The following is a 114543-nucleotide window of genomic DNA, read 5'->3' as shown; positions in this document are numbered from 1 at the left end:
CGGCTCAGGTGTTCGGCGTTGCGGTCGGCGTCGCTGTGGGCGTTGGCCGCTCCGGCGCGCGGGTCGGCCGTCCGGTTGCCCTCGACGTCCTGATACACCTCGCCGCGTTCGAGTGCGTCGTCTTCCTGCTGCCGCCGGCTGTGCTCAGGTGTGGTCATCCCCCGTCGGTACCCCGCGGCCGTGCCGGCAAACGGAGGCCGCACCGGTCGAGGCGCGGCGCGGCCGGTGGCCTCAGGTGACGACGGGGCTCCGGCGTTCCAGCAGGACGACGTCCCGCCAGCGGCCGTGGTGCCGCCCCACCCGCTCCCGGGTGCCGATCACCCGGAAGCCGGCCCGCTCGTGCAGGGCGAGGCTCGCCGCGTTCTCCGGGAAGATCCCCGACTGGATCGTCCAGATGCCCGCCGCCTCGGTCGAGGCGATGAGGGCGTCCAGGAGGAGCCGGGCGATGCCGCGGCCCTGGGCGGCCGGGTCCACGTAGATGGAGTGCTCGACGACGCCGGCGTAGACCGCGCGGGCCGAGGTCGGTGAGACGGCCACCCACCCCAGCACGGTCCCGTCACCGTCGACCGCCACGAACCGGTGGTCGGCCAGCCGGCCGGCGTCGAACGCCGTCCACGTCGGCGCGACGGTCTCGAAGCTGGCGTTCCCGCCGTCGAGGCCGGCCTGGTAGATCGCCAGCACCCGGTCCGCGTCGCCTGCGGTCATCGGTCGGATGGTGAGGTCGGCCATCAGCGGGCTCCGTTTCTTGTGGGGGCCGGCGGTGAATTCCTGACATATCCACTGACGTCATTCGTAATCTGCCGCGCACGACCACCGTCGGAGGTGGCGGCTCCATCCAGCTCCGGCAGCGGTAATTCGGGATCCGGATGGGCGCATCCGTAACTCGTTCTTAACACGCCCGCGCGGCGGCCATTAGCGTCTGGGCCCACGAGCCCCGGATCATCGCGATGCATCCCGGCGCAGGTCGATCCGCCATTCCGGCGGGACGCCCGCAGCCGGACGCGCGCTGGCGTCCGCACCGGACGACACGATGCCGGGCCGAATCGAGAGGGGCATTTCCAGCTCACCATTCCGGTCCCACCGAACCTACCACCGGATGCCCGGCAATCGCACAGAGAGGTAATCATGACGGCGAATTCGAATCTCGGAAGACGGGGATTCCTCGGTATGGCCGCGGCCGGCGCGGGCGGCCTGAGCCTGGCCGGCCTCGTCGCGGCCCCCATCGAGGACCAGGTGGCGTACGCCAGCCAGAAGGTGTCGAAGACGTCCAGCCCGTCGGATCTTCGGATCACCGACATGCGCACCGTCACCCTCCGGGGTGTGCCCTTCCGCAGCACCATCATCCGCATCGACACCAACCAGGGAATCTACGGCCTGGGCGAGGTGCGTGACGACGCGGACCGACGGTACGCGCTGCTGCTGAAGAGCCGGCTCCTGGGTCAGAACCCGCTCAACGTCGAGAAGCTGTTCAAGATGCTCAAGCAGTTCGGCGGGCACGGCCGCCAGGGCGGCGGGGTGTCGGCCGTGGAGATGGCGCTCTGGGACATCGCCGGCAAGGCGTACGGCGTGCCCGTCTACCAGCTGCTCGGGGGCAAGTACCGCGACAAGGTCCGCGCCTACGCCGACGCCGCGGTGTCGACGAACCCGAAGACGTACGCCGAGCGCCTGAAGGCCCGGGTCAAGGAGGGCTACACGTTCCTCAAGATGGACCTGGGCATCGAGATGATCCAGAACGTGAAGGGCGCCTTCAACGGCCGGAACCTGTGGCCGGGCGACCTGGCCCAGTACAACTTCACGCCCGGCGGGTACGGCGCCACCACGCACCCGTTCACCCGGATCCAGCTGACCCGCAAGGGCCTGGACGCGATGGCCGACTACGTCGAGACCGTCCGCGACGTGGTCGGGTACGGGGTGCCGATCGGACACGACCACATGGGTCACTTCGGGATCAACGACCAGATCAAGCTGGCCCAGCGTCTCGAGGAGTACGCCCCGGCGTACATGGAGGACGTCGTGGCGTGGATGTACACCGAGCAGTTCAAGCAGTTCCGGGCGGCCACGAACGTACCGGTGATGACCGGTGAGGACATCTACGGGCTCGAGCCGTTCAAGAAGCTCATCGACGAGCAGGCCGTCGACATCGTCCACCCCGACCCGGCGACCGCCGGCGGAATCCTCGAGACCAAGAAGATCGGCGACTACGCCGAGGAGCACGGCGTCCCCATGTTCCTCCATTACGCCGGTTCGCCGGTGGGCGCCATGGCGGCGGTGCACATCGCGGCGGCGACGCAGAACTTCGTCGCCCTGGAGAACCACTCGTTCGAGGTCGAGGGCTGGGACAACATCATCAACGGCCCGGCCAAGCCGCTGGTGAAGGACGGCTTCTACACGGTGCCGCAGGGCCCCGGCCTGGGCATCGAGTTGAACGAGCAGGAGGTCAAGCGCCGGATGGACCCGGACGAGGGCTACTTCAATCCCACCCCGGAGTGGGACAAGGCCAACTCCCACGACCGCATCTGGTCCTGACACCGCGGCCCGGTCGCGTGCCGGTGGGTGGTGGGCGAGGGGCCGGCCCCGACGGGCCGGCCCCTCGGCGTCCGCCGGGATCGCCCCGGCCGCCCCGCGGCAACTAGCCTGCGCAGAATGCGACACACCCTCGAACCCGGCGACGACACCCTTCACGGCCACTTCTCCCCCGACCTGGCGCCCGTGCTCACCGTCGACCCCGGCGACACCGTCACCTACCGCACCCTCGACTGCTGGTGGTCGGCCGGCCCGTACCAGGGCGGGCCGCACCGGGACCGTCCACGGGCCCCGCAGTACCAGCCCGACTGCGGGCACGCGCTGACCGGTCCGGTCGCGGTCCGCGGCGCCCGCGCCGGGCAGACCCTCGAGGTACGCGTCGACGCGATCGTCCCGGCGACCTGGGGCACCACCGTGGCCGGCGGCTGGCCGAGCGCGTTCAACGAGCGGTACGGCGTCGACGAGGGCGAGGGGGTGGTGCACGCCTGGGAACTGGACCCGGTGCGGATGGTCGGCCGCAACCAGCACGGCCACACGGTGACGCTGCGCCCGTTCATGGGGGTGCTCGGGATGCCGCCGGCCGAGCCGGGCCGGCACTCGACGATCCCGCCCCGGCCCTGCGGGGGCAACCTGGACTGCAAGGAACTGACCGCCGGCAGCACGCTCCTTCTGCCGATCCCGGTCGACGGCGCGCTGTTCTCCGTGGGCGACGGTCACGCCGCGCAGGGCGACGGGGAGATCGGCGGCACCGCGATCGAGTGCCCGATGGACGAGGTGACGCTCACCTTCGATGTCCGGGACGACTTCCCGGTCACCGGCCCGGTGGCCCGCACCGCCGACGCCTGGTTGACCCTCGGTGTCGGCGCGACCGTGGACGACGCCGTGTTCATGGCCCTCGACTCGATGCTGACGCTCGTCCAGCGCTCGTACGGCGTCAGCCGCCCGGACGCGGTGGCGCTGGCCAGCGTCGCGGTCGACGTACGGGTCACGCAGATCGTCAACCAGACCGTGGGCGCGCACGCGGTACTCCGCCACGGGGCGGTGCGCTGAGCCGCCCGACGGCCCCTGACGGGGTCACAGCCTGCGGTTCCACCAGGCACGGCGGCGACGGGCCCGCGCCTTCAGCCGCCGGTGCTCGGCGTGCTGCATCGCGACGAGCGCCGGAGCGAGGCCGAGCATGAGCGCGGGCAGCGCCACGGGCGCGGTCCGGTTCTCGCGGAGGATCGCCAGCAGGCAGGCGGCCCCGGAGACGTAGATGATGGGGTTGTAGTACCGCATCAGGTCGGGTCCGAGCCCTTCGCACGTCCGCAGCCACGGCACACCGAACCGCGTCCGGGTCGGCCACCCGGCGAGGTGCGCCACCACGGCGGCCAGGCCGAAGCCGTTCGCCGCGGCCAGCAGGCGGTCGGCCGAGGGCGACGGACGGCCGGCGGCGCGCCAGACGGCGGCGGTGCCCAACCCCCAGGCGGTGGCGGCGGGGTACGGACCGACCACCGAGGCCAGCGGCATACCGACGCCGGCCCCCAGCTCGAAGAACACGTGTGCGGCCAGGCCGCCGACGGCCGCCCGGGTCAGGGGTCGACGCCCAGGCGCGCCCGCGGCGAACCGGGCCCGGACGTCCGGTACCGGGGCTGTCCGGGCCACCGTCGTCTCCTTCCGACCGGGGTGCGGGCGGTCCCTCCCCGGCCTGCGCTCGCGTGACCGCCGGCTCAGTCCGGCAGCAGGCGCCGCAGGACGCCCTTGCCGGTCGCTCCCATGCGGTACGACTGGACGAGGTACGAGCCGCAGGCGATGTTCGCCCCGGCGAGCACCGGCACCAGGTACTGCACCAGCCGCTGCCTCCGCTGCCAGACGGCGATCTCGGCCGGTGTCTCCGGGGTCGGCAGGGTCGCGTCGCGTACCTCGACCCGGTCGCCGCGGCGGTGGGCCTCCTCGGCGAGCCGGCCGATCCTGCTCCCGCAGTAGGCGGCGTAGGCGGTGGCCGCGGCGCCGGCGACCGCCAGTCCGGCCTTGACGGCGCCGACCGTCCCGAACCCCTTCTGCAACGCCATGCGCCGCCCGCCGACCCGGGCCAGTTGCGCGCCGGCGAGCAGCGTGGCTCCGATGCCGAGCCACTGCACGGGCCCGAACCGGCCCCACGCCGACTCGGCGACCCGGATGCGGTCGATGCCGTCCCGCAGGTCGCTGCCCGACTTGTTCACCCCGGCGACGCCCATCACGGTGCCACCGAACCAGAGGGCGGACCCGATGTCGTGCACGGCCTGGGCGACGGCGTGGTTGTCGGTGGCGGTCAGCTGCATCCCGGGCTCCTCGGCGGGGCGGACTTCGTCCGCGTTCCTGACAAACGTTCGGTTTGATCCGATTGAAGCATCTTCACCGCCCCCACGACGGCCGATCCGCCGTACGCCGCCCGGCGGACCTGCGGCATCCTCCGGATTTCCCGACGCGCCTGCGACATGCTGGCAGCGCGGCCCGTGGCGCCGCGCCCGATGGCACGACCTCCTCATCCGCCTCCTGGGAACTGTCCGTTCCGGCAGGGCCCAGCCGTCGAAGCTGCGAGTGTTCCGGCGATGCCGCTGCGACCGACACGAAGGATCCCGACGCCGTGACGGCGGGTCGCGCGCTGGAACTGCTCCGGCGCCCCAACCGTCCCCGGCGGGCCACCTACGTCGAACTCTTCTTCGACGTGGTCTTCGTGTTCGCGGTGACGCGGCTGTCGAACTTCCTGTTCGCCGATCTCACCTGGGCCGGACTGTGGCGGGTGATGCTGCTCCTCGCGGCGTTCTGGTGGATCTGGGTGCTGACCACGTGGATGTCCGGCCGGCTCGACCCGGACCGGCCGAGCGTGCAGACCCTGATCGTCACCGTCATGCTGGCCAGTCTGCTGATGTCGGTCGCCGTGCCGACCGCGTTCGGCGACCAGGCGCTGTTGTTCGCCGGCCTCTACGTCGTCAGTCAGGTCGGGCGCACCGTCTTCGTCGTCCGGGCGCTGCGCCGTGGTGGCGTCACCGCGGCGGGCGGGCGGAAGGTGGCCTGGTGGATCCTGTCGGCGGGACTGTGGGTGGCCGGCGGGGTCGTGGACGACGCCCGGCTCCTGCTGTGGACGGTGGCCCTGGTCATCGACTACTCCAGCGCGGAGTTGCGGCTGCCCGAGTACGACCTGCGCGGGCACGGGCTCACCTCGTCGGCCGACCACCTGGCCGAGCGGTTCCAGCAGTTCACGATCATCGCCCTGGGCGACAAGATCATCGCGCCGGCGCTCAAGCTGGCCCAGTACCACTACGAGATCGAACGGATCCTCGCGCTCGTCGTCTCGTTCTGGACGACCGTGCTGCTGTGGCGCATCTACTTCTACCGCGCCGGCGTACTGCTGCCGGCCGGCATCGTGGCCAGCCGCGATCCGGCCCGCTACAGCCGGTCCCTCTCGCACCTGCACCTCATCCTGATCGCCGGGTTGGTGATCAGCGCGGCGAGCGAGGACGTCATCGTGTCGCACCCCGTCGGGCACAACAACATCGTGTGGGTGGCGGCGATCGCGGGCGGTCCGGCCGTCTTCCTCGTCGGCCGGATGCTGCTGGACAAGCTGACGTTCAGCCGCGTGGCCCGGTCCCGGGTCGTCGGGCTGCTGCTGCTCGCCGTCGTCGTCCCCACCACCGTGGCCATCCCGCCGATGCTGGTCACCACCACCGTCAACGTGGTCCTGACCCTCGTCGTCATCTCCGACACGATCTCGTGGCGGCGGCATCCCAAGGAGCCGGCGCCCGCGCGCTGACCGCGCCGGCCCGGTGGCCCGCCCGGGCCAGAGCGGACCCCCGGGGGCCAGCGGGTCGGGTAGGTACCTCCGCAGCGGCACCACGACCGTGACACCCAGAGGGAGGCCAGCGTGTTCCGACACGACCGACACCTACAGTTCCAGGCCAAGCCGGAGAAGCCCGACGCCCTGTTCGCCATGAAGCTCCAGGAGGTCCTCGGCGGCCAGTTCGGCGAGATGACCGTGATGATGCAGTACCTCTGGCAGGGGTGGACCTGCCGGGTTCCCGGCAAGTACAAGGACATGATCATGGACATCGGGACCGAGGAGATCGGTCACGTCGAGATGCTCACCACGATGCTCGCCCGCCTGCTCGAGGGCGCCCCCGCCGAGACCACCGAGAAGGCCGTCGCCGCCAACCCGGTGCTCGCCGCCGTGATCGGCGGCATGAACCCGCAGCACGCCATCGTCGGCGGCGGATCGCCACTGCCGCGCGACAGCCAGGGCGTGCCCTGGAACGCCGGCTACATCGTCGCGAGCGGCAACCTGCTCGCCGACTTCCGCTCCAACGTCGCGGCCGAGGCACAGAGCCGGTTGCAGACCAGCCGCGTCATGAACATGACCGACGACCCCGGCGTCAAGGAGATGCTCCGCTTCAACCTCGCCCGCGACACCTACCACCAGCAGCAGTGGTTGCTCGGGATCGAACAGCTCATCGAGGACGGCTTCGTCGAGCACGGCATCGAGAACTCCAACGGCGACATCGAGAACAAGGACCAGAACCACACCTTCTGGAGCTTCACCACGGACAGCCGGGCGGGTGAGGGCCGTTGGGCGCAGGGCCCCAGCCTCATCGGCGGGCCGGACCTGACCTACCAGGCGGAACCCGTGGCGCTCACCGACGACACGGCCCTGCCCCCGCCGCCGGACCCGAAGCTGTACGCGACCTACGACGGGTCGCGAGGGCCCGGCAAGCCCGGCGACGCCGGTGGCGCGCACGCCCAGGGGTTGACCAACGTCGTCCGGAAGGTCAAGGACGCCCTGGACTGATCCGCCGGTCGGCCTCCGCCGCACGGGAGTCGGACGTCGGCGGCTGCCGTGCGTACGGCAGCCGCCGACGCGGCACGCGCCCCCCGCTGGCACTCCTGCCGTCAGAGTGCTAAAACCATGAGGGGAGCGCCGCGGATGCTCGCTGGTCAGCGGCGTGCGGTCAGCGACGGCAGCAGGGGAGGGCGTGATGTCGTTCGCGGTCACGGCGTTGCCGGCGATCGCTGGTCACCGGTGGGTGTGCGTCGAGGGGACGGTGGACGCGAGCACCGCCGGCGACGTGCGGAGCGTGCTGGACGGCGCGCTGCGCCCACCGACGCGGCGGCTGACCATCGACCTGAGCCGGGCACGGGTCACCGATCCGGCCGGCCGGCGGTGCCTCGCGGACATGACGGCCCGCGCCGAGGCCCTCGGCATCGAGACGTCCGTCGTCGACCCCGGGCGCTCGCTGCCCGGCCACGCCGTCGCCACTCCCCCGGAGCCGGCCGCGGCGTCCGCCGAACTGGCCCTGGCCTGAGCCGGCGGGGCGTTCAGCGGACCAGCAACGTGAGCAGCCGGTCCAGTTCGGCTTCCGGGTCCTCGGCGAGCCCCATGTGGACCGCCCCGGCCCGCAGGACCGTGCTGCGCGGGGCGACCATCCACCGGAACCGCTCCCCCAGCGACATCACCCGTGACGCACCGTCCCCGGCGCACGTGGTCTCCCACGACGCCAGCGCCGCCCGGATGCCCTCCAGGTCGGCGTCCGGATCCAGCGCGAGCAGGCGTCCCTCGTGCAGGTGCGTCCGCGCGGCCAGGAAGTCCCTCTGCTGGCAGTAGAGCAGCACCCCGACGTTGATCAGCTCGCCCCGCTCGATCCGGGGAACGGCCTGGATGACCGCGTACTCGTAGGGACTCCTCACGGCAACCACGCCTCCGGCTTCGCGGCCCGCGCCGCCAGATGCTCCCGGTACGCGTCCCGCTCCGCCTCGGGATCGTCGAGCCACTGGTCGGGCACCAGGGCGACGACCTCGTCCAGCAGCGCCCGCGTCAGCCGTGGGGCCAACTCCTCACCAGCCTCCCTCAGCGCCGTCGCGTACGGCTTCAGGGCGTGGTCGTCCCACTGGTACGGGCGGTGCACCACGCTCGCCGCCCGGGCCCAGTTGTGGTGGAAGTACAGCGTGGCGCCGTGGTCGATGAGCCGGAGCCCCCCGTGCCACACGAGCAGGTTCGGGTTCCGCCAGCTCCGGTCCACGTTCTCCACGAACGCGTCGAACACCAGCGTCCGCGAGGCGAGTTCGGCGTCCACCGGATGGGCGACGGGATCGAAGCCGAGTGCCCCCGGCAGGAAGTCCATGCCCAGGTTGTCGCCGGCGCTCGCCTTGATGAGTTCCTGGACCTCCTCGTCCGGCTCGGCGCGCGCCACGACCGGGTCGAGGTGGGCGATGACGAGTTCCGGGACGGGCAGCCCGAGCCGCCGCGCCAACTCACCGGAGATCACCTCGGCGACGAGCGCCCTGGGGCCCTGCCCGGCGCCGCGGAACTTCATCACGTACGTGCCGAGGTCGTCCGCCTCGACGACGCCGGGCAGCGAGCCGCCCTCCCGCAGCGGGGTCACGTAGCGGGTGGCGGACACCTGACGAAGCACGCCCCTCACCCTAGTCACCGCCCGGGCCCGGCGACCGGCGGGCGGCGTCACCGGCCGGACGGCGGGCCGGTCAGGAATCGAGAAGCGTCGGTCGCCGGGTCGTGGCTAGCGTGACCGGCGTGGACGTCCCGCCCGGCAGCCCGCCGGGCACCGCTCGTTCGAAGGAGGTTCCGATGTCCGGGAACGCCTGGGTCCGGCAGATCCACCGCTGGCTGGCCGTCGCCTTCACGGTGACCGTCGTCGCCACCGTCGTCGCCCTGGCGCGGGAGGAGCCCGTCGTCTGGGTGTCCTACGTGCCGCTGCTGCCGCTCGCGCTGCTGCTGGTCACCGGTCTCTACCTGTTCGTGCTGCCGTACGTCGCGAGGCGGCGCGGCCGCCGGGCCGTGCCGCAGAGGTAGCCGGCCCGGCCGGATAGCCTCGCCGGCATGACGCACGAGCGGGAGATCACCGAGCCGGTCGACCTGTGCCTCCCGAGCGGGCGGCTCCGGCCCGACGCCGTGGGGTGGAGCCGCCGCCCGCTGCACCACGCGAACCTGCGGGGCTGGGGCCGGAACAAGCGCTGGGAGTATTGGGGGATCGTCACCCCGACGCACGTCGTCGGCCTGGTCGCCTCGTCGCTGGACTACGCGGGGGTGCACAGCCTCTACGTGCTCGACCGGGCGACGAGGGTCGAGATCGACCGGAACGTGGTCGTCCCGCTCGCCCGGGGCGCCGTGTTCCCGCCGGTCAGCGGGTCCGGCGCCGTGCGGGCCCGCGGCGGCGGGCTGTCGATCGCCGTCGACCAGGGGCCGGTGGAGACCACGATCCGTGCCACCGCGCCCGGGGTCGAGGTCGATCTCGTCGTGCCGCTGCCGGCGGGGCACGAGTCGCTCGGCGTGGTGGTGCCCTGGAGCACCCGCCGGTTCCAGTACACGGTGAAGGACCTCGGCCGCCCGGTGCGCGGCACCCTGCGGGTGGACGGGGTGGAGCACACGCTCGGCGAGGCGGAATCCTTCGCCGTCCTGGACCACGGACGCGGCCGGTGGCCGTACGCGGTCACCTGGAACTGGGCCGCCGGCTGCGGCCCCGGCCGGGCGATCCAGCTCGGTGGACAGTGGACCGACGGGACCGGCTCGACCGAGAACGGGGTCTTCGTCGACGGCCGGCTGCACAAGATCGGCGACGAGCTGCGCTGGGAGTACGACCGCGCCGACTGGCTACGGCCGTGGCGGATCAGCGGCGCGCGCGTCGCGGTGGAGTTCCACCCCTTCCACGAGAAGGTCGCCCGGACCAACCTCGGTGTGCTCGCCAACGAGACCCACCAGTGCTTCGGGCACTTCACCGGCTGGGCGGCGACCGACGACGGCGAGCGCGTCGACCTGGACGGGCTCGTCGGTTGGGCCGAGGAGGCCCGCAACCGCTGGTAGCGCCGTGGGCGGTCAGCCGGCGACGGGAACCACGTAGGGGAAGGAGTCGGAGCGGGCGGCGCGGGAGGTGTCCGACGTGAGCCCGGAGGTCATGCCGGTGTTCAGCACCAGGGAGAACATCACCTCGGGCGCGTTGTCGGCCATGGTGCGGCCGTTGACGGTCGCGAAGCCGAAGTTCGCGGGAGTGCCCACCTCGTAGGGCAGCACGTCGGGGAAGAGTCGGCGGGTGACGCTCCACCCGTACGCCTGCGGGTCGACGGCGGTGCCGTTGGCGGCGACGACCCCGGCGACCGCCTTGGCGATCTCCTCTCCGCCCGAGCGCAGGTCCTCGCAGGGGTGGCGGGTGTTCGCCGGGTGGGTGAAGTCGGTGTCGGTGGGCCAGAAGATCGGCCACATCATCGGATGCCCGGCGCGGTTGATCTGCCGCCAGCCTCCGGCGTCGGTGGCGAGTTTGGTGGCGGCCCAGACGCCGATCCGCGTGCCGTCGCTCAGCATCGCGTCGTCGGAGACCTCGAGCACGATCGAGTCGACGGTGGTGCCGGCGAAGCTGTTCGTCGCCTTCTCCGGCTTCCAGGCCGACCGGTCGAGCTTCGCGCCCTTCGCGACCGCGCCGCTCACGGCGGTCACCAGGCCCAGGTCCACGTAGAACGGGTCGGTGATCCGCCCGGCCCACAGGCGCAGGCCCTCGCCGGCCACCTCCTGCCCGGTGCGCCCCTGCGCGACCTGGGTGCCCGTGGCGGCGTCGTCGCGGGCGTCGTCGCCGGTGAGCGCGTGGACGCGGACGTCCTGCCCCGTCCCGTCGAACTCGCCGAAGGTGACCCGGTAGGTCAGCGCCTCCATCTCCGAGCCGTCGATGTGGATTTTGAACTCGTACCGGGCCTCGTGGTGGAAGCCCGGCTTGATGTCGGCCTTCGTCACGGAGCTGTTCACGTCCATCACGAACACGGTGCCGCGCTCGCCCTCGAACACGAACAGGTCGTCCAGGTAGAGCTGGCCGGTCTGGGCCGCGTGGGGGGTGTCGAGGTGGTGCGACATGGGCTGACTCCCGGGGTCGAGCAGGCGTGAGGACAGCCCGAGACTAGCCGGACAAAGGGTGCATACGAGAGGAGTTCTCCGAGCGTACGCCGATCGGGCGCGCGGCGTCGCGACACCCACCCGCCGGCCTCACCGCGCCCGTCCCCGCGCGGGTACGGTGGCTCGACGTGATCCCACGACGCGACCCCCCAGGTGCCCGCAGGTGACGATCGAGCACGCGACGACGATCCCGACCGACGAGCAGATCCGGGCGCTGCACGAGCGGTACGCGCCGACCGAGGAGGCGTTCGACCTCGTCTACACCCACTGCCGGATCGTCTGCGCCGTCGCGGAACACCTGCTCGACCGGCGTCACGCGCCCGTGGACGTCGACCTGGTGCGCGCGGGATGCCTCCTGCACGACATCGGCGTCTACCGCCTCTACGGCACGGCCGGAGAACTGGATCACGACAACTACGTCCGCCACGGGGTGCTGGGGCACGCGCTGCTCCGGGACCTCGGCCTCCCCGAGGTGGTCGCCCGGTTCTGCTCCCACCACACCGGCGTCGGTATCACCCGTGCCGACGTGCGGCGACAGCGCCTGCCGCTGCCGGTGGGCGACTACACGGCCGACACCGTGGAGGAGCGGCTCGTCATGTACGCCGACAAGTTCCACAGCAAGACGACCCCGCCCACGTTCGTGACGGCGGCGTCGTACGCGGCCGCCGTGCGGCGGTTCGGCGAGGACAAGGTGACGCGGTTCGCGGAACTGGTGGAGACGTTCGGCGAGCCGGACCTCGACCTCCTGTCCCGCCGCTACCGGCAGCCCCTCGTCTGAGCGGCGCGGGTCCTACCGCCCGTCGTCGCCCCGGGCCGGCCCGAGGGAGAAGAAGTCCTCCTCCTCCTGGGCCAGGTGCAGGCGGAGCACGGCGTCCAGCCCGTACAGGGCGGCCAGCAGGTCGGGCACCTCGTCGGGGCGCAGCCGGCCGTCGGCGTGCGCGGCCAGGTGGCCGCCGATCCGGTCGACCAGCCGCGTGATCTCCACGTGCCCGCGGCTCATCGTCGAGGTCGCCTCGTCGCTGCCCAACGGACCGGCCAGTGCCGGGTAGAGCTGCCGCTCCTCACCCGCCGCGTGCGGCAGCACCCGCGCGGTCAGCCGGCGGTGCACCTCGCGCAGCGCCGGTACGCACTCCGGCGCGTCGGGCCTGGTGGCCACCAGGTCGGCGGTGTCGCGGACCTGGGCCAGCACGTCCCGCACGGCGGCGTGCTCACCGGCGTACCGGTCGAGCAGGTCCCGGGTCTCCGGCGGGACGTCACGCCCACGCAGGCCACCGCCGAGGGCCCGCAGCGCGTTGACGATCACCAGCACGTCGATGCCCTCCTGGAGGAACGCGCCGGCCACCGGTGGCAGCCGGCCGGCGGCGGCGGCGACCATCGCGACGACGGCCAGACCCATCCCGACGGTGGCGCTCTGCACCGCGATGCGGCGCGCGTAGCGGGCGATCTCGACGGCGTCGGCGAGCCGGTCCAGCCGGTCCACGGTGAGCACCGCGTCGGCCACCTCGGAGGAGGCCGTGGCCCCGGTGGCGCCCATCGCCACACCGACGTGCGCCTCGGCCAGCGCGGGGGCGTCGTTGACGCCGTCGCCGACCATCACGGTGACCGCCCGACCGGACTCCGCCCGGACGCGGTCGACCTTCTCCCGTGGCGAGCACTGGGCGATGACGTCGTCCACCCCGACGAGCTGCGCCACCTGCCGGGCGGTACGCGGCCGGTCGCCGGTCACCATCACGAGGCGGCGCAGGCCCGCCTCCCGGAGCCGGCGCACGGTACGCCGGGCGTCGGGGCGTACGGGGTCCTCCAGGAGGACCGCGCCGAGCGGGCCGCGGTCGTCGCTGACCCAGACGGTCGAGAGGCCGGCCAGCTCGGCACGCTCGCGCACCCGGCGTGCCCACTCGGGTGGCTCACCGGCGAGCTGGCCCACCCGCACCCGCCGACCCTCCACCCGGCCGGTCACCCCCCGACCCGGCTCCTCGGTGACCTCCGCCGGCTCCGCGAGCCGCAGCCCCCGCTCGCGGGCCTGCCGCACGAGCGCCGCGGCCAGCACGTGCGGGGAGAGCTGCTCGACGGACGCGGCCAGGCGCAGCACGTCGTCCCGATCCCCACCCGGCGCCACCACCGTCTCGGCGGCGCGGGGACGGCCGACGGTGAGCGTGCCGGTCTTGTCCAGCAGCAGGGTGCGGGCCCGGCCGAGCAGTTCCAGCGAACCGCCCTCCCGGACCAGCACCCCGCGCCGGGCCACCCGGGACAACCCGGAGACGATCGCGATCGGGGTGGCCAGCAGCAGCGGGCAGGGGGTGGCCACCACCAGCACCGCCACCGCCCGCAGGAACTGGCCGCTGAGCAGCCAGGCGATCCCCGCCAGTGCCAGCGTGAACGGCACGAACGCGGCGGCGTACCGGTCGGCGAGCCGGACCGTCGGCGCCTTACGGGCGGTGGCCTCCTCGGCCAGCCGGACGATCCCGGCGTACGTGCTCTCCGCCGCGTTCCTCGTCGCCCGCAGCCCGAACCCGGCGCCGGCGTTGACGACGCCGCTGGCGACCTGTTCGCCGGCGGCCCGGTCGACGACCTGCGACTCGCCGGTCACCACCGACTCGTCCAGGGTCGCGGCCTCCTCGACCGTCCCGTCCACCGGCACCACGTCGCCAGGGCCGACCAGCAACCGGTCCCCCACGGACACCCGGTCCAGCGGCACCACCTCGATCCCGCCGGCCGGGGTACGCCGCCGGGCCTGCCGGGGGGCGCGTTCCAGCAGCGCGCGCAGGTCACGGCTGGCCCGGCGCTGCGCGTACCCCTCCAGTGCCTGCCCGGTGCCGACCATCACGGCGATCACCGCGCCGGCCAGGTACTCGCGGACCAGCAGCGTGCCGACCAGCGCCAGCACGGCGATCACGTCCACGCCGAACTGCCGGCGCCACAGCTGGCGCAGCGTCGCCCACGTGGCCGGCACCAGCGCCACCACGGTCACCGCCGCCCAGACCAGCTGCGCGGGCCCCCGCAGCCCGGCCAGCCACAGCCCACCGCCGAGCAGCACGGCCAGCGTGAGCAGGGTCAGCGGTGCCCACTGCCGCCAGTCCACCCGGCGCCCGCGCACCGGCCGCTCCGGCACGCACTCGCGCGGCTCCGCACCCACCTGCGGATCGTCTCAGTCCCCGTGCGGGTCGGCCGGCCAACCGGGCAGATCCCCCGCCCGCGACGCCCGGCGCTGCCGTCCTCCGCCCGGCGGCCCCTCAGCCGGCGCCGACGTACCGGGCGGGACTGACGCCGAGGTGGCGCTTGAAGTGCCGCGTCAGGTGGGACTGGTCGTAGAACCCGGCGGCCGTCGCGGCCAGGGCGGGAGGGTGACCGGCCAGCAGCAGCCGCCGCGCACGCTGGACCCGGCGGCCGGTCAGGTACAGGTGCGGTGGCAGCCCGTACGCCCGGGTGAACACGCGGACCAGGTGGGTCGGGTGGGCGTGCAGCAGCTCGGCGGCCTCGTGCAGGGTGATGCCCGCCTCGGTCCGGGCGTCCAGCAGCTCGCGCAACCGTACGGCGAGGCGGTGCGAGGGCGGCGGCACGGCGGGCGGCGCGTGCCCCCGCAGGTGCCGGTCGAGCCGTTCCAGGACGAACGCGAGGCGGCTCTCCGCCTCGAAGGACTCCCCGGGCCGGGCGAGCGCCTGGTGCAGCTGGTGGACGCGGTGGCGCAGCAGGTGGTCGGACACGTTCGGCCGGTCGACGGCCGCGCCGGCGAGCCCCGCACCGAGGAGCGTCGTGTCCAGGTACAGGACCCGTTTGCGGAAGCCGTGCGCGGTGGCGGCCCGGCCGTCGTGCGGCACGTGCGGCGGCAGCAGGGTGACCGAACGCCGCAGGACGCCGTGCCGGTGCCGGTCGAGGTCGAAGCGGATCGCCCCGTCGTCCACGATCAGCAGCGTCCAGACGTCGTGGGTGTGGGGCGGGTAGGCGTGGTCCACGAAGTGGGCGTGGAACACCTCGGTGATCCCCCGCACCGCCGGCCGCCAGGCACTCACCCGCGTGTCCGCCGCCGGTCCGTGCACGCTAAGAACGTACAAGACCGATCCCGGCCGCGGGAGCAGGCTCGACGTCGTGAACGAACCCATCCGCTTCGACACCAAGATCGCTGTCCTGCTCCGCGACGACCTGGCGACCTGGCAGCGGCTGAACGTCACCGCGTTCCTGGTCAGTGGCATCGCGGGCACGACGCCGGACCTGCTCGGCGAGGAGTACCGGGACGCGGACGACACCCGCTACCTGCCGATGTTCCGCCAGCCGGTCCTGGTCTTCGCCGGCGACCGCGACGTGCTGACCGCCGCGCACGACCGCGCGCTCACCCTCGGCGTACCCCTGTCGATCTTCACGCAGGAGCTGTTCGGCACCGGCAACGACCGCGACAACCGGGCGGCCGTGCGTGCGGTTCCCCGCGACAAGCTCGACCTGGTGGGGCTGGCGCTGCACGGCCCGCGCAAGGCCGTGGACAAGGCGCTCAAGGGGGCCACCCTGCACCGTTGAGCGGTGCGGGGTGGCCCCGGGCGGGCCCCGCGGGCCCGGCGGCACCGGTCCGTCGCGGGCCGCCCGGTCGTGGCGGTCAGCCTGCCGGCAGCACCCGGATCCCCTGTACTGCGAGGTCCCCCGCGTCCCGGAGCGGGTCGAGTCGCAGGCGCAGCAGGTGGGCGGCCTGCGCCGGGATCGGCACCCGGTAGGTGTGCGTGCCGGCGACCGTGTCGAACACGCCGCTGCGCGACTCGGCGAAGCCGCCCTCGGTGGTGGCCCAGAACACCTGGCCGGCCCCCGCGGTCGACGACTGCATGACGATCTCGACGACCGCTCCGCCGGTGAGATCGACGTCGACGGCCGGCCCGACGAGGTACGGGTCACCGCCGGTGGACGAGAACCGCAGCGCGCCGCCCGACACGGTCAGGGGGGTCACCTGGTTGGCCGCCGTCCACCCCTCGGCGTCGCCGTCGGTCTCGAACTCCCACGCGGCGAACGCGTTCGCGACCTGCACCGTGACGGCACGGGTGATCGTCTCGCCGCCCTGGCCCTGGAAGCGCACGGCGAGGTCGTACGACCCCTCGGCCGCGCCGGCCGGCGCCGTCACCCGGACCGGGACGTCCCACGCGACCCGGCGGCCGTCGGACTCCACCGCGACCGGGACGCTGGCCGGGTCCACCGTCCATCCGGCCGGTGCCTCCGTCGTCAGCGTCCCCACCAACCGGTCGGGTGCCACCCCGTCGATCCTGGCCCGGACGGTGCTCGTCGCGCCGGGAAGCACGGTGGTCCGGACCGGGTCCACGGTCAGGTCGTACGACGTGACCTCGGCGCCCCGTTCCAGGTCGAGCGTCACGACGCGCTCGGGCCGCAGGCGCACCGGCCCGAGGAGGCCGGACGCGCGGGCGTTGCCCTGGATCGCGTTGGCCTGCGTGTTGGTGACCGTGACCTCGATCGTGTTGGCGCCGGGCCGCAGCCGGTCGGTGACGTCGACGACGTACGGGCGCGCGTCGACCGGGGTGGGGCGGTCTCCGTTGACCGACACCGAGGCCAGCTCACGGACGTCGCCCAGGTCCAGTTGGACGCGTCGCCGGTCGGCGAGGAAGCCGGCGGGAACGTCGACCTCGCGGGTGTAGACCCCGGAGCCGGAGAACCGGGGATCGAGGTCGGTCCAGCTGCCCAGCGGGCGTTCGACCGTCCGCGCCCCGTCGGCGTCGAACCGGAACGCCCAGTCGCCGTCGAGCGTGATCGGCTCCAGCGGGTCGGTGACGGTGGTCCGCGCGGCGTACTGCCGACCGCCGAGCCGGCCCACGGCGTACAGGGCGCCGGGCTCGTCGGTGACGAGTGTCGCGCGGACGCCGCCGCGCGCGGCGGTCACGGCCGTCACCTCCGCGGCGTTGGTCGCGGTCAGGTGCGGTGTGCGGGCCGCGACGTACGCCCCCGGTCGGAACACCACCCAGGTCGCCTCGTACGGGTCGAGGTCCAGGTCGACGGTGCTCGATCTCGCGCCGGTGCCGTACACCGGCGCGACCCGGCGCTCGCCGGTGTCCGGGTCCCACAGCTCGGGCACGCCGGCCACGTCGAAGTCCGCCGTCGTCCGCACCGCGTCGTCGGTCAGGTTCACCAGCAGGAAGGCGTGGTCGGCGCCGCGCTGCACGTGCCGCACCCGGACGGCCGACGTGGGCGGCGTCAGGGTGACGCCCGCCGTCACGCGCTCGCGGACGACCTCGGCGAGCCGGCTGCGATCCGGCAGGAACACCGCGAGGCCGCCCTTGCGGTGCGTCACCCGCGACTCCCGCGGCGCCTGCGGGTCGGTGCCGAACAACGCCGTCAGCCGCTGGCGGAGCTGCGCGTCCCGGCCCTTCGCCTCGTGCGTCGGGAGGCCGTCGACCGCGACGACGGTGCCGCCGGTGCGCACCACCTTCTCGATGGTGTCGAGCGCCGCCAGCGACAGCACCGTGGTGCGCGGCAGGACGAGCGCCTGCCAGCGCTGGTCGCGGAGCGTCAGGTCACCGTGGTCGACGTCGAGGTCCACACCCAGGTCGGGGTCGCCGGCCAGCGCCAGCTCGTCGAGGTAGTCGAAGTCGAGCTGCGCGTCGAGCAGCGTGTTCGACGTCGCCTTCCACGACGCGTCGACCGGCCCCAGCGCCGGCCCGTTGCCGGCGAACCCCCGCACGTCCCACGGCGTGCCGGTCGCCATGATCGACGAGCTCGGGTAGAGCACGCCGACCGGGTTGACCGGCCGGGCCCCGCGGGCCGGCTCGGTCAGCCGCCCGACGTACGCCGAGTACGCGCCGAAGCGCGGCCAGAACAGGTTCTGGAAGAACTCGCTCGGCGGGGACTCCGACGCCCGCTGCCCGTCGATCGAGTAGTAGAAGGCGTGGTTGTCGATCAGGTCGACTCCCCCGGCCGCCTCCCAGGCGACCGTCCGGCGCATCTCCTCGACGGTGAGGTCCCAGCCGAAGGCGCCGAAGGTCTCGGCCAGGTTGCGGTCGCGGCCGAACAGGTGCGCCACCGAGGAGTTGAGCTTCGGGGTGACGGCGGACGTGTCGAGGCCGCTGATCAGGTCCATCCCGGGCAGGTGGTAGTGGCGCTGCATCTCGAACCAGCTGCCGCCCTCGATCAGCCGGTGGCTGCCGAGGTCCTCCTCGACCAGCGGGTTGGAGATCAGGGCGATGCCGTGCTCCTCGGCCCAGCGGGCGAGCGGCGCGGTGTGCGCCTCGTTGTACCGGTCGGACAGGGCGTCGTGGTACGCGACCCGCACCCGCGTCGTCCGGGCGCCGGTGTCGTACCACAGCGCCGCGAGGTCACGGGTCAGGTCGTAGCCGGCGTTGCGGGTCAGGTAGGCGCGGAAGCCGGGGGTCCAGGCCACCGATCCGCGTGAGTCGGCGCCGCCGCGGCCGTCCGGGAAGTTGTTGTAGAAGCCGGGCTCGTCGTTGAAGATGCCCTGGATCGTGGTGCCGAAGTGGTCACCGACCCGGTCGGCGTACGTCTCGTGGGTGATGTCGATGAACTTCGCGGTGACGTCGGGGTTCAGCATGTCGACGTACGGCTCGTCCGGCTCCAGGTCCGGGTGGTAGTTGAGCAGTGGGCGCTGCACGAGCTGGACGAGGCACCAGTCGCCCTCCGGCGCGGTCCACGTGATCCGCCCGTCTCGCGGGGTCAGCTCCCGCACGGACTCCCCGTCGAGCGCGACGCCGCGCGCCTGGCCGCCGGTCACGCAGGAGCCCTGCCCCGCCTTGCGGTAGGCGAGCGCCGCGACCAGTTCGTCGTCGACCGGGCCGGGCCGGTCCTGCACCGGCACCGGCTGGTCGTACGTGGTGCCGCCGGCCACGTCGGCCGCGATGGGGGTGAGGTACCACGGCACGTAGGTCGGGTCCGCCTCGACGGTGCGCCCGTCCACCGTGCCGCCGCGTACGGTGCGGCCGCCGGCGAAGCCGCTCGGCCAGTTGAGGTCGTCGTACAGCCAGGCCTTCATGCCGCGCCGGGCCGCCTGCTCGACGGCGTACTCCACCTTGTCGAAGTAGTCCGTGGACAGGTAGTAGTCGTTCTCCGTCACCCCGAACTCGCCGCCGAGGCCCTGGCGGGGGTGGATGAAGAACTCCTCCACGCCGCCGGCCCGCATCTCGTCGAGCTGGCGGGCGAGCTCGGCCTCGGTGAGTTCGCCGTTCCAGAACCAGAACGCGTGGGGTCGGCTGGTGCTCGGCGGAGCGGTGAACGCGGCCGGGTCGAGCCGGCCGGTGCGGGCGTCCCACTCCGGCTGCGCCGCGGTGCCGGGGCGCTGGGCGAGCGCGGGCTGCGGCGCGGCGACGAGCAACGCCGCCGTGGCCAGCCCGACGGCGAGCCGCCGCATCCGTCGCGCGGTCATGAGTCGCTCCCCTCGGTGAACCGGTAGCTGCCCGAACCGACCTCGACGCGCAGGACGTCGCCGTCGCGCGCGACCGCGCGCACGCCCGGCGCGCCGGCCACCGGCCGCCCGCCCTCCCGGACGGCCGCGTCGGCGGGGATCTCGATCGTGGCGGTCGTGTTGACCGGCACGGTGACCTCCAGGGTGAGATCGCCGTGGCGCAGCGACCACGCGGAGGTGATCGTGCCGTAGGCGCTCTCGTACGAGGCCCGCGCCGAGGTCAGCCCGCCTCCGGGCTGCGGCGCCACGCGGAAGTGCGCGTACCCGGGGCTGGCCGGGTCCGGCTGGATGCCGGCGATCGTGCGGTACATCCAGTTGCCGACCGCGCCGTAGGCGTAGTGGTTGAACGAGTTCATGCCGACGTCGCCGAAGCTGCCGTCCGGCATGATCGAGTTCCACCGCTCCCAGATGGTGGTGGCGCCCTTGTCGATCTCGTAGCCCCAGGACGGGTAGCTGCGCTGGTTGACGAGCCGGTACGCGACGTCCGTGTGGCCGGTCGCGGTGAGCACCGGCAGCAGGTCCGGCGTCCCGAGGAACCCGGTGGCCAGGTGCCAGTCGTGCCGTTCGAGGTTGGCCACCAGGTGGTCGGCGGCCTCGTCGACCAGGTCGTCGGGGATCAGCCCGAACGACAGCGCGATCACGTAGCCGGCCTGCGCGTCGCCGGGGAGCCGGCCGTCGGCGCCGACGTACCGGGCCACGAACGCGTCGGTGACCGCGTCGGCCAGCGCCGCGTACTCCTGGGCGTCGGCCGTGCGACCGATCGCGGCGGCCATCTGCGACAGCAGCCGGGTCACGTGCGCGAAGTACGCGGTGCCGATGAGGTCGCGGGGGGTGTTGTCGTCGAGGTTCAGCCAGTCGCCGTACCCGGCGTCGGGCCGGATGTAGCCGTCGCTGTTCGCCTCGAGGTAGTCGATCCACGCGGCCATCGCGTCGTAGTTCTCCTCGATGACCTCGGTGTCGCCGTACGTCTGCCAGACGGTGTACGGCACCGTCACGCCGGCGTCCCCCCAGCCGGCGTTGCCGCCGCCCACGACCGGGACGTACGGCGCCACGTCGGTGAACGCGCCGTCGGCGCGCTGCGCGTCGCGCAGGTCCCGCAGCCACTTGTCACCGAGGAACGTCGACACGTCCATGTTGAACGCCGCCGTCGGTGCGAACACGTTGATGTCGCCGGTCCAGCCCATCCGCTCGTCGCGCTGCGGGCAGTCGGTCGGGACGCTCAGGAAGTTGCCGCGCTGCGACCAGACGATGTTGCTCTGCAACTGGTTGAGCATCGGGCTGGAGGTCCGCAGGGAGCCGGTCACCGGCGTGTCCGTGCCGATCACCTGGCCCACCACGTCGTCGGGACGTGGCTGTCCCGGATAGCCGGTGACCTCGACGTACCGGAACCCGTGGAAGGTGAACACCGGGTCGACCGTCTCGATGTCGGCGCCTGAGGCCGTGTAGTGGTCGGTGGCCTTGGCCGAGCGCAGGTTGGCGGTGTAGAGCGTGCCGTCCGGGTTCACCTCTTCGCCGTAGCGGATCGTCAACCGCTGCCCCGGCTCCGCGCCGCGGACGCGGACGCGCGCGGTGCCGACCATGTTCTGGCCCAGGTCGAAGACGTACGTGCCCGGTCGGGGCTGCGTCATCCGCCGCGTCGGCAGCTCCTGCGTCACCCGCACCGGCGGGTCGGCCTGCGCGACGAGTTCGGCGGTCACGCCGGTCTTCTCGACGGCCCGCTCCCAGCCGCTGTCGTCGTAGCCGGGGCGGCTCCACCCCGGGGTCTCCTCGCGCGCGTCGTAGTCCTCGCCGTCGAGCATGTCCGAGGACCGGATCGGCCCCCGCGTGCCGCGCCACGAGGTGTCCGTCACCACGGTCTGGGTCGACCCGTTCCGGTACGTGATCTCCAACTGGCCGAGCACACCCGGCAGGTCGCCGTAGAGGTTGGGGCCGTAGATCGCGACCCGGCCCGCGTACCAGCCGGTCGACAGACGTACGCCGATGGCGTTGTCGCCGGCGCGGAGCAGCCGGGTGACGTCGTACGTCTGGTACTGCACGCGCTTGGTGTAGTCCGTCCACCCGGGCGCGAAGCGGTCCCGGCTGACCATGCTGCCGTTGAGCCGCACGTCGTAGACGCCGAGCGCCGTGACGTACAGCCGCGCGCGGACGACGTCGCGGCCCGCCCGGAACTCCTTGCGCAGCTGGGACGTGCGCTCGTCCTGCACCTCGACGGTCGGGCTCCACCGCACCGTACGGTCGCCGGCGACCGGCTGTCCGTCGGCGTACGCGCTCCCGTGCTCGTACACGTCGCCGGTGTGGCTCCACCACCCGGCCGTGCCGTCGAGGTCGGACATCTCCAGGTAGTAGGTCCCCGGCTCGGCCGGCCGGTCGAGCCGCACCTCGCCCCAGGCGTTGTCGGGGTGGTCGACCAGGCGTCGGGTCGCGAGCACCTCGCCGCTCGGGCCGTCCCGGCGCAGGGTCACCGTGAAGTCGGAGTCGGCGGTGTTCCACGTCGGCATGCGTCCGGCGGCCGCGTCGAAGGGCCGGTCGGCGGTGAACGTCTGCCCCAGCGTGTGTCCGGACCGCAGCGAGGCCGGGTGGTCCTGCTCGGCGCTCTCGGTCGGCAGCCACGTGGCGACGTCCCGGGCGATCCAGTCCGCCGACCAGTCGGACTCCTCCAGCAGGCCGGTCTCGAACCACGCCACCGGCGCCGGGCCGGCCGCACGGCCGGCGGCGTCCCACACCCGGACGGTCCAGTAGTAGCGGCTGCGCGAGCGCAGCTCAGGGCCGCGGTACGCCACCTGGGTGGAGTCGCGGGCCTCGACCCGGCCGCTGTCCCACACGTCGGGCCGACCCGCGTGGAGCCGGCTCGGGTTCGAGGCCACCAGGAGCCGGTAGGCGCCCTGCGCCTGCCCGCGGCGCGTGGCCTGCAACAGCCAGCCGAACCGCGGCGTCGGGTCGTCGATGCCGAGCGGATCGTGCTGGCCGTTCGTGGTCAGCTGTCGTACGTGCAGGTCCCTGCGGGCGGACGCGGAGGCGGACGCCGGCGCGCCGGCGGCGCCCACCGTGCCGACGAGGCACAGGGCGACAGCGGCGGCGAGGGTGGCGAGTTTCCGGGGCAAGACGGGCTCCTGGGCGAGTGGTCGGTCCGCCCAGGAGATCGGACATCGATCCCGATGGTCAACGATCTGACCGGATCCGGCCACGCACGGCGGCGGGTCGAGGGGGTGGCGAGGCGGCCCGGAGGCACCATCACCATCGATGAAGAATTTTGACGAGTCGACCAACAATCTTGAAACTGCTTTTCCTGCCCGGCTACCCTCCGGGAAGTGATCCACCGTCCACCTTGGAGGTACGGAGCATGCGCAAGCTGATGTCGGCGCTCGGAGCGGGAGCCCTGCTGACGGCCGGGCTGTTCGTCGGCGCCGCACCCGCACAGGCCGCCGCCTGCACCCTGGTGCAGTCCGAGATCTACAACGGGGCCAACATCATCGCCTGGTCACAGGGCCTGGAGGGCTGCGCCGGCGACGTCTACTGGGAGATCCAGTCCGGCGACAGCGGCACCTGGCAGGTCGCGGACAGCGGCACCACCTACTACGACAACGAGGTCACGAGCTACTACGGCGACGTCGACCTGCCGTGCTACCTGCGGGTCTACGCGAAGTTCGGCACGCAGGAGAAGCTGACCCAGCCCGCGCGCAACAACAACTGCGGCGGCTGATCCCGCAACGCCGGGCGGGGCGGCCCACCGTCCCGCCCGGCGGCCCGCACCGCCCCCTCCCGATGGTCACCGAGGGGCCGCGCTCACCGGGGCGTCCAGCCCGGACCGTTGACGGTGGATCGGCTCTGCTCTAAGGTCGCCCATTAACGGTCCTGTCCGTAATCTCTGGCGGCCGTAGGAGTCCTCGGGAACGATCACTCGGGAGGATGCACGATGTCGGGAAGTCTCTCGCGGCGGGCGGTCCTCGCCGGCGTCGGGGCGGTAGCGGCCGGAGCCGTATTGCCACGGGCGGCTCAGGCCGCATCCGGTGACCCCCTCGCCGAGCCGCTCGGGGTGGCGATCAGCGATCTCGGCCCCGCCTCCCAGGTGCTCAACTTCGGCAACGGCGTGCGGGTCGGCAACGAGATCTGGTTCGCCACCCGCCAGATCCTGCCGACCCGGGTCGCCGCGTACGACCTGACCGAGCGCCGGATCACCAAGACCGCGCTCATCCCCGGCGTCCCCGGCATCTGGGGCATCGACGCCGTCGGCACCGACGTCTTCGTCTCCTCGTACTCCCCCGGGCTGCTGTTCCGGGTGGACACCCGCACCCTCGACGTGACCCAGGTGCTCGACCTCCGGCAGGAGGTCGGCTGGAACACCAAGGCCTCGCCCGACGGCAGGATCTTCGTCGGCACCTACCCCTCGGCGCGGCTGTGGGAGTACGACCCGGCGACCGGCCGTGCCACCGACCACGGCCGGATGGACCCCGACGACACCTACGTCCGCGACCTGGTGGCCACCGACACCACCGTCTACTGCGGCATCGGATCGCACGCCGGGCTTGTCGCCTACGACCGGGCCACCGGCACCCGCACCGACATCCTCCCGGCCGAACTGCGCGACCGCACCTTCGGCGCCGTCTGCCACCTCGCCGGCGACCACCTCGTGGTCGGCATCTCGCCCACCGCCGAGATCCTCGTGATCGACACCCGCGACACCAGCCGCTACCAGATCCTCAAGACCCCCGACGACTCGTTCGTCGTCGGCATCACCAGCCGGGACGACGAGGTCTTCTACACCACCCGCCCGAGCGGGTCGCTCTACCGCTTCCGCCTCGGCGACAGCACGCCCACCCTGGTCGGGGTGCCGGTCGCGGAGGCGTCGAACGTACGGCTCGGCTTCCTCGACGACGGCCGCCTCTGGGCGGTCCAGAGCGCCGGCGGCATCCTCTACGACCTGGACACGCGCACCACGGAAGCGCTGGACATGAGCTCCCCCGACCTCGCCCCGACCCCGGAGCGGCCGATGTCGCTGTGCCACGCCGGGGACCGGATCGTCGTCGGCGGCACCCTCGGCGTGCAGGTCGTCTCCACCGAGGTCACCCCCGCGTTCCCGACCTTCCGGGTGCCCTTCGGCGGCGAGGCCAAGGACATGGAGGCGCACGGCGGAGTCGTGCACATGGGCGTCTACACCCTGGCCCGCTACCTCACCATGCCCGCCGACGGACGGGCGGTGACGGAGGTGGCGCGGGTCGACGCCGCCCAGGAGCAGACCCGCCCGACGTCGGTGACCGTGGACCCACGCCGGGGCCTGGTCCTCATGTCCACCGAGCCGGACTACGGCCGCTGGGAGGGCGCCCTCAACATCTGGGACGGCCAGCGGTTCCGCAGTTGGCGGGGCATCCTGCCGGACCAGACCGTGCAGTCCGTCTGCCCCGACCCGCACGGCGTCTTCCTCGGCGGCAGCATCGTCAACGGCTACGGCACCACACCGACGACGACCCGGGCGAAACTCGCGTACTTCGACTACCGGACCGAGCGGCTGGCCTGGCTCGTCGAGCCGACCGAGGGCGGCGTGATCGTCGACCTCAAGCTCATCGGCCGGGTGCTGGTCGGCATGACCCGCGACGGCGAGCTGTTCGCCCTGGATCCGCGTACCCGCGAGGTGCTCTGGCGCGTCGACGTCGGCGCGGTCGGCGGGAAGCTGGCCGTGATCGACGACCGGGTCTTCGGCACCGACGGCGGCCGGCTGTGGACGGTCCGGGTCACCCGGCACGAACCGACGCCGAGCGTGCTCGCCGACGGGCTCAACCAGTCCTGGTTCGGTACGCCCGAAGTGGTCACCGACGGGGCGCGGACCCTCTTCACCACCCGGGGCCTCAACCTGATCCGGGTCGACCTGAGCTGACCGGGGCCGCCCGGGCGCGCCGCAGGACAGGGGTGCGGCGCGTCCGGGACACCGGTCGGCGGGCCCGCCGGCGCCGACCGGGCGGGACGGCGCCACCGGGTCACCGTCCCGGGGCCGGCTCAGTTCCAGTTGTCGATCCTCACATCGCGTGGCGCCATCTCCGCGTCCCCCTCTACCGCTGACTCTTCGTGGGCTCGTCGTCCGTGTCCCGGCCGCGTTGGATCGTCTCCGCGATGCGCTTGATCCGGCGAAGACGGGCGTCCCAGGCCGCGCCGACGTCCGCGAGCTGGGCGACGGCCCGGGCCAACTGGGCCTCGTCGACGCGGAACTGCTTCTCGCGGCCGGCCGCGGTGGCGCGCACCAGGCCGACCCGGTCGAGGACGAGGAGATGCTTCGCCACGGCCTGGCGGGTCACCGGCAGGTGCTCGCTCAGGCTGGTCGCCGTCCCACTGCCGTCGCTCAGCAGCAGGTCGAGCATCCGGCGCCGGATCGGGTCGCCGACGGCCGACCAGAGGTCGTCGTCCACCGTGACGCTCATGCGGTGGCCGCTTCGACCTTGGCGGCGTACGCCGGCAGGCGCGGCAGGAAGTGGTCCCAGCCGCTGACGTGTGCCTCGTACTCGGTGGCGACCTTCGCCTCGTCCCAGCCGCGTTCGCGGAAGCCGCTCTCGGTCATCCGCAGGAGCGTCCCGGTCCCGGTGGGCTGGAGCTCGAAGACGACCAGGAACGAGTTGCCCGGCGCCGCCCGTTGCCCCTCCTCGTGGGTCCACCGGAAGGAGAAGAGCCGCGGCGGCACGGCGTCGACGACGGTGAACTGCACCCAGGCCCCGCCCCGCGCCGGGTCCCCGAAGCGGATCCGCCCCGCTCCCCCGGGCACGGCCGGGTACTCCGCCTCGTCGGGCCACCACTCGCGCAGGTGCTCCGGACTGCTCACCACGTCGAAGACGACCTCGGGTGAGGCGTCGACGTGAATCTCGCGTTCGATCGTTCCGAACTCCATGCTCGCCACCTTTCGCAACCTTTGGTTGCGCATCACGCTAACGGAGTCACCCAGGATGCGCAACCATTGGTTGCGTGACGGCGTGCGGAAGGCGGACCCACGCCGGCCCGCGATAGCGTCGCGCCCATGACGTCCCCCACGGACGATGTCCGGTTGTGCTGCCTGCTGTGGGCCCACCCGGGGCGCGCGGACGCCCTGCACGAGTACGAGGATCGCGTCCTGCCCTGGATCGTCGAGCACGGCGGCGAGGTCGTGCACCGCGCCTTCGCCGACGGCGCCGACGGACGACCCGACGAGATCCAGCTGTACCGCTTCCCGCACCAGGCGGCCCTCGACGCCTACCTGCGCGACGAGCGCCGGGTCGCCCTGACGGCGGAACGCGATGCCGCGGTCGCCCGTACCGAACTCTTCCCGGTGCGTTTCTGAGCCCTCTCGGCCGGCGCCGCCCGGGCCGTTCCGCCGCCGTCGGCGTGGCCCGCCACCGTCGGCGACGCCCGGTCCGGCCGGAAGCCGGCGGCGTCCGCGACGCCGACCCCGGGCACGCGCGCGTCAGCGCAGCCCGCGCATGAGGTTGTCGACCAGCGTCCGGGCGAACTCCTCGGTGAGGGGCTGGTCGGGGATGAGCAACCGGTGGTAGCAGGCCCCCCAGAGCTGGTCGACGACGGACTCGGGGTCGATGTCGGCGCGGAGCTGCCCCCGGGCCACGGCCCGGTTGATGGCCTCCACGGCGAGCGCGCGGCGTGGCGCCGAGTAGCGCTGGCGGTAGGCGGCGGCCAGATCGGGGTCGGTCTGGGCCTGCGCGATGAGCTGGCTGATGACCCGCCCGGCGGGTGTGTCGTTCATCAGATGGACGAAGGCCACGAGCTGGCTGGTCAGGTCGGCCACGACGTCACCGGTGTCGTGGAAGGCCAGCGTGGGCCCGACGACGGTGAAGTAGCCGTCCAGGGCCAGCGCGCCCTTGGAGGGCCACCACTTGTAGATGGTCATGCGGCTGGCACCGGCCTGGGCCGCGACCTTCTCGATGGTGAAGCCCGCCATGCCCTCGGCGAGCAGGAGCTTCCCCGCGGCAGCGAGGATCTCCGCCCGCACCTGGTCGGCGGGGCGTCGCCCGCGCCCTCGGCGAAGTGGCGGGCCGGCATCGGGGGTGAGCTGGCTCACGGAGCCTCCAATTATATGGACACTGTGTCTCCGGGCTGGTTATATGGACACAGCGTACACAAGAGCTGAGGCAGAGGAGAAATCCATGAACTCGAACAACGCGCCGCGGGTCGCGATCGTCACCGGAGGGTCGCGGGGCATCGGCCGGCAGGTCGTCGAACGCCTCGCCGCCGACGGGTACGCGGTGGTCGTCAACTACCGCGGCAACGAGACCGAGGCGCAGGCCGCCGTGGAAGCCGCCCGGGCGGCCGGCGGCAGCGCCATCGCGGTGGCGGCCGACGTCGCCGACGAGACGGCCGTGGCGGCGCTCTTCGACGCCGCCGAGCGGGAGTACGGCGGCGTCGACGTCGTGGTCCACGCCGCCGGCATGATGACCCTCGCCCCGCTGGCCGACCTCGCCCTCGACGACCTCGACCGCATGCTGCGGGTCAACGTCCGCGGCACCTTCGCCGTCGACCAGCAGGCCGCCCGGCGCGTACGCCGCGGTGGGGCCATCATCAACTTCTCCAGCTCGCTGACCCGCTTCGCCCGCCCCGGCTACAGCGCCTACGCCGCCAGCAAGGGGGCCGTCTCCGCGATCACCCTCATCCTCGCCCGCGAGCTGCGCGGCCGGGACGTCACCGTCAACGCGGTCGCCCCCGGCCCCACGGCCACCGCCCTCTTCCTGCAGGGCAAGGACGAGCAGACCCTCGCCCGCATGGCCGCCGAGCCGCCGCTGGAGCGCATCGGCACCCCCGAGGACATCGCCGAGCTCGTCGCCTTCCTCGCCGGCCCCGGCCGGTGGGTCAACGGCCAGGTCCTCTACGCCAACGGTGGCGCCATCTGACCTCCACCGGCGACACGACAGCCGGCCCCGTCCCCCTCCGAGTGCCCCGGCGCACCCGCCGACAGAAGGAACAACCATGACCAACCCCTCGCACGACCCGAAGGTGATCGTCATCAGCGGCGCCTCCAGCGGCTTCGGCGCCCTCACCGCCCGCGCCCTGGCCCGCGCCGGGCACACCGTCTACGCCGGCATCCGTGACACCGGCGGCCGGAACGCCCCCCGCGTCGCCGAGGCGCGGGCGTACGCCGCCGAGTTCGGTGTCGACCTGCGGACCGTCGAACTCGACGTCCGCTCCGACGAGTCCGTCACGGCGGCGATCGGTGTCGTCCTCGCCGACGCCGGCCGAATCGACGTGGTGGTGCACAACGCGGGACACATGGTCACCGGTCCGGCCGAGGCGTTCACCCCGGAACAGCTCGCGGACCTGTACGACACCAACGTGCTCGGCACCCAACGGATCAACCGGGCGGTCCTGCCGTACCTGCGCGATCGGCAGGAGGGGCTGCTCGTCTGGGTGGGCAGCTCCAGCACCCGCGGCGGCACCCCGCCCTACCTCGCGCCGTACTTCGCCGCCAAGGCGGCGATGGACTCCCTCGCGGTGAGCTACGCCGCCGAACTGGCACGCTTCAACATCGACACGTCGATCATCGTGCCCGGCGCGTTCACCCACGGCACCAACCATTTCGCCAACAGCGGCCACCCGGCCGACCAGGCGGTCGTGGCCGCGTACGACACGCGGTACCCCGGCCTCATGGACCAGGTCGGCAGGAGCCTCGCCGAGCTGGAGCCCGCGGACGCCGACGTGGCCGACGTGGCCCGGGCCATCGTGCGGGTGGTCGACACGCCGGCGGGCAGGCGGCCCTTCCGGGTGCACATCGACCCCGCCGACGACGGCGCCGAGGTCGTCAACGCGGTCGGCGACCGGATCCGGACGGAGTTCCTGCGCCGGATCGGCCTGGCGGACCTGCTCACCCCCCACGTCCCCGCCGCCTGAGCGTCACCGGGGGCGGCGCGGTGCCGAGGAGAGCCGGGACCGCAACGCCCCCGTGGCCGGCGGCGGTCCCACGGGGGCGCCTGTTCGCCGGATCACACGCGGGGGTGACCTGTCACAGCCCGCACGGCTGGCCGGTCTTCCCGGGTGAGAGTGAATCTCATCCGACACCGCGAAAGGTCACCACCATGAAGATCGCTGTCATCGGCGGTACGGGGCTCATCGGGTCGCAGGTCGTCAGGCTCCTCAACGGGAGCGGGCACGAGGCGACGCCGCACTCCCCGTCCACCGGTGTCGACCTGCTCACCGGCCAGGGCGTGCCCGAGGCGCTGACGGGGGCCGACGTCGTCGTCAACCTGACGAACTCGCCGACGTTCGACGAGGCGTCGCCCGCGTACTTCCGCACGACGATGGACACCATGCTCACGGCCGCGGCGCAGGCCGGCGTCGGCCACGCGGTGATCCTGTCGATCGTCGGCGTCGACCAGGTGCCGGACCTCGCCTACTACCGCGCCAAGGTGCTCCAGGAGGACATCCTCAAGGCCGGCCCCGTGCCGTACTCGATCGTCCGCGCCACGCAGTTCTTCGAGTTCGTCGACGCGGTGCTGTCCTGGACCGCCGACGAGAACACCGTCCGCCTGCCCGCCACCCGGGTCCAGCCGATGGCCTCGGCCGACGTCGCCCGGGCCGTGGCCGACGTGAGCGTCGGCGCGCCGCTGCGGGGCATCCGCAACGTCGCCGGTCCCGAGGTCTTCCCGCTCGACGAGCTGGGCCGGATCACCCTCGCCGCGCGCGGCGACCGGCGCACCGTCGTCACCGACGACAGCGCCGGGATGTTCGCCGCCGCCCCGCGGGACGCGCTCGTCGCCCCGGAGGACGCCGTCATCGCCGGGACCTCCTACCGGGAGTGGCTCGCGCGCTGACCCGGCCGGGCCCGCACGGCACGCGTCGTGCGGGCCCGCCGCGTCCGGCACGTCCTGCCTCCCGTGACGTGGCGGGTCAGGCCGCAGCGGGCACCGCGGCGTTCTTCTCCGGGTTCACCATCCACAGCACGTGGTCGATGCCCTCGGTCGAGGCGCTGACCGTCAGGAGCCCGTACACCTCGCCGCCGCGCCACAGCACGGCCGAGGTGCGGCCGTTCGTGCTGGCCCACCGCACCTCGACGCCGTCCCAGAACCAGCGGATCGCCGCCAGGTACTTCGCCACCCGCGCCACGCCCACCAGCCGGCGGCGCGAGACGCCCACCCTGCCGTTGCCGTCGGCGATGTTGGTCACGTCCGCCGCGAAGAGCCGCTCCAACTCGGCGAGGTCGCCGGAGCGGGCGGCCGCGACGAACGTGGCGAGCAGTTCCCTCTGCGCGGCCGGGCTCACCGGCGTACGCCGCTGTTCCGTCATGTGGCGGCGCGCCCGGCTGACCAGCTGGCGCACCGCCGGTTCGGTGGACCGCAGGATGTCGGCGATCCGCGCGTACGGGTAGTCGAACGCCTCCCGCAGGACGTACGCGGCGCGCTCGTGGGGCGTGAGCCGCTCCATGAGCAGCAGCGCCGCGAACTCCAGGGCCTCGTCGCGCTCGGCGCCCAGGTAGGGGTCCGCGCCCGTGTCGACGGGTTCCGGCAGCCACGGTCCGACGTACGTCTCACGCCGCACCCGCGCCGACCGCAGCGCGTTGATGGCCAGGCGGGTGGTCGTGGTCGCCAGGAACGCGGCCGGGTTGACGACCGCCGTCCGGTCGGTCGCCTGCCACCGCAGCCACACCTCCTGCACGAGGTCCTCGGCCTCGGCGGCGCTGCTGAGCATGCGGTACGCGATCCCGAACAGGCGTGGCCGCAGGCTCGTGAAGACCTCCGCGGCCTCCGTGAGGTCGCCCGCGCCGTCCCGCGCGCGATCCGCAGCGGATTCCTCCATCGCCCCCCCGTCCGACCCCGTCGCGCCTGCCGTCACGTCCGCCCGCGGCGCCCCGCCGCCCGGCGACCCGCCGCGGACTCAGCCGCCGGTGGAGCCGGTGGAGCCGGTGGCCTCGACGATCGACACGGGAGTGCCCAGCTCGACGGTGCGGGAGACGGTGCAGAGCCGATCGTGCGACTGCTGCAGGGACCGGGGCAGCGCCTCGCGCGCCCGGTCGCCGTCCGCGCCCTCGGGGAACGCCACGGTGAACGTGACCGTGAGGTTCGTCATCCGGTTGCCCCCGGTCTCGTCCCGGATCTTGTCACCGGTGACCTCGACGGAGAACCGGGTCGGCTCGGCGCGGCGACTGGTGATGTGATCCACGTCGATCGCCGTGCAGCCCCCGATGGCCGCCAGCAGCAGCTCCACCGGGGTGAAGCTGCCGTCCTCGCCCGCGCCCATCGACACGGAGCCGCCGCGGACGTTCCGCACGACGTAGTTCCCCAGGCTGGTGCGCTCGATCTCCACCGAACGGAGCGTGTCCTCACTCATGACAGGCACGCTACCCGGACGATCCGATGCCCGAGACACCGCGACCGGCGAGGGTCGGACCGGCCCGGGGGGACGCGCCCGCCGGCCCCCTTGGCGTACGCTGACGCTCGACTACTACAGCCCGTCGTTCTCGAACCGGGCCACGGAGGTGTCAGGGTGACCGACGACGACGCGGACGTCACGGCGTGGGCCCTCGCTGCCGGCAGGGGTGACCGGGAGGCGTGCGCCCGGTTCGTCCGGGCGACCCAGCAGCGCGTCCACCGGTTCCTGTCGGCGCTGGTCCCCCCGTCGGAGGCGACCGACCTGACGCAGGAGACGTACCTGCGGGCGGTGCGGTCGCTGCCGTCGTTCGCGGCGCGGTCGTCGGCGGTGACGTGGCTGCTCGCCATCGCGCGGCGGGTCGCCGTCGACCACGTCCGCGCGGCCACGTCCCGGCCGCGCACCGTGCCGATGGCCGACGAGTACGACGTCCCGGACGCCCAGCGGGAGGGGTTCGACCGGGAGGTCGTGCTGGAGCAGCTCATCGCGGCGTTGCCGGCGGACCGGCGGGAGGCGTTCGTGGCGACCCAGATCCTCGGGCTGTCCTACGCTGAGGCGGCACAGGTGTGCGACTGCCCCGTCGGCACCATCCGCTCCCGCGTCGCCCGGGCCCGTGAGGATCTGGTCGCCGCCGTGAACGGCCGATCGGTGTCGCACCGGCGGGCACCGGGCAGCGCCGCGGGCTGAAGCGCCGCTGACCTGCGCCTATTTCCACTCCCCCGGGAACCAGGAGGGCCCGCTGACCGACTACCGGTACATGGGGTGCGAGCAGTGGCGTGAAATCCTGTCGGCGCAACTCGACGGCGAGGCGACCGCCGCCGAGCAGGCCGGAGTCGAGAGCCACCTCGACGGATGCGCCGGCTGCCGTGAGTGGCTGGACCGGGCCGCGGCGGTGACGCGCCGTTCCCGGCTGACCCTCACCGGTCAGGGCCCCGACCTCACCGCCGAGATCCTCGCCGCGCTGCCGGCGCCCGCCCCCCGTCGTCGTGGCCTGCGGGCGCACGTCGTGTTGACGCTGCGGGGGCTGCTGGGGCTGATCGGCGCCCTCCAACTGGTGCTGGGGCTGGCGCAGGTCGGCCGGAGCCCGGCCGCCGGGCACGACCATTCCGGCGGGCTGATGTCGGGGCACCTCTGGCACGAGTCGGCGGCGTGGAACATCGCCGTCGGCGCCGGATTCCTGTTCGTGGCGGCTCGGCGTACCCGGCCGACCGGGCTGGTGCCGATGTTGAGCGCGTTCGTGGGCACGCTCGTCCTGCTGTCGATCAACGACCTGCTCCTCGGCCGGGTCGACGTCACCCGCCTGGTGAGCCACGGTTTCCTGCTCAGCGGCTACCTGGTGGTCGTCGCGCTGTCCCGGCCGCGCCGGCAGCCGGACGACCCGCGGACGGGCGATCGCGGTGACCGGCCAGGCTGGCGGCTGCGGGTCGACGAGACGTCGGAGCAGCCCTCGGCACCGCTGCGGCTCGCCCCGCCGTACCCCGGTGAGGCGCGCACCCGCGACTCGCGGGCCGCCTGAGCCGCAGCGGCGCGGGACTCACCGGGCGGGAACGACCGGGGACCGCACCACCGGTGCGGCCCCCGGGCTGGTGTCACTTGGCGAGGAAGGCCAGCAGCGCTTCGTTGACCTCGGCGGCGTGCGTCCAGAGCAGACCGTGCGGGGCACCGGGGATCTCCACGTACTCGGCCTGCGGCAGCCGCTTGTGGAACTCCCGGGCGGTGGCGTCGATCGGCAGGATGTTGTCCGCGGTGCCGTGCAGGATCAGCGCCGGCACGTCGATCTTGTCGATGTCGGCCCGGAAGTCGGTGACCCACGTCGGCACGGCGGCGCTCGAGGCGTACCAGGAGGCGCCGGCGGCCACGTTCCAGCTGTTGCGCAGGGCTTCCTCCGAGAGCCGGCTGCCCAGGTTCTCGTCCGTGTTGTAGAAGTCGCGGTAGAAGTTTGTGAAGTAGGCGTACCGGTCGGCGGTGACGGCGGCGAGGATGCCGTCGAAGACCTCCTGCGGCACGCCGGTCGGGTTGTCCTCGGTCTTGAGCAGGAACGGCTCCAGCGAGGCGAGGAAGGCTGCCTTCGCGATGCGGGCCGAGCCGTACCGGCTGAGGTAGCGGGCGACCTCGCCGGTACCCATGCTGAAGCCCACGAGCACGACGTCGTTCAGGTCGAGCGTCTCCAGCAGGGTGTTCAGGTCGGCGGCGAAGGTGTCGTAGTCGTAGCCGACGGTCGGCTGGCTGGACTGGCCGAAGCCCCGCCGGTCGTAGGTGATGACGCGGTAGCCGGCGTCGAGCAGGACCGCGCTCTGCTTCTCCCAGGAGTGCCCGTCGAGGGGGTAGCCGTGGATGAGCACGACCGGCTGTCCCTGGCCGTGGTCCTCGTAGTAGAGGTCGATGCTGGTGCTGTTCTCGGTCCCGACAGTGATGTACGGCATGACGCCCTCCCGTGGCAGGTGCAGAGAACGCCCGTTCTCCGCTTCCGTGACGTAGCCTAGAGAACGGACGTTCTCAGCGCCAGTCCCCCGCGCTCTCCGCGCCGTGAGCGTCGTCACCCCCAGCCGCAGAGGAGGAGGAACCGTGCCGGCACAGGCCGACGAGGTGATCCGCGAGAAGGTGCTGACCGTCGCCGACCGGCTCTACTACCGCCGGGGCATCCAGGCGGTCGGCATGGACGCCCTACGGGCCGAGGCGGGCGTCTCGCTGAAACGCCTCTACCAGCTCTTCCCCTCGAAGGAACACCTCGTCGAGGAGGTCCTGCACCGCCGGCGCCAACTCTGGAACGGGCTCGTCGAGGCCGCCGTGGCGACCGGCGGAACCCCCCGCGACCGGCTGCTCGCCATCTACGACATGCTGGCCCGCTGGTTCGACGAGGACGACTTCCGCGGCTGCGTGTTCATCAACACGTTCGGCGAGCTGGGCGCCACCACGCCGCGGATCGCCGCGCTCGTCCGCGAGCACAAGGCCGAGTTCCAGGCGCGCGTTGCCCAACTCGTCGCCGAGGCCGGCGGGCCTCCGTCACTCGCCTTCCAGCTCGCCATCCTCGCCGAGGGAGCGCAGACCACGGCCGCCATCGCCGGCACGAGCGAGGCCGCCGGTCACGCCCGCGACGCCGCCGCCACGCTCATCGACTCCGTCCTGGCCGCCACCGCGACGGACTGAGCACGGGCACCGGCCCGACGACCAGCCGCGCGCCCCGCGACGGGCGGGGTCAGCGCCGACGCGGCGTGATGAGCCCCGACTCGTACGCCCACACGACCAGCTGGGCACGGTCGCGGCAGTGCAGCTTGGTCATTGCCCGGTTGACGTGGGTCTTGGCGGTCAACGGGCTGATCACCATGCGCTCGGCGATCTCGTCGTTGCTCAGTCCCCGCGCCACGAGCTCGACGATCTCCTGCTCGCGGGCGGTCAGCACGTCGCGCCCGGCCGCCGGGTCGGCCGGCGGCGGGCCGGCGACGAACTCGCTGATGAGCGTCCGGGTGACCGCCGGGGCGAGCAGGGCGTCACCGCGCGCCACCACCCCGACGGCCTGCAACAGGTCGGTGGGGTCCGCGTCCTTGAGGAGGAAGCCGCTCGCGCCCGCCCGGAGCGCCGCGAAGACGTAGGAGTCGAGCCCGTAGTTGGTGAGGATGAGCACGCGGACCGCCGCCAGGTCGGGAGCGTCCGCGATGCGCCGTGTCGCCTCGATGCCGTCGAGCCCCGGCATCTGCACGTCCATCAGCACGACGTCCGGACGCAGGCGACGGGACAGGTCGACGGCCGACGCGCCGTCCGCGGCCTCACCGACCACCTCCAGGCCGTCCTCCGCGTCGAGCAGCGCCCGGAACCCGGCCCGCATGAGCGCCTGGTCGTCGGCGAGCAGGACGCGGATCACGCCCGCGCGCTCGGTCACGCAGCACCGTCCAGCGGGAACGTCGCCCGCACCGCGAACCCGCCACCGTCGCGGGCGGCGGCCTGGAGCGTGCCGCCCAGCCCGGTGACCCGCTCGCGCATGCCGCGCAGGCCCACACCCGGTGTCACCGGCCGGACCGGCGACGCCTGGCCGTCGTCGGTCACCGAGACGGTCAGCTGCGCCGGGCCGTACTCGATGTGGATCTCGGCGGTGGCCGGGCCGGCGTGGCGGGCCACGTTGGTCAGGGCCTCCTGGACGACGCGGTATCCGGCCTGGTCGACGTCGGCGGGCAGGTCGCGGGGCTGGCCGGTGACGGTCACCTGCACCGGCACGTTGGCCGCCCGGGTCCGCTCGACGAGTTCGCCCACCCGGGCCAGCCCGACACGCTCCCCGTCGGAGGGTGCGCGCAGGACGTCGAGCGTGGCCCGCAGCTCCCGCATGGCGGCGGCGCTGGCCTCCTGGATCGCCAGCAGCGCGGCCGACGGTTCCTCGCCGTGCTTGCGGGCCAGGTGCACGGCGATCCCGGCCTGCACCTTGATCACGGAGATGCTGTGGGTCAGCGAGTCGTGCAGGTCCCGGGCGATGCGCAGGCGCTCCTCCCCGGCACGGCGCAACGCCATCTCCTCACGGGTGCGTTCGGCCTCGACGGCCCGCTTCTCGACCTGTTCCAGGTACGCCCGGCGCTGCCGCGCCACGAGGCCCGCGACGTTGGCCGCCACGAACCAGCCCAGCAGCAGGGCGGTGCGCTCGACGATCTGCTGCCCGGGCCGTCCGGCGGGCGCGATCGAGACGTCGCGGGCCAGGAAGCCGCCGAGGAACACGACGCTGGCCAGCAGGGCGGGCGCGCGCCGGCCGAGCCAGGCGGCCATGTAGACGGTGGCGAGCACGGGGAACGCCGCGGTCACCCCTGCGTGCACCCGGACGTGCAGGGCCAGCATGGCGGCGGTCACCACCGCCAGCGCCACCACGGGGTACCGCCGGCACACGGCGAGGGCCGCGGCCATCGCCAGGACGAGCACGACGTCGAGCGCCCGCACCGGCCCGGCGTCCGGCGTGAGGGCGGCGTTCGCCAGCAGGAGGACACCGAGGAGGAGGCCGCCGAGGGCGTACGGCAGATCGCGGCGCATGATCGCACTGTAGAACGGCCGTCACCAGGGAGCATCCCGCGGACGCGGTAGATGCGGCGTACCGCGGACGTGGTATCGGCGGCCGGGCAGGTGCCTGCGGTGGCACGACGCTTTCCCGGCCCGCCGCGACGAGCATCGAGCCCATGACATATCGCTTCTTCTCCCCGGCGAAGCCGTCGGCGGCGACCGGGCTCACGGCGAAGGTCTACCAGCAACTGCGGGACGAGTTCCTCGGGCCGGCGCCCACCTTCCAGGCGCTCGCGGCCGCGCCGGAGGTGATGGCCGCGACCTGGGCCCTGATGCGCGAGTCGCTGCTCGCCGGCGACGCGTCCCGGGTCGAGCGGGAACTGGTCGCGGCGGCGGTGTCCCGGGCCAACCGCTGCCGGTTCTGTGTGGACGCGCACGTGATGCTGCTGCACGCGCTGGGCGAGCACGCGCTGGCCGAGGTGATCGCCCGCGGTACGACGCCACCGGAGCCGGTCCACGCCGAGCTCGCCGCCTGGGCCGCGGCCAGTCGAACCCCCTGGTCCACCGACTGGACCAGCCCCTACCGCCCCGAGGTCACGGGCACCCTGCTCGCCTTCCACTTCATCAACCGGGTCGTCTCGGCGCTGCTCGACCCGGACCTGCTGCCCGGTGGCCTGCAACGCTCCTCCGTGGTGCGGTCGGTCGGGGGCCGGCTCTACGCCCGGACCGTCCGGGAGCCGAAGGAGCCCGGACGCAGCCTGCCGCTCCTGGACGGCGGCACGACCGCGCCGGCGTGGGCCGGGGACAGCCCGGTCGGCGTCGCGTACGCGTCGTTGCGGGACGTCGCCACGCGGGGCGGCGACCTGCTGGGTGACCTGGCGCGCCAGACCGTCACGGCCACCGTGCGCTGGGAGGACGGGCGATGGCCGGAGCGGCCCACCGAGTGGGCCGCCGACCTGCTCCGGGACGTGCCCGGCGAGGACCGCGTGGGTGCGCGCATCGCGTTGCTGTCGGCGTTCGCGCCCGCCGCCATCCGCCCGGCCGACGTCGCGCTCTGGCGACTGTCCCACCCCGCCGACGCCGACCTCGTGCGGCTGGTCGCCTTCGGCGCGATCACGGCCACCGACCACGTCGCCCAGGCCCTGTCCCCGGCCCATCTCTAGGAGGTCAACCATGCGCAAGGCCCTCGTCGTCGTCACGACCGTGTCGCTCTTCGCGTACGTCCTGCAGTTCGTCTTCGCCGCCGTGGGCGCGTTCACGAAACCCGCGGACGACGGCGCGTTCGCGCTGCACAGCGTCACCGGGATGGCGGTCATCCCCGCCCTCACCCTGCTCACCGTCCTGTTCGCCGTCCTGGCGAAGGCGCCGGGCCGGCTCGTCGGGCTGGCGCTCCTGCCCCTCGGTCTCGTCGTCCTCCAGGCGCTCATCGCCATGCTCGCGAACTCGTTGACCGACGCGTCGGGCGGCAGCACCCCGTTCGGCCTGACCGTGGCCGGGCTGCACGCGCTCAACGGAATCATCGCGGTGCACGTCGTGGTCGCCGTCCACCAGGGCGCGCGGAAGCTGGCCCAGCCGGCGCCGGTGGCCGCCACCCGGGTGGCCGTCCGGGAAGGGGAACCGGCGTGAGCGTGGGCTCGCTGATCGCGGCCGACCTCGTGATCGCGGTCCTCGCGGCCGCCGGGTGGCTGGGCGGCGGTGCCGCGGCGGCCGCCCGGCGACGGCCGCTCGCGCTGGCACTCGCCGGCTTCGCGCTGCTCGCCACGGTCGGGCGCGCGGTCACGGTCACCGCGCTCGCCCGCGCCGGCTGGTGGTTCGCGGCGGAGAAGGTGCTCATCGCCGGCCCGCTCTCGCTCGCGGCGGTGGCCGTCGCCGTCCCGCGGCTGCTGCGCGCCGGCGACATCCGGTCCGTCGCGGTCCCGCTCCTCTTCGCCGGGTACGCCGGAAGCGGCGCCCTGCTCGTGACGGTCCTGCACGGATACCCGGCGTCGGCGGGCGCGGGTCTGCTCACCGTCGCCGGGGTCCTCGCGGCGACCGCCGTCTCGTGGCGCGTCCTCGGGGCACGCCCGTCGGGGACGGTCTCCCGGACGGCCGTCGCGGTGGCCGTCGGGGCGCTGGTGACCGGGACCGGCCTGGCCGTCGCACCGGCCGCCGCTCCCGCCGTGACCCACGACCACCGGTACGAGGCCGCGCCGGAGGTCGGCGAACCCACCCGACGGTTCACCCTCACCGCCGGAACCGCGACGGTGCGGGTGAGCGGGCGGGACGTCGAGGCGTGGGCCTTCAACGGGCAGGTTCCCGGGCCGGAGCTGACCGCCACCGTCGGGGACGTCCTGGAGGTGACGCTGCGCAACCGGGACATCGGGCGGGGCGTCACGCTGCACTGGCACGGGTACGACGTGCCGAACAGCCAGGACGGGGTGCCCGACGTGACGCAGGACGCGGTGCTGCCCGGACAGGAGTTCGTCTACCGGTTCCGCGCCGACCAGGTCGGGACGTACTGGTACCACACCCACTCGGTGTCCGACGTGGGCGTGCGGAAGGGTCTCTACGGCGTCCTGGTGGTGCGCCCGGCGCCGGCGACCGGCGTCGACGTCACCGTGCCGGTCCACACGCTGGCGGGCCTTCCGCTGCCGGCGCCCCGGACGGAGCCGGTCGGGGCGGGGACGCCGGTGCGGCTGCGATTGATCAACACCGACAGCACCACCCACCGGTACGCCCTGGCCGGCACCCCGTTCCGGGTCGCCGCGATCGACGGGTCGGACCTGCGGGGGCCGACGCCGCTCGCGGACACCGCCGTCCTGATCCCGGCCGGTGGCCGCTACGACCTGGTGTTCACCGCACCCGCCACACCGGTGGCGCTGTTCGTCGACGGGCGGGCGGTCTACTCGACCGGACCGGTGTCGGCGGAGACCGGCCCGTGGCCGGTGCTGGACCCGCTCACCTACGGCGTCGCCGCCCCGGTGCCGTGGTCGCGGTTCGACAAGGAGTTCCCCCTCGTCCTCGACCGCGGCCTCGACCTGCACGGGCTGCTCCCCCGGTACGCCCACACCGTCAACGGGGCCGCCGACCCGGACATCCCGACCCAGGTCGTACGCCGCGGCGACGTCGTCCGGTTCACGATCGTGAACCGGTCACTGGTGGTGCACCCGTGGCACCTGCACGGCCACCACGTCCTGGTGCTGTCCCGCAACGGGAAGCCGGCGACGGGGAGTCCCCTGTGGCTCGACTCCTTCGACGTACGCCCCGGTGATGTCTGGGAGGTGGCGTTCCGGGCCGACAACCCCGGCACCTGGGCCAACCACTGCCACAACCTGCCGCACGCCGACGCCGGCATGATGCTGCACCTCACGTACTCGTGATCCCCGGCCGGGCGGGGGATCGGGTCAGCCGGGTGTCCACGCGAAGTGCGCCGTGGCGGCGACGGCGAGGGCGAGGAAGGCGACGGGGAAGGCGATGTTGTGGAACACCCGGGCGCGGACGTGGGCGAGGACCGCGCCGACGAAGAACGCGACGAGCCCGACGGCGGCGGCCAGCCCGACGGGACGCGGTCCGAGGAGGCCGACCACCAGGCCGACGACCCCGGCTCCCTCGAGTGTCGCCAGGTACGGGATCCACCGCGGCGCGACGCCGACCTCGGTGGAGTTGCGCACCACGAACCGTGCCCGGACCGCCTTCGCCGCCACCTCGAACGCGTTGGCGAGGATGCACAGGACGGTCCCGGCGAGCGTGACGGTCGTCACCGCGCGTACCTCCCCAGCACGTGGAGGGTCTGCGGCGGCACCGGGGCGCCCGCCCAGTCCGCGACCCGGGAACGGAACTCCCCCGCCGCGCGGATGCCGAGGAGCGGGTTGGCCGCGCCGTCCGGGAGCCGGAGCGTCAGCAGGAACTCGGGGCCGTCGCCGACCCGCGCCGCGGTGTACTCGATGCCGGCCGGCCCGGCCTCCTCGACCGCGGCGAACAGGTGCCGGATGGCCTCCTCCACCTCGGGCACCCGTTCGGCGGGGGCGGTGAATCGGACGATCTGTACACTCATCGGTGCCTCCGTGTGCGCTCGTTCGTCGGATGTCTTCCCTCTCGCCCTCCTGACGCTCGGCACGCACGAAAGGTGACCCCACCGTGGATCTCGTTGAGCACTTCGAGGCTTCCCGGCCGCGGCTGCTGTCGCTCGCCCACCGCATCGTGGGCTCGCACCACGACGCCGAGGACGCGGTGCAGACCGCCTGGCTACGCGCGCAGTCGGCCGACCCGGCGCAGGTGACCAACCCGGACGGGTGGTTCACGGCGGTGACCGCACGGCTGTGTCTGGACCTGCTCCGGGCCCGCCGCCGCCGCGGAGAGGTGCCGCTCACGGCCGACGACGTCCCCGGCGAGCAGATCGCCGTCGACGAGGCGTTCCTCCGTCGCGAGGAGGTGTCGCGGGCCCTGCTCGTCGTCCTCGGCGAACTGTCCCCCCGGCAGCGGGTGGCCTACGTCCTGCACGACCTGTTCGCCGTGCCGTTCGACCAGGTGGCGGCGGTGCTCGACACGACAGCGGCCTCGGCGAAGAAGCTCGCCAGCCGCGCGCGGCTCCGGCTCGAAGGCGCCGGCCCGGCGGACCCGGGGCGGCTCGGGAAGGAGACCGACGTCGTGGACGCCTTCCTCGCGGCCGCGCGCGGCGGCGACATCGCGCGGCTCGTCACGCTCATGGCACCCGACGTCGTCCGTACGGCGGACCGGCGTCTGCTTCCCGCCGGTGCGCGGGCGGTCGTCCGGGGCGCCCGGGCGGTCGCGGAGGAGACCCGAGCCTTCGTGGACCGCATCGCCTCCGCCGTTCCGGTCGTCGTCGAGGGCCGCCCGGGAGCGCTGATCGCGCCCGGCGGGCACCCGTACGCGCTGATCCGGATCCGCGTCCGGGACGGGCTGGTCACCGGGATCGGCATCGCCCCCTACGAACCCGGCGTCGTGTCCCTGCCGGCGGCCGGCTGACCACCCGGGCGGCGGGACGGGTGACGCCCCGACCTCCCGGGTGCGGCGTGGGTCAGGCCGTGCGGCGGGAACGGGCCGTGGCGAGCCAGCCGAGGGCCACGGCGACCAGGCCGATCGCGAGGGCGACGAACCCTCCGACGATCCCGTAGCCGGTGCCGGGCCCGCCGTCGGCGGCGGCCACCACGATCCCACCGATGGCCATGCCGACCAGCCCCGCCGTGAGGGCCACCATGCCTCCTCGCCGTCCCGTGCCGGCACCGCGGGCGGACCGGGCCAGGGCCAGGCCACCGACGACCACGCCGGCCAGCGCCACCAGTGCGGCCACGCTGCCGGCGAGCCGCCCGGCGGTCAGGGTGTAGGCGTCGACGGCCGCCGGCTCGGCCGAGACGTACGCGACCGCGGGCCGGGCGAGCCCGGCGGCGCCGGTCAGGACTGCGGCGGACAGATGGTGGACGGACATGTGCTGCTCCTCTTCTCCCAGGACGGGTGCCGTCTGATCGTCTCCGCGGGTCCGTCCCCTGTCGTCCTGCCGGCGCGGTCACTTCCCGGTGCCGCGTGCGGCGTACCCGGCTGCCACGGATGCGGTAGGGGGCGCGGCGCTACTGCGGACGCGGTACCCGGCGGTCGTCCCTCGGCAGGAGTCACGCGAGGACGGATACGGCTAGGGTTCGCGCATGGGCAGGGGACGCGTCGGTGTCAGCGACTGGGCCATCGCCGTCGGCGTGGCCGCGATCCTCCTGGCCACCGGGCTGTCCGGGCACCGTCCCGCCACCGGCGTCGACGTGCTCGGTTCCGCGCTGCTGGCGGCCGGCGGCCTGGCGCTGCTCGCGCGCCGCCGCGCCCCGGTTGCCGTTCTGGCCGTCACCGGGCTGTGCGCCGTGGGCTATCAGGCGGCCGGGTTCGACGTGCCGGCCGTGGCGTACCTCGTGGCGGTCTACGCCGCCGTGCGGGAAGGCCGGCGCACCGCCACGGTGGTCGTGAGCGTGCTGATGCTGGCCGCTCTCCCCCTCGCGGCGATGGCCTCCGGCCTGCACGACACGGGCGAGGCGTTCGCGCGGGCCCGGGGTGCCCTGGAGCTGGCGTGGCTGATCGCCGCGGGGGCGGCGGGCGAGGCGCTGCGCCAGGCCGAGCGCCGCGCCGACGAGGCCGAGCGCACGCGCGAGGAGACCGCGCGGCGACGCGCCAACGAGGAGCGGCTGCACATCGCGCGGGAGCTGCACGACTCGCTCACCCACCAGATCTCCGTCATCAAGGTGCAGGCCGAGGTCGCCGTCCACCTGGCACAGAAGCGGGGCGAGCAGGTGCCGGAGGCCCTGCTGGCGATCCGGGAGGCCGGCCGTGAGGCGGCCCGGGAACTGCGGGCGACCCTGGAGGCGCTGCGCGACGACGACAAGAACCCGCCGCGGGGACTCGACCAGGTTCCGGAACTCGTGCGACGGGCCCGGACGGCCGGCCTGGACGCGAAGCTCACGATCGAGGGCCACCGCAACGACGTGCCGTCCGCGGTGGACCGCACGGCCTACCGGATCGTGCAGGAGTCGCTGACCAACGTCGCCCGTCACGCCGCCGCGGCGACGGCGTGGGTACGGATCGACTACCGTCCCGACGCTCTGGTCATCCGGGTCGACGACGACGGCACGGCCACGTCGGACACCACGCCGGTGCCCGGTGTCGGGCTGCTCGGGATGCGGGAACGCGTCACCGCCCTCGGCGGTCGCCTGCGCGCCGCGCCGCGCCGCGAGGGCGGTTTCACCGTCCAGGCCGAGCTTCCCGTGGACGCGTCGTGATCCGTGTCCTGCTGGTCGACGACCAGCCGCTCATCCGCAGCGGATTCCGGGCGCTCCTGGAGGTCGAGGACGACATCGAGGTGGTGGCCGAGGCGGCCGACGGCGGCGAGGGCGTGGCGCTGGCGCGGCGACATCTGCCCGACGTCGCGCTCATCGACGTGCAGATGCCGGTCGTCGACGGGATCGAGGCGACCCGACGCATCGCCACCGACCCGGCCCTCGCCTCGGTGCACGTCGTCATCCTCACCAACTACGGCTTCGACGAGTACGTCTTCAGGGCGCTGCGCGCCGGCGCGGCCGGGTTCCTCGTGAAGGACATCCAGCCGGAGGACTTCCTGCACGCCGTGCGGGTGGCCGCGCGCGGCGACGCCCTGCTCGCACCGTCGATCACCCGGAAGCTGATCAACCGGTACGTCACCCAGCCGGTCGACGCCGCCGCGAGCAGGACCCTGGAGGGGCTGACCAACCGGGAGCGCGAGGCGGTGGCCCTGGTCGCGCAGGGCCTGTCCAACGACCAGATCGCCGAGCGCATGGTCATCAGCCCGACGACCGCGAAGACCCACGTCAACCGGGCCATGGCCAAGCTGCGCGCCCGCGACCGCGCGCAGCTCGTGGTCCTCGCCTACGAGTCCGGTCTCGTCGCGCCCCGAAGCCGCTGAGGCCCCTCTCTCCCCGTAGGCCACGCGGTGGTCATGAAGGCGTCGTCGGGAGACGCCGGCGACACCTTCATGACCCGGCGGGGTCTCCACGGTCGGGGCGCAGGTCGGTCCTCGCCGCGCCGGTCGACGGGTCGTACGGGTAGGAGAGGTGCTGGTGCACCATCAGCCAGGCGCCGTTCCTCCGCTGGAAGACCCGGGTGCCACGCGACCAGCTCTCCACGGTGGGAGGGCCGGTCACCCGCATGTGGTTGAGACCCCACGCGACGGCCAGGTCGCCGTCGACCAGGATGGTCAGGTCGGGGACGCGCCAGGTGACGGTGCCGTCGCCGGACGCTGCGAGGCCGGCCTCGCAGACCTCGCGTACGGCCTGGACGCCGTCGTACCGCAGGGGCTGCTCGTGCTCGTAGGAGACGACGTCGTCGGCGATGGCGGCCATCAGGCCGTCGAGGTCCTTGGCCGCCGTGCTGTCGAACCAGCGCTCGTGCAGCAGGCGGAGGTCCTGCTCGGCGGCGTGGTCGCCGTCCGCCGTGGCGGCGGGCCCGGCGAGGGGGAACGAGTGGTGCTCGTGGGTGACCACCCACCGGCCGTCCCGCTTGCGCAGGCCGAGGGTCAACCGCAGCCGGTTCTGCGGGTCGTCGGCGAGGTCCTGGTCGGTGCCGCAGCGCAGCAGGGCGTACGCGAAGGCGACGTCGTCGCCGGCGGTGACCTCCAGTGACTCGATCTCGAACGACGCGCCCCCGGCCTGCCACCGGAAGAACGGAAGCCACGTCTCGCGGTATGCGTCGAGGCCGCGCACGCCCTCGTACGGCGGCGGCACGTCGAACATCACGATGTCCTCGGCGTGGTCGGCGAGGACACCGGCGAGGTCGCCGCCGTGCACGGCCTCGGCCCAGCGCTCGATCAGGGTGCGGATCTGTTCCTCGTTGGTGGGCATGCGCTGCTCGGTCCTTCCGGGTCGGTGTGTCCGTCAGGACTACAACCCGGGCCGGCGCGGAAAATCATCGCGTGGGCGGGGCGGGCGGTCAGGGCAACCGGACCGGCAGCCCGAAGGCGGCGAAGTCGGCGTCGAGGAACGACACCACCTCGGCCACCCGCGGGCCGCGGAGCGCGAGCACGTCGAGGCCCGCCGGGACGTACGCGCCCCGCTCGTCGTTCCACAGGTACGTGCCGAACGCGAGCTGCCCGTTGGCCCGCGCCGGCAGGAAACGCCAGCGGTGCCGCCGCACCGCGTCGTCCAGGAACCGGCGGATCCCGTCGTGGCCCGCGTACCACACCCGCAGCGGCGGCATCGAGTACCGGGCGTCCTCGGTCAGCATCGCCACGATGGCGTCGACGTCACCGGCCTCCCACGCGGCCACGTAACGCCGCGCCAGCTCCCGCTGGGCGGCGTCGCCGAGGGAGCGGAGGGTCCGCTGCTGGCTCGCTTGCGGAAGCCTCACGGCGAGCACCGCGCGGGCCCGCTGGAGGGCGCTGTTGACGGCGGCGACCGTGGTGCCCAACAGGTCGGCGACCTCGCCGGCGGCGTAGCCGAGGACGTCGCGCAGCAGCAGGACGGCCCGGTGCCGGGCCGACAGGTGCTGCAGGGCGGCGACGAACGCCAGCTCCACGCTCTCCCGCGCCACGACGCGCGCCTCCGGGCTCAGCTGCGCCGTCCAGCCCATGAGCCGATCCGGGTACGGCTCCAGCCACGCCACCTCGGCCGAGGGCACACCGGCCGGGTTCAGGTCGGTGGGCAGCTCGCGGCGCCCCCGCCGCTCGATGATCGTCAGCGACCGGTTCGTCGCGATCCGGTAGAGCCACGGACGGATCGACGCGTGGTCCTCCAGCCGCCCCAGGTTGCGCCACGCCCGGTCCAGGGCGTCCTGGATCGCGTCCTCGGCGTCGTGGACCGACCCGAGAAGCCGGTAGCAGTGGGCCCGCAGTTCGTCCCGCAACGGCCCCACGAGACGGCCGAAGGCGTCGCCGTCACCCGCCTGCGCGGCGGACAGCAACCGCGCCGCCTCCGACACGTCCACCCGGCCCGGGCTGCTCCCACGATCCGCGCTCACCCCCGCCAGGCTACGTCGACCCTCCGACGCCGGACGGGCGGCACGGCGGCGCTCAGTCCGTCGACTCGGCCGGCAGGCTGTCCATGAACGAGCTGACCGAGAAGACCGCCCGGCCCGGTCCGGGCGGACCGTACCCGGGCGGGCTGGACAGGCCGTTGGCCTCCATGGTCGCGCGGTACACCTCCAGCAGCCGGATGTGGTACTCCAGCGGCGCGCCCTGCGGGTTCGCCCGGCCGAGCGGGGTGGTCGGCTCGGGGCACCAGGTGGTGAACCGTGGGGTGATCCCCCGCGACATGAAGTACTGAAGGCCCTCCGCGGTCGAGTCGATGGCCTCGTCCACGCTCGTGAAGCCGTGCGGGGCCGCCATCTCGACGCCGGCGACGAAGTTCGGGATGACGTTGCGCGGGCCGAAGACCTCGGCCGATTCGAGGATGCGGCGGTGCCACTCCTCCCGGCCCACGTACCGCTCCTTGCCCGGGCAGTACAGCTCGAACAGCCGCTTGTCCCACACCTCGTAGTTCGGGTGGTAGATCCGGATCCCGTAGTCGTGGAAGCGCTGCACGTCCTCCCGCGGCAGCGCCTGGGCGACCACCTTGCCGATCCACCGGCCCGGGAACCGCTCCTCGATCGCCTGCGCGTAGCGGCCGTAGAAGTCCGCCTCGGCCAGCCCGTCGACCTTCGAGGTGATGCTGCCGCCGGTCAGCGTGTACGCCTGGGAGGCGCGGGCCGTGTCGTACCGGTCGATGATCGCCAGCGCCTCGAGGACCTCGTCGACCGGCTTGACGCCCGTGTACGGGCGGCCGGCCTTCTTGTGCTGGCGCCAGTTGTGGTTGATGTCGCAGTACTGGCACTCCTCCTTGGCGCCGAAGTACTGGCAGACCCGGAACACGGTCAGGTAGATGAGGTAGCCCCACTGGATGGTCGGCGCCACCTCCATGACCGACTTGCCGTTGGCGAGCGTGTGCCGGTAGTAGTCCGGCATCGGGGGCAGGCCCACCTCGGCGATCGCCCGCCCGTCGAGGAACAGCCTCAGCCGGCCGTCCTCGTCCGGCTTGACCCGGTACGGCGAGTCGGGGTTGGTGCGGACCGACACGACCGTGCGGCGCAGCTCGTAGGGGCCGCCGGTGAGCACGATCTCCTCCGGCGGCCGGCGCAGGGCGGCGGCGCCCAGTTCGGGCAGCGTGCGGTGGTCGAACGAGAAGATGAAGTACGACTTGGGCTTGACCTCGCCGTTCTCGTTGTCGGTCAGCGCAGAGTCGTCGAAGGCCAGGCCGCCGCGCAGCAGGTCCTCCTTGATCACCGCTTCACGGGGCACGTGGGGGAAGCGCCCCATGAGGTCCTCGATGAGATCCGTACGCGACTGCATGCGCCCTCCCCGTGTCGGTTGTTCGCCGCGCCTGGCGACGGCGTGAGACCGGGCGGGGAACTCCCCGGGGACCGCCTCGGCAGCCAACCCGCCTGGCTCGGCAGTGACGGCTCCTGTGGCGTGCAGGGGCCGTCGCGAGGCATTTCGGGCCTGGAAGGCCCGCGTTCGAGAGATGTCGACCGTACCACTCCCGTTCGGGCACGTTCGGCGGACTGAGATCCACTTCACGGGGGTTGACCTCAAGTGACGTTCAGGTATTAACGTCCGGATGTTGCCCCGGCGTGGGAGCCGGCGCCCCACGGGCGTCGACGCCGCCCGCCGCTCCCCGCTCCCCGCCACTGTCGGAAGAAGGATGAATCTGATGCGACTGCCACGCCTCTTCACCCCGCGCACCGTGGTGAGCGCCCACTGCGACCTGCCCTGCGGTGTCTACGACCCGGCTCAGGCGAGGATCGAGGCCGAGTCCATCAAGGCGATCTGCGAGAAGTACCAGGCCAACGACGACCCGGAGTTCCGGACGCGGGCCCTGCTCATCAAGGAGCAGCGGGCCGAGCTGGTCAAGCACCACCTCTGGGTGCTGTGGACCGACTACTTCAAGGCGCCGCACTTCGAGAAGTACCCCCAGCTGCACGGCCTCTTCAACGAGGCCACCAAGCTGGCCGGCGCGAGCGGGGCCAAGGGGTCCGCGGACCCGGAGGTGGCGGACCGCCTGCTCGCGAAGATCAACGAGATCGCGGAGATCTTCTGGGAGACCAAGCAGGCCTGACGGCCACGGGGCCGGCCGGGCGGTGACGCCGCCGGCCCGCTGGGTGGGCGGTGGCACCTCGGAGGTCGGGGTGCCGCCGCCCACCGCCGCGTTCGCCGGGAGCCGGCCATTCTCCGGCCGTGGCGTTACGCCGGAGCCCGGGCCCGGCCCGCTCGCCCGCCGGTCCCGGCCGACCGCGGCGGACCGCCGACCAGTCGGCGGTCGAGCCGGAACACGGCGACGAGTCAATGGTCAGCGACATCGAGATGTGTCAAGTTGGCGACACTTCGCCGATGCCACGGCCGCCGTGCCGGCTAATACGATAGGCGCATGTCACCAAAGGTCTCGATTGTCGCCACGGACCGCCACCGCGATCCTGGCCCGCGGCCGGGCGCCGACGTGACCTTTCTTCCGCTCGCCGAGGACGGCGACATCGGGATCTACCCCGACTCCACCCCGGCCCTGATTCAGGAACTGCGGGCCGCGGGGCTCGCCGTCGACACCTGGCATCCTGCCACGGAATGCGATTTCGTCTCGTCACGCGGTCTCGTGACCGACACGCTGCTGCAGATCGGCGTCGGGATCGGCTCCTCCGCCGGCTGGTACGCCCTCCAGTCGCTGCTGCGCCGGCGGGGCGGCCAGCTCAGCGTGCGGGCGATCCTCGACGACGGTGCCCAGCGACGACGCGTGGAGGTGACCGGAGAGGCGGCCGACGTCGTCGAGGCGCTGGAACGGCTCGACCCGTTCGCGTCGGAGCGGCCCTGATGGCGCCGGCCGCAGTGCCCCGCCGAGGCCCCGCCGGTGAGCGATCAGATGAGGGCCGTGCGTGAGGCCCCGCGGCGCTATTCGCCAGCTGTAGCGGAGGAACGCCGCCGACTCGTCGGACAGATCGCCGCCGTGATGGAGGCGTCGTCGGTCATCCGCGATCCCAACAGCCGGCAGCTGCTGCTCCAGGAACTGGGCCACGCGCTGGGCGGCGCCCTGGGCTACCGGGAGCTGGGCCTGCTCCGGCCGCAGATCGTGGAGCTGGTGACGGTGTGCGTGGACCGCCCGGGCGGGCTGCGCTGCCTCGTCGAGTGTCTGGAGCTGCTCGAACCCGGCAGCGAGCAGACCGTCGCGCTCCTCCAGCTGGCCGACGAGTGGCAGGTCGTCGAGTTGTTCGCCGACTACGACCTGCCCTGGCTGCGCGGCGTGCTGTCCGCCGTCGAGGTCACCGGCGACCTGCGCCGGTTCGTCGCCGAGGTCCGCGCGACGCCGGCCCCGCCCTGGTGCCGGACGGCCTGGGACCTGTTCGCTCATCTCGCGTCCGCGAACTCGCACGGTGAGGTGCCGCCGTGGCTGCCGTTGCTGGACAGGGTGGCCACCGTCGTGCCGCAGGCGTCGCTCGACCGGCTCCGCGAGCTGGTCGCGCGACTGGCGAAGGACTGGGGTGTCGCGGATCAGGTCGAGGAGTCCGCGTCCAGCCCTCCGCCGCCGGTCGGCACGGCCTATCTCCTGATCCAGTTCGAGAAGTACGGCGGCGACGACGACACCTACATCATGTCGCACTGGTATCAGTGGGCGTCGGCGGTGTGGCAGCCGATCCGCGGGGAGGACCGCCACGTCCCGTACGGCGACCTCGAAGCGGCCGTCGACCAGGTCATCGACGAGACCGAGCGCCGCTGGGCGGACCAGGCCGGCGCGGTGACCATCGAGTTCGTCCTTCCCTGGCAGCTGATCAACGAGCCCGTCGACACCTGGCGCAAGGAACTGCACTCCCTGATGCCGAGTCCGCTGACCGCCGAGTACCCCCTGGTGATCAGAAGCCTGGAGCGCCTGCGCGCCAGCCGGTGGCACCGGGTCTGGCGCAGCCGCTGGCACAGCCTCGCCAGCCGCGACAGCGAGGGGTGGCCGCCGGTCCACTGCGCGTCCCGGCACCATGCCGACGTCCAGCTCGAGGCGACCCTCAAGCGGGACAGCGGCGTCGTCGTCCTGGTGCTCAGCGAGTCCCCGACCGCGGGCAGTGTCGGTGAGCGGCAACTGCTCGTCGGGCTGCGGTCCGGGGTGCCGGCGATCATCTGGCACCGCAACGCATCGTCCACAGAGGAACTGTGCCAGACTGTTGCGTCGATGATCGGCGATCGGGCGTCGGGCCCCGGAGTGACCGAGCTTCCCCACCGTGCCGCGCACCTGCGGCAGCAGGCGTGGAGTGAGGACCCCAAGGGCCTGGACCAGCACATCGGGCACGGCTTCGTGATCTTGTTCGACGATCCGGATCGGCAGCCGGGCGGGGCGGTTTCCGTCGACGGCGACAGGCGAAAGGTCCTTGCATGAGCGGCAACGGTCACGGGACGTGGATCGCCGCCGGCCGGCGTCCCGATGGGACGGGCGGAGGGGTCACCAGGCGCTGCCGTCGCACGTCGCCCCGGCCCGCGCCGGCAACGGCGGGTCTGTGATGAACGGCTCGGCGCCGGCGACCGCCGCTCCCCTGAGCCGCCCGGCGGACGGGCTGCGGCTCGACCTCCCCGACGGCGACCGGGACCTCGTCGTGGTCGTCGACGACGACCCGGTGATGGAGTTCTGGGCCGACGAGATCTCGACCTTCGTCGCCGTTCTCCGCGCCCAGCGCGCCTTCGCCTCCGTCGACGTCCTGCGCATGGCCGTCGCGGAGGGCGCACTCCGGCTCACCGGTGGGCCGGACGCCCTCCCCGCCGCGCCCGCGAGTCTGGTCGATCCGACCGGGCGACGCGTCGTGTTCCTGCTGACGCACGGCGGCTCCGACGCCTGGCGGAGCGGGCTCGTCCACCCCGTGCTCGTCTCCTGGGCCGACACCATGACGGTCGCGGTGGTCAACCTCCTGCCCCAGCAGCGGTGGCGCGAACGCGGAATGGACACCACCGAGGTGGCGTGGAGCCTGACCGGATCCGGCCCGGCGACCTCCGCTTCGGCATGGCGGGTGAGCGGTCTGGATCTCCGGCCCCCCGACGAGCGGGACGACACCCCGCTGACGGCCGTACCGGTCATCGAGCGCGGCACGGACTGGTTGCAGCGATGGAGCCGGCTGCTGGCCGGGCCGGCGGCGGGCGAGCTGCGGATGCCCGCGCTCCTGCTGCCGCCCGAGGCCCCGAACGGCCGCCGACCGAGCCGGTCGCTCACCGCTCACGATCTCGTCGCCCGGTTCCGGGCCACCGCCTCGCCGGCGGCGTTCACGCTGGCGACCCGGCTGGCGGCCGCTCCCCTCAACGCCCGGGTGGTGCGCGCGGTGGCGAGGACGGTGGTCCGGTCGGGGCCGGAGCACCTGACCGAGGTGCTCACGAGCGACCTGGTGCGGCCCGTCCCGCACGGGGCGGCGACGGGCGACACCCGCATCAGGTACGAGTTCGTGCACGGCGTACGCGAGCGGCTCCTCACGCTCGGGTACCGCGACCGTACCGTCGAGGTCCAGCACGTCGTGGAGTACGAACTGGCGCACGACGTCGAGGCCGTGCGCAACCTGACCCTTCGCGTCAAGGATCCGCGGAACGCGTCGTACGAGCGCGTCACTCCGGCCGCCGAGCCGTATCTGCGGGTCGAGCTGGCTGTTCACCTCTCACTGGGCGGGCCGAACCTCGTCGCAGCCGCACGGCTGGGTCAGGCCCTCGGCTCGCCCATCCCACGGCAGGTACGTCGAGTACTGCAGCCACCGTCCGTTACCGCTCACAGGACCATGGAGTCCGGAATGTCTGACAGAGTGAACTCGCCGGGCTCGGGGGGCTCGTTCGGCATCGCACCGCACGCCACGCTGGACGCCGAGCCGGGCATCATCCCGAGCAGGACACCGACCCACGATCGGCAGACCGTACAGCGGCTGGACGGGCAACTGCCGGCGATCGTCGGCAACCTGCCGCTGCGGAACGCGAACTTCACCGGCCGCCGGGAGATGCTCGACTCCCTGCACCAGCGCCTGCGCGCCGGCACCACCGCGGTGCTGCCCGAGGCGGTGCACGGCGCCGGCGGGGTGGGCAAGTCGCAGCTCGTCATCGAGTACGTCTACCTCCACCAGCAGGACTTCGACCTGATCTGGTGGATCCCGGCCGAACGTCCGGCCCAGATCCAGTCCGCGCTGGTGGAGTTGGCGGCGCGTCTGGACCTGCCGGTGCCGTCGACCGCCAACACGGCCGTGCCGGCGGTGCTGGAGGCGCTGCGGATCGGCCGCCCGTACTCGAACTGGCTGCTGATCTTCGACAACGCCGAGGATCCGGACGACGTCGAGCAGTTCTTCCCCAAGGGCGGGCCGGGAAGCATCGTCGTCACCTCCCGCAACAGTGCCTGGCGGGACGTCGCGAGCAGCCTCCAGGTCGACGTGTTCGAGCGGCAGGAGAGCATCGAACTGCTCCGCCGTCGCGGGCCGGATCTGGCCGTCGACGACGCCGACCGGCTCGCGGCGGCCCTGGGCGACCTTCCCCTGGCCATCGAGCAGGCCGCTGCCTGGCGCGCCGAGACGAGGATGCCGGCCGACGAGTACCTGGAGCTGCTCGACGCCAGCCGCCCGGCCCTCGACGACGAGTCGGTGCAGCAGGACTACCCGGAGCTGGTCGCCGCGGCGTGGAACGTGTCGCTCAACTGGCTGCGTGAGCAGGATCTTTCGGCGCTGCGGTTGTTGCAGGTCTGCGCGTTCTTCGCGCCCGAGCCGATCGGCAAGGTCCTCCTGTCGAAGCCGCGCGCGCTTCGCATCCACCCCGATCTGGACCCCCTCGTCCGCAACCCGGTCCGCCTCAACCGGGCGATCCGCACGATCGGGCGTCTCTCCCTGGCCCGGATCGACCACCGCACGAACTCCTTCCAGATGCACCGTCTCGTCCAGCGGGTGCTCATCGACCAGATGGACCCGGCGGACCGCGACGCCCTGCGGCACGGCGCCCACATGCTGCTCGCCGGCAACGACCCCGACCAGCCCGACGACGCCGACCACTGGCCGCGGTACGCCGAGCTGTACCCGCACATCGTGGCCTCCGGCGCCGAGCAGTGCGGGAACGACCTGGTGCGGGACATGGTGCTCAACGAGGCGAAGTACCTCTGGCGGTGGGGCGACCACCTCGCCGCACGGGACCTCTCGCAGCGGGCGTGGACGGCCTGGACCGCCGACGGCGGCGGCGCCGACCCGGACAGCCTGCGCATGGCGAGCTGGCTCGGCTTCATGCACTTCGTCGTCGGCGACTACGCCGCCGCGGCCAGCATCAACGCCCGGACGCTCGAGCTCTACCGGCAGACCCTCGGCGACGACCAGGAGGAGACCCTGTACGCCATCGGCGCGGTGGCCGCCGACCACCGCGTCGCCGGTGACTTCGCCGGCGCGCTGGAACGTTCGCTGGTCGTCTACGACCACGCGAAGCAGAACTTCGGCGAGGACGAGCCGTTCACGCTGCGCGCCGCGCACAACCTCGCGGTGAGCATGCGGCTGTCCGGCCTCTTCGGGCGCGCGCTGCAGCTGGACGAGCAGACGTACCAGCGCCTGGTGCAGATCTACGGCACCGACCACCCGGACAGCCTGAGCACCTTCGGCGGCATCAACCTCGACCGGCGCGAGCTCGGTGACTACATCGCGGCGCACGCCAACCAGGAGAACGTCGTCGCCACGGCCCGCCGGGTGCTGAAGTACGACGACCACCCGGATCTGCTGCGGCAGAGCCACATGCTGGCGAGCTTCCGTCGTAAGGCCGGCCACCACCACGACGCCCTCGACCTGTCGAGCGACGTGCTGCGCCGCTTCCGTACGCGCTACGGCGACGGCCACCCGGACACGGTGCTCGCCATGCTGACGTTCTCCATCGACCAGCGCCTGACCGGCGATCTGCGCGCCGCGCGGGAGGCGGCCGAGGCGGCGGTGGAGGGCCTGCGCCGGCTGTACGGCGAGAACCACCCGCACACCGCGGGCGCGCAGGTCGACCTGGCGGTGACGCTCCGCCTGCTGGGCGAGTGCGAGCAGGCCCGGGACCTGGACCAGGCGGCGCTGGCACGGCTGACCAACCGCCTCGGCACGTCGCACGCTCTCGTGCTGGCCGCCCGGATCAACCTGGCGAGCGACCACTACGAACTCGGCGACTACGCGGAGGCCCACGCCCTCGACGCGGACACCCTCACCCAGGCGCGTCAGGTGCTGGGGTCCAGTCACCCCACGACGCTCGTGTGCGCTCTCAACCTCGCCATGGACCTTCGGGACCTCGGGCGCGAGGCGGAGGCGAGCATGCTCTTCGACACGAGCCTCGAACAGCTGCGGCAGACCCTCGGCGTCCGGCACCCGGCGGTGGCGGCGGTCGGGGCCGGCGTGCGGGCCAACTGCGACATCGACCCGCTCCCCCTGTAGCGGCGCACGGTCGATCCGGCGGGTCAGGCGATTGGCCAGCCCGCCGGGTCGATGGTGTCCGACAGCGGTTCCAGCCCGTGCCCCAGCCAGCTCGCCAGCTCCACCGGGTCGGGGGCCACCGACGCGGAGCCGCGCGACCGCAGTCCCTGGACGACGGCCAGGACGAGTTCCGGAGCGCCGAGCAGGGCGCGGACCGCCGGATCGGTGGGCCGGTCGAGCTGGGTGAGGCCGAGACCCACCCAGCCGTGCACGTGCGACGGGTCCCGCCCCAGCTCGTCGAGGTATCCGGCGCGCGCCCCGTCGAGGTCGCCGGCGACGAGGGCGAGGTCGGCCGGCGTGGCGCCGGCGACCCGGTCCCCCACCCGGTCGGGCGTGGCGCGCAGCCGGCCGAACGCGTCCGCGTCGACCAGCAGGTGCCGGCGCAGGACGGCCCGCGCGTCGAGCGCACCCGCCGGTGGTGCCGCGAGCACCGTCCGGGCACCGACCGCGAGGACGGCCTTCGCCGCGGGATCGCGGCGCTGCCAGGCCGCGGCGAGTGCGTCCCGGTCGGCGGGGGCCAGGCGGATGTTGTGGCCCCGCCACATCGCGCGGTGGTCGACGGCGGCGGCGTGAGCCGCCCCGAGGGCGGCCGGGGGCACCGGATCGTCCTGGCAGGCTGCCAGGTCCGCGTACAGGGTCTCGACGAACCGCTGGCCGTGCCCCGTCAACCGGCCGGACGCGGCCATCGCCCGCAGGACGTCGAGGGTCTGCCGCCGCCACAGCGCGAACTCGAAGTCCGCGAGCGCCCGCTCCCCCGCTGCCGCGTGCTGCCGGTGGACCCGCCAGAACTGGGTGATGCCGGCGAACGCGTAGGCACCCTGGAGAACGCCCGCGAGCGGTCGGGGATCGTCCCGCCAGGGGGCGTAGTAGCGGACGCCGTCGCCGGTCTCGCAGAGGGTCAGCAGGTGCGACAGGGCGCCGAGCTTGTGGTGCTGCGACTCGTGCACCAGGGTCACCGCGAGCTGCACCCCGTCGTCGGGCTCGGAGAGCAGGACGCCCCCGAACGCCTCGGCGCCGGAGGCGGACAGTGGGCGGAACGGCTCGCGGCGCGGCACCGGAGCGAGGGTCCGCACGATCCCGGTGATGGCCCGTGCCCGGTCGGGCTGCTCGCGGACCAGCAGTTCCCAGGCGTGCGCGAGCCACCCACGCCAGCGGGTGATCTCGGACTGCGACAACGGCTCCGGTGACGCCGGTCCGCGCAGGTCCCGGTACACGTCGCGGTCGAGCAACTCGACCCGGAGACCGACGCCGTCCGTGTCGACGTCGACGAGGACGGGTTCGTGCCAGTCCGGGTCGCCGGGCGCACACCGCACGGTCCGTGCGTCGGTCACCATCTCGACCTGGCCGGTGCGGGCCCGCACCCGCACGTGTGCGACGTCCGGCGGGACGGACGCGGCGCCCACGGTGGGCAGCACCGCGGAGCCCTGTCGCGCCGGGATGTCGATCGCGAAGGTGAGGCCCGCGCGGGCGGCGCTCGCCGCCGCGAGGGCGTGGAGGTATCCGACGTCCAGCCACAACGGTGTCCGGGTGTGGGGGTCGTCGCGGAGGCGACGCAGCGTGTGCGCGGCCCAGATGCCGACCTGTGGCTGGGCCAGGACGTCCTCGGTGGTGTCCGGAGCGGCGGCGTGGGCCCGGACCAGGAGCTGCCAGGCGTCGGTGACGGGTGCGAGCGGACCGGTCGTGTCGGTGCGGGTGCCGCAGGTGTCCAGCAGGGCCCGCAGCACGATGAGCCGCCAGCTGCGCTCGGACCGCCGGAGTGCGGCGATGCTCGGTTCGTCGGCGGCGCCGGTCGCCAGGGTGTGGAAGTGCGCGTGATCGAGGTACGTCGGGCCTAACGGGAGGGAGTCAGACGACATGTTCCTCCGAATCCGGCCCGGCGGGCCGCATCCGGCTGGGGAAGGAGCCGTTGTAGCCACTGATGCTGCCCCCCGTATCGGCAACTCTCTCGCGCACCCGCGAGATCGCCGCAGTCATGCCGGTGGAGTCGACGGATCGTAGGGTCGCTACGGTCACCGCTGACAGGTCGAGCAGCTCGGACTCGATACCGGCGAGGCGTTCCTCCATGTACGGCAACCCTCCCGATGATGACAGTCGATAACTCCATCATTACTTATGCGTCCGAGTGGCGAAAGCGCCGAGCGACGGCTACCACACACCGGTTTCGGCGGATTGCTCCGAAGTGGACGCCATGTGGAGGGTGGGTCCGGGCATCAGGTACGGGCCGTCAGTCGGGCGGCGCCGTCCTCGACGCGGGCCACCGCCTCGTCGTCCGAGGCGAAGAAGCGGACCGCCTCGACGAGTTCCGACAGGGCGCCCGGATACCGCAGACAGGTTCGTACGACGCTGATGGCGTCCAGCCGTGCGGCGCTGTTGCGGCGGATGGCCGCGCGTACCGGCCCGCGCAGCAGCGACAGGATCTCCTCACGGTCGTCCGGGCGCAGGAACTCCGGTACGTCGAGCAGCGCGTCCACGAGAGGGGCCAGCGCGGCCGGTGACGGGGACGCCGAGGCGGTCGCGGCGGGACGGCCCGACCCGGAGCGGCTGAGCACGAACCCCTCGTCGCCGAGGGCGTTGCGGTACCACAGGTAGGTGGGCGTCTGGGCGGTAAGGCCGTCGGCACGCAGCTGGTCGAACCGCTCCCGCAGCGCGGTGACGAGCCGTTCCGGATCCGCGAGCCGGCCCCCGTCCTCGTCCTGCAGGAGTCGCAGCACCTCCCGGCTGAACAGTCCGGTGCGCCGTACCCGGAGGTTGGCGGCGGCCTGACCGACGCCGGCGGCGAACAGGACGTCCTGCCTGCGGCCAGGGACCGGGTCGCCGACCGGGAAGGTCTCGGTGCCGGGCGCGCGCAGGCCCTGCGGGCGCTCGTGCAGTTGGCACGCGTCCACGATCCACACCTGCCGGTCGAAGCCCGGGACGACGTCGGTGGAGAAGGTGGCGAGGATGGAGTCGAGGTCGAGCGCGCCGGAATCGGTGGCGGTGGCGTCGGCGTAGTAGAGCCGCCGGTGGCGCCCGGTGTCGACGTAGCCGTGGCCGCCCCAGACCACGTGGAGGACGGATCCCGGCCGCCCCGGCAGCTCCCGCATGAGCACCTGGCGTACGGTCGCGCGGTCGGCGGGACGCCGGTCGACCCCCGGGGGAAGGGCGTCCGGACCGGGATCGGGCGCCAGCAGCACGGTCACCTGGTCGGGTGGTACCCCACGGGCCACGAACCAGGCGGCGAACCGGACGGCGTCGTCGACCGGCCCGGTCAGGCTCCACTCGTCGCCCGCCGCGTACCGGTCGATGCCGACGGCCACCACGTGGACGTCGCGCGGGTCGTCACCGGGTCCCATGGCTCAATCCTCGGGCACGGGTGCGAGCGTCGCGCACGGCGGTGGGCCCGACGGCGCGGCGCCGCGTCGGCACGATCGTCGACGCCCGCACGTGACGTCGACCGGGCTCGATCGTAGCCTTCGGAGAGGGCGTCGCCACCCTCCGCCCGTGGCGAGACGGCCCCGGCGGAGGGCCGCCAGGGGTAGCGTCGGATCGCATGGACGTGGTACGCCTCCGCCCGCGCTCACCCGCGCTGGCGCCCTTCATCTCCTCGATGGGGTACCTCGAGGGGACGTTCCCGCACCGCCGCGAGCGCGTACTACCCACCGGCACCGCACAGCTGCTCGTCAACCTCGACGAGGACGTGCTCTCCTCGGCCCCCGACGGCCTGGCCCCGACGCGCACCTCGGGCGCGGCCCTGCAGGGGCCGGACAGCCGCTCCGCCGTGACGGACACCGCCCACCAGCGGGCCGTCCTGTGGGTCAGCTTCCGGCCGGGCGGCGCGGCGCCGTTCTTCCCCGGCCTCGCGGCGACGCGCGACCGGCTCGTGCCGCTCGACGCCCTGTGGGGGCATCGGGGCGCCACCCTACGCGAGCGGCTGTTGGCGGCCGGGACACCGGACGCCATGCGGAAGGTCGTGGAGTCCGCGCTGCTCGCGGCGGCCGAGCCGCCCCGCCCGGACCGGGCACTCGCCGTGGCCGTGGCCGCGCTGCACCAGGGCACCTCCGTGTCCGAGGCGGCGGACCGGCTGGGGTGGACCCCCAAGAGGCTGACGCGCCGGTTCAGCGCCCAGGTGGGTCTGGCGCCCAAGGTGTTCGCCCGGGTACGTCGCTTCCAGCGCCTGCTGTCCGCCGCCGCGTCGGCACGCACGAGGGGGGACTGGGCCCGGCTGGCCGCCGAGTGCGGCTACCACGACCAGGCGCACATGATCCACGACTTCCACGCGTTCGCGGCGCAGAGCCCCACCGCGTACGCCCCGAGGTCGGCCGAGGAACCCAACCATGTCCCTTTCCTACAATTCGACGACTCCCCGCCGACGCGATGATCGTGGGCATGAGCGACATGTATCCACGCCTCGTGGTGATCGGCGCCGATCGGGCGATCGCGTTCTACACGACGGTGTTCGGTGCCAGGGAGCTGAACCGGTACACCGACGAGAACACCGGGCGCATCGTCCACGCGGAGCTGGAGGTGGCCGGCGGAAGGTTCGCCGTCAAGGACGAGGGCGACGGCGACCCCGCTCCGCCCACACTCGGGGGCACCCCGGTCGTCATGGCCCTGTACGTGGACGACGCGGACGCGGTCGGCCGGCGCATGGAGCAGCACGGCGGCACCGTGGTCTTCCCCATCGCCGACCAGCCGTACGGCGAGCGCGGCGGCCGCCTCGCCGACCCGTTCGGCCACCTCTGGATGATCGCGCAGCGCGGCTAGGCGCCGCACACACGTCGGTCGCGCCACGGCAGCACGTGACGGTCCCGCCACGGCAGGTCGTCGTGGCGGGACCGACGCGCGGGCGGCCTCAGCCGTCCGCCCGGCCGCCGACCGGCGTCGCCGACGGCACGCCGCCGTCCCGCGACGGGGCCGAGCCCGTCGACCGTCCCCACAGGCCCAGCTCCCGGGCGCCGAGGTACAGGAACGGCAGCACCAGCAGCACGTCGGCGACCAACGCGATCGACACCTCGCGGGTGATCCGGCTCAGCGGGAACGCGACCGCGCCCAGGCAGAGCAGTACGCCCACCGGCAGCGGCGCGGTGCGGGTCCAGCAGAGCGCCACACCCAGCGCGAACAGGGTGAGCGGGAAGAGCGGCCCGGCGATCCAGAACAGGGTCGTGGCGAACGGGTACTGGTTGAGCAGCTCGATGGTGTGGGCGTGTGAGACCTCGAAGACGCCCTCGTGGATGCTCTGCACGCCGAACGCCACCCCGCCGACGGTCGCGAAGACCGTCACCGGCAGCGCCACGGCCACGTAGCGGGGGGCCGCGGCGCGCAGCCGGTCGTACAGGCCGATCAGGCCGACGAGCCAGCAGGCGCAGGAGAGCCCGACGAGCGTGCCGGCGGTCACGCCCTGTGACTCGGACTCCCAGAAGAGGGTGGCGAGCAGGTTCAGTGTGGGACCAAGAATGAGAAACATGGATCTGACGGTATGGACGGGCGACCCCCGCCGGATCCGCTCGGCGCCGGCCCCGGACTACCGCCGATGTTGTACGCCCGCCAGCCCGGAGCGGTAGGCGAAGACCACGAGTTGCGCCCGGTCCCGGGCCCCGAGCTTGGTCATCGCCCGGTTGGCGTGGGTCTTCGCGGTCGCCGTGCTCATGCCGAGCCGTACCCCGATCTCCCCGTTGGTGAGCCCCTCCGCGACGAGCGCCACCACCTCGCGTTCCCGGGTCGTCAGGGTGTGCAGACCGGGCACCTCGGGCCCTCGGGCGTACGCGGCGATCAGCCGGCGGGTCACCTCCGGCGCCAGCAGGGCGTCGCCGGCCGCCACCACCCGGACCGCCCTGCGCAGCTCGTCCGGTTCCAGGTTCTTCAACAGGAAGCCGCTCGCCCCGGCGTGCAGCGCCGCGTAGACGTACTCGTCGAGTTCGAAGGTGGTGAGCACGACGACCCGTACCCCGGGCAGCCGCTCGTCGGCGAGGATCCGCCGGGTCGCGGTCAGCCCGTCGGTGCCCGGCATCCGCACGTCCATCAGCACGACGTCCGGCCGGTGGGCGCGGGTCAGCGCGATCGCCTCGTCCCCGTCGGCGGCCTCGGCGACCACCTCGATGTCGGGCGCGCGTTCGAGCAGCACCCGGAAGCCGGCCCGGACCAGGGTCTGGTCGTCGGCGAGCAGGACTCGGATGGTCATCCCGGCAGCCACCCCTCGACGTGGAAACCGCCACCGTGGGCTGGCCCGGCGCGCAGCCAACCACCGAGCCCGACGGCCCGTTCCGTCATGCCCCGCAGCCCGTTGCCCGGCGGCCCCGGCGCGCCCCGCCCGTTGTCCCGGACGCTCAGCGTCAGCCCGTCCGGGCGGTAGCCGAGCCGCACCTCGATCCGGTCGGCGTCGGCGTGCCGTACCGCGTTCGCCACCGCCTCCTGCACGATCCGGTACGCGGACGCCTCCACGGCCCGGGGCAGCGGGCGCCGCTCGCCGTCGCACCGGAGCACGGCACCGGTCGCGGCCGCCAGCGCGGGAAGCCGGTCGAGCGCGGGCGCCGGCGGCGCGGGGCTGAACTCGCCCGGCTCGTCGTGGGGGCCGCCCGGATCCGGGTCGCGACGGCCGTCCCGCAGCACGCCGACGGCGGCGCGCAGTTCCGCCATCGCCTCCCGGCTGGCCTGCCGGACCACGTCCAGCGCGGCGCGGGCCTGCACCGGATCGTCCTCGAGGACCTCGGCCGCCACCCCGGCCTGCACTCCGACCACCGCCAGGGTGTGCGCCGTGACGTCGTGCAGTTCCCGGGCGATCCGGATGCGTTCCTCGGTGACCCGCCGCTCGGCCGCCCGGTCCCGCTCGGCGGACAGCAGCTCCAGCCGGATCCGCCGGCCCCGCACCGCCTCGCCCAGCAGCAGCGCCGCCACGAAGACGACCGTCGAGCTGTCCAGGGTGGCGTCCAGTGGTCCCACGCTCTCCACCAGCATGCGTCCCTGGAGGTCCAGCAGGATGAAGATCGCGGCCACCAGCAGGCCGGCCCGGCGGCGCGGGGCGACCGCCACCGAGTACAGCGCCACCCACAGCGGCGCGGCGGGGGCACCGCCGGGATACCGGGACACGTGGTAGGCCAGGAACAGGGCACCCGCCGTGGCCAGGGTCGCGGCGGGCCAGCGCCGTCGGGCCAGCAGGACCAGCGCCATCGCCAGCCCGAGGGCGTACGCCCACCCGTCCGGCGCGCGGTCGCCGGCCTCCACCGCCGCCACCGCGATCCGATACACCGTCACCGCACCGGCGACCACCACGATGCCGGTGTCCGTCATCCACCGCCGCACACGGCAACAGTAGGTACCCGGCCGGGTGGCCGCGTACCACCGATGCGGTAGCCGGGGGTGGGGTCGCGGGGCTCGTCCCGCGTCGTCCGCCACAGGGTCGGCGCCTCGTGCGGTCGGGTGGGTGCGCGCCGACGACTCCTACGCCGGTCCGTCCGGTCCGCGCCGGCCGCGCCGCTGTCGCAGGGCCGCCACCAGCAACGACACACCCATCACCAGGTCGGTGCCACGGCGCAGGACGGTGCGGACCCGTCCGGGTGGCGCCGCCGGCGGCGGGCCCGGCACGACGACCCGGTCGACGCCGGGGTAGGCGAGCCGCGCGGCGGCGACGGCCTCCTCCTCGGTCAGCGCCGCCCGGTTGCCCACGAGCGTGACACCGGCATCCGGATCCTGGTAGCGCCAGCGCCACACCTCGCCCTCCGGCCACAGCTCGATCCGCTCACCCGTACGGTCGCGGGCCGGCTGCTCCGGTTCCTCTGCCGCCGGTGGCGGCTCGCGACCGCGTGCGGCAGCGAGGTCGGCGCGGGTGAGGTCGCCGAGCCGGGCGGCGTCACCGCGGCGCAGCGCCCGGGCGAGCAGGAACGCCAGCGCCCCGGTGAGCAGCGGGAGCACCAGCACGAGGACGCGGAAGACCGAGAGCAGGTCGTAGACCGGGATCCGGAGCAGCCGGGCGATGATGTCGTCGCCGGCCGCCACGACGAGGACGGCGTAGAAGGTGAGGGCGGCGACGCCGACGCCCATGCGTACGGGATGGTCACGCGGCCGGTCCAGCAGGTGGTGGCGGCGGCGGTCGTGCGTGCGCAGCCGTTCCAGGAACGGCCAGGCGTACAGGGCCAGGAACGTCACGCCCCCGACCACCACGCCGGGCACGAACGGGGCCGGCACCAGGTAGTCGCCGATGCGGGGCTCCCAGGGCGGGAAGAGGCGCAGCGCGCCGTCACCCCACGCCACGTACCAGTCGGGCTGGGCGGGCGACGTGGCCTGGGCGGGCGAGAAGGGGCCGTAGAGCCAGACCGGGTTGATCTGGACGAGTCCGCCGAGCGCGAAGAGGACCGCGAGCACCCAGGCGAACAGCGCGAGGGACCGCAGCGTGTAGCTGGGCCAGAGCCGGGAGCCGACCACGTTGTGCTCGGTGCGTCCCGGGCCGGGGAACTGCGTGTGCTTCTGCCGGACGATCATCGCGAGGTGCACGCTGACGAGGGCGACGAGGAGGGCGGGCACCAGGAACACGTGGGAGATGAACAGCCTCGGGATCATCTCGTCGGAGGGGAACTCGCCGCCGAGGGCGAGGAACACCAGCCAGGACCCGACCAGCGGGATCGACTCGACGACCGAGACGATGATCCGCAGTCCCAGTCCGGAGACCAGGTCGTCGGGCATCGAGTAGCCGGTGAAGCCGTTGGCCAGGGCGAGGGTCAGCATGGTGACGCCGACGAACCAGTTGAGCTCGCGGGGCTTGCGGAACGCGCCGGTGAAGAAGACCCGGATCAGGTGGACCACGATCGCGGCGACGAAGACCAGCGCCGCCCAGTGGTGGGTCTGCCGGATCAGCAGCCCCGCCCGGACGTCCCAGCTCAGCCGGACCGTCGAGGCGTACGCGGCCGACGTGCTGCTGCCGTCCAGCGGCGCGTACGAGCCGCGGTAGACGCGGTCGGCGGAGCTGGCGTCGAAGAAGAAGGTCAGGTACACGCCGGTGAGGATCAGCGCGACGAACGAGTAGAGGGCGATCTCGCCGAGCATGAACGACCAGTGGTCCGGGAAGACCTTCGCCAGGGCCTTCCGCGTGATCGGGGAGAGCCGCAGGCGGTCGTCGACCGCGCGGACGAACCGGTCGACGATCACGGCCAGCTCCAGAAGCCGGCGCCCGGCGGCGCGGTGAAGTCGCCCCGGGCGCGCAGGAAACCGTCGGGGCCGACCTCGACCGGCAGGCCGGGCAACGGACGGGCGGCCGGGCCGGCGACCGGGCGGGCTCCGGCGAAGAGGTCGAAGGACGACTGGTGGCAGGGGCAGAGCACCCGGCCGGTCCCGTGCAGGTAGAGCCGGACGGGGCAGCCGGCGTGGGTGCACAGCAGGGAGTAGACGACCAGACCGTCGAGGTGGCCGCCGGCGGGTGGGCGGGTGAACCGCTCCGGTCGCAGCCGGACCGCGAAGGCCGGGGCGTCTCCGGCGTCGACGGCGCCCTCGGGGAACACGCCCACGACCGTCTCCTCGGGGACGTCCTCGGGGCGCAGCGGGCGTCCCTCGGCGGTGACGAGCCGGATGCCCGGGCGCCACGGGGTGGTCTTCAGTGCCTCGTCCGGTCGGGGTCGGTCCCACGGCAGCAGGGAGCGCAGCGGGAACAGGGCCGCGACGCCGAGCGCGCTCAGCGCCAGGGCGAGCGCGCCGAGCAGGCCGCGTCGACGGATCGGGCTGTCCGGTGCGGTCAGTTCCTCGGCGGTCAACGCCTGCTCCACCGGGGGCGGGGTGAAGCCCTCGTGCTCCTCGACGTACCCGCCGGCCGGCACGAGTCGCCTCCCCCAGGTGGCGAGGCCGGTGGCGAGCCCGGCGAAGGCGACGGCCAGGCAGACGCCCTCCCAGCGGGTGTTCCCACCGAGCCCGTAGGTCACCGCGAAGCCCACCGCGCCCGCGGCGCTGACCAGGAAGGACAGCACGATGCGCCGGCTCACCCCCGGCGGGGCGGGCGGCAGCGGCGGTCGGCGCGGGCTCACTGCCCCGCCCTCCGGCCCAGCCAGCGGGCCGCCGCGACGAGCAGCCCGAGCGTGACGATCCAGGCGACGAGGCCCTCGACGAGCGGGCCGAGGCGGCCCAGCGGGTTGCCGCCGCGGTCCAGCCGTTCGCTTCGCAGCTGTCGCACGTACGCGGTGACGTCGTTCACCTGCTGATCGGTGAGGATCTGGCTGGGGAAGGCCGGCATGAGCCCGGGTCCGACCCGCACCGCCTCGGCGATCTGCACGGGCGTGGCCTCGTACAGGGGTGGGGCGTCCCACCCGTTGGTGAGCGTGGCTCCCGCCCCGGTGGCACCGTGGCAGGGCGCGCAGTTGGCGGCGAAGACCTCGCGCCCGGTGGGCAGGCTGCCGGCGGAGACGCGGGGAATCTGCGGCCCGCCGCCGCCGAAGCTGGCCACGTGGTCGACCAGGGCGGCGATCTCGTCGGCCGAGAAGACCGGCTCGTCGCGCCGGGGCTGCGCCGTCTCGTTCGGGACGGGCATCCGTCCGGTGCCGACCTGGAAGTCCACCGAGGCGGGACCGACGCCGACCAGCGAGGGGCCGCGCTGGCTGCCCTGTCCCCGTGGTCCGTGGCAGCTGGCGCACTGCTGCCGGTACAGCTCGGCGCCGCGCTGGCCGTTCTCGGGTGTGCCGGTGGGTGCGGCCGTGGACGGTCCGGGTGCGGGCCGGGAGCTCAGCGTGGCCGGCCCGGCGGCGAGCACCAGGGCGGCGCCGACGGCGAGAGCCCGGCGGGGTACGGGCCATCCCGCCCGGGCACCGGTGCGCGCTCGCTGCTGCATGGGTCAGTCCAGGGTGTAGAGGTAGGCGGCGATGTCCTGGGCGTCGATGGCGGAGACGCCCAGGTCCGGCATGGCCGTCCCCGGTTCGACGGCCTGCGGGTCGGCGATCCAGTGCTGGAGGTTGTCGGCGTTGTTCACCAGCTCCCCGGCGATGTAGGAGCGGGCGCCGAACCGGGTCAGCGGCGGGCCGACCAGCCCGTCGGCGCGGTCGATGCCGGGGATGGTGTGGCAGGAGCCGCAGCCGTACCGGGCGATGAGGGCGGCTCCCCGTTCCGGCTGCCCGGATCGGATCTCCGGGGGCGGTGGCGGCGGGGTGCGGGCGCAGGAGACGGCGGCGAGCAGCGCCACCAGGACGACGGCGCCGCCGCGCAGGGCTTTCCTCATCGCAGCACTCCCTCGGCTCGGGCTGCCGGCCGGCCGGCCTCGGGTGGGCCCACCTCGCCGGGTTGCTGCCGCTGCAGGCGCAGCAGCCAGCGCAGGAAGACGGTCAGGGTCGCGACGAGCACGGCCACGTCCATGGGCGCCCACATCAGCAGGCCCGCGAGCTGCTGGTCGGCGACCGGGTCGGAGCCGAGCGCCCGCAGCGGGTAGATCGGCTGCGGTGCGAAGGTGAGGGCCGCGCCCAGCGCGGAGGCCGGCAGCATCGTGCCGGCCAGCAGCAGCACCGCGACCGGTGGCGGCAGCCGGTGCCGGGCCGCACCGAGCACCGGCGCCCACAGCAGCCAGGACCCGGCCACGAAGCAGACGTGCTCCACCACGTGCACGACGGGTCGGTCGAGCGCGGCGACGTAGGGCGCCGGCAGGTGCCAGACCCACAGCACCAGCGTCTGCACGGCGCCGGCCAGCAGGGCGGTGGTCGCGGGCCGACGCAGCCGGCGGGTGGCGGGAGCGGACCGGACCCGGGCCAGCCGTCGCCGCAGCGACGCCGGGCAGGCGAGGCTGAGGGGCAGGCCGGCGGCGCCGGCGGCGAGCAGCGGTCCGGCCACCAGCATCAGCGTCATGTGCTGGGTCATGTGCCCGGCGAACGATCCCCGCGCCAGCGTGGCCAGCGGTCCGCTGTCGGCGGCGAGCATGACCACCACGCCGCCGCCGAAGGCGGCGACCCGCCACACCGGCACGACCTCGCCCGCGCCCCGGCGGGCCCACAGCTCGTGCACACCGCGGCCGTAGCCGGCGGCCAGCAGGGCGACGGCCACGGCGAGCAGGATCGTGAGCAGCCCCGCCTCGACCGAGCCGTCCGCGGCGGCGGCCGGGGTCACCGCTGGCATGGCGGGAACACCAGCAGGGCGACGCCGCCCAGCGCGATGATGGTGAGGAACAGCAGGTTCGCCCAGAGGCCGAGGAGGGCGAGCATACGGGTGCGCCCCAGCGTGGCCTCGGTCGTCCCGTCCGGACGCGCCCGGGCGGTACGCCGCCAGGCGAGCACGGCCGCCAGCAGCGCGCCGACGGTGGCCAGCGCGGGCAGGACCACCGCGAGTGCCACGACCACCCGCAGCGACACCCCGCTGACCTGGTCGGATCCGCTGGCGCAGGTGAGTTCGTCCACGCCCCAGGCGGCCATGACGTGGACCGCCCAGGCGAGCGCGCCGCCCAGGACGGCGTACCACAGCAGCAGCCCGCCGGCGAGGCGGGCGCGCGGGCCGGGCTGGGCGCTCACCACAGCCTCGGCGACAGGTAGATGGTGAACAGGATGGCCGCCCACACCACGTCCACGAAGTGCCAGTAGATGGCGACGTTGCGGACCCGGTCGTGGCGCCGGGCGCCGAAGCTGCCGCCGCGCAGGGAGGCCGAGAGCAGCCAGCTCACCATGGTGAGCCCGATGAACACGTGCAGGCCGTGGAAACCGGTGATGACGTAGAACAGCGAGCCGTACGCGTTGGTGGTGACCGTGAACTCGTGGAGCAGCTCGGCGTACTCGGTGGCCTGCAGTCCCAGGAAGGTGAGCCCGAGCAGGAAGGTGGCCGCGAGGCCGACGCGCAGGCGGCGGCGTTCGCCGCGGCGGATGCCGCGCTCGGCCCAGACGATCGGCAGGCTGCTGGGCAGCAGCACCGCGGTCATCACGAGCGGACGCAGCAGCCGGGGTTGTTCGATGCCGCCGGGCGGCCACTCGCCACCGTGCTGGAAGCGCAGGTAGAAGTAGCTGCCGAGCAGGCAGGCGAACAGCGTCGCCTCGGTGGCGACGAACATGACCATCCCCCACCAGCCGGTGGACCGCCCGGCCGGCAGCTCGGTGGTGAGCGCCTCGGTGCTGGTGGCCGCGGCGAGGTCGTGGGCGCTCATGCCGGCACGCCCGCACCGGCCGCGGCACCGCGCGGGACGGCGCGCCCCCTCATCGGGCCACCCCCAGTTCCTCCTCGGGGAGGCGCGGTGGCCAGAGCCACACGGCGACGACGACGGCCACCGCGAGCGCCGCCGCCCCGGCGACGGGGTACCAGGCGAACAGCATCGCGGTGAAGAAGACCAGCATGGCCAGGGCGAGCAGGAGGGGTTGCAGGGACGACTCGGGCATCCGCACGGCGCGTTCGCGACGCCCGTCGAGTTCGCTGGTGAGCAGCGTGGTCCGCCCGTCGGCGAGGGTGCGGTCGGGGGTGGCGCCCTCGGCCATGGACGACCGGCTCGGCTCGTCCCAGGTGGGGTGCAGGCTGTGCACCTGGGGCAGGACGGGGAAGTTGTACGGCTTCGGCGGCGAGTCGGTCGACCACTCCAGCGTGTCGCCGCCCCACGGGTCCGGTGGCGCGGGCCGGCCGCGGCGGACGGCGTGCAGCACGCCGACGAGCACGAGCAGCAGGCCGGCCGCGAGGATGTACGCCCCGACGGTGCTCACCAGGTTCCAGACGTCCCAGCCCGGTTCGCTGCGGTAGGTGTAGACGCGGCGGGGCATGCCGAACAGGCCGTAGAGGTGCATCGGGAAGAACGTGACCTGCATGCCGGTGAAGAACAGCCAGAACGCCCACCGGCCGAGACCCTCGTGGTACATCCGCCCGGTGATCTTCGGCAGCCAGTAGTAGATGCCGGCGAGGATCGGGAACACCGCGCCGCCGATGAGCACGTAGTGGAAGTGCGCCACGACGAAGTACGAGTCGGTGACCTGCTGGTCGAACGCCGTGAGCGCGAACATCGTGCCGGTGAACCCGCCGAGCACGAAGGTCACGATGAAGCCGACGAGGAACAGCAGCGGCACCTTGACGACCACGCGGCCGAGGGCCATCGTGGCCAGCCACGCGAAGATCTGGATGCCGGAGGGGATGGTGATGATCGTGCTGGCGGCGCTGAAGAAGCTGTAGGAGAGCTGCGGCAGCCCGGTGGCGAACATGTGGTGCACCCAGACGCCGAACGAGATGATCGAGATGGACACGATGGCGAGCACGACGAGGACGTAGCCGACGACGCCGCGGCGGGTGAACGCGGGCAGCACCGCCGAGACGATGCCGAGGGCCGGCATGACGATGATGTAGACGTCGGGGTGCCCGAAGATCCAGAAAAGGTGCTGCCAGAGCAGCACGTTGCCGGCGGCGTCGGGGTCGAAGAAGCGGGTGTCGAACCGGCGGTCGAGGAACAGCATGGCGTTGTCGAGGTTCAGCGCCGGCAGGGCGAAGATCACCATGAAGGCGGTGGCGACGATCGCCCACACGAACAGCGGGACGCGGTTGAGGGACATGCCGGGCGCGCGCAGCTTGAGCGCGGTGACGATGAAGTTGATCGAGCCGGCCGTGGTGGCGATGCCGAGGAAGAGCAGCCCCAGGGTGTAGACGTCCATGTGCAGCCCGGGGGTGTTCACGTCGTCGGTCAGCGGCACGTAGGCGAACCACCCGCCGTTGGGGGCGGCGCCGAAGGGCAGGCTGGCCCACATGAACAGCCCGGCGAAGAGGAACACCCAGTACCCGAGGGCGTTGAGCTTGGGGAACGCCATGTCCCGTGCGCCGATCATCAGCGGGACCAGGTAGTTGCCGAAGCCGAACAGCATCGGGGTGGAGAACAGGAAGATCATCGCCGTGCCGTGCATGGTGAACAGCTGGTTGTACTCCTGCGGGGACAGCAGGTTCGACTCGGGCCGGGCCAGCTGGGTCCGCATGGCGAGGGCGCTGACGCCGGCCAGCACGAAGAACAGGGAGGCCGTCACGAGGTAGCGCCGGCCGATCCTCTTGTGGTCGACGGTGCTGAACCACGCGCGCAGCGAGGGGCGTTCACCCCAGTGTTCGTCGAGCCGGGACAGGTCCTCCTGGCTGGCGCCGGACGGCGGCGCGGTCGTCGTGGACACGTGCACCTCCCCCGCGGCTACGTGAGTGACCGGAGATAGGCGATGAGGTCGGGCAGCCGCTGCGCGTCGACCGGTTGCGGCGGCATGTAGCTGCCCGGCTTGACGGTCTGCGGGTTCACGATCCAGCCGCCCAGGTGCCCGGCGTCGTTGGGGACGGCGCCCGCGCCGATGCTCCACCGGGACCCGATGTCGGACAGGTCGGGCCCCATCCGCGCGACCGCGTCCGTGCCGCGGATGGCGTGGCAGCCGGCGCAGGTGCCCTGGAGGAACGCCTGCTGCCCGCGCCGCTCGGCGTCCGTCGACGGCTGCCGGGCCGGGGACCCGAGGCGGGCCAGCCACGCCTCGAACTGGGGGCGCGGCTCGGCGACCACCCGGAACGCCATGTGCGCGTGCTGCGTGCCGCAGTACTCGGCGCACTGCCCCCGGTAGCTGCCGGCCCGCTCGGCGTGCAGCCAGGTCTCGCGTACCTCGCCGGCGATCAGGTCGGTCTTGGGCATCAGTTGCGGCACCCAGAAGCTGTGCAGCACGTCGGCGGCGTGCAGCCGCACCCGCACCCGCTCGCCGACCGGGATGTGCAGCTCGTTCGCGGTGGCCCCGTCGACTCCCGGCACCCGGACCTCCCACCACCACTTGTGGCCGGTGACCTCGATGGTGGTGGCGTCCCGCCCGGGGCCGGCGCCGAGCGCGGCCAGGTCGCGCAGTCCGAGGGCGTAGACCACCACCAGGATCACCAGCGGCACCCCGGCGCCGGCGACCGCCACGAACCGCAACGGCTGGCCGTGTCGCACCCGGACGTCCCGACCGCGCCGGAACACCAGTGCCCAGACCAGCAGCGCCATGACCTCGGCGAAGACGGCCACGGAGATCCAGAAGAGCACCCACCACAGGTCGGCGACGCGGGCCGCGCCCGTGCCGGCCGGATCCAGCGTGGACGGCGCGTCACCGGCGCAGCCGGCGAGCGGCAGCAGCCCGGCGAGCACGGCCGTCCCGGCGAGGCGCCGTGGCGGCCGCCGCCGGGGGCGCGCGCGGTCCCGTGTCCTGTCCACCGGCACCGACCTTAGCCAGCTACTCCCCTTCTGCGGCCTATTAACAGGAAAGCGGTGGATGCACGTTTTGCCGGGACTAGAGTCGGCGCTCAGGAGTATGCGGGGAGGCGCTCCGGCCGACCCGGACAGGGAGATCATGCGTACGACCACCGTGGACCTCGCGGCCGACACCCCGGCCGGTGCGGCCGCCCGGCGGACGACGGCCTGGACGGCCGGCGGGCTCGCCGCCGCGGCCGCCCTCACCGGCGGCCTGCTCGCTCCCACCGACGCCGCGCAGGGCCAGGCGCAACGCCTCATGTACGTGCACGTGCCGGCCGCCTGGGTGGCGTACCTCGCGTTCACGGTCGTCCTGGCGGCCAGCCTGGCGCACCTGATCCGCGGTGACCTGCGCTGGGACCGTTACGCGCGGGCCGGCGCCGAGATCGGAGTCGCGCTCACCGCCGTGGCCCTCGCCAGCGGCGCCTACTGGGGACACCTGGTCTGGGGCACCTGGTGGGCCTGGGACCCCCGCCTGGTCAGCACCGCGTTGCTGCTGCTGACGTACGCCGGCTACCTGGCGCTGCGCCGGGCGGTGGCCGAGCGGACCGGCCGGGACGGCGCCGACCGGACGGCCGCGGCGCTCGGCGTGGCCGGCTTCCTGCTGGTCCCCGTGGTGCACTTCTCGGTGGTCTGGTGGCGGTCGCTGCACCAACCGGCCACCGTGCTCGCCCCGGAGCGTCCGCCGATCGACGCGCGGATGGGCCTCGCGCTGCTGCTCGCCGTGGCGGCCGCGAGCGTGGCCGCGCTCTGCGTCCTGCTCTACCGGGTCGTCCGGCTGAGCCGCCGGCACGGCCCGGACCCCGCCACGTCCGCCTCCCGGCGCCGCGAGCCGGCCCGCGTCGGATGATCCGCCGGCCCGGTCGCCTCGCGCTCGCCGGTGTGCTGGTCGCCGCCGGCGCTCTCGTGGTGGCCGGCGCGCTGGAGGACACGCTCACCTACTACCGGACGCCGGCGGAGGTCCTGTCCGATCCGGACGCGGCCGGCGAGCGCGTGCGGCTCGGGGGCGACGTCGTACCGGGCTCGCTGCGCCGCGACGGCGAGACGGTCGTGTTCCGGCTCGCCGAGGCCGGCCACGAGATCGTGGTGCACCAGCGCGGCGCCCCGCCGGACACCTTCCGCGAGGGCGAGGGCGCGGTGGTCGAGGGCCGGCTCTCCCCCGACGGCGTCTTCCGCGCCGACCACGTGGAGGTCCGGCACGGCAACGAGTACGGCCCGACCGGCGCGGAGTCACCGGATGCTCGGTGACCTCGGCACCGCCAGCCTGGCGGCCGGGCTGTCCTGCGCCACCCTCACCGCGCTGCTGTGGCTGCGGGTCGCGCTGCTCGCCACGCCCGTCCGACCGGCCCGCGTGGCCACCACGGCGACGCTGCTGGCCGCCGCCCTCGCCTGCGCGGTGCTGGAGGTGGCCCTGCTGCGGCGCGACTTCAGCGTCCGTTTCGTGGCCGAGAACGGCGGTCGCCACGTGCCGGTCCACGACACGCTGACCAGCCTGTGGTCGGCGCTCGACGGATCACTGCTGCTGTGGCTGCTGGTGCTCTGCGGGTACGCCGCCCTGCTGGCCCACCGGCGGCTCCCGCCGCGCCTGCAGGCGTACGCGATGGTGGTCGTGAGCGTGGTGGCGGCGTTCTTCTTCGCACTGTCGTCGCTCGCCGCGAACCCGTTCCGGGACGTGCACCCGGTCCCGCTCGACGGTCCCGGCCCGAACCCGCTGCTCCAGCAGCATCCGGCCATGGCGATCCACCCGCCCCTGCTCTACGCCGGCTACCTCGGTCTCGTCGTGCCGTTCGCGCTGGCGCTGGCCGCGCCGCTCGCGGGTGCCGAGGGCCGCGCCTGGCTGCGCATCGCCCGTCCGTGGGCGCTCGTGGCCTGGTCCGCGCTGACCGCCGGCATCGCGCTCGGCGCCTGGTGGTCGTACGCGGTGCTGGGCTGGGGCGGCTACTGGGCGTGGGACCCGGTGGAGAACGCCTCCCTGCTGCCGTGGCTCACCGCGACCGCGTTCCTGCACACCGCGCTTCCCGGCGCCGCGCCGCGCGCCCGGTGGAACGCCGTCCTCGCCTGCGCGAGCTTCGCACTGGTGCTGCTCGGCACGTTCCTCACCCGCTCCGGCGCGGTGGCCAGCGTCCACGCGTTCACCGAGTCCCCGCTGGGGCCCCTGCTGCTCGGCCTCGTCCTGCTGGCCGTGCTGGCGTCGACGCTGCTCGCCGGACGCGGCGAGACGGCGACGGACCCGCCGCGACCGCCGCTGCTGTCCCGCGGCACCGCCGTGCTGGTCAACGGCGTGCTGCTGGTGAGCATCGCCGCGACCGTCCTGGTCGGCACCGTGCTGCCGCTGCTCACCGAGCCGCTGACCGGTGCCCGCGCCAGCGTCGGTCCCGCGTACTACGCGCGCACCGCGGTGCCGCTGGCGATCGCGGTGCTCCTGCTCGCCGGGGTGGCGCCCGCGCTGCGCCGTGTCCGGCACCGGACGGCGGCACGGCGGCTGGCGCTCCCCGCAGTGGCGGCGCTGGTCACCGTGGCGGTGACGGGACTGCTCAGCCGGCCGGGCGTGCCGGCGCTCGCGGCGTTCGGCGCCGCGGCGTTCACCCTCACGGGTCTGGCCGGAGAACTCCGGTCCCTGCCACGCCGCCGGGGCCGCGCCGGCGCCGTCCGCCTCGCGGCGCTGCTCGCGCACGCCGGCGTGGCCCTCGTCGCGGTCGGCGTGGCCGGCTCCTCGGCGTACGGGCAGGCACGGGAGCAGACCATCCGAACCGGCGAGACGCTGCGGGTGGCCGACGTGTCGGTCCGCCTGCTGGCCGTGGACCGGTCGACCGGGGACGGGCGGATGGAGGTGCGGGCGCGCCTCGCGGTGACCGGCGACGGCCCGGACCGTACGGTGCGGCCGGGCCTGCGGTACGACCTCGCCCGGGACACCGTCGTCACCGTCCCCGAGATCGGGACGGGCCTGCGCCGGGACACGTACGTCACCCTGCTCGCGGTCGCCGCGGACGGCGGGACGGCGACGGTCCGCCTGGCCGTCAACCCGCTGGTCGGCGTCCTCTGGTGCGGCGCGGCGCTGGTCGTCGCCGGCGGGCTGCTGGCGTCCGCCCGTCGCGCGGGCGCGCGCCGCCGCCGGGCGGTCCCCGCTGCCACGGCCGGCCGGCGGCGCGCGGAGGTCAGCGCGTGAGGCCCGGGCGGATGCCGCTGGGGCGGTGCGTGGTCCTGCTGCTGGTGGCGGCGGTCGGCGCGGTGCTCGCGACCGGGCTGCGGGACGGCGCGGCCCCGCCGGCCGGCGGTCCGAGCCCCGCCCCCGCGCCGCGGCTGGCCGGGTCGACCCTCGACGGCGGGCGCTTCGACCTCGCCGAGGCACGCGGGCACGTGGTCGTCGTGAACGTCTTCGCCTCGTGGTGCGGGCCGTGCCGGGACGAGTTGCCGCTGCTCGCCGACGCCGCGCGACGCTGGGCGCCGGACGGCCTGCGGGTCGTCGGGCTGAACCTGCGCGACGGGCCCGAGGCGGTCCGCGCGCTGCTCGCCGAGACCGGTGCGGACGACCTGACCGTGGTGCCCGACCCGGACGGCACCCGCGGCGTCGAGTGGGGGGTACGCGGGGTGCCCGAGACGTTCGTGGTGGACCGGGACGGCCGGATCGTCACCCGACACCAGGGAGTCGTCAGCCGGCAGTGGCTGGACCGGTGGGTGACGCCACTGGTGGAGGCGGCGTGAGCCGGCGGCGGCTGTTCGGGGCGCTCGCGGTGGCGGCGCTGCTCGCCGCGACGGCGGCGGGGCTGCTGCGATCGTCCGCGCCGGACGCCGATCCGGTGCGGGAGGTGGCGCGGGACCTCCGCTGCCCGGCCTGCCAGGGCGAGTCGGTGGCCGACTCGACGTCGCCGATCGCCGCGGCCATGCGGCAGGCGGTGGCCGAACAGCTGTCCCAGGGACGCAGCCCGGCACAGATCCGCCGCTGGTTCGCCGACCGCTACGGCGACGAGGTGCTTGCCGGCGCGCCCGCCGGCGGGATGTCGCTGCTGCTCTGGGCCGTACCCGCGGTGGCTCTGCTGGGCGCGGGCGGCGCGGCCGTCCGCACGCTGCGGCCCCGGCGACGGCGGCGGGCCGGTGCGCCACGCCGGTCGCCGGCCGCGGCGGGAACGGCGCCCGCGAACCGCGCCCCGGCCGCGCGGCGTGTCTGGTGGGCCTCCTGCGCGGGGGTCGTCGCGCTCATGGTCACCGTGGCGGTCGCCGCGGAGCGCCTGGACGACGCCGGGCCGCCGGCGGGGCCCGCCGATCCGGTCGCCGTCACCCTCCAGCTGGCCCGCGACCTGGAACAGCAGCAGCGGTACGACGCCGCGGCCGAGCTGTACCGCGACGCGCTGCGGGACCACCCGGACGACGGCGTCCAACTGCGGCTGGGCTTCGCCCTGCTCCGGGCGGGCGACGCCGCGGGCGCGGAGCGGACGGTCCGCGACGTGCTGACCCGCTCCCCCGACTCGCCCGACGGGCTGCTCGTGCTCGGCCTCGCGCAACGCCGCACCCGTCCGGCCGACGCGCCGGTCACCCTGCGCCGCTTCCTGACCGTGGCGCCGCACCACCCCGCCGCCGCCGAGATCACGCGGCTGCTCGACCGGTGAGCCGGCACGGGTGGCGCCGCTCCTCCGTCCGGCGGACCGGCCGGCGAAGGCCGCCGGTGGGATCGCCGCGGGGCGTAGCGTCGGGCACGACGTGCCGAGACGCCAGGACGGGAGCCGGATGTGGGAAGCCAGCGCCGCGACAGCCCGGTCCGGCCGCCCGGGGAGTCGACCAGCCTCTGGCACCACGGTCTGAACCTCGGCGCCAAGGCCCTGCAGGAAACGACGCCGCTGAAGGGCTTCGACGCGTACGTCGTCGGTTTCCACCCGGCGAAGGACGACCCGTCGATGCAGATGGAGGCACACCACTACTGCCGGCAGGTCAACGACGACTTCCTCCAGTGCGTGCTGTTCGACGGCAACACCGCCGAGGCGAACCTCATCGGCGTGGAGTACATCGTCTCCGAACGGCTGTACGGGACGCTGCCCGAGGCGGAACGCGGCTACTGGCACCCGCACAACTACGAGATCCTCGGCGCGTCCCTGGTCGCGCCGGGCCTGCCGGAGCCGGCGGAACGGGCACTCATGGCGATGCTGATGAACAGCTACGGCAAGACCTGGCACACCTGGCACACCGACCGCCTCGACACCGGGCCCGGCGACGCGCTGCCCCTCGGTGAGCCGATGCTCATGTGGTCGTTCAACCGGGACGGGCAGTGCGACCCCGCCCTCGAACAGCACCGCAACGAGGCCATGGGCATCGACCGCACCGCGAGGCGCGCCGACCGCTCCGGCCTGGTCGACCGGGCGCACCCGCAGGACGGCGTCGCCCTCCTCGACCGCGCCTTCCCGGAGGCCACCCCACTGCCCGGGGTGGTGGACCGCGCCGAGGCCGTGTGACGGACCAGGGTTCCGACGAGAAGGTCCCGGAGACCCCGGTCATCCGCCGCCGGCGCTCGTGGCCCTCCTCGCCCTCGCCTGCCAGGGCCAGCGGCCCTCCAGCTCGACCTCCAGCGAGAAGCTGAGGAACGTGCGGACCACCACGATCAGCGCCAGCACACCGACACTGTGGAACGTCGGCGAGACGGCCACCGTACGGATGATGTCCCCGCCGACCAGGAACTCCAGTCCCAGCAGGATCGCGCGGCCGACACCCTGGCGGAACGGCGGATAGTAGGTGACCGGGTCGCGGGTGCGCAGCGAGCGGTAGACGAAGGCGGCCGCCGCGAGCACGACGCCCCCCGCGATGACGAGCACGCCCGCGAGGTCCAGCAACGCGCCGACGTGCTGGACGATCTCCTTCGTGGACACGGTCACCTCTCTCCCCGCTCCGCGGGACGTACGACGGAGCGGGACGGCGCGCTCGGTCACCTGGTCCAACGGCACCTGGCGGTCAGGTGATGCGGGCCGGCGACGCCGAAGGTTCCCGGCGTCGCCAGCTCTCCGTCAACCGCTTCCCGCCCGGCTCGCTTCCGCCGGGGAGTCAGCCGACGGCGGCGCCGAACCACCGGGACAGCTCGCGGAGCAGCCCCCGCTGGTCGTCACCGACCCACGCCACGTGGCCGTCCGGCCGCAGCAGCACGGCGGGCACGTCCAGTTCCTCACCGCCGTCGACGACGTGGTCCACGCGGTCCGCCCAGCCCGTAACCGACAATCGGCCGGTCCGGTCGAGCAGCAGCCCTCGACCCTCCCGCATCAGCTCGTACAGGCGCCCCCGCTCCAGCCGCACGTCCCGCAGCCGCCGGCCGAGCAGGTCGTGCCCCTCCCCGACGTCGTAGCGGACCGCGATCGCCGTGATCTTCTCGATCAGGTGCCGGTTCACCTCGGGGAAGGCCACGAGGTCCGACAGCAGCCGGCGTACCGCCCGGGGCCCCGGCTCGGTGGACATGAGCTGCATCTGCGCCCGGGTGTTGTCGAGCATGTCGGCGGCCACCGGGCGCCGTTCGGCGTCGTAGCTGTCCAGCAGCCCGTCCGGCGCCCAGCCGGCGACCTCGGCGGCCAGCTTCCAGCCGAGGTTGAACGCGTCCTGGATGCCGAGGTTGAGACCCTGCCCACCGGTCGGGGGGTGGATGTGCGCCGCGTCGCCGGCCAGCAGCACCCGGCCGACCCGGTAGCGCTCGGCCAGCCGGGTGGCGTCGCCGAAGCGGGACAGGAAGCGTGGCGAGTGGACGCCGAAGTCGGTGCCGGCGTACGCCCGCAACTGCCGCCTGAACTCGTCGAGGGTCGGTGGGACCGAGCGGTCCTCGGACAGCCCGTCGGCGGGCACGACGACCCGGTACACCCCGTCGGCGAAGGGCGACAGCCCGAAGCGGGTGTGCGTCCTGCGGACCTCGGCGACCACCTCGGCCACCGTCTCCGGCGGCACGCCCACCTCCATGTGGCCCAGCAACGTCTCGACCGTGGCGGCCTCGCCGGGGAAGCCGACGCCGAGCAGCTTGCGCACCGTGCTGCGACCGCCGTCGCAGCCCACCAGGTAGCGGGCGCGCAGCCGCGTGCCGTCGGCCAGCTCGGCGGTCACCCCGTCGTCGTCCTGATCCAACCCGACCACCTCGCAGCGCCGCCGGATCTCGGCACCGACCTCGGTGGCACGCTCGGCCAGCAGGTGATCGACGGTGGTCTGCGGGATGCCGAGGATGTACGCGTGCGCGCTGTCCAGGTCGGGCGGCGGCGCGGTCAGGCCGGCGAACAGGCCGCCGACCGGGTACGTCCGGCCCTGCGCGAGGAAGCGCTCCAACAGGCCCCGCTGGTCCATCACCTCGATGCTGCGCACGTGCAGGCCGAGCGCGCGAACCTGCCGGGTCGGCTCCGCCTCCTTCTCCAGCACGACCACCCGTACGCCGTGCAGGCGCAACTCGCTGGCCAGCATCATGCCGGTCGGTCCACCACCGACGACGATCACGTCGAACATGAGTCCCCCACGTGCCTCGGAATACGATCGGCCAGCCGCCCCGCCCGTACGGCGGAGCATCCGCGGGACGTGTCCGTCGCGAATTCCTGATGTCCACAGGCTCCGGCTTCGGCGAGAGATTCTGGGGTACGACCCGGGTCTTGCGGCAAGGCCCCCGCTGCGATATACGTTGAGAGTGGCAGGAGGACATGTTCTTCCTGCCTTTCGTGTGTCCGCTGCCTTTCGTGTGTCCGGCGACGGTCGTCGCTGGCCCGCCCTGATGTCGCGTCGACGGCGCCAGCCCCCGAAACCCGGTTGCGTGACGAGCGGTGGTCCTGAGTAGTGTCTGCGTCATGTCGAGCCCTGAGGCGTCCACGGTGGGGGCTTTCGGTCACGCCGTCAGCCCCCTGAACCACTGAGTTCCGAGCCCGCCGCCCAGCAGCCTTCGCTGCACGGGGTACGTGCGCGCGCCCTCGGGGCGCTGACCGCGGTGACGAGACGACTCGTTCTCCCTCTCGCTCACCCCGGAGCTCGTGATGCCTCTCCCCCTCTACCTGCTCGCCGTGGCGGTCTTCGCCATGGGCACCTCGGAGTTCATGCTCGCCGGCCTGGTGCCGGCCATCGCCGCGAGCCTCGACGTGTCGGTCGGGGCCGCCGGCCTCCTGACCTCGACGTTCGCCGTCGGCATGGTCGTCGGCGCGCCGCTGATGGCGGCGCTCGCGCGCCGGTGGCCCGCGCGGGCCAGCCTGTTGAGCTTCGTGCTGGTCTTCGCCGCGGCCCACGTCGTGGGCGCCCTCACGACGAGTTTCGCGGTCCTGCTCGTCACCCGCGTGCTCGCCGCCCTGGCCAACGCGGGCTTCCTGGCGGTGGCACTGAGCACGGCCGCCGCACTCGTGGCCACCGATCGCAAGGGGCGCGCCCTGGCGGTGCTGCTCTCGGGTACGACGGTGGCCACCGTCGCCGGGGTTCCCGGCGGCGCGGCGCTCGGCACGCTGCTCGGCTGGCGGGCCACCTTCTGGGCGATCGCACTGCTCTGCCTTCCCGCCGCCGTCGGCGTCGTGAAGGGCATCCCGCCACGGGTCGGGCGGGCACCTCGGGGCACCCCCGCCGGCGCGTCGCTGCGGGACGAGATCGCCCAGCTCGCCATGCCCCGGCTGGTCCTGGTGATGCTGCTCGGCGCCCTCGTCAACGCCGCCACCTTCGCCACGTTCACCTACCTGGCGCCGATCGTCACCGGCACCGCCGGCCTGGGCGACCTGTGGGTCCCCGTCGCGCTGGCGCTGTTCGGGGTCGGATCCTTCGTCGGCGTCACCGCCGCGGGACGGCTCGCCGACCGGCGTCCCCGCGTCGTGATCGCGGTCGGCGGCCCACTGCTGCTGCTCGGCTGGGTCGCGCTGGCGACCCTGGCTGCCCGGCCGGTGGCGCTCCTGCTCCTCGTGTTCGGGCAGGGAGCGCTCTCCTTCGCGCTGGGCGGCACCCTGATCACCAGGGTGCTCTACGAGGCGGCGGGCGCGCCCACCATGGGTGGCTCGTACGCGACCGCGGCGCTCAACGTCGGTGCTGCCGGCGGCCCCGTCGTTGCCGCGGCGGCCCTCGGTGCCGGCGCGGGCGACCTCGGCCCGGTGCGGGTCAGCGGCGTCCTCGTCGCGGTCGCACTGCTCGTGGCCGTGCCGCTCCTGCGGGTCGTCGCACCCGGAGCCGGTCGGGCGACGCGGTGAGTGGGCCCTCCGCCGGTACGGCGAGGCACCACGGCAGCGGCCGTCAGGTGGCGAACTCGACGCCGCCGAGGGCGACCGCGCGGTACGCGGCGAGGCGTTCGGCCTGCTCGGTGACGGCGGCGCGCGTGGCGGCCGACAGGGTGCGCCACGGCTGGACGGCGACCTTCAACGTCCTGCCGGACCTGCGGGGCCGCCACGTGCCGACCAACTCGCCGTCGACCAGCACGGCGCCGGGACGGCCCAGCACCGGCCACAGCTCCTTCGCGCGGGCCGCGTCCGGCACCAGCGTCGCGCGGTCCTTCGCCTGCAGGAAGAGGTCGAACGGGCCGAGCAGGCGGGTCGCCCTCACGTCGGCCGACTCCAGCGCCTCCGCGTCGGCGGCCAGGAGCGAACGCGCCTCGCCGTCGACCGTCACCTCGACCACGTCGTCGGGCCAGCGTGCCTTCACGTCCTTCACCGGTGCGTCGAGGTAGTCGGCCACGTGTCTGGGCGTGGCCGGGCCGAGCAGCCGGAGGTACGCGCGGACGAGGTCGAACCTGTCGCCCGGCGCGGCGGCTCTGCGGAAGCCGGCGATGCGTTCCAGGACCGGCGGCGACGTGTCGAGTCGCAGTTCCAGCCCGGCCCGCACGGCGGCCAGCCGGAACGGCATCTCGTAGAGGTGGGTGGCGTCGCACGGCCGGCAGAACCGCAGATACGGCTCGGGCATCACCGCGGCCAGGCGACCGGAGACGTCCCCCTTGACCATCGGCTCGGTGACGATGTCCCGCATGCGGGCGGCGACCTCGTCGAGGGCGGCCAGGTTGCCGATGCCGGCCGCCTTGAGCGGCCTCGCGGCGTCGTAGATGCGCTTGCCCGCGTCGGCGTCGGAGAACGGCTCGACCGCGGCCGCCACCTGCCCCACGTCGGCGCGGCGGTAGAGGTGGGGGGCGCCGCGCACGGTCCAGAGCATGACCAGGTCGTCGGCGGACGACGCCGACACGTCGACCCCACGGACGGCCAGCGCCCACCGGCCGCCGTCCGGGCCGGTGTCCTGCACCCCGATGTCGAGCACGGCGGTGCCGTCGAGCGTGCCCTCGGCCCGGTCGAGCTGCTGGGCCCGGACGCGGAAGTTCATCACCTGGCGCTGGTCGACCACCCGGGAAGCCTACGCGGCGGCTCCGACGGTGAGCCCGCGGCGAGCGCTCACCGCGCCGGTGGCACGGCGTGCGTGACGGTGACGCCGAGCCACGCCGCCAGGTCCTCGATCTCGCTGTGGACCGCGGCGGACACGGCGTCGGTGAAGGGCACGTCCTCGTGGACGGCGTTGACGACCAGGGTGCCGGCCCTGCGGTCGACGGTCGCGTCGAGCTTGCCGACGAGCCGGTCGCCGTGCAGCACGGGCAGGGCGAAGTAGCCCCACCGGCGCTGCTCCCGGGGCTTGTACATCTCCAGGACGTACTCGAAGCCGAACAGCTGCTCGGCGCGGACCCGGTCGTGGACCAGCCGGTCGAACGGCGACAGCAGCGCGGTACGCCCCTCGAACGGCAGCCCGACGTACGCCGGATGCACCCGCCAGGTGCCCGGCGTGCCCTCGACGACGGCCTCCTCACCGGCGTCACCCACGTACGGCGACTCACCGGGGATCTGCGTGCGGGCGGACCGGGCGATGCCCAGCGCCGCGAGCCGGCGTTCGTTGCGCAGGCGGACCGCCGCGTCCCCGTCGAGGACGGGCAGGTCGGCGGGGTACACCCGCTCGGGGAGGTCGAAGTAGCGCTGTCGTCCCCGGCGGCCGGAGATCGCGAGGTGTCCGCGCAGCGCCAGCGACTCGAGCATCCTGGTGACGTTCCGGTTGTTGTTCCAGCCGGACGACGGCCAGGGCACGACACTCGTGTCGGGGATGTCGCGGGAGAGCAGTGGGCCCTTCTCCCGCACCAGGGCCAGGATGTCGCGGCGGAACGGTTCGTTGTCCCGCAGCCACGCCTCCATGGCCGGGTACGTCGGGGCGTCGCGGGCCTCGGCGATCACGGCGGGCAGGTCGCGGGGCGACCGGATGTAGGCCACGGTCTCGACGAGCGTACGGTCCGTCTCGATGGCCCTGGTCAGGTCGGCGGGATCGTAGGCCGAGCCGAGCCGGCTCCACAGGACGAGGTCGGCGCTCGGTGCGATGGCCGCCGTGGGGTCGATCTGCAGGAGCGTCAGGCGTTCGACGACCTCGACGAGATCCGTCGGGCGCGGCGCGTCGAGCAACTGCGCGTGGATCGCGATTCGGCGGGCCTCGTCCTTCGTGAGGCGGTGGGGGGCCATCCGTCCGACACTAGTCCCGAGCGGCAACACTTGACGATGAGCGCGACGCCGCGGACGGTGCGCACCTGCCGCCAGTTCACCAGGCCGCCATCTCTCGCCAGCGGTCCGTCAGGAGTGAACGTCGGACGGCGCGAGGGGGCCGGGGGTGGACGAGGCGAGCGACATCGCGGAACGGTGCGTTGCCATCTCCCGCGCGGCCTTCGGCCGGGGCGACCTGGACGCTGCCGTCGCGGCCCTGCACCGACTTCCCGCCGACCTGCCGGTGCGGGGCGTGCTTGCGGCCGACCTCCTCGCGGCTCTCCTGCGGTCTTCCCCGGCGCTGTCCCGGCACCGGCTGCGGCACGTCGACGGCCTGATGACGATCGCCGATCGCCACCCACCCGGCACGCCGGACTGGCCCGCGGTGCGCGCGGCGGCCCAGATGCTGGTGTTGCTTCAGGCCGGTGTCGAGGGCAGGACGAGCGATCCCACCGCCACACTCGCGGAGGTGGAGTCCCTCGTCACGGAGCTCGCCGACCAGAACCGGACGGCCGCGTCGCTCCACAGCGGGCTCACGTCGATGCTCGGCTTCCTGCGGGCCATGGAGGAGGGCGACGAGGGGACCCTTCACCGGTTTCCCGCCGAGATCCGCCGGCTGCGCCAGGACTTCGCCGGTAGTCCGGAGGTGGCACCCCTGCTGGACGTCTTCGTCGGTCTCGTCGACGTGGTGGCGGCCAACCGCCGAGGTGACGACGTCCAGCCGGCGCTCGATCAGCTCCGGCGTACCGTCGAGGCGCTGCCTCCCGACGCCCCCCTGCGGGAGCAACTGGCGGAGATGGACCTCATGCTGACGTCGGTAGGCCGATTCGGCCGTGAGGACGGGACCGCGCCCGGCGGCACGCTCACGGACGCGCAGCTGACGGCCATGGCGGACCTGGCCCGACGGCCCGATCTCAGCCCGGCGGAACGGGCGCACCACCACGCGATGAGCGGTGGCGCGGCTCTCGGCTCCGGCTGGGAGAACGACCCTGCCCGGATCGACGAGGGCATCGAGCACCTGCGGTCCGCGGTGGCCCTGGCCGAGCCCGCTGACCCGCGGCTGGCGTCGCATCTGCTGGGCCTCGCCATCGGGCTGTTCCACCGCGGGGAGCTGACCAACTCCATGGCGGACGTCGCGGAGGCCGACGCGCTGCTGGAGCGGGCGCGGCAGTTGGCCGGCAGCCCGGGCCATCCGATGTGGGCGACCATCAACGAGGTGCTCTCGCACACGCGGCGACGTGGCGGCGCCCCGGCCCCGTACCTGGTCGCCGTCGAAGGGCTGCGCGACTACGTCTGGAAGGCGCTGCTGCAGACCGACGTGCGGGCCACCGGCTTCGCCGTCCGGCGTGCGGCGCGGGACGCGGTGGACATCGCCCGGCAATGCCTGACCTACAGCGACCCGGTCAACGCCATCCGGGCACTCGACGCGGGTCGCGGGCTCGCCCTCGGTGCCGCCATCGAGAACCGTCGCCTCCCCGAGCGCCTGGACTCCGCGGGGCATCCCGAGCTGGCCCGCCGCTGGCGGCAGGCGGCCGTGGCGGGAACCGTGCCGACAGACCTGCGCCGGGAGGCGCTCACCGCGCTGACCGGGACGGGCGGTGGCGCCTCGCTGCTGGACGCGCCGACCCTCGCCGAGATCCGCGCCGCCCTGGTCTCCCTCGACGCCGACGCTCTCGTCTACCTGATGCCCGGAGACATCCCGATGCCAGGCTTCGCCGTCATCGCGCCGGCGCGGGGGCAGCCCAGCTTCATCACGCTGCCCAACCTGCACCTGCGAGGTGAGCTGGACGTCGAGCGGTACCTCACGGCACTGGACCGACGCGACGCGGCCGTCGGCGATTCGGCCCGCGACCTCACCGCCCTGGACGACGTCGCCGGCTTCGCGGACAGCCTGGACTCCCTGTGTGACTGGGCCTGGCGGGCGGCGATCGGCCCGCTGATCGAGAAGTTCCTCCCCACCGTCGTCCGGCCCGGCAGCGACCGGCCGCCCCGACTGGTCCTGGTCCCGATGGGGGAACTCGCCCGCATCCCCTGGCAGGCGGCCCGCCGGCGGGACGGCACGTACGCGGTGGAGCTGGCCGCGTTCTCCCAGGCCGCCTCGGCCCGCCTGCTCTGCCGCTCCGCTTCCCTGGCACCGGTGCCTCTCGCCCCGGTCGGGCTGGTGGTCGGCGACCCGGACACCCGCGGCGAGGCACCGGACCTGGTGGCGGCCAGGGCCGAGGCGTACGCGGTCCACCGGTCCTTCTACCCGGGCGCCCGGTACGTCGGCCGGCGGATGGACGGTTCGACGAGCCGTTCCGGCCCGGGCCGGGCCGAGGAGGTGCGGGACTGGTTGACGAGCGACAGTCCCGCGGCCGGTGGGATGCTGCACCTCGCCTGCCACGGCGTGATCAGTACCGATCCCGCGTCGGCCACCTCCTATCTGCTGCTGGCCGACGGTGGGCGCCTCTCCGCCGATGAGCTGGTCGCGCTGACCGAACGGTCGACGGAGCGCGCGATCAGGCTCGTCGTGCTCGCCGCCTGCCGGACCGGCCAGGCCATCAACGGCTACGACGAGGCGTACAGTCTCGGCACCGCCTTCCTCGCCGGCGGTGCCCGTTCCGTGCTCTCGGCACAATGGGCCATCCCCGACCGTGCCACCTCCGTGCTCATGTACATGTTCCACCACCACCTGGCGACCCGACGGTTGTCCGTCTGGGAGGCGCTGCGGCAGGCGCAGATCTGGATGCTCGACCCGCACCGGTCGATCCCCGTGTCGATGCCGGAGCCGCTGCGCCGCCAGTTGGCGCCCGACGAGTTGGCCCACGTCTCGGCCTGGGCCGGGTTCGTCCATTTCGGGCAGTGATGCGACGTGCGGACGGGGGAAGCGTGAACGAGAACGTGGAGGCCGGCCTGCGGGCCCGGCTCGGCCGGCTGACCGGCGCCGCCCGTACCCGACCCCTGGTCGAACTCGCCCAGGTGCTCGCCGACCGGTACTGGCGGGCCGGACCGGGGAAGGTCGAGGCGTTGCCGGTCCTCGACGAGGTGATCGCCTGCCTGGACGAGGCGTACGGCTACCTGAGCCGCGACGACCCGATGCGGCCGCAGATCGGGAGTCAGCTCGGCGCCCTCCTGGGGGCGCGCCACACCGCACACCGCAGCTCAGACAGCGACCGGCAGCGGGCGGTCACCCTGCTGGAGGAGGCGCTCGAGGCGCCCAACGTGCCGCCCGTGCTGCAGTCGTTCGCGCGTTTCAATCTCGGCCAGCTCCTGCTCAGCACGTCCGTGCTCGGGCTGCAGTCGGCGGACGTCTCGATGCTGACCGGTGGCGGATCGCTCCCCGGGGCGCCGGAGGCGGCTCGGGCGGCGGACTGCTTCCGGGCGGTGTTGGCCGCCGACGTGCTCGGCCCGGAGATGGCCGAGGCCGTCCAGGCGATGCTGACGATGGCCGAGACGATGCAGAAGTTCCTCGCCGACGCCGGACACGCCGGCCGCGGCGCTCTCGACCTCGAACCCCTCATGCGCGTGATGACCACCATGCACGAGCTGCAACGCAGGACCGGCGGCGGGCGGGGTGGGGGTCTGCTGTTCGACCTCCGCACCACGCTCGCGGAGGACCCGTTGGACCGTCCCGTCACGGTGCTGCGCGTACCGGATCCCGGTCCCGACGACGACCCGGCGGACCTGCCCCGGCAAGACAGCCGACCGACGGCACCGGACGTCGAGGCCCTGCGGCGGGCGATAGCGGAACGGGTGGCGGCCGGTGGGGATCCGTTCGAGGCCCTCGCCGCGCTGTTGAGGCCAGAGGCTCCGCCGGCCCCGGTCGGGCTGGTCGACGATCTGGTCGGGCTGGCCACCTCCGTCGCGCACGCGGTGGGTGCCGACGCCACACCGGCGGACCGGCTCGTTCTGGCCGTGGCCAGGTACCTGCGAGGCCGGGACGACGCCGACGGCGGCTGGGTCGACGCCGACGACGACCTTCGGGCCGCCGCCACCGAACTGTCGACCGCTGCCGACGCGCTGCCCGCCGATCCGTCCGGCGCCGTCCCGCTCGCCGTCGACCTGGCGCGGCTCCTCGACGCGCGTGAGCCGGCGGGACGGCTGCTGGAGGTGCTGCGCGACGGCTTCGCCCCCGCGGCACGGGCTCTGCGAGACGTACGCGTCCCCGCGCTGGCCTGGCCGGTGGCCGGCGGCACCCTGCTGCTGACGGCCGAGGGCGGACGGTTCACCACCGTGCCGCGTGGTGGCGCCCTGCCCGAGCGGCTCGTGGTCGTCGGCACCCGGCGGCCGGCGGACCGGTCACCGCTCGTCTCGCACGTCAGCACCGCACGGCAACTGGTCACGCTCGCCGGGCGGGTCCCGATGCGGGTCACGGAGGCACCGGTCTTCGTCAGCGACCCCCGCGGCGACCACGGCGGGGCCGAGCTGCTCCGGCTGTGCCGGCCGCTCTACCGCCGGCCGGTCGTTCTGGGCCGGGCCGACGGGGTCACCGACGGCCCGGGCAGCCCGGCCGAGGTCCGCCAGCACCTCGACGCGTCTCTGCTGCACCTGGCCTGCGGCGTCGACGCCGCCGGCGGGCTGGAGCTGGCCGGACCGGACGAGCTGGCCCCGGCCACGATCGCCGACCGGGCCGGACCCCCGTCGCAGGGCGGCCTCGCCATCCTGCCACCTGTCGCCGCGGACACCGTGCCGCTCACCGACGCGCTGCTGGCCGCCGGTTTCACGGCTGTGGTGCGCTGGGTCCGGCCGGTGCCCCGGGCGGTCGCCACGCTGATGCTCGCCGTCCTGCACACCGAGCTGGTCCGTGGAGGACTCCGGCCGGTCGTCGCCGTTCGGGCGGTGGGGCGGTGGCTGCGCTCGCCCGACCGCCGGCTGCCCGCCACGCTGGCACCCACCAGCATCCGAGTGGACGACCCGGAGCTGACCGACCCGGCGTACCGGACCGCGATGGTGCTGCACGGCCTGTGAGCGCTCGGGGCGGTGCGTGGGACGGGCAGCGGCCGGTCACCCCTCGGCGCCGGGCACCTCGATCACGAGGGGCACCGTCACGGTGGTCCAGTCGTACGCGCCGTCCTCGACCGACCCGGACATGTCGCGGCACGTCAGGGTACGCCCGATCCGGTCGAGGAACCCGCGGATCCCCAGCGGCCCGCGGGCCGTCCGGTCCGGCTCGCCGAGCGCCGGCATCTCGAACGGCTCCGGGCTGAACTGCGCCTCGGCCACCACCAGCTTGAGCCAGTCCCGCGACCGCGCCCCGGGCTCACGCATGACGCCGTTCGGCAGGGACGCCACGATGGGACGTCCGCGCCACGCCGCCGCCCGCCCGCCGGGCGCCACGAACGCACCGGGGAAGAGGGACGCGTGGACACGGAGGCGGTCGGTCAGATCCAGCAGGACGCAGAACAGCGGCCGGTCGCTGCGGTTGTGCAGGCGGATGAAGACGGTCGGCGGGGTCCAGCCGGTCGGGCCGTGCGCGTAGCGCAGCCGCAGCACACCGTCGTCGTCGGCCTTGAGTGGCGGCTGGCCGAGCGACACGAGAGCCGCGCCCGGCGGGGCCGCGACCACCTCCACGGCCACCGCCCCCGCCAGGCGACTCACCGGGTTGGTCAGGTCGCGGACCTGCCGCCAACGGGCGACGTGTTCCAGCACCGCCACGGCCCGCCGCGCCCCGTCGCCGTCGACGCCGGTCAGCTCCCCGGTCCGCGGTCCGCCGTGCCGCTCCTCGACCCTCGCCACGCCCGGCCGAGGTACCCGCACCCGCAGCTGGACGGTACGGGTGGCGGCCGGGTCGACCGGGCGCAGGTGCGGCGACGGGCCGCCGTGCGGGCCGGCCGTGGCCATCGCGGCGAGCAGGGCCCGTGCGGTGGGGACGTGCTGTCCGGGGCCGCCCACCGCCACGGTGGTGGCGGGCAGGGGCACGCGGCTGAGCACCACCCGGTACTGCCGGTCGTGCTCGGGTTGCCAGCCGACCGGCGTCACGAGGCTCCGCTCCGGTAGGACCCGCACCACCTCGGCCTCCCGCGCCGGCAGCTCGCCCACCACGGCGACGCGGACGGCGTCCCCGGTGCCGTCGGGCGTGGGCACACCGTGACAGCTGCCGGCGTTGAGCTCCCACCCCTCGCGGGCGTACCGCAGCAGCAGTCCGGACGGGGGCGGGGCGAGGCGCCCGCCCAGGAACGGTTGGTCGGCGATCCCGCCCGCGGAGGGCTTCAGCTGAGGGACCTGCCGCTGCTCGTTCTGCTCCACCTCGGTCTGCGCCGCGACGAGCAGTTCCCGGTACGTCGCCGTCGGCCCCAACCGGCTCAGGGCACGCAGCAGCGACCAGGTGAACAGTCCCCGCCGCCGGCCGCCGAGATCCATCTCCCGGGCCCGCTCGTGTGAACGGCACGCGGCCAGGGCCACGTGGTCGGGCGCGGGCTCCGTCGAGGGCTTCAGCGTCCCCGCGAGCTCCGGCAACAGCTCACCCGGCGACCACCCGCGCAGCGGCGGGACGACACGCATCTGCACGCCGGGCTCCTCCGGCTCGATCTCCCGGCTGGCACCGTCGGAGTGGCAACTGTCGAACACGGCCGCCACGTGCCCGGCCCGGCGCGCGACGGTGTCGAGCAGGATCGACACCTCCTTGTCCAGCAGGTCGCGCACCCCGCCCCTGCGGCTGTCCGCACAGACCAGGGTCTGCAGCCAGGCGGTCGGCTCCTCGTGCCACCACTCGGGGGCGTACGCCCGCGAGCCGTGCCCGCTGAACCAGAACAGTGCGGTGTCGTTCTCGCCGGCGCGCCCGAGGTGGGAGTGCAGGGCCTCGATCACCGCCGCCCGGGTCGCCTGCCCGTCGCGCAGCACCCGCGCCTCGAGCCGGACGCCCGGTGCCGTGCGGGTCCGCAGGTAGGCGTGCACCTCCTCGACGTCGGCGCCGCAGCCGCGCAGGTCGGGCACCGACGGCGACCGGTACGCGTCGATGCCGACCAGAAGGGCGTACAGGGTCGTCGTCACTGCGCCTCCGGCCCGACGTACAACCACCCGTGCTCCACGAAGTTCTTCGCCGGCAGCTCGATCAGGACCGGGACGAAGTCGGCCGGCAGCGGCGGCTGGGTCGCGTGCGCGACGACGTCCTGGAACAGGACGTCGGGTAGGCCGAGGACGAAGTCGGTCGCCGGACGGGCGGCCAGCGCGTCCCGCAACGGCGCGCTGTCGAGGATCCGGTGCACGGCGATGGCCGCCGTGCCCACCCAGCCCAGCGGCGCGGCCTTGACCAGGCCGCGGTGCAACGCCATCCGGACCCGCATCCGGTCGTCCGCCGGCCGGACGCTGTTCAGCTCCCGCAGGCGCTCGGCCAGGGCGCCGACCAGCCGGGGAATCACCACCGACTCGTCCAGCCCGACCGGCAGGACGGTGAACTGGCCGTCGCCCTGCGGCTGCGGGTCGACGGCGTCGTCCGGTACCCCGGCCGCCCGGCGGACCTGGGACAGCAGCTCGGCCAGGTCGCGCTGGATCCGTTCGGTGGCGGGGGTGTGGCGCCGGCTGTAGCCGGCGACGTCCACGGCCATGCACAGCCGTACCGCCGCACCGTCGACCGCGGCCGCCGGCCCGAGCGGCTCGTCGAACACCACCGACTCGCGCAGGCCTGCCGCATAGCCCTGGCGGCCACCACCGACGCGTACGCGGACGTCGAGGCGGCCGGCGAGCCGGGTCGTCCCGGCGGGCAGCTCCAGCAGCGCGTGCATGCCGTGGGTGCGGGGCACGAGCAGGTCGCCTCGCGGGTCGTCGTACGCCCAGCCGAACTGGCTGCGGTGGAGCCCGTACCCCTGGGCCCGGGGTGCGCCGGCCCGGCTCGCCAACCGGCGCAGCCACCCCGGACGGGACCGGGCCGCGTGCACGGTGTGCAGCGCGGTCGCCGAGGCGGGTTCCGCGTCGTCGGTCGGGAAGGCCAGGCCGAGCGTTCCTCCGTCCCCATCGAGCCGCACCGTGAGCGCTCGCGGATCGGCGAGCGTCACCTCGAATCGGGCGGCCGTGTACCGGCGGCGGGCCGGCGGCGTGTCGAGGTCGAAGGCGAACAACGCACCGATGTACCGGCCTCCGGTGCTCTCGGCCCGGCGCCGCAGATGCACGGGCAGATCCTCGGTGGGCACCGGGTACGGCAGGGGCCGGCCGCACCGCACCCCGATCGGCGCGGCGGTCGGGTCGTCCTCGGGAGAACGGCCAGTGCCCGGCACCAGCTCACGGAGGGCGAGCAGGTCCGCGTCGCGCAGCGCCGCCACGCCGTCCGCACCGGATTCGACCACGCCGGTCACCGTGACGGCCCCAGGACACTCGCGACCCGGCCGTCGCCGACCTGCTCGGCGGCGTGCCAGGAGAAGGCGGCGCCGGCCAGTTCGACCGTCTCCCCCGGACCGCAGGTGCCGACCTCCCGCCCGGTCGTCGTGCCGTCACGGGAGTACCGGATCACCAGCCGGATCGCCGCCGATCCCACCGATGCACGGTTCGCGGTCACCTCGCCGTACCCCGGCAGTCCCGCCGAGTCGGCGGTGAGCGCGACCCGGCGGCCCGCCAGCGGCAGCCGCCGCTCCTCCCCGTCGGGCGTCCGCACGTCCAGGGTGCCGGTGAGGTGGGGGTGGAGTCGGCGCCGGCGTGCCACCGCGGCGACGGCGATCAGCACCAGCAGCGCGACGGCGCCGGCCGTCCACCATCGGAGGCTGCCCCGCTGCGCCGACAGGGTGCCCTTCGTGACGCCGCCGTCCAGCGGAGGCGCGAAGGACAGGCCGAGTGGGCCGGTGAGGACGTCCGACCAGGAGGACGTCACCTCGCCGGTGAGAGTCAGGGTGGTGTCGACGGTGACCGTCGACAGTGGTGCCACGCGACGTGGGCCGGGGTCCCAGTCGACCGTGACCGGTACCGTCGCGCTGCCGCCGGGGGGTAGTTCGATCGGACCGTCCGGCACGGTCACCCGGAGGTCGGGGCGGTCGCTCCGCACGGCGAGGCGCCCGACCACCAGGGGCACCTTCGTGGTGGTGGACCGGAGGCGGACCTGCAGTCGCGTCGGGCCGGCGCCGAGCCGCCCGGTCCCGGCGGGCCAGACGACCTCCACGCCACGGGTCGCGTCGGTGCCGAGGAGGCTGCGGGCCTTGGCGGCGCGCGCGGCGGCCTTGGGCTGCTCCAACTGGGCGCCCAGCCGGTTGATCGAGGTCGGTGCGAGGATGCGGGCGCCCGGGTAGACGGTGGCGAGCAGCGGTGCGCCCGTCGACCCGGTCAGCGGCACCGCGTACGCGCTCAGTGCGGTCTTCTTCAGTGATCGGACGCTGGCGGCCAGTTGTTTCCACGAGTACCCCTGTTCGAAGGGGTAGGGACTGCCGGTCGGTGGATCGTGCCGCCCGTCGGTGAGCATCACGACCGTGGCGATCTGCGGGGTGCCCGCGCGGGACAGCTGCCGAACGCTCGCCTCGATCGCCGCACCGATGTCGGTGTACCGGCCGTCCGCGGTCCGTGGCAGCTTGGCGAGTAGCCGGTCGGGAGAGCGGCCGGGCGGGCCGTCGTGGACCACCCGCGCCGAGTCGGCGAACGTCACCAGCGTGACGCGGTCGTCCGGTGCGAGCGCGGCCAGGAACGCACGCAGGGACCGTTTCACCTGCTCGTACCGGCCGCCGTCGCGCATGGACCCCGACACGTCGATCAGCACGACGTAGCCGGCCGCCACCTCGTCGATACCCAGCGCGGTGTACACCTCGTCGGTGGTCGCCGGCGCCGCGCGCACCTCGCGCGCGGTCGGCACGGCGTACGCCGGATTGGCTGGCACGCAGACCGCGAGCGCCGCCAGGAGCGCCGCCGCGAGACCGGCCACCGTACGTCGAAGCGTGCCCACGTGATCGCCTCTCCCTTCACCCGCCGTCGTCAGTCTCCTGACGGACAGGGGCGCCGGCCGACCGGCGGCGGTCCCCGGCGGCCCGGGTCGGCGTGTGCCTCCGGTCCGTCAGAGACGAGTCGAGGCGCCCACCGCGGCTGCCGGAGGAAACAGGGAGGAAGGCCGGTGCACGAGGAACCGCGAGTCCCCGGGGAGGAAGCCGTCGTCGAGCCGTGTCCACCCGAGCCGGCGGCGGACGGCCCGTCGGACGGACCCGCGCCGCCGGATCCGCTTGCCGAACTGGGCCGGGAACTGGCCGAGCTTGGCCGGGAGCTCGCGGGGCTGCGCGCCGAGATCGGCCGGGCGCACGACCGGGCCGCGGCGCGCGAGCAGATCATCGACCGGCTGCACGAGGAGAACCAGCGCCTGCGCGCCGGGGAGCGGCGGTTGCTGCTCCGCCCGCTCCTGACCGATCTGCAACGGCTTCGACACGACATCCTGCGCACCGCCGACGGCCTGCCCGCCACCTTCGACGCCGAGGCCGCCCGGGGCCTGCTGCGCAGCTACGCCGCGAGCCTGGAGCTGAGTCTCGAACGCGGCGGGGTGAACGTCATGGTCCCTGCCCTCGGCGCGGCCTTCGACCCGTCGACGCAACGGGCGACCGGAACCGTGCCGGCCACCGACCCCGAGCAGGAGGCGACCGTCGCCGAGGTCGTCCTCGACGGCTACCACGACGTCGAGACGGGCCGCACCGTCGTACCCGCCGCGGTCCGCATCCACCGGTGGGTCCCCGATCCGCGGCCCGTCACCGAGGACGGTCCGGAGGACCCCGCGGAGGTCGGTCCCGTGGACGGTCCGACCACGACGGCGGTCCCCGAACCCGCGGCCACCAGCCAGCCCACGCCCATCCCCTGACAGCCCGGAGGAGCACCATGTCGGACGAGACCCCGACCTTCTACGGCATCGACCTGGGTACGACGTACTCCGTCGTGTCGTACATCGACGAGAGCGGTCGCCCGGCCATCGCCCGCAACGCCATCACCAACGACGAGACCACCCCGTCGGTCGTCTACTTCCAACAGGGCGGCGGCGAGGTGGTGGTGGGCAAGGAGGCCCGGAACGTCTCCCGGCTCTACCCGTCCCGCGTCGTCGAGCGGGTCAAGCGGAGCATGGGCAAGGAGGCGCAGTGGGAGTTCGACGGGGTGACGTACAGCCCGGAGTCGATCTCCGCGTTGATCCTGAAGCAGTTGGCGCAGGACGCCGAGTACTACACGAGGCGGCCGGTGCGGCAGGTGGTCATCACCGTCCCGGCGTACTTCGGGATGCTGGAGCGGGAGGCCACCCGCAACGCCGGGGCGATCGCCGGGCTCGACGTCGTGGGGATCGTGCCGGAGCCGGTCGCCGCCGCGCTGGAGTACGACGTGGCCGGCGACGACACCCGCACCATCCTGGTCTACGACCTGGGCGGCGGCACCTTCGACACCACCGTCATCCGAATCGGCCCGGAGGTGGCCGAGGTGCTCTGCACCCACGGCGACCAACAGCTGGGCGGCGTGGACTGGGACAACCGTCTGGTCGAGTACCTCCTCGACGAGTTCGTCAGCCGCGCCGACCCGTCCGACGACCCCCGGGTGGACGAGGAGTTCAGGCAGGAGGTCGCACTGACCGCCGAGGAGGTCAAGCGGCAGCTGTCCACGGTGACCTCGCGGCGGGTGCCGATGCGCTACGCGGGCGCGAGCGCGGACGTGGAGGTCACCCGGGAGACGTTCGAGGAGCTCACGCGGGACTACCTCGAGCGGACGATCGAACGCACGGAGGAGCTGCTGAAGGTGCTCGGCGACAAGCTGGGGACCGACGACCCGGCCGCCGCCATCGACGAGGTCCTCCTGGTCGGCGGCTCCAGCAAGATGCCCGCGGTCACCCGGCGGCTCGCCGAGAAGTGGGGCTGGACGCCGCGCCTGCACGACCCCGACCTGGCGGTGGCGAAGGGAGCGGCCCGGTTCGCCCTCAGCCAGGCGCTCTGGGAGTGGGACGACGACACCCCCGCCACGGACGAGGAACGGCAGCAGCGACGGGCGGAGATCGCGCTGCAGCTCGGGGTACCCGAGGAGAAGCTGATCCCCCGGCAGATCGTCACCGTGCTGCCGAAGGCGTTCGGCGTCCGGCTGCAGGACACCTCCGCACCCGACTGGGAGTCCCAGCCGGCGAAGCTGTACATCGAGCACCTCGTCCACGCGAACGAACAGCTCCCCGTCACGCGGGAGCTGGCCGCCAGCACGGTCGTGGAGGGCCAGACCTCGGTGGAGATCGCCCTCTACGAGCAGGCCGGCTCCACCGAGAGCCCGGACCTGTCGGCGAACAAGCCGGTCGACAAGGGCAAGGGTGAAATCAACGACCTGCCACCCCTGCCGCGCCACTCCCCCATCAACGTCTCGATGCACGTCAGCCCGGAGGGCCGCCTGCGTCTGGACGCCGTGGAGCCGAGCACCGGCAAGAAACTCAACATCGAGGTCCAGGTCAGCGTGCTCAGTGAGGAAGAGGTACGGCAGGCCCGGGAGGTCGTCGCGGGGATCACGGTACGGGGCTGACTGCCGTGGCGTTCGACCAGCGCGCCTACCTGCGCGACGTGATCATGCCGCTGCGGGACCAGCCCGGCGGCCTCTCCCCCACCGACCTCGCCCGGCACTACGCCGTGACGCCGGAGATGTCCGGCGCGGAGCTGCGGGAACACCTGACCGCGGTTCGACGGCTGTGGAACCAGCGCTCGGGTGGCGTCGACGCCGCGGCGCGGATCTGCGCTCAGCTGTTCAGCCGGGACGAGCAGCTGCGGGCGATCCACGGCACGGAGATGCTCGATCCGCGCTGGTGGCAGGAGCGGATGGCCGAGCACGCCCGTGGGGCCCGCGCCGAGTCCGAACGATTCGCCCAGGACCTTGCCCGGGCGTACGGGGCACTCGGGCGCATCACCCGGGTCCAGCTGAAGGAACTCGCCGGGCACTGGCCCGGCCTCGACCCCGGCCAGATCGACGAGGCGGTCCGTCGGGCCGGCCTCGCGGTGATCGACCCGGTGGAGCTGCCGAACAGTCCGGGGATGAACCGGGCCGCCTACCGCTCGCTGGCCGACCTCCAGGCGCGGCTGGGGGTGCCGACCCTCGTCCAGGTGGTGCATCCCGACGGCGCGCCGTTCCGCCTCCTGGACGCCGACGCGGTGGCGCTCGACGCGGCCACCGTGCGGGCCCGGACGGAGGAGGCGAACCGGACCGCCGACTCGACCCTCGTCCGGGTGCGGAAGGAGGCCCTGGGACTGCTCCAGCGCGCCGTCGCCGACGGCGTCGACCTGCGCGCCGTCGCGCTCTTCCAGGTGGTGGAGCGACTCCGCTCGGGTCGGGCGAAGGGCATTCCCGACGGGATGCTGGTCCGGATCGCCACCGACGTCGGCCTGGAGAACGCCGAGGCGCAATCGGTGGTCGCGAACCTGCCGGCCGACCCGGAACAGGAGGCCAGCCCGGCGGAGCGGATCCGGGACCTGGTCGCCGAGGGGCAGCTCGCCGCGGCCCAGCAGGCGCTGGCGGTGTTGCCGAAGGACGACCCGCACCACGACGAGCTGCGCGACCAGATCGACGCACTCTTCGCCGAGGTGGAGTCGCTGCGCCGTACGGCCGACGAGGCGGTCGGAGCCGGACGTGAGGAGGAGGCCGCCCGGCACCTGCGTGCGGCGCTGCGCATCGCGGCCGACGACGAGGACCTGGCCGAACGCCTGGCCACGCTGGCCCCGCCGCCGCCGCGCGACCTGACCGCCCGGGCGCTCGACGCCGGCGTACGGCTGACCTGGACCGCTGCTCCGACACAGGCCGCGGAGGTCCGCTACCGGGTGGTGCGGTCCGACCGGCCGCCCCGCTCCCCCGTCGACGGGGAGACGGTCGTCGAGGGCGACCGGACCGAGGCGACCGACCCGGCGCCGCCGGCGGCCCGTCCGTTGCACTACGGGGTCTTCGCCACCGTCGGCGGAGACTGGTCGCGCCCCGCCACCGCGCAGGCCCGGGTCGTGCCACCCGTGTCGGGCGTGCAGGTGTGGGTGGGCCCGGAGGAGGTCTCCTGCACCTGGCGCGCGCACCCGGCGGTGGAGGAGGTGCGGGCACGGCGGACCCTCGCCCGGCCGCCCACCTCGCCCGGCGACGGGGACCCGGTGCCGGCCTCACACACGGGGCTCCACGACGACGCCGGCGACGGAACGACCGACCGCTACTACGGCATCGTCGCGGTCTACCGGGACGAGCAGGGCGCGCAGGTCGAGGCGCCGATGGTGGTGGTCCGCGCGCTGCTGCGTGACGCGGCGCCGTCCTACGTGGACAAGCTGCGGGCTCATCTCACGGCCGTCGACGCGGAGACCGCGACGGCCCAGTTCGCCTGGACGACCCCCGCCACCGGCACCGTGTCGATCCGGCAGGCGGAGGCGCGCCCGCCCTGGTCCTCCGGTACGCGGGTCAGCCGCGACGAGATGACCGCGTACGGCGAGGCCTTGATCAGCGACCGGCTCCGCCGCGGGTCGGAGACGCTCCTGGAGGTGGCCGTCCCCAGCGGCCGGTTCGTGTACGTTCCCTTCACCGTCGACCCGGCGACCAACACCGCCGTGGTGGGCGAACCGGTGCTGCTCGGGATCACCGAACCGGTCCGGCAGCTGGTCGTCCGCCGGACCGGCGACGAGGTGACGGTGGCCTGGCTGTGGCCGTCGTCGGTGAACCTGGCCGAGGTGACCTTCACGCCGGAGCGGGGTCCGGCGACGACGCGCCGGGTCACCCGCGGCCAGCTCACCGAGTCCGGCTGCCGCATCCCGGTCGGCGCGGCCGCCGGACGGATCTCGGTGCGGACGGTGGAGAGCGGCCCGGGCGGGGAGACGTTCTCGCTCGCCGAGTCGGCACCCGTCGAGGGCGTTCCGGTGGCGCTCCGGTACCAGTTGCGCCGGGCCAGCGGGTTCCTCAGCCGGAACCGGGTGCTCACCGTCGAGGTCGACCACGCCTGCGAGGGGGTGGAGCTGGTCCTCGTCGCGGCCTCCGGGCCCGCCATGCCGGTCCGGCCGGAGCAGGGCGTCGTGGTGGCCCGGGTCACCGGCCTGTCGTTGCGCCCGGGTACCCCGTGGCAGCTCCCGTTCACGACGCCCACCGGCCTGGCCAGGCCGTACTGGTTGCGCTGCTTCGTGATCCGACCGCCCGGGGCGCGGGTCACCGACCCGATCCGCGAGATGAAGGTGTCCTGACATGACGAGCCTCTCCTGCCCGTACTGCTACAGCAAGATCGATATGCGGGCGCCGTGGTTCCGGTGCACGGGGCGCCGGCCGCCGGGAAAGGAACCCTGCGCGCCGCGGTGGGACACCGACCGGGAGCGGGAACTCGGCGTCAAGGAGATGGTGCTGCCCTCGTTCGCCGGGCCCCGCCGCGGGCTGCGCACGGTAATTGCCGCCGCGTGCCCGGACTGCGGCGTCGAGTCGGCGGTCCGGGTGTGCCCGACCTGCCACAGCCGGCTGCCGGCGACGTTCGGCGAGGGACGCAGTCCGCTGATCGCGATGGCCGGCGCCCGGCACACCGGCAAGAGCGTCTACCTGAAGGTGCTGTCGCACCAGTTGCGCAACGGGATGGGCCGGCGGTTCGGCGCGGACATCCGGCTTGTCGGCGACACCCAGTTCTCGGCCGAGACCGGCGGTGGCGCCGACTTCCTCGACCCGGCCGGCGAGCTCTTTCCCGACGGCGGGCTCTACCAGCGAACGAACCAGGCGAAGCGGGGACGCCGCGAGCCGATCGTGTTTGCCTGGCGGCAGACCCGCCGGATCACGGGCTACGACACCACGTTCCTGTCGTTCTTCGACACCGCGGGTGAGGACCTGGCGGCGCAGGAGACCGTGGACAATCTCGGCTACCTCGGCGCGGCCGACGCCCTCATCCTGCTGCTCGACCCGTTCATGATCCCACAGGCGCGGGACCGAATCCGGCTTCCGAAGGCCGCGCTCGACATCACCGCCCGCACCATCGACGTGGTCAGCCGGGTGACCGAGAACCTGCGGCTGAGCCACCGGCTCGGCGGGCGGCGCAACATCCCGATCCCGGTCGCGGTGGCCTTCGCGAAGATCGACGCGTTCTTCGACGTCCTGGGGCCCGAGCACCCCCTGGTACGCCGGCCGCAGCCCGGCCCGTACTACGACGAACAGGCCGGCCGGGACACCCACGAGCACGTCCGTGCGCTGCTGCACGACTGGGGCGCCGACGACATCGACACGCACCTGCGCCTCAACTACAAACGGTTCCGCTACTTCGCGATCAGCTCACTGGGCACCGAGCCGGACTACGACAACAACCGGGTCGACGCACGGGGGGTCCAGCCGTTCCGGGTGGACGAGCCGCTGCTGTGGCTGCTCAGCGAGTTCAACGTGGTGCCTCGGGGCGGGACCGGCCGATGACCGGTTTCGAGGCCCTGATCTACACGGACTGCCGGCCCGGGCAGGGGCTGCGCGGGAGCGCCGGCCTCCAGTTCCAGGCCCGCTCCTCCGACGCCGTCGCCGCGGCGGAGAATCTGGTCAAGGACAACCTCCTCTATGAGCCTCCGTCGCGATGGATGGCCGAGCGTCGGCCGGCCGCGCAGTACCCGCCCTCGTTCGCGCACCTGCGTTCCGGGGACACCCTGGCTACCGCCGCCGGTGTCTACCTCGGTCGGGAGGCCAACGGCACCCGGGAGGGCAACCAGCTCACCCACGCCATCGTCACCAACGACCCGGCGAGCTACGGCAGCCTGCGGCCGGCGCAGCTCTTCGGGGCCCCGTTCTGGTCTGCCCGACCGACACCCACCACCCAGTGCGACCCGGTGCGCCTCGACGACGACGCGGGCGCGGCGCACACGCCGACTCACGCCCGGGACTTCGTGCAGGGCCAACCGGACGGGCCGGCGACGCTGCTCAGCCTGGTCTCCGCGCTGGTCGAGGCCGGACGGCCCGGGAAGCCACGGGTGCTCTTCGTCGGCGACGACGTCACGGTGATCATGAACTGGCTCGTCGCGGGCACCCTGCTGGTCCCCCGCGAGCGGGCGCTGGAACTCGGCTTCAAGATCTACTCGACCGATCCGGCCCGATCCGCCATGCCGATCGTCGCGGTACTCCCCGAGTTCGCCGGCCCGGCCGGCCGAATCGACAACCAGCTCGGGTACGTCGTCTTCGACCTGCACCGGCACCAGCACACGCCGGTCGTGCCGCATCCGGCCGCCCGCCGCTGGGTCGACCTGTTCCTGACCGAGGACCCCCGCGACGTCGTGGACGCCCTCACCGTGGCGACCGAATCCGAGCTCGCCACGGGCGACGGTTGGGCCGACGAGGCCGCCATCGCGTTGGGGTTGGCCGCGATCCTGCACCACCGCCCCGATCCCCGACATGCCCGGGCCATCGTCGGTTGGCTGCGGACCGGTCCGGAGCGGATGCGTGGCGCGTACGGGGCCGACGTGGCCGAGCTCTTCGCGGAAACCCCCGAACGGTGGCCGGAGGAGATCCTGGTGCTGCTCGACGAGGTCGGCTGCGACGGGCTGCTGCCCGGCAAGGCCGCCGACGTCCGGTTGGCCCTCATCATCAGCGAGGTTGCCGCTGCGCGGACCGGCGGTGCGGTGAACGGCAGGTCGCTGCCTCCCCTGCCGCCCGGCGAATGGCATCCCGACCACGACGAGCAGGCACGGCAAATCGTCACCGAGGCGCTCACCTGCGAGGTGCCGCCCCGACACTTCGAGACGCTCCTGCGGGTGGCGAACCGGTTCGGCGTCGGGGTGCGGTGGGAGGACGTCCGCACCGCCGCGGAGCCGTTCGTGGCGTACTGGGCGGACCACCCTGACCTTCGCGTCCGTGGCCTGCCCTGCGCAGCCGAGCTGGAGAAGCGGCTCATCGCGGTGCTGGGTGAACGTGCCCAGCGGGGCGGGACCGCCCGGGCGGTGGTGGGCGACGGCTGGTGGGAGCGCCTGCTGCCCGTGGTCGATCGGCTGGAGCTGCCGTTGGCGGAGGCGGTGCTGGGCGCGGCGGTACGCCACGGCGACGCCCGGGCGGCCACGGTGGAGCGCCACCTTCGCGCGGCCCGGGACGAGCCGGAGCGGTTCGGCTGGGCCGTGGGTGCGCTGTGGGGCCAGAGCCCGCCCACCCTCGCCGAGCTGGAACTGGTCTGCGACCTGGCCCCGGCCGGGGCACGGCCGCCCACAAGGGTGTTCCGCGGGCTCGTCCACCACGTCCTCAACGGTGAGCGGCCGACCCCGCGCGAACTCGACCTCTGCCGGCAACTGATCGACCGTAAGCTGCTGGCCCCCACTCAGCGGCTCCGTGACGAACTGGCGGACGACGACGAGCTGCTGCGGCTCATCGGCGAGCTGGGGCACCCCGACGACGACATCGGCCGCCGCCTGCGACGGCTCAGCGCCTGCCCGCCCCGGCTGGTGGCGATGCGTCGGGCCGAGGTGGTCACGGCGCTGGCCCGGGTGGTCGCGTTCCGCAGCCTCGACTCGCTGCTCGAGCGCCATCCCGCGCTGCGCGAGCCGCTCGTCGCCCGGCTGGCCCACACGCTCGTCACCGAGGACGTGGCGCCCCCGGCGATCGTCAGCTTCTACCTCCTCAACAGCGGAGTGGCGGTACGCGGAGCGGAGATGCTGGATCAGGCGCTCGGGAACTGGCTCACCCGGGTGCCGGCCGATCAAATCGCCGTGGCCGATGCTGCCTTCGCCCGTGCGAGCCAGTCCTGGCGCACCGCCTGGCGCGACACCGTCGCCCGGTACGCCGCCCGGCGGCGCCTGCGGCGCCTGGGCCACCCGTTCCGGCGGCGGTGACCGGTGCGGCTCATCGGACGTCTCCTCTACACCACCGCGTGCGCGGTGTGCCTGGTGCTGGTCTCCACGCCGTTGGCCCTGGTCGCACTGCCCGTCGGCCTGGCCGGTGGTGCGATCCTGGTCCTCGGCGTGGCGGGTGCCGTCCTGATCGGACAGGCCCGGTGGGCCCCCGTCCGCACCCCCGAGCAGGTCAACCGGGGTTCCCTGCCCGGCCGGGTGTCACCGGCGTTCGTCCGCCGCGACCTGGCCTGGCCCCAGTACTTCGCGGTCCAGGTGGCGCTGGACGTCCGTGCCGCCGCCGAGCACTGCCGGGCGCTCGTCCGCAGGCTCTGGGCCCGGCCCGCCGCCCTGTTGAGGAGACCGCGGGTGAAGCGCTGGTGGCCACTGTACGTGCCGGTGCTCGCCGGCCAGCTCGCCGTGTCGCTGGCCGTCGCCGGCGGCGTCGCCGTTGTCGTGCTCGTCGCGGCGACCGTCTCGGCGGGGGCCTGGCTGGTCGGTGGAACTGTCGTCCAACTCCTGCGCTGTGCGGACGCCGGCTGGCAGGTGGTGCTGCGGTCGCGCGCCAGCTGCCAGCACTGCTACCAGCTCGCGGCTGTGCCCGCGTACCGGTGCCTCGGCCCGCATCCTCCCGGCCACCGCCTGGACGGCACGGATCTGCACCGAGACCTGCGCCCGGGCCGGCTCGGTGTGCTCTGGCGGCGCTGCGGCTGCGGCTGGCTCCTGCCCACCACCGTCCTGCGGGCCTCGTTCAGCCGCCGGTTGGAGGCCCAGTGCCCGAGCTGCGGGGAGCGCCTGCTGGCCGGCGCCGGGGTGGTGACCGACGTCCGGATGCCGGTGTTCGGGGCCGCGTCGGCCGGCAAGACACAGCTGATCATGTCAGCCCTGGTGGGCCTGCACGGGCTCGCGGAGCGGGCCGGAGTCACGGTGACGCCGGCGGACGACCACAGCCGGCAGCGGTACGAGACGTACGCGCGGCTCATGGCCGAGGGCGCCGCTGCGGCGAAGACTGAGGCGGGCGCCCCGCCGGTCGCTCTCACCCTCCGGCTGTCCCGGGGGCCACGGGTCGCGCTGGTGCACCTCTTCGACGCCGCCGGCGAGAACCTGGTCGACCAGGCGCAGAACGCCCGACTCGCCTACCTCGACCACGCCCGCTCGCTGGTCTACGTCCTGGACCCGTTCTCGATCCGCCGGGTACGCGACGAGTACGCCGCCGGTGCGCCCGAGGTCTTCGTCGCCGCGAACCCCGCCACCTACGACCCTGAGGACGCGTACAACGCGACGGTGCAGCGGTTGCAGGACTACGGCGTCCGCACGGACCGGCGGCGGCTCGCGTTCGTGGTTTCCAAGGCGGACCTGCTGGAGAAACTCGCCGCCGGTCCGGCGGACCCGGCCGGCGTACGGGCCTGGCTGGCAGACAACGGCCTGCACAACCTCGTGCTCGCCGCCGAGCGCGACTTCCGCGAGGTGCGATGGTTCCTGGTCTCCGGTCTCGACTCCGGCCCGGACGGTGGGCTCGGCCCGGCCGACTGGATCCTCGCGCAGGAGTGGAGGAGTCACCGTGGCTGAACAGAGACGGCCGCAGCTTCCGCTGGGCCACCGCGTGGCGCGCCTGCTCGTTCTCGGCACGCTGGTGGGTGTGCTGGCCGTCGGCGGGCTCTCGGACGGACTTGCCGCCGCGGTGACAACCGGCGGCCGGTGGGGCGGCGATGCCATCGCCTACCTGTGGGCCCCGGTGCTCGACGCCATCGACCGGGCACGACCGGCGGCCGAGCCGACACCGACGCCGACTCTCACGCCCTCCGCCAGACCGAAGAAGCCGACGAAGAAGCCGACGAAGAAGCCAGCGAAGGCGACTCCGACAAAGAGCCGGGCCGGCTGAGTCAGCCGGCCCGGACCACCGGACCGTGCGCGCCGACCGCCACCTGCACGGCACCCTGCCCGGGGTGGTCGAAGACGTGCTGGACCAGGGGCTCCCGCACCAGGCGGTCGAGGACGTCACGGATGCGGCGTACGCCGAGCCGCAGCGCGTCGGGGCGGGCCATCTCCTGCTGGACCCGGGCCACCACGGACGGCACGTCGACGGTCAGCCGGACGCCTTGGCGCGCCGCGCTCGCGACGAGTTGGGTCAGAAGCTTGTGGACGATCCGTTCGACGAACTCAGGCCGGAGGATGTCGAAGACGGTGATCCCGCCCCCGAGCCGGCCCAGCAGCTCCGGTCGGCCGAGCCTGGTCGTGAAGTGTTCCCGGACAGCGCCCTCGAAGTGGGCCGTGACCGCATCGTAGTCCGGCAGTCGACCACCGCTGTACCAGCCGTACGTCTCGGCAGCCCCCAGGTTCGAGGTGAAGATGATGATCGTCTCGGAGAAGTACGCGGTGTTGCCAAGGGCGTCGGTGAGCCGGCCGTCGTCGAGCACCTGGAGGAACTTGTCGAACACCGAGTTGTGCGCCTTCTCGATCTCGTCGAAGAGCAACACGCTGAACGGCCTTTGAGCGACCCGGTTGGTCAGCTCGCCGCCGCGTTCGTGCCCCACGTAGCCGGGCGGCGCTCCGGTCAACCGCTCCGCGGAGTGGGGTTCCGTGAAGGTGGACATGTCGAACCGGGCCAAGGCGGCCTCGTCGTCGAACACGAACTCGGTGAGCGCCCGGGCAAGCTCGGTCTTGCCCACCCCGGTCGGGCCGACGAAAAAGAAGATCCCTTTGGGCCGTGCCTCGGCGGAGTGCGGGTCGGCCGCGAAATCGATGCCCACCGTGGCGGCCGTCAACGCCCTGCGCACCCGGTCGACCGCCACCGGCTGGCCGATGACCCGCTCCTCCACGACACTCGCGAAGGTACGTTCGGTCGGTGTCGCCGGCCTCGCGGCGAGTCGGGCGCGCACCTGCCGCCACGGGTCCTGACGCGGGCCGAACAGGGTGCGCTTCATCAGCGTCCGGGGTTCGTCCAGCGGGATGCCCTGAAGGTTGCTCATCCGCCACAGGCCGTCCAGCTCGGTGATCGCCATCCCCTCGCTGAGGTTGGCCAGCACGCGCAGGTCCTCGCGGACCTTCTGGGCTTCGGCCGCCTGGTGGAAGCGCCGGACGTGTTGGTGGAGGTACACGTGCCGCTCGTCGAAGGTCGGCAGCGCCGCCTCGACCACCTGCACGTACGGCCGGTCCCGGTACAGCCAGGCCGGCAGGGCGCCAAGGTCGTCGGCGAGGAGCACCACGAGGTTGCGCAGCGGACCGGTCTGGGCGGCCTCGCTCATCGCCCGGGCCATCGTGCCGAGCAGCCGCCGTTCGGCGTCACCGCCGCGGTCGGGCGGCGAGAGCATCAGGTCGGCCAGGTCGATCAGGAACGCCACCGACGTGACGCCCTGTCGCAGCACGGTGCGGATCGCGGCCAGCACGTCGTGGGGGCCGGTGAGCGTCGGTGCGGGGGCCTCCCGCAGCGCCGCGGCGAAGCGCGTCCGGACCGGGTCGGCGCGGTCGGTCGGCGCGGGACCCGCGTCCGCCGGCACGGCCCGGGCGGCGCCGGTCGCGCTCAGCCGCTGGAACTCGCGCTCGTCGTCGCCGTCGGCGAAGCTGAGCCCGTCGACGAGGTCGTAGTAGCCGGTGAGCTGGTAGCCGAAGACCGACAGCAGCCCGGTGACGGCTGTCCGTACCGGTTGAAACGACCGATCCCACCGAACCAGGTCCCGGATGTTGCCGTGGATGACCACGTGCCGACCACGGGCGATCTCGGCGGTGACGCGTTCCAGCCAGGCCGCCGCCGGTCGCGCCGTGGGTCGCGGCGCCGCACCGTCGCTCATGTCGTCACCTCACCTCGCACGGATGCCGACGGGACCCCACCCCACTGCACCCGAGGACTCCACCGTGCGTAGCTCATGCCCGCTCCCTCAACTGGTGGGCAGGGTTGGCGAGGGCCTGCCGGGCCGGGGGCCGGGGCTCGGCCGGCTTGCCCGCCCAGTGCAGGCCGTGGGCCGCCACGCCCTGCCGGCCGAGCTCCGTGTGGAACCGTTCGAGCAGTTCCTCGGTCAGATCGCAGCGGGAGGTCGTGCCGTCCACCGAGGTCTCGACCACCGTGTCCGCGCCGTCGACCCGGTACTCCAGCCGGTTGCCGTCGCCGTCGTCGGAATGAACGGTCAGCTCGATGGCGGAGCCGTCGGCGCGCTCCGCAACGAAGATCACCGCGTCGTCGCGCTCCGTCAGGCTGTCCGGCACCACCCGCAGGCCGGCTGCCGGCAGTGCGGTGCTGGCCGCTTCCACGATGATCGCCATCCGCTCCATCCGGTCGAGGTGGGCGTCAACGTCCGCCGTCACCGCCTCGACGTGTCGGCGCAGCTCCGCCGCCCGCTGCTCCCAGCGGGTGACACTCCCGTCGCCGGACCGGGCGCGAAGCTCCGACACCTCGGCGCGGAGCTCGGCCGCACCGGTCACCGGCACCCGCGCCGCCTCGGCGTCGGCCAGCACCGCCTCCAGCCGTGTCGCCAGCTCGTCGGACTCGGCAGCCATCCGCAGCAGCTGACCCTGCCGGTCGCGGACCGTCGCCACGTGCGCCACGACCGCCCCGCGGAGCTGCTCGTGGATCTTGCCGAAGCTCCTGTCGTCTCCGTGGTGTCGACGTGCCTGGTCTCGCAACGCGGCGACGGACCGGTGCCCGGTCGGGTCGAGTCTCTCCCCGTCCGCCAGCCCGCTCAACGGCTCGAGAGCCAGGTCCACGGCACGCGCGCGCTCCTGTCGGCTGAGCGCCGCGGCGACCGCGGTGACGAGGGCGTCGACGCGACGTTCCACGCGGCGCAGCTGCCGCCCGACAACGGTGACACCGGGCTCGTCCACGGGTGGGGCCAGGGCGACGGCCCGGGACAGCTCGGCGATCACCTCGGCATGCTGGGGCAGCGTCCGCGCGGTCTCCGCGAGCTGACGAAGCCGGTTCACCAGCGCATCCCGGCGGGTGGTCGTAGCGCGGACACCGGCATCGAGGCGCCGGCGGCGGGCCTCCTCCCGGCGCCTCCGGCGTTCCTCCTCGCGCCGGCGGCGGGCGGCCTCGACCTCGGCTCGTCGGGCGGCGTCCAGGTCGACGACCGTGTACTTCGGGCTTCCGGACATCACCGGCCTCCTTCCTGCGGAGAGGGATGGGATGGCGCGAGCAGCACTCCCTGGTCGGCCATGGCGCTCTCAAATCCCGTGCGGAAGTCGCGCACCGGCGGCACCCCGACCCACTCGACGCCCGTACCCCGCAGGTGCAGCTCGATGCCCGCGGAGGTGTCGCGTTCGGGCGGCGAGTGCCGGTCGGTGAGGAAGTGCAGCCGCTGGTTTGCCGAGCCACGCCACCGCAGGGCCGCGTGACGGGCCGCGACGTAGGGGCCGTCCACGAGGATGTCGAGTTGGCCGAGCAGCCGGCGCTGGGCCGGACTGCCGTGCGTGCGCAGGTGCTCGATGGTCCAGCCGCTGAACGACATCACCGACCAGTCCCGGTCGGCGCGGATCCGATCCACCAGCGCGCTCAGACCGGCCGCCTGTGCCATCGGCTCTCCACCGGAGAAGGTCACGCCGCTGATCTCGGCTGGCAGGGCGCCGAGCCAGCCGGCGAGGTCGTCGACAGTGCGGGGCGTGCCGCCGTCGAACGGCAGGTCCTCCGGCGCGACGCAGCCGACGCACCGCAGCGGACACCCCCGTACCCAGATCACCGCGCGTAGGCCCGGCCCCAGCACGGTGGTGCGGTCCGTGACCCGGCTGACCCTGATCGTCGTGGTCATCATCCACCTTCCGGGAACGGCTCGGGTGCGCCGGCGGCGACGAGCTGGCACCAGGGGCAGCCCGGACGCTCAGCCGAATGGACGTGGGTGGCCACGGTGGGGCAGCGGACCAGCCGGTCCCGGGTGTGGGCCAGCGCGGCTGCCCAGGACGGCGGGCCGGGCCGGGCGGCGGGCACGTCGTATCCGGTCACGAGCGCGTCGGCCAACCGGCGCCGCAGCACCGCCGGGAGGACGTCCGGCCCGACAGCGGCTACCGGCGCGCGCAGGTCCGCGCCCAGCAGACGGCACCGGCGGTGCCTCACGTTGTCGATCTCCTCGACCACCCCTGGGGCGCCGGGCGGCACTCCTCCGAACGGATGGAAGCCGAGGCAGAGTAGCTGTCCCACGAGCACGGCCAGGGCCCAGTTGTCGCTACCCGGTTCCCGCCGCGCCGGCAGGGTGTCGAGGTGCTCGGGTGCCGTGTACTCGGGCCGGGAGAACGGACAGGGCAGCTCCGCATCGGCCGCCGGGTCGTACAGCTGCCACCCGTCGGCGTCGATGAGGCAGACGGCGCCGGTGGCGGAGACGAACACGTTCGCCGGGGCGAGGTCGCCGATGACATGACCGCGCTGGTGCACCAGGTCGACGGCCCGGGCGAGCTCCTCCGCCACGGTCAGCCACCAGGACCAGGTCGCCCCAGGCAGCATCCGGGCCCGGGCGGCCGGGTTGAACAGCAGCGGCAGCGGCGCGAAGTGCGGCGGCGCGAGCCGGGGTGCGGCGTAGCCCAGCAGCCGCCCGTCGGCCCGGTACACCGTCGCAGTCGGCCAGGCCACCATGTACCGTCCGTGCCGCACCGTCCAGTCGGCCGGATCGGCGAGCATCACCCGCAGCCGATCGGCCAGCAGGGCGGGATCGACGCGGTGAAGCACCTTCACCACCGTGTCCGGCCGGTTTCGCAGGCGGAACACCCGTCCCTGCGACCCCACGGATCCGACCGGCGAGCCCAGGACGTCCGTGACCCGCTCGCCGGCCGGGTCGACCAGCCACACGTCCCGGCTCACCGGGGCACCGCCAGCACGAGGGTCCGGTCGTCGTCGGTCAGCGCGCCGACCCGCGCGCCGCCGAGCAGCCGGTTCAGCACGGTGGCGTCCGGCTCGGGTGCCTCGGCCAGGGCGAACAGCTGCCCGAAGGCGTCCGCGCCGGGCCGGCGGCCGCGGCTGGTGTCGTACTCGACGAGGAGGTCGTCCAACCCGTCGGTGGACACGGCCAGTCCGGTCAGATCCGGCCGGTGTACGACCACGCGCCGGGCGTGCGACCCCGCCCGCGGCAGCAGCTCCGTCGCGCCGGGCGGCCGGTGGGCCTCGTCTGGCGGCCCGGCCAGCAGTTCGAGGGCGCCATCGGCGGTCCGGACCACGACGATGCCGTCACCGACGGCGAGTACGGCGAGCCACGGCGGCCGGGCGACGACGACGGTCACCGTGGTGGCCAGATCGTCGGGGTGGAATCCGCCGACGGCCCGCGTCAGGGCACGCGTGCCCCGCCGGAAGCGGCGGGACAACCTGTGCCCCGCGGCGTCCAGCAGGGCCTCCCACTCAGCGGCGGTGCGGGGCGGTCGGCCGGCGAGGAGGGCCGTGAACACCTGCCCGGCCAGGGCCACGGCCAGCGAGGACCCGGTGGCGGCGCAACGCCGACTGCCCGCGCCGTCGGCCAGGACGATCAGCAGGACGCCGGCGTCCTCGACGATCGCGTACGCGTCCTGGCCGCTCCTGCCCGCCCGGGCGTGCGCCCCACCCGCGGCGCTGCCGCCCAGCACCGTCCAGCGCGCCGTCACGGGATCTCGTCCCCGAACACGTGGCTGCGCACGCGTTCGAAGTCGACATGGTCGGTGGTGGCGACCAGGACGAGGTCGAGCAGTCGCCGGAGGTCGAGATCCTCCAGCGGGAAGTAGCCGTTGGGGGTGGCGAGGGCGCGCATCACCTCGTCGTCCACACCAGGCACACCGAACGCGAAAAGCTGCATCCGCCGGGTCGCGCGCCACTGCTCCAGGCGGTGCGCGAGCCGCTGCCAGTCGTCGGTAGGGTTGCCCTCCCGGTCGGTCGGCTCGCCGTCGCTGACGAGGATGAGCCGTGGACCGCCGGTCTGCTGGGCGTGGATCGTCTGGACGTACTGCCGCCGCTGCTCCACCAGCGACAACGCCAGTTCCACCGCTTCCACCATCGGGGTGGCGCCGCCGGCGGCCAGCGGCGGGATCTCCAGCCGTGACGCGGGGACGAACGCGCCGCCGTCCTCGGCCGAGATCGTGCGGTTCCCGGAGACGACGCTCACACCGGTCGCACCGAACGTGATCACGACGAACTCGACGTCGCGCAGCGGACCGCGGCCTCCGGCCCGCACCGTGGGCAGCCAGCGCTCCAGCTCCCTGTTGAGGGCGTCGATGGCGCGCATGCCGTTGGTCTGGGTGGTCGCCATCGACTGCGAGGTGTCGATCAGCAGGGCCACGAACCGGCGCCGGTGGGTGTCAGTGACGAAATCGACGTCGACAGGCTCGTCCGTGTCGTCCTCGAACAGGGCGAAGGTGCTCACCGCCGGGCCGCCTCGGAACCCGTGCGCGTCCCGCTCGCCGGGACGGAAGAACTCCCCATGTACCTACCTGACGGACCGGGTCGACGGTCGCCGGCGGAGCCGTACGGGACGATCAGCGGCCAGCCTCCTCGAAAGACCACGCCACCCCGTACGCGTGGCCCTGCCGCAGACCGTCGAAGGTCGACGCCACCTCGCCGACGCCGTCGAGGTGCAGCCGGTCCGGGCCCGGCGCGCGGTCGTCCACCGCCCGGGGCGGGACGCCGTCGAGCCGCCACACGTGTCGTGGTGCGCGGTCCGGCGGAAAACGCAACCGGACGGTGCACCGGACGCACGGGGTCAGTGGCTGGAAGACGTAGTGCTCCCGCATCGGCTGTCCCTCCGGTACCCGGTAATGCAGGCAGAGCAGGTGCCGCTCGCCCGGGTTGAGGGTCCGGGGAAGTGTGAGGTCGAGGCGGAAGATCTGCCCGTCGTTGTGCCGGGAGACGTCCCGGATCCGGGCGCCGTGAAGGACGTCGACGGCGATGTCGTGCTCCGCACCACGGTCGTCGGGGCGGCGAGGCAGGCTGAACTGCACGGTGATGTCGTCGACGGGCCGGGTGGCGGCGATGTCCCGGGTCTCGTACAGCTCCGGGGTGGGCGTGTCGAGCCGCAGCAGTGCGTGCATCGCGTGCATGTGCCATGCCGGTGCGGCGCCGACCTCGGCCCAGGCGGCGTCCAGGGCGGTGGCCACGAGTCGAGCCACCGCTTCGTCGATCCGGCGGCGGGCCGTCCGATGCTGGCAGGACAACTCCCGGGCCAGTTGGTCGGTGCGGTGCTCCAGCCGGAGGTAGCTGTGCTCCGGATCGAGGGCGTACGCCAGCACCACGGCCCGGCGCAGATCTGCGGGCATGTCGGTGGACAGGGCCGCGAGGGTGGACCGTACTTTCCCGCGCACCACCGTCGCGGGATCCGTCGGCCCGACGCCGCACAACGTCGTGAGACGCGGTCCCAGCCGCCGCCGCAGGTCACCGCTCTGCAGGCCAGGTCCCCGACGCAACTCCAGCAACTCCCGGCGGAGTTCGTCGTGGTCTTGGGGCAGGGATGGGAATCCGGAACGCAGTGGTGTCTCCTCTCGCCGGCCGGTCCGCCAGAACCGGAGGGAGGCTATCGACGGGTTACCCGGCCCTGCGGCCCCCGCGATGCCGAGTGTCCTGTTCCCGACCCTTGTCTGGCCGGGAATGGGCCATCTTCTGGCCAGTGACCACCCGCTGCCCGCAGGAGCATGTACTCGCCACGACGACAGCGGGTGAAGGAGACCGGACACGTCATGCGTCAGTACCTTGTGGACAGCCGGGGCCACCGTCTGGGGGTTCATACCACAGGGAAACCGTGGTGCGGAGCCGCCGATCGGTCCACGTTGGTCGGGGTGGGGATCCTCCCGACGGCCAGGGTCCCGTTGGCGGGACGGCCGTGCCGGATGCCGGCTCGGCAATTCCGCCCGATGTTTCCGCCATTGATGGCCTCCAAACCGGTTTTTCGTACGACGGCCTCTCGCCTGGACACGACCACCGACCGCACCATTGTCGGTCAGCACACGAATACCGCGCCCCTGCAATCTGCTTATCGCTCTGACGAGGATCAATCGGTATCCCGGAGGGAACGGCATGACGATCGCGGATGACATGGTCTCCCTGTCTCTCTCGTCCGATGCCGACGTGACGAAGGGCCGGGCGGTGCGCCTGCCCGGGCCGTCCTCGCGCCGCTCCGCCGTGCACGAGCTGCGTGATCTCGCCCGTCGAGGCGAACTCGCGGCTCACGCCGCCGCCGCGGAACCGGAGACCCGTGCCCGGCTCGCCGGTGCCGCCTACGACATCGTGTGGCCCATCGTCTTCGCCCGGGTCACCCGGCCCATCGAGAACCGGCGGGGCCATTGGAGCTGCGCGTCCTCCGTCCGGATGCTCACGGACGAGTGCCTCGACCGCCATCACGACGACGTCGAGGCGGTCGTCACGGATCTGCTCGTCGGCGCCAAGGTGCCCATCGTCGACGTCGAACGTTGGGTGGCCGCCCGGCTCACGGCGGCTACCGTCGACGGTCACCGTCGTCGGCGGGGCCAGCGGGGCGCCCTGCAACGCCCCCGGGTGCCGGTCTGGCTCGCCGCCGAGCTCGGCGGGGACCCGTGGCTGACCGACCTCGCCGTACAGATTCTCACCTGGGTCGGCCTTCCGGCCACCGCCGGCTCGCAGCTGTGGCCGCTGGAGAGCTGGGCACGGCGCCGGGAGTCCGTCACCGGCGACCCGGCCGGCGGCGACGAGGCGACGGTGGCCCGCGAGGTCGAGCAGGTGCTGACCGCCATGCGCCGCCGGCGGAAGTGGTACGCCGACTACGTCGAACGGCCGCTGGGCCGCAAGTGGGCTCCCGTCATCGCCCTCGCGGGAGAGACGGTGGGCGATCCACCGCCGCTGCTGGCCGTCGGGCCCGCGGAGCAGGACGATGCCCGGCTGACCGAACTGGCGTCCGCCGCGGTGGAGGCGATCAGCAGCCGGCTGCGCTCCGGCGCCGACCCGGTCGACACCGTGGTCCGGGTGATCGGGGTCGTTTTCGGCGGGGGCACCGGGAGCGAGGAGATCGACCGGACGCCGGACGACCTCCCGGCCACGGACGCATGGGTCTCAGCCCTGCTCAGCGATCCCGCTGCCACCCGACGGATCGTCGGGGAGGTGCTCCGCATCATCGACGAGGCCCGCCCATGACCGGAGTGCCTCGACCCGGCTGTCGACCGCGCCCGCCATCGCCGCCGGGTCCGCCCCGGCGGCGAGCGTGCTGCGCCACGCCGTGACCAGTTCCCTCTCGAGAAGCCGTCGGAGTTGCTCACGCTGCTCGACTGAAAGGTCGCGGGCCGCAGACCGCGCAGGAGGGTCGGGGCTCACCACCGCACCCGCGTCCGGCCCGTGGCGTGCTGCCGGGCAGGTCGGCGGCCACGCGAAGCCGCCCACCGCAACGGATCCGCCGGGGCCGCTCGACGTGATGGCCGGGTTCTCGCCATGTCTCCTCCGATGCCTGCCGGGTCAGCCCCCGTGTCCACATGCCGTCATCTGACGGACAGCCCGGCGGGTCACACCCGCCGGGCTGTCGTCCGTCCGGCAGCATCGGTACTCAACGGTACGTCCAGTGCGACTCCACGTCGCCTCCCTCCCCTCACCTTCAGCCGATGCGCGTATTGCACCGGAATCCCATCGGCGGTATTCCGGGGAAAGGCGGGATCTCGCGCCGCCTCGAGGAGGCAAGAGTCATGCCAGCCGTACCGCAGGACGGTGACGTGGCCTGCGCGGCGGGGTCGTTCCTCGAACGGCTCCCACACGCCGCGCGCCGGGAACTGCTCGCCTTGGGCGTCACCCGGACCGTGTCGGCCGGCCGACGGCTGTTGACCGAGCGGGCACGGGACACGCACGTCGAGGTGATCAGACAGGGATTCGTCAAGGTCACCACCGCTGCGGACGGCACCGAGCGCCTGCTGGCGATCCGTCTCCCGGGAGACCTCGTCGGAGAGTTCGCGGCGATCACCGGCCAGGGACGCTCGGCCACCGTGACAGCCTGCGGCGACGTGGTGTCCACCGCCATCCGCCAGGTGGACTTCCTCGACTTCATCAGCCGGCATTCCGCCATCGCGGCGCAGGTGGCGGCGACCGTGGGTGAACGGCTGCGGTGGGCCAACGAGCGACGAGCGGACTTCGCCGCCCATCCGGTGCGCGTCCGGCTGGCCCGTATGCTCGCGGAGATCGCGGTGAACTGCGGCCGGCGCGAGGGCGACGAACTCGTCATCGAGGTCGAGCTGAGCCACACGGAACTGGCGACGTTGATCGGGGCCGCGACGGACACGACCCAGCGTGCCCTACGGACGCTGCGCGCGGACCACCTCATCCGCACCGGCTACCGCCGGATCGTGGTGCTCGACCTGGCGGGCCTGCAGGCGGTCACGACCGTCGAGGACGACTGATCCGCGCCTCTTTCCGCGGACGCTCGACGGCCCCTCCCCCGTGACGGGCCCCGGTCGACCCGTGGGTCGACCGGGGCCCCTCGGATCGGTCAGGCGAGGTCGAACCGGTCGAGTTCCATGACCTTGGTCCAGGCCGCGACGAAGTCGTTCACGAACTTCTCGCGCGCGTCGAAGCTGGCGTAGACCTCGGCGAGGGCCCTCAGCTGCGAGTTGGAGCCGAAGATGAGGTCGACGGCGGTGGCCGTCCACTTCACCTCGTCGGTGGCGAGGTCGCGGATCTCGTAGACGTGCTCGTCGGACTCCGACGCCTTCCACCGCGTGCCCGGGGCGAGCAGGTTGGTGAAGAAGTCGTTGGTGAGCACGCCGGGCCGGTCGGTGAGCACGCCGTGCGTCGTGCCGCCGACGGTGGCCCCGAGGGCGCGCATGCCGCCGACGAGGACGGTCATCTCGGGCGCGGTCAGGTTGAGCATGTAGGCGCGGTCGACGAGCAGCACCTCCGGCTGGGTCTTCTCACCCGGGCGCAGGTAGTTGCGGAACCCGTCGGCGCGTGGCTCGAGGACCCGGAAGGACTCGACGTCGGTCTGCTCCTGGCTGGCGTCGGTGCGGCCGGGGTGGAACGGCACGGTCACCTCGACGCCGGCGTCGCGCGCCGCCTTCTCGACGGCGGCCGAGCCGGCCAGCACGATGAGGTCCGCGAGCGAGATCTTGGCGCCGCCGGCGGCGTTGAACTCCCGCTGGATGCCTTCGAGGGTCGCGAGGACCGTGGCGAGCTGCTCGGGCTGGTTGACCTCCCAGCTGCGCTGCGGTTCGAGACGGATCCGGGCGCCGTTGGCGCCGCCGCGCTTGTCGGTTGCGCGGAAGCTGGCGGCGGAGGCCCAGGCGGTCGTGACCAGCTGAGCGGTCGTGAGGCCCGACTCCAGGACCTTCGCCTTGAGCGCGGCGATGTCCGCGTCACCCACGAGCTCGTGGTCGACGGCCGGCACCGGGTCCTGCCACAGCTGGGGCTCCGGGACCCACGGCCCGAGGAA

Annotated in this window: 103 protein-coding genes (2 of these 103 running past the window's edge); 48 read left to right on the top strand and 55 right to left on the bottom strand. The window is 73.6% G+C overall.

Features of this window, described 5'->3' with window-relative positions:
- Together OG994_RS04905 and OG994_RS04900 are read right to left on the bottom strand one after the other, a co-directional pair.
- Positions 1-158, bottom strand: partial view of a ribonuclease gene (locus tag OG994_RS04905; RefSeq protein WP_120326466.1) — the 5' portion only. Its footprint begins 34 nt before the window's first position; only the first 158 of its 192 coding nucleotides appear in the window; the start codon lies at positions 156-158; its stop codon lies beyond the left edge, outside the window.
- A gap of 73 nt (positions 159-231) precedes the next feature.
- Positions 232-729: a GNAT family N-acetyltransferase gene (locus OG994_RS04900; RefSeq protein WP_328852341.1), complete on the bottom strand. Its 498-nt coding sequence runs from the start codon at positions 727-729 to the stop codon at positions 232-234.
- 438 nt (positions 730-1167) lie between these two features.
- On the opposite strand from OG994_RS04900, the gene OG994_RS04895 reads away from it, so the two are divergent.
- Positions 1168-2526 (top strand): mandelate racemase/muconate lactonizing enzyme family protein, encoded by a 1359-nt coding sequence (locus OG994_RS04895; protein WP_328852340.1) that lies wholly within the window; start codon positions 1168-1170, stop codon positions 2524-2526.
- 117 nt (positions 2527-2643) lie between these two features.
- Positions 2644-3573, top strand: a complete 930-nt coding sequence (locus OG994_RS04890; protein ID WP_120326469.1) for an acetamidase/formamidase family protein — start codon at positions 2644-2646, stop codon at positions 3571-3573.
- A gap of 24 nt (positions 3574-3597) precedes the next feature.
- Here the strand turns inward: OG994_RS04890 and OG994_RS04885 are convergent, their stop codons facing one another.
- Both OG994_RS04885 and OG994_RS04880 read right to left on the bottom strand, forming a co-directional pair.
- On the bottom strand, positions 3598-4167 hold the full coding sequence (locus OG994_RS04885) for a hypothetical protein (RefSeq protein ID WP_120326470.1): 570 nt from the start codon (positions 4165-4167) through the stop codon (positions 3598-3600).
- A 65-nt stretch (positions 4168-4232) separates the two neighbouring features.
- Complete coding sequence (locus OG994_RS04880; protein WP_120326471.1) at positions 4233-4823, bottom strand: hypothetical protein; 591 nt, start codon at positions 4821-4823, stop codon at positions 4233-4235.
- Between the two features lie 305 nt (positions 4824-5128).
- Here OG994_RS04880 and OG994_RS04875 point away from each other — a divergent pair, with 305 nt between their 5' ends.
- The 3 genes from OG994_RS04875 to OG994_RS04865 all read left to right on the top strand — a co-directional run bounded on the left by OG994_RS04875 (position 5129) and on the right by OG994_RS04865 (position 7838).
- Positions 5129-6295, top strand: a complete 1167-nt coding sequence (locus OG994_RS04875) for a low temperature requirement protein A (protein WP_158610057.1) — start codon at positions 5129-5131, stop codon at positions 6293-6295.
- A 111-nt stretch (positions 6296-6406) separates the two neighbouring features.
- Positions 6407-7324, top strand: coding sequence for a manganese catalase family protein (locus tag OG994_RS04870; protein WP_328852339.1), 918 nt, complete (start codon positions 6407-6409; stop codon positions 7322-7324).
- Between the two features lie 187 nt (positions 7325-7511).
- Complete coding sequence (locus OG994_RS04865) at positions 7512-7838, top strand: STAS domain-containing protein (RefSeq protein WP_120326473.1); 327 nt, start codon at positions 7512-7514, stop codon at positions 7836-7838.
- Positions 7839-7851: 13 nt separating this feature from the next.
- Here the strand turns inward: OG994_RS04865 and OG994_RS04860 are convergent, their stop codons facing one another.
- Positions 7852-8220 carry a DUF3037 domain-containing protein gene (locus OG994_RS04860; protein WP_120326474.1) on the bottom strand — a complete coding sequence of 123 codons (369 nt, stop codon included), beginning with the start codon at positions 8218-8220 and terminating at the stop codon, positions 7852-7854.
- The gene (locus tag OG994_RS04855) at positions 8217-8945 is read right to left on the bottom strand and encodes a HipA family kinase (RefSeq protein WP_120326475.1); all 729 of its coding nucleotides are present in this window, start codon (positions 8943-8945) and stop codon (positions 8217-8219) included. The genes OG994_RS04860 and OG994_RS04855 overlap by 4 nt, the downstream gene beginning before the upstream one ends.
- Before the next feature lie 173 nt (positions 8946-9118).
- Between OG994_RS04855 and OG994_RS04850 the strand changes: the two genes are divergently transcribed.
- Together OG994_RS04850 and OG994_RS04845 are read left to right on the top strand one after the other, a co-directional pair.
- Positions 9119-9343 carry a hypothetical protein gene (locus OG994_RS04850; protein WP_120326476.1) on the top strand — a complete coding sequence of 75 codons (225 nt, stop codon included), beginning with the start codon at positions 9119-9121 and terminating at the stop codon, positions 9341-9343.
- A 27-nt stretch (positions 9344-9370) separates the two neighbouring features.
- The gene (locus OG994_RS04845) at positions 9371-10351 is read left to right on the top strand and encodes a DUF2804 domain-containing protein (RefSeq protein WP_120326477.1); all 981 of its coding nucleotides are present in this window, start codon (positions 9371-9373) and stop codon (positions 10349-10351) included.
- A 12-nt stretch (positions 10352-10363) separates the two neighbouring features.
- Here OG994_RS04845 and OG994_RS04840 read toward each other — a convergent pair whose 3' ends face one another.
- Positions 10364-11386 carry a DUF4331 family protein gene (locus tag OG994_RS04840; protein ID WP_120326478.1) on the bottom strand — a complete coding sequence of 341 codons (1023 nt, stop codon included), beginning with the start codon at positions 11384-11386 and terminating at the stop codon, positions 10364-10366.
- 202 nt (positions 11387-11588) lie between these two features.
- On the opposite strand from OG994_RS04840, the gene OG994_RS04835 reads away from it, so the two are divergent.
- Positions 11589-12203 carry an HD domain-containing protein gene (locus tag OG994_RS04835; protein ID WP_120326479.1) on the top strand — a complete coding sequence of 205 codons (615 nt, stop codon included), beginning with the start codon at positions 11589-11591 and terminating at the stop codon, positions 12201-12203.
- Positions 12204-12215: 12 nt separating this feature from the next.
- On the opposite strand, the gene OG994_RS04830 is transcribed toward OG994_RS04835, so the two are convergent.
- Together OG994_RS04830 and OG994_RS04825 are read right to left on the bottom strand one after the other, a co-directional pair.
- Positions 12216-14558, bottom strand: a complete 2343-nt coding sequence (locus OG994_RS04830; protein WP_328852338.1) for a heavy metal translocating P-type ATPase — start codon at positions 14556-14558, stop codon at positions 12216-12218.
- A 97-nt stretch (positions 14559-14655) separates the two neighbouring features.
- The gene (locus OG994_RS04825) at positions 14656-15459 is read right to left on the bottom strand and encodes a helix-turn-helix transcriptional regulator (protein ID WP_328852337.1); all 804 of its coding nucleotides are present in this window, start codon (positions 15457-15459) and stop codon (positions 14656-14658) included.
- Positions 15460-15508: 49 nt separating this feature from the next.
- On the opposite strand from OG994_RS04825, the gene OG994_RS04820 reads away from it, so the two are divergent.
- Complete coding sequence (locus OG994_RS04820) at positions 15509-15931, top strand: DUF2000 domain-containing protein (protein ID WP_240032740.1); 423 nt, start codon at positions 15509-15511, stop codon at positions 15929-15931.
- A 76-nt stretch (positions 15932-16007) separates the two neighbouring features.
- Here OG994_RS04820 and OG994_RS04815 read toward each other — a convergent pair whose 3' ends face one another.
- Together OG994_RS04815 and OG994_RS04810 are read right to left on the bottom strand one after the other, a co-directional pair.
- On the bottom strand, positions 16008-19778 hold the full coding sequence (locus tag OG994_RS04815; RefSeq protein WP_328852336.1) for a glycosyl hydrolase: 3771 nt from the start codon (positions 19776-19778) through the stop codon (positions 16008-16010).
- A complete protein-coding gene (locus OG994_RS04810) occupies positions 19775-22918 on the bottom strand; it encodes a glycoside hydrolase family 78 protein (protein ID WP_328852335.1) in 3144 nt (1047 codons plus the stop codon). The genes OG994_RS04815 and OG994_RS04810 overlap by 4 nt, the downstream gene beginning before the upstream one ends.
- A 239-nt stretch (positions 22919-23157) precedes the next feature.
- Here OG994_RS04810 and OG994_RS04805 point away from each other — a divergent pair, with 239 nt between their 5' ends.
- Positions 23158-23517: a hypothetical protein gene (locus tag OG994_RS04805; RefSeq protein ID WP_120326485.1), complete on the top strand. Its 360-nt coding sequence runs from the start codon at positions 23158-23160 to the stop codon at positions 23515-23517.
- A 213-nt stretch (positions 23518-23730) separates the two neighbouring features.
- Entirely contained in the window at positions 23731-25686 is a 1956-nt protein-coding gene (locus OG994_RS04800) for an NHL repeat-containing protein (protein ID WP_328852334.1), read from the top strand.
- Positions 25687-25858: 172 nt separating this feature from the next.
- Here the strand turns inward: OG994_RS04800 and OG994_RS04795 are convergent, their stop codons facing one another.
- Both OG994_RS04795 and OG994_RS04790 read right to left on the bottom strand, forming a co-directional pair.
- Complete coding sequence (locus OG994_RS04795) at positions 25859-26224, bottom strand: ArsR/SmtB family transcription factor (protein WP_328852333.1); 366 nt, start codon at positions 26222-26224, stop codon at positions 25859-25861.
- The gene (locus OG994_RS04790) at positions 26221-26685 is read right to left on the bottom strand and encodes an SRPBCC domain-containing protein (protein ID WP_328852332.1); all 465 of its coding nucleotides are present in this window, start codon (positions 26683-26685) and stop codon (positions 26221-26223) included. Before OG994_RS04790 ends, OG994_RS04795 begins: the two co-directional genes overlap by 4 nt.
- Before the next feature lie 126 nt (positions 26686-26811).
- On the opposite strand from OG994_RS04790, the gene OG994_RS04785 reads away from it, so the two are divergent.
- Positions 26812-27111, top strand: a complete 300-nt coding sequence (locus OG994_RS04785) for a hypothetical protein (RefSeq protein WP_120326489.1) — start codon at positions 26812-26814, stop codon at positions 27109-27111.
- Between the two features lie 123 nt (positions 27112-27234).
- Here the strand turns inward: OG994_RS04785 and OG994_RS04780 are convergent, their stop codons facing one another.
- The gene (locus OG994_RS04780; RefSeq protein WP_328852331.1) at positions 27235-27843 is read right to left on the bottom strand and encodes a TetR/AcrR family transcriptional regulator; all 609 of its coding nucleotides are present in this window, start codon (positions 27841-27843) and stop codon (positions 27235-27237) included.
- A gap of 85 nt (positions 27844-27928) precedes the next feature.
- On the opposite strand from OG994_RS04780, the gene OG994_RS04775 reads away from it, so the two are divergent.
- The 3 genes from OG994_RS04775 (at position 27929) to OG994_RS04765 (ending at position 30583) form a co-directional block, all read left to right on the top strand.
- The gene (locus tag OG994_RS04775; RefSeq protein ID WP_328852330.1) at positions 27929-28669 is read left to right on the top strand and encodes an SDR family oxidoreductase; all 741 of its coding nucleotides are present in this window, start codon (positions 27929-27931) and stop codon (positions 28667-28669) included.
- A 76-nt stretch (positions 28670-28745) separates the two neighbouring features.
- Positions 28746-29663, top strand: a complete 918-nt coding sequence (locus tag OG994_RS04770; protein WP_328852329.1) for an SDR family oxidoreductase — start codon at positions 28746-28748, stop codon at positions 29661-29663.
- Between the two features lie 185 nt (positions 29664-29848).
- The gene (locus OG994_RS04765) at positions 29849-30583 is read left to right on the top strand and encodes an SDR family oxidoreductase (RefSeq protein WP_120326493.1); all 735 of its coding nucleotides are present in this window, start codon (positions 29849-29851) and stop codon (positions 30581-30583) included.
- A gap of 76 nt (positions 30584-30659) precedes the next feature.
- Here the strand turns inward: OG994_RS04765 and OG994_RS04760 are convergent, their stop codons facing one another.
- Together OG994_RS04760 and OG994_RS04755 are read right to left on the bottom strand one after the other, a co-directional pair.
- The gene (locus OG994_RS04760) at positions 30660-31565 is read right to left on the bottom strand and encodes a sigma-70 family RNA polymerase sigma factor (protein ID WP_120326494.1); all 906 of its coding nucleotides are present in this window, start codon (positions 31563-31565) and stop codon (positions 30660-30662) included.
- A 78-nt stretch (positions 31566-31643) separates the two neighbouring features.
- The gene (locus tag OG994_RS04755; protein WP_120326495.1) at positions 31644-32096 is read right to left on the bottom strand and encodes an OsmC family protein; all 453 of its coding nucleotides are present in this window, start codon (positions 32094-32096) and stop codon (positions 31644-31646) included.
- Positions 32097-32252: 156 nt separating this feature from the next.
- On the opposite strand from OG994_RS04755, the gene OG994_RS04750 reads away from it, so the two are divergent.
- Positions 32253-32822, top strand: coding sequence for a sigma-70 family RNA polymerase sigma factor (locus OG994_RS04750; RefSeq protein WP_328852328.1), 570 nt, complete (start codon positions 32253-32255; stop codon positions 32820-32822).
- Positions 32823-32892: 70 nt separating this feature from the next.
- On the top strand, positions 32893-33651 hold the full coding sequence (locus OG994_RS04745; protein WP_120326497.1) for a zf-HC2 domain-containing protein: 759 nt from the start codon (positions 32893-32895) through the stop codon (positions 33649-33651).
- A gap of 73 nt (positions 33652-33724) precedes the next feature.
- On the opposite strand, the gene OG994_RS04740 is transcribed toward OG994_RS04745, so the two are convergent.
- The gene (locus OG994_RS04740) at positions 33725-34558 is read right to left on the bottom strand and encodes an alpha/beta fold hydrolase (RefSeq protein ID WP_328852327.1); all 834 of its coding nucleotides are present in this window, start codon (positions 34556-34558) and stop codon (positions 33725-33727) included.
- 142 nt (positions 34559-34700) lie between these two features.
- Here OG994_RS04740 and OG994_RS04735 point away from each other — a divergent pair, with 142 nt between their 5' ends.
- Positions 34701-35282 (top strand): TetR/AcrR family transcriptional regulator, encoded by a 582-nt coding sequence (locus OG994_RS04735; protein WP_328852326.1) that lies wholly within the window; start codon positions 34701-34703, stop codon positions 35280-35282.
- A 49-nt stretch (positions 35283-35331) separates the two neighbouring features.
- Here the strand turns inward: OG994_RS04735 and OG994_RS04730 are convergent, their stop codons facing one another.
- Together OG994_RS04730 and OG994_RS04725 are read right to left on the bottom strand one after the other, a co-directional pair.
- On the bottom strand, positions 35332-35994 hold the full coding sequence (locus OG994_RS04730; protein WP_120326697.1) for a response regulator: 663 nt from the start codon (positions 35992-35994) through the stop codon (positions 35332-35334).
- A 14-nt stretch (positions 35995-36008) separates the two neighbouring features.
- Positions 36009-37139, bottom strand: coding sequence for a sensor histidine kinase (locus tag OG994_RS04725; RefSeq protein WP_328852325.1), 1131 nt, complete (start codon positions 37137-37139; stop codon positions 36009-36011).
- Positions 37140-37282: 143 nt separating this feature from the next.
- Between OG994_RS04725 and OG994_RS04720 the strand changes: the two genes are divergently transcribed.
- The 3 genes from OG994_RS04720 to OG994_RS04710 are packed head-to-tail and all read left to right on the top strand — an operon-like array spanning position 37283 to position 40465.
- On the top strand, positions 37283-38269 hold the full coding sequence (locus OG994_RS04720) for a carboxymuconolactone decarboxylase family protein (protein ID WP_328852324.1): 987 nt from the start codon (positions 37283-37285) through the stop codon (positions 38267-38269).
- A gap of 10 nt (positions 38270-38279) precedes the next feature.
- Positions 38280-38732, top strand: a complete 453-nt coding sequence (locus OG994_RS04715) for a DUF6220 domain-containing protein (RefSeq protein WP_328852323.1) — start codon at positions 38280-38282, stop codon at positions 38730-38732.
- Positions 38729-40465, top strand: a complete 1737-nt coding sequence (locus OG994_RS04710) for a multicopper oxidase family protein (RefSeq protein ID WP_328852322.1) — start codon at positions 38729-38731, stop codon at positions 40463-40465. Before OG994_RS04715 ends, OG994_RS04710 begins: the two co-directional genes overlap by 4 nt.
- Positions 40466-40489: 24 nt before the next feature.
- On the opposite strand, the gene OG994_RS04705 is transcribed toward OG994_RS04710, so the two are convergent.
- Both OG994_RS04705 and OG994_RS04700 read right to left on the bottom strand, forming a co-directional pair.
- The gene (locus OG994_RS04705) at positions 40490-40846 is read right to left on the bottom strand and encodes a DoxX family protein (protein WP_328852321.1); all 357 of its coding nucleotides are present in this window, start codon (positions 40844-40846) and stop codon (positions 40490-40492) included.
- Positions 40843-41139: a hypothetical protein gene (locus tag OG994_RS04700; RefSeq protein ID WP_328852320.1), complete on the bottom strand. Its 297-nt coding sequence runs from the start codon at positions 41137-41139 to the stop codon at positions 40843-40845. The genes OG994_RS04705 and OG994_RS04700 overlap by 4 nt, the downstream gene beginning before the upstream one ends.
- A gap of 83 nt (positions 41140-41222) precedes the next feature.
- Here OG994_RS04700 and OG994_RS04695 point away from each other — a divergent pair, with 83 nt between their 5' ends.
- Positions 41223-42071, top strand: a complete 849-nt coding sequence (locus OG994_RS04695) for a sigma-70 family RNA polymerase sigma factor (protein ID WP_120326504.1) — start codon at positions 41223-41225, stop codon at positions 42069-42071.
- Between the two features lie 52 nt (positions 42072-42123).
- Here the strand turns inward: OG994_RS04695 and OG994_RS04690 are convergent, their stop codons facing one another.
- On the bottom strand, positions 42124-42531 hold the full coding sequence (locus OG994_RS04690) for a DUF6223 family protein (RefSeq protein WP_120326505.1): 408 nt from the start codon (positions 42529-42531) through the stop codon (positions 42124-42126).
- A 214-nt stretch (positions 42532-42745) separates the two neighbouring features.
- Here OG994_RS04690 and OG994_RS04685 point away from each other — a divergent pair, with 214 nt between their 5' ends.
- Positions 42746-43858: a sensor histidine kinase gene (locus OG994_RS04685; protein WP_328852319.1), complete on the top strand. Its 1113-nt coding sequence runs from the start codon at positions 42746-42748 to the stop codon at positions 43856-43858.
- The gene (locus tag OG994_RS04680; protein ID WP_120326507.1) at positions 43855-44517 is read left to right on the top strand and encodes a response regulator; all 663 of its coding nucleotides are present in this window, start codon (positions 43855-43857) and stop codon (positions 44515-44517) included. The genes OG994_RS04685 and OG994_RS04680 overlap by 4 nt, the downstream gene beginning before the upstream one ends.
- A 67-nt stretch (positions 44518-44584) precedes the next feature.
- Here OG994_RS04680 and OG994_RS04675 read toward each other — a convergent pair whose 3' ends face one another.
- The 3 genes from OG994_RS04675 to OG994_RS04665 all read right to left on the bottom strand — a co-directional run bounded on the left by OG994_RS04675 (position 44585) and on the right by OG994_RS04665 (position 47931).
- A complete protein-coding gene (locus OG994_RS04675; protein ID WP_328852318.1) occupies positions 44585-45451 on the bottom strand; it encodes a YybH family protein in 867 nt (288 codons plus the stop codon).
- An 88-nt stretch (positions 45452-45539) separates the two neighbouring features.
- Entirely contained in the window at positions 45540-46526 is a 987-nt protein-coding gene (locus tag OG994_RS04670; RefSeq protein ID WP_240032759.1) for a sigma-70 family RNA polymerase sigma factor, read from the bottom strand.
- Between the two features lie 91 nt (positions 46527-46617).
- Positions 46618-47931: a radical SAM protein gene (locus OG994_RS04665; RefSeq protein ID WP_120326509.1), complete on the bottom strand. Its 1314-nt coding sequence runs from the start codon at positions 47929-47931 to the stop codon at positions 46618-46620.
- Between the two features lie 361 nt (positions 47932-48292).
- Between OG994_RS04665 and sodN the strand changes: the two genes are divergently transcribed.
- The 4 genes from sodN (at position 48293) to fxsT (ending at position 54998) form a co-directional block, all read left to right on the top strand.
- Entirely contained in the window at positions 48293-48697 is a 405-nt protein-coding gene (gene sodN, locus OG994_RS04660; protein ID WP_328852317.1) for a superoxide dismutase, Ni, read from the top strand.
- Positions 48698-49075: 378 nt separating this feature from the next.
- Positions 49076-49441 carry a hypothetical protein gene (locus OG994_RS04655; protein WP_328852316.1) on the top strand — a complete coding sequence of 122 codons (366 nt, stop codon included), beginning with the start codon at positions 49076-49078 and terminating at the stop codon, positions 49439-49441.
- A 135-nt stretch (positions 49442-49576) separates the two neighbouring features.
- The gene (locus OG994_RS04650; RefSeq protein WP_328853662.1) at positions 49577-50989 is read left to right on the top strand and encodes a VMAP-C domain-containing protein; all 1413 of its coding nucleotides are present in this window, start codon (positions 49577-49579) and stop codon (positions 50987-50989) included.
- 121 nt (positions 50990-51110) lie between these two features.
- Positions 51111-54998, top strand: a complete 3888-nt coding sequence (gene fxsT, locus OG994_RS04645) for an FxSxx-COOH system tetratricopeptide repeat protein (protein WP_328852315.1) — start codon at positions 51111-51113, stop codon at positions 54996-54998.
- A 23-nt stretch (positions 54999-55021) separates the two neighbouring features.
- Here the strand turns inward: fxsT and OG994_RS04640 are convergent, their stop codons facing one another.
- The 3 genes from OG994_RS04640 to OG994_RS04630 all read right to left on the bottom strand — a co-directional run bounded on the left by OG994_RS04640 (position 55022) and on the right by OG994_RS04630 (position 58369).
- Entirely contained in the window at positions 55022-56893 is a 1872-nt protein-coding gene (locus tag OG994_RS04640) for an HEXXH motif domain-containing protein (protein ID WP_328852314.1), read from the bottom strand.
- A complete protein-coding gene (locus tag OG994_RS04635) occupies positions 56883-57101 on the bottom strand; it encodes a hypothetical protein (protein ID WP_120326515.1) in 219 nt (72 codons plus the stop codon). The genes OG994_RS04640 and OG994_RS04635 overlap by 11 nt, the downstream gene beginning before the upstream one ends.
- Before the next feature lie 146 nt (positions 57102-57247).
- Positions 57248-58369 carry an effector-associated domain 2-containing protein gene (locus OG994_RS04630; protein ID WP_328852313.1) on the bottom strand — a complete coding sequence of 374 codons (1122 nt, stop codon included), beginning with the start codon at positions 58367-58369 and terminating at the stop codon, positions 57248-57250.
- Between the two features lie 197 nt (positions 58370-58566).
- Here OG994_RS04630 and OG994_RS04625 point away from each other — a divergent pair, with 197 nt between their 5' ends.
- Both OG994_RS04625 and OG994_RS04620 read left to right on the top strand, forming a co-directional pair.
- A complete protein-coding gene (locus tag OG994_RS04625) occupies positions 58567-59394 on the top strand; it encodes a helix-turn-helix domain-containing protein (RefSeq protein ID WP_328852312.1) in 828 nt (275 codons plus the stop codon).
- An 8-nt stretch (positions 59395-59402) separates the two neighbouring features.
- Positions 59403-59780, top strand: a complete 378-nt coding sequence (locus tag OG994_RS04620; protein WP_120326700.1) for a VOC family protein — start codon at positions 59403-59405, stop codon at positions 59778-59780.
- Positions 59781-59868: 88 nt separating this feature from the next.
- Here OG994_RS04620 and OG994_RS04615 read toward each other — a convergent pair whose 3' ends face one another.
- The 12 genes from OG994_RS04615 to coxB form a co-directional block, all read right to left on the bottom strand.
- The gene (locus OG994_RS04615; protein WP_192902039.1) at positions 59869-60480 is read right to left on the bottom strand and encodes a hypothetical protein; all 612 of its coding nucleotides are present in this window, start codon (positions 60478-60480) and stop codon (positions 59869-59871) included.
- 57 nt (positions 60481-60537) lie between these two features.
- Positions 60538-61194: a response regulator transcription factor gene (locus OG994_RS04610; protein ID WP_328852311.1), complete on the bottom strand. Its 657-nt coding sequence runs from the start codon at positions 61192-61194 to the stop codon at positions 60538-60540.
- Positions 61191-62312 carry a sensor histidine kinase gene (locus OG994_RS04605; RefSeq protein WP_328852310.1) on the bottom strand — a complete coding sequence of 374 codons (1122 nt, stop codon included), beginning with the start codon at positions 62310-62312 and terminating at the stop codon, positions 61191-61193. Before OG994_RS04605 ends, OG994_RS04610 begins: the two co-directional genes overlap by 4 nt.
- 138 nt (positions 62313-62450) lie before the next feature.
- A complete protein-coding gene (qcrB, locus tag OG994_RS04600; RefSeq protein ID WP_328852309.1) occupies positions 62451-64151 on the bottom strand; it encodes a cytochrome bc1 complex cytochrome b subunit in 1701 nt (566 codons plus the stop codon).
- Positions 64148-65017, bottom strand: coding sequence for a QcrA and Rieske domain-containing protein (locus OG994_RS04595; RefSeq protein ID WP_328852308.1), 870 nt, complete (start codon positions 65015-65017; stop codon positions 64148-64150). Before OG994_RS04595 ends, qcrB begins: the two co-directional genes overlap by 4 nt.
- The gene (gene qcrC / locus OG994_RS04590; protein ID WP_328852307.1) at positions 65014-65814 is read right to left on the bottom strand and encodes a cytochrome bc1 complex diheme cytochrome c subunit; all 801 of its coding nucleotides are present in this window, start codon (positions 65812-65814) and stop codon (positions 65014-65016) included. Before qcrC ends, OG994_RS04595 begins: the two co-directional genes overlap by 4 nt.
- A gap of 3 nt (positions 65815-65817) precedes the next feature.
- Complete coding sequence (locus OG994_RS04585; RefSeq protein ID WP_328852306.1) at positions 65818-66198, bottom strand: c-type cytochrome; 381 nt, start codon at positions 66196-66198, stop codon at positions 65818-65820.
- On the bottom strand, positions 66195-67082 hold the full coding sequence (locus OG994_RS04580; RefSeq protein WP_328852305.1) for a cytochrome c oxidase assembly protein: 888 nt from the start codon (positions 67080-67082) through the stop codon (positions 66195-66197). Before OG994_RS04580 ends, OG994_RS04585 begins: the two co-directional genes overlap by 4 nt.
- Entirely contained in the window at positions 67070-67471 is a 402-nt protein-coding gene (locus tag OG994_RS04575; protein WP_328852304.1) for a hypothetical protein, read from the bottom strand. Before OG994_RS04575 ends, OG994_RS04580 begins: the two co-directional genes overlap by 13 nt.
- Entirely contained in the window at positions 67468-68094 is a 627-nt protein-coding gene (locus tag OG994_RS04570; RefSeq protein ID WP_328852303.1) for a cytochrome c oxidase subunit 3, read from the bottom strand. The genes OG994_RS04575 and OG994_RS04570 overlap by 4 nt, the downstream gene beginning before the upstream one ends.
- Positions 68095-68143: 49 nt before the next feature.
- Positions 68144-70072: a cytochrome c oxidase subunit I gene (gene ctaD / locus OG994_RS04565; RefSeq protein ID WP_328852302.1), complete on the bottom strand. Its 1929-nt coding sequence runs from the start codon at positions 70070-70072 to the stop codon at positions 68144-68146.
- Positions 70073-70089: 17 nt separating this feature from the next.
- On the bottom strand, positions 70090-71118 hold the full coding sequence (gene coxB / locus OG994_RS04560; protein WP_328852301.1) for a cytochrome c oxidase subunit II: 1029 nt from the start codon (positions 71116-71118) through the stop codon (positions 70090-70092).
- Between the two features lie 136 nt (positions 71119-71254).
- Between coxB and ccsA the strand changes: the two genes are divergently transcribed.
- From ccsA to OG994_RS04530, 6 genes are all read left to right on the top strand, one after another.
- Positions 71255-72004 carry a cytochrome c biogenesis protein CcsA gene (gene ccsA, locus OG994_RS04555; protein ID WP_328852300.1) on the top strand — a complete coding sequence of 250 codons (750 nt, stop codon included), beginning with the start codon at positions 71255-71257 and terminating at the stop codon, positions 72002-72004.
- Entirely contained in the window at positions 72001-72402 is a 402-nt protein-coding gene (locus OG994_RS04550) for a cytochrome c maturation protein CcmE (protein ID WP_328852299.1), read from the top strand. Before ccsA ends, OG994_RS04550 begins: the two co-directional genes overlap by 4 nt.
- Positions 72392-74320, top strand: a complete 1929-nt coding sequence (locus OG994_RS04545) for a heme lyase CcmF/NrfE family subunit (protein ID WP_328852298.1) — start codon at positions 72392-72394, stop codon at positions 74318-74320. The genes OG994_RS04550 and OG994_RS04545 overlap by 11 nt, the downstream gene beginning before the upstream one ends.
- Positions 74317-74856, top strand: coding sequence for a TlpA family protein disulfide reductase (locus tag OG994_RS04540; protein ID WP_328852297.1), 540 nt, complete (start codon positions 74317-74319; stop codon positions 74854-74856). Before OG994_RS04545 ends, OG994_RS04540 begins: the two co-directional genes overlap by 4 nt.
- A complete protein-coding gene (locus OG994_RS04535) occupies positions 74853-75758 on the top strand; it encodes a cytochrome c-type biogenesis protein CcmH (protein ID WP_328852296.1) in 906 nt (301 codons plus the stop codon). Before OG994_RS04540 ends, OG994_RS04535 begins: the two co-directional genes overlap by 4 nt.
- 120 nt (positions 75759-75878) lie before the next feature.
- Positions 75879-76595, top strand: a complete 717-nt coding sequence (locus OG994_RS04530) for an OBAP family protein (RefSeq protein ID WP_328852295.1) — start codon at positions 75879-75881, stop codon at positions 76593-76595.
- Positions 76596-76634: 39 nt separating this feature from the next.
- Here the strand turns inward: OG994_RS04530 and OG994_RS04525 are convergent, their stop codons facing one another.
- A complete protein-coding gene (locus tag OG994_RS04525; RefSeq protein WP_240032742.1) occupies positions 76635-77012 on the bottom strand; it encodes a DUF1622 domain-containing protein in 378 nt (125 codons plus the stop codon).
- Between the two features lie 166 nt (positions 77013-77178).
- On the bottom strand, positions 77179-78603 hold the full coding sequence (rox, locus tag OG994_RS04520) for a rifampin monooxygenase (protein WP_328852294.1): 1425 nt from the start codon (positions 78601-78603) through the stop codon (positions 77179-77181).
- A gap of 515 nt (positions 78604-79118) precedes the next feature.
- Between rox and OG994_RS04515 the strand changes: the two genes are divergently transcribed.
- The gene (locus OG994_RS04515) at positions 79119-80300 is read left to right on the top strand and encodes a Cmx/CmrA family chloramphenicol efflux MFS transporter (RefSeq protein ID WP_328852293.1); all 1182 of its coding nucleotides are present in this window, start codon (positions 79119-79121) and stop codon (positions 80298-80300) included.
- A gap of 43 nt (positions 80301-80343) precedes the next feature.
- On the opposite strand, the gene OG994_RS04510 is transcribed toward OG994_RS04515, so the two are convergent.
- Both OG994_RS04510 and OG994_RS04505 read right to left on the bottom strand, forming a co-directional pair.
- Positions 80344-81435, bottom strand: coding sequence for a winged helix DNA-binding domain-containing protein (locus OG994_RS04510; RefSeq protein ID WP_328852292.1), 1092 nt, complete (start codon positions 81433-81435; stop codon positions 80344-80346).
- A 47-nt stretch (positions 81436-81482) separates the two neighbouring features.
- The gene (locus OG994_RS04505) at positions 81483-82583 is read right to left on the bottom strand and encodes a DNA glycosylase AlkZ-like family protein (RefSeq protein WP_328852291.1); all 1101 of its coding nucleotides are present in this window, start codon (positions 82581-82583) and stop codon (positions 81483-81485) included.
- A gap of 145 nt (positions 82584-82728) precedes the next feature.
- On the opposite strand from OG994_RS04505, the gene OG994_RS04500 reads away from it, so the two are divergent.
- Positions 82729-85446 (top strand): CHAT domain-containing protein, encoded by a 2718-nt coding sequence (locus OG994_RS04500; protein ID WP_328852290.1) that lies wholly within the window; start codon positions 82729-82731, stop codon positions 85444-85446.
- A gap of 23 nt (positions 85447-85469) precedes the next feature.
- The gene (locus OG994_RS04495) at positions 85470-87548 is read left to right on the top strand and encodes a hypothetical protein (protein WP_328852289.1); all 2079 of its coding nucleotides are present in this window, start codon (positions 85470-85472) and stop codon (positions 87546-87548) included.
- A 36-nt stretch (positions 87549-87584) separates the two neighbouring features.
- On the opposite strand, the gene OG994_RS04490 is transcribed toward OG994_RS04495, so the two are convergent.
- The 3 genes from OG994_RS04490 to OG994_RS04480 are packed head-to-tail and all read right to left on the bottom strand — an operon-like array spanning position 87585 to position 92433.
- The gene (locus OG994_RS04490; RefSeq protein ID WP_328852288.1) at positions 87585-89570 is read right to left on the bottom strand and encodes a caspase family protein; all 1986 of its coding nucleotides are present in this window, start codon (positions 89568-89570) and stop codon (positions 87585-87587) included.
- On the bottom strand, positions 89567-90859 hold the full coding sequence (locus OG994_RS04485; RefSeq protein WP_328852287.1) for a hypothetical protein: 1293 nt from the start codon (positions 90857-90859) through the stop codon (positions 89567-89569). Before OG994_RS04485 ends, OG994_RS04490 begins: the two co-directional genes overlap by 4 nt.
- A 5-nt stretch (positions 90860-90864) precedes the next feature.
- Positions 90865-92433, bottom strand: coding sequence for a vWA domain-containing protein (locus OG994_RS04480; protein ID WP_328852286.1), 1569 nt, complete (start codon positions 92431-92433; stop codon positions 90865-90867).
- 165 nt (positions 92434-92598) lie between these two features.
- Here OG994_RS04480 and grpE point away from each other — a divergent pair, with 165 nt between their 5' ends.
- Genes grpE through OG994_RS04445 form a run of 7 tightly spaced genes read left to right on the top strand, consistent with a single transcriptional unit; the run spans position 92599 to position 103124 of the window.
- Entirely contained in the window at positions 92599-93327 is a 729-nt protein-coding gene (gene grpE, locus OG994_RS04475) for a nucleotide exchange factor GrpE (protein ID WP_328852285.1), read from the top strand.
- 17 nt (positions 93328-93344) lie between these two features.
- Positions 93345-95000: an Hsp70 family protein gene (locus tag OG994_RS04470; RefSeq protein WP_328852284.1), complete on the top strand. Its 1656-nt coding sequence runs from the start codon at positions 93345-93347 to the stop codon at positions 94998-95000.
- 5 nt (positions 95001-95005) lie between these two features.
- Positions 95006-97666 carry a fibronectin type III domain-containing protein gene (locus tag OG994_RS04465; protein WP_328852283.1) on the top strand — a complete coding sequence of 887 codons (2661 nt, stop codon included), beginning with the start codon at positions 95006-95008 and terminating at the stop codon, positions 97664-97666.
- 1 nt (position 97667) lies between these two features.
- Positions 97668-98861 carry a hypothetical protein gene (locus OG994_RS04460; RefSeq protein WP_328852282.1) on the top strand — a complete coding sequence of 398 codons (1194 nt, stop codon included), beginning with the start codon at positions 97668-97670 and terminating at the stop codon, positions 98859-98861.
- Complete coding sequence (locus OG994_RS04455; protein WP_328852281.1) at positions 98858-101245, top strand: GTPase-associated protein 1-related protein; 2388 nt, start codon at positions 98858-98860, stop codon at positions 101243-101245. Before OG994_RS04460 ends, OG994_RS04455 begins: the two co-directional genes overlap by 4 nt.
- 3 nt (positions 101246-101248) lie before the next feature.
- A complete protein-coding gene (locus OG994_RS04450) occupies positions 101249-102811 on the top strand; it encodes a TRAFAC clade GTPase domain-containing protein (RefSeq protein ID WP_328852280.1) in 1563 nt (520 codons plus the stop codon).
- Complete coding sequence (locus tag OG994_RS04445) at positions 102804-103124, top strand: hypothetical protein (protein WP_328852279.1); 321 nt, start codon at positions 102804-102806, stop codon at positions 103122-103124. The genes OG994_RS04450 and OG994_RS04445 overlap by 8 nt, the downstream gene beginning before the upstream one ends.
- A gap of 1 nt (position 103125) precedes the next feature.
- Here the strand turns inward: OG994_RS04445 and OG994_RS04440 are convergent, their stop codons facing one another.
- From OG994_RS04440 to OG994_RS04410, 7 genes are all read right to left on the bottom strand, one after another.
- Positions 103126-105030 (bottom strand): AAA family ATPase, encoded by a 1905-nt coding sequence (locus tag OG994_RS04440; RefSeq protein ID WP_328852278.1) that lies wholly within the window; start codon positions 105028-105030, stop codon positions 103126-103128.
- Positions 105031-105103: 73 nt separating this feature from the next.
- Positions 105104-106327: a hypothetical protein gene (locus tag OG994_RS04435; protein WP_328852277.1), complete on the bottom strand. Its 1224-nt coding sequence runs from the start codon at positions 106325-106327 to the stop codon at positions 105104-105106.
- The gene (locus tag OG994_RS04430; RefSeq protein ID WP_328852276.1) at positions 106327-106977 is read right to left on the bottom strand and encodes a 4Fe-4S single cluster domain-containing protein; all 651 of its coding nucleotides are present in this window, start codon (positions 106975-106977) and stop codon (positions 106327-106329) included. The genes OG994_RS04435 and OG994_RS04430 overlap by 1 nt, the downstream gene beginning before the upstream one ends.
- Positions 106977-108017 (bottom strand): hypothetical protein, encoded by a 1041-nt coding sequence (locus OG994_RS04425; protein WP_328852275.1) that lies wholly within the window; start codon positions 108015-108017, stop codon positions 106977-106979. Before OG994_RS04425 ends, OG994_RS04430 begins: the two co-directional genes overlap by 1 nt.
- A complete protein-coding gene (locus tag OG994_RS04420; protein ID WP_328852274.1) occupies positions 108014-108787 on the bottom strand; it encodes a protein phosphatase 2C domain-containing protein in 774 nt (257 codons plus the stop codon). Before OG994_RS04420 ends, OG994_RS04425 begins: the two co-directional genes overlap by 4 nt.
- Complete coding sequence (locus tag OG994_RS04415) at positions 108784-109539, bottom strand: vWA domain-containing protein (protein WP_328852273.1); 756 nt, start codon at positions 109537-109539, stop codon at positions 108784-108786. The genes OG994_RS04420 and OG994_RS04415 overlap by 4 nt, the downstream gene beginning before the upstream one ends.
- Positions 109540-109651: 112 nt before the next feature.
- The gene (locus tag OG994_RS04410) at positions 109652-110428 is read right to left on the bottom strand and encodes a hypothetical protein (protein WP_328852272.1); all 777 of its coding nucleotides are present in this window, start codon (positions 110426-110428) and stop codon (positions 109652-109654) included.
- A 754-nt stretch (positions 110429-111182) separates the two neighbouring features.
- On the opposite strand from OG994_RS04410, the gene OG994_RS04405 reads away from it, so the two are divergent.
- Positions 111183-112271: a hypothetical protein gene (locus OG994_RS04405; protein ID WP_328852271.1), complete on the top strand. Its 1089-nt coding sequence runs from the start codon at positions 111183-111185 to the stop codon at positions 112269-112271.
- 539 nt (positions 112272-112810) lie between these two features.
- Entirely contained in the window at positions 112811-113515 is a 705-nt protein-coding gene (locus OG994_RS04400; RefSeq protein WP_328852270.1) for a Crp/Fnr family transcriptional regulator, read from the top strand.
- An 89-nt stretch (positions 113516-113604) separates the two neighbouring features.
- On the opposite strand, the gene katG is transcribed toward OG994_RS04400, so the two are convergent.
- Positions 113605-114543, bottom strand: the 3' portion of a protein-coding gene (katG, locus tag OG994_RS04395) for a catalase/peroxidase HPI (protein ID WP_328852269.1). 1338 nt of this gene lie beyond the right edge of the window; 939 of the gene's 2277 nt are visible here — the last part of the coding sequence; its start codon lies off the right edge, out of view; it ends in the stop codon at positions 113605-113607.

This window comes from Micromonospora globbae, assembly GCF_036184225.1.
Taxonomy (GTDB): domain Bacteria; phylum Actinomycetota; class Actinomycetes; order Mycobacteriales; family Micromonosporaceae; genus Micromonospora; species Micromonospora globbae.
Note: the sequence above shows the minus strand (reverse complement) of the source record. Positions and strands in the feature narration are given on the sequence as shown.

Coding starts and splice junctions, on each gene's coding strand:
- OG994_RS04900 (WP_328852341.1), bottom strand. CDS start 729: ATGGCCGACCTCACCATCCGACCGATGACCGCAGGCGACGCGGACCGG.
- OG994_RS04895 (WP_328852340.1), top strand. CDS start 1,168: ATGGCCGCGGCCGGCGCGGGCGGCCTGAGCCTGGCCGGCCTCGTCGCG.
- OG994_RS04890 (WP_120326469.1), top strand. CDS start 2,644: ATGCGACACACCCTCGAACCCGGCGACGACACCCTTCACGGCCACTTC.
- OG994_RS04880 (WP_120326471.1), bottom strand. CDS start 4,823: ATGCAGCTGACCGCCACCGACAACCACGCCGTCGCCCAGGCCGTGCAC.
- OG994_RS04865 (WP_120326473.1), top strand. CDS start 7,512: ATGTCGTTCGCGGTCACGGCGTTGCCGGCGATCGCTGGTCACCGGTGG.
- OG994_RS04850 (WP_120326476.1), top strand. CDS start 9,119: ATGTCCGGGAACGCCTGGGTCCGGCAGATCCACCGCTGGCTGGCCGTC.
- OG994_RS04845 (WP_120326477.1), top strand. CDS start 9,371: ATGACGCACGAGCGGGAGATCACCGAGCCGGTCGACCTGTGCCTCCCG.
- OG994_RS04840 (WP_120326478.1), bottom strand. CDS start 11,386: ATGTCGCACCACCTCGACACCCCCCACGCGGCCCAGACCGGCCAGCTC.
- OG994_RS04815 (WP_328852336.1), bottom strand. CDS start 19,778: ATGACCGCGCGACGGATGCGGCGGCTCGCCGTCGGGCTGGCCACGGCG.
- OG994_RS04805 (WP_120326485.1), top strand. CDS start 23,158: ATGCGCAAGCTGATGTCGGCGCTCGGAGCGGGAGCCCTGCTGACGGCC.
- OG994_RS04800 (WP_328852334.1), top strand. CDS start 23,731: ATGTCGGGAAGTCTCTCGCGGCGGGCGGTCCTCGCCGGCGTCGGGGCG.
- OG994_RS04795 (WP_328852333.1), bottom strand. CDS start 26,224: ATGAGCGTCACGGTGGACGACGACCTCTGGTCGGCCGTCGGCGACCCG.
- OG994_RS04790 (WP_328852332.1), bottom strand. CDS start 26,685: ATGGAGTTCGGAACGATCGAACGCGAGATTCACGTCGACGCCTCACCC.
- OG994_RS04785 (WP_120326489.1), top strand. CDS start 26,812: ATGACGTCCCCCACGGACGATGTCCGGTTGTGCTGCCTGCTGTGGGCC.
- OG994_RS04775 (WP_328852330.1), top strand. CDS start 27,929: ATGAACTCGAACAACGCGCCGCGGGTCGCGATCGTCACCGGAGGGTCG.
- OG994_RS04770 (WP_328852329.1), top strand. CDS start 28,746: ATGACCAACCCCTCGCACGACCCGAAGGTGATCGTCATCAGCGGCGCC.
- OG994_RS04765 (WP_120326493.1), top strand. CDS start 29,849: ATGAAGATCGCTGTCATCGGCGGTACGGGGCTCATCGGGTCGCAGGTC.
- OG994_RS04760 (WP_120326494.1), bottom strand. CDS start 31,565: ATGGAGGAATCCGCTGCGGATCGCGCGCGGGACGGCGCGGGCGACCTC.
- OG994_RS04755 (WP_120326495.1), bottom strand. CDS start 32,096: ATGAGTGAGGACACGCTCCGTTCGGTGGAGATCGAGCGCACCAGCCTG.
- OG994_RS04745 (WP_120326497.1), top strand. CDS start 32,893: ATGGGGTGCGAGCAGTGGCGTGAAATCCTGTCGGCGCAACTCGACGGC.
- OG994_RS04740 (WP_328852327.1), bottom strand. CDS start 34,558: ATGCCGTACATCACTGTCGGGACCGAGAACAGCACCAGCATCGACCTC.
- OG994_RS04725 (WP_328852325.1), bottom strand. CDS start 37,139: ATGCGCCGCGATCTGCCGTACGCCCTCGGCGGCCTCCTCCTCGGTGTC.
- OG994_RS04720 (WP_328852324.1), top strand. CDS start 37,283: ATGACATATCGCTTCTTCTCCCCGGCGAAGCCGTCGGCGGCGACCGGG.
- OG994_RS04715 (WP_328852323.1), top strand. CDS start 38,280: ATGCGCAAGGCCCTCGTCGTCGTCACGACCGTGTCGCTCTTCGCGTAC.
- OG994_RS04700 (WP_328852320.1), bottom strand. CDS start 41,139: ATGAGTGTACAGATCGTCCGATTCACCGCCCCCGCCGAACGGGTGCCC.
- OG994_RS04690 (WP_120326505.1), bottom strand. CDS start 42,531: ATGTCCGTCCACCATCTGTCCGCCGCAGTCCTGACCGGCGCCGCCGGG.
- OG994_RS04685 (WP_328852319.1), top strand. CDS start 42,746: ATGGGCAGGGGACGCGTCGGTGTCAGCGACTGGGCCATCGCCGTCGGC.
- OG994_RS04675 (WP_328852318.1), bottom strand. CDS start 45,451: ATGCCCACCAACGAGGAACAGATCCGCACCCTGATCGAGCGCTGGGCC.
- OG994_RS04665 (WP_120326509.1), bottom strand. CDS start 47,931: ATGCAGTCGCGTACGGATCTCATCGAGGACCTCATGGGGCGCTTCCCC.
- sodN (WP_328852317.1), top strand. CDS start 48,293: ATGCGACTGCCACGCCTCTTCACCCCGCGCACCGTGGTGAGCGCCCAC.
- OG994_RS04650 (WP_328853662.1), top strand. CDS start 49,577: ATGGAGGCGTCGTCGGTCATCCGCGATCCCAACAGCCGGCAGCTGCTG.
- fxsT (WP_328852315.1), top strand. CDS start 51,111: ATGAACGGCTCGGCGCCGGCGACCGCCGCTCCCCTGAGCCGCCCGGCG.
- OG994_RS04640 (WP_328852314.1), bottom strand. CDS start 56,893: ATGTCGTCTGACTCCCTCCCGTTAGGCCCGACGTACCTCGATCACGCG.
- OG994_RS04635 (WP_120326515.1), bottom strand. CDS start 57,101: ATGGAGGAACGCCTCGCCGGTATCGAGTCCGAGCTGCTCGACCTGTCA.
- OG994_RS04630 (WP_328852313.1), bottom strand. CDS start 58,369: ATGGGACCCGGTGACGACCCGCGCGACGTCCACGTGGTGGCCGTCGGC.
- OG994_RS04625 (WP_328852312.1), top strand. CDS start 58,567: ATGGACGTGGTACGCCTCCGCCCGCGCTCACCCGCGCTGGCGCCCTTC.
- OG994_RS04620 (WP_120326700.1), top strand. CDS start 59,403: ATGAGCGACATGTATCCACGCCTCGTGGTGATCGGCGCCGATCGGGCG.
- OG994_RS04615 (WP_192902039.1), bottom strand. CDS start 60,480: ATGTTTCTCATTCTTGGTCCCACACTGAACCTGCTCGCCACCCTCTTC.
- OG994_RS04610 (WP_328852311.1), bottom strand. CDS start 61,194: ATGACCATCCGAGTCCTGCTCGCCGACGACCAGACCCTGGTCCGGGCC.
- qcrC (WP_328852307.1), bottom strand. CDS start 65,814: ATGCAGCAGCGAGCGCGCACCGGTGCCCGGGCGGGATGGCCCGTACCC.
- OG994_RS04585 (WP_328852306.1), bottom strand. CDS start 66,198: ATGAGGAAAGCCCTGCGCGGCGGCGCCGTCGTCCTGGTGGCGCTGCTC.
- OG994_RS04580 (WP_328852305.1), bottom strand. CDS start 67,082: ATGCCAGCGGTGACCCCGGCCGCCGCCGCGGACGGCTCGGTCGAGGCG.
- OG994_RS04570 (WP_328852303.1), bottom strand. CDS start 68,094: ATGAGCGCCCACGACCTCGCCGCGGCCACCAGCACCGAGGCGCTCACC.
- ccsA (WP_328852300.1), top strand. CDS start 71,255: ATGCGTACGACCACCGTGGACCTCGCGGCCGACACCCCGGCCGGTGCG.
- OG994_RS04550 (WP_328852299.1), top strand. CDS start 72,001: ATGATCCGCCGGCCCGGTCGCCTCGCGCTCGCCGGTGTGCTGGTCGCC.
- OG994_RS04545 (WP_328852298.1), top strand. CDS start 72,392: ATGCTCGGTGACCTCGGCACCGCCAGCCTGGCGGCCGGGCTGTCCTGC.
- rox (WP_328852294.1), bottom strand. CDS start 78,603: ATGTTCGACGTGATCGTCGTCGGTGGTGGACCGACCGGCATGATGCTG.
- OG994_RS04515 (WP_328852293.1), top strand. CDS start 79,119: ATGCCTCTCCCCCTCTACCTGCTCGCCGTGGCGGTCTTCGCCATGGGC.
- OG994_RS04505 (WP_328852291.1), bottom strand. CDS start 82,583: ATGGCCCCCCACCGCCTCACGAAGGACGAGGCCCGCCGAATCGCGATC.
- OG994_RS04470 (WP_328852284.1), top strand. CDS start 93,345: ATGTCGGACGAGACCCCGACCTTCTACGGCATCGACCTGGGTACGACG.
- OG994_RS04460 (WP_328852282.1), top strand. CDS start 97,668: ATGACGAGCCTCTCCTGCCCGTACTGCTACAGCAAGATCGATATGCGG.
- OG994_RS04455 (WP_328852281.1), top strand. CDS start 98,858: ATGACCGGTTTCGAGGCCCTGATCTACACGGACTGCCGGCCCGGGCAG.
- OG994_RS04440 (WP_328852278.1), bottom strand. CDS start 105,030: ATGAGCGACGGTGCGGCGCCGCGACCCACGGCGCGACCGGCGGCGGCC.
- OG994_RS04435 (WP_328852277.1), bottom strand. CDS start 106,327: ATGTCCGGAAGCCCGAAGTACACGGTCGTCGACCTGGACGCCGCCCGA.
- OG994_RS04430 (WP_328852276.1), bottom strand. CDS start 106,977: ATGACCACGACGATCAGGGTCAGCCGGGTCACGGACCGCACCACCGTG.
- OG994_RS04410 (WP_328852272.1), bottom strand. CDS start 110,428: ATGCCCGCAGATCTGCGCCGGGCCGTGGTGCTGGCGTACGCCCTCGAT.
- OG994_RS04405 (WP_328852271.1), top strand. CDS start 111,183: ATGACGATCGCGGATGACATGGTCTCCCTGTCTCTCTCGTCCGATGCC.
- OG994_RS04400 (WP_328852270.1), top strand. CDS start 112,811: ATGCCAGCCGTACCGCAGGACGGTGACGTGGCCTGCGCGGCGGGGTCG.